Source organism: Priestia sp. YIM B13552 (assembly GCF_042787775.1).
Taxonomy (GTDB): Bacteria; Bacillota; Bacilli; order Bacillales; family Bacillaceae_H; genus Priestia; species Priestia megaterium_E.
Genome location: NZ_JBHZOU010000001.1, coordinates 1 through 115,343, shown reverse-complemented (window position 1 = coordinate 115,343; position 115,343 = coordinate 1). Strand labels below are relative to the sequence as shown.

At 34.7% G+C, this 115,343-nt stretch carries 119 protein-coding genes, 2 pseudogenes and 1 other annotated feature; of the genes and pseudogenes, 77 read left to right on the top strand and 44 right to left on the bottom strand.

The annotated features are described in order from the left end of the window. Nucleotides 1-19: 19 nt before the first annotated feature. The 4 genes from rpiB (at nt 20) to ACFX40_RS00590 (ending at nt 3,263) form a co-directional block, all read left to right on the top strand. Complete coding sequence (gene rpiB, locus ACFX40_RS00605; RefSeq protein ID WP_025749189.1) at nt 20-484, top strand: ribose 5-phosphate isomerase B; 465 nt, start codon at nt 20-22, stop codon at nt 482-484. 283 nt (nt 485-767) lie between these two features. After that, nucleotides 768-1,205 (top strand): NUDIX hydrolase, encoded by a 438-nt coding sequence (locus ACFX40_RS00600; protein ID WP_098578979.1) that lies wholly within the window; start codon nt 768-770, stop codon nt 1,203-1,205. A 104-nt stretch (nt 1,206-1,309) separates the two neighbouring features. Next, nucleotides 1,310-1,693 (top strand): YkvA family protein, encoded by a 384-nt coding sequence (locus ACFX40_RS00595; RefSeq protein ID WP_028409971.1) that lies wholly within the window; start codon nt 1,310-1,312, stop codon nt 1,691-1,693. A gap of 100 nt (nt 1,694-1,793) precedes the next feature. After that, nucleotides 1,794-3,263 (top strand): hypothetical protein, encoded by a 1,470-nt coding sequence (locus tag ACFX40_RS00590; RefSeq protein ID WP_377253844.1) that lies wholly within the window; start codon nt 1,794-1,796, stop codon nt 3,261-3,263. A gap of 166 nt (nt 3,264-3,429) precedes the next feature. On the opposite strand, the gene ACFX40_RS00585 is transcribed toward ACFX40_RS00590, so the two are convergent. Then, nucleotides 3,430-3,942: a DUF2062 domain-containing protein gene (locus ACFX40_RS00585; RefSeq protein ID WP_028409973.1), complete on the bottom strand. Its 513-nt coding sequence runs from the start codon at nt 3,940-3,942 to the stop codon at nt 3,430-3,432. Nucleotides 3,943-4,257: 315 nt separating this feature from the next. Between ACFX40_RS00585 and ACFX40_RS00580 the strand changes: the two genes are divergently transcribed. Then, entirely contained in the window at nt 4,258-5,169 is a 912-nt protein-coding gene (locus ACFX40_RS00580; protein WP_377253842.1) for a C40 family peptidase, read from the top strand. 228 nt (nt 5,170-5,397) lie between these two features. On the opposite strand, the gene ACFX40_RS00575 is transcribed toward ACFX40_RS00580, so the two are convergent. Continuing rightward, nucleotides 5,398-6,588 carry an FtsW/RodA/SpoVE family cell cycle protein gene (locus ACFX40_RS00575; RefSeq protein WP_028409975.1) on the bottom strand — a complete coding sequence of 397 codons (1,191 nt, stop codon included), beginning with the start codon at nt 6,586-6,588 and terminating at the stop codon, nt 5,398-5,400. 142 nt (nt 6,589-6,730) lie between these two features. Continuing rightward, the gene (locus tag ACFX40_RS00570; RefSeq protein ID WP_028409976.1) at nt 6,731-7,900 is read right to left on the bottom strand and encodes an FtsW/RodA/SpoVE family cell cycle protein; all 1,170 of its coding nucleotides are present in this window, start codon (nt 7,898-7,900) and stop codon (nt 6,731-6,733) included. Between the two features lie 844 nt (nt 7,901-8,744). On the opposite strand from ACFX40_RS00570, the gene ACFX40_RS00565 reads away from it, so the two are divergent. Next, a complete protein-coding gene (locus ACFX40_RS00565) occupies nt 8,745-9,341 on the top strand; it encodes a YdcF family protein (protein WP_377253840.1) in 597 nt (198 codons plus the stop codon). 93 nt (nt 9,342-9,434) lie between these two features. Here ACFX40_RS00565 and ACFX40_RS00560 read toward each other — a convergent pair whose 3' ends face one another. Continuing rightward, a complete protein-coding gene (locus ACFX40_RS00560; RefSeq protein ID WP_221840346.1) occupies nt 9,435-10,049 on the bottom strand; it encodes a DUF998 domain-containing protein in 615 nt (204 codons plus the stop codon). 265 nt (nt 10,050-10,314) lie between these two features. Further along, the gene (locus ACFX40_RS00555) at nt 10,315-10,749 is read right to left on the bottom strand and encodes a diguanylate cyclase (RefSeq protein ID WP_263034327.1); all 435 of its coding nucleotides are present in this window, start codon (nt 10,747-10,749) and stop codon (nt 10,315-10,317) included. Nucleotides 10,750-10,845: 96 nt separating this feature from the next. Between ACFX40_RS00555 and ACFX40_RS00550 the strand changes: the two genes are divergently transcribed. The 9 genes from ACFX40_RS00550 to ACFX40_RS00510 all read left to right on the top strand — a co-directional run bounded on the left by ACFX40_RS00550 (nt 10,846) and on the right by ACFX40_RS00510 (nt 17,159). Next, the gene (locus tag ACFX40_RS00550; RefSeq protein WP_028409980.1) at nt 10,846-11,349 is read left to right on the top strand and encodes a DinB family protein; all 504 of its coding nucleotides are present in this window, start codon (nt 10,846-10,848) and stop codon (nt 11,347-11,349) included. Nucleotides 11,350-11,783: 434 nt separating this feature from the next. Continuing rightward, the gene (locus ACFX40_RS00545; RefSeq protein ID WP_060744977.1) at nt 11,784-12,089 is read left to right on the top strand and encodes a hypothetical protein; all 306 of its coding nucleotides are present in this window, start codon (nt 11,784-11,786) and stop codon (nt 12,087-12,089) included. A gap of 212 nt (nt 12,090-12,301) precedes the next feature. Next, entirely contained in the window at nt 12,302-12,532 is a 231-nt protein-coding gene (locus tag ACFX40_RS00540; protein WP_136789513.1) for a DUF3923 family protein, read from the top strand. A gap of 356 nt (nt 12,533-12,888) precedes the next feature. Continuing rightward, nucleotides 12,889-13,242 carry a hypothetical protein gene (locus tag ACFX40_RS00535; protein ID WP_102814085.1) on the top strand — a complete coding sequence of 118 codons (354 nt, stop codon included), beginning with the start codon at nt 12,889-12,891 and terminating at the stop codon, nt 13,240-13,242. A 110-nt stretch (nt 13,243-13,352) separates the two neighbouring features. Then, complete coding sequence (locus tag ACFX40_RS00530) at nt 13,353-13,685, top strand: hypothetical protein (RefSeq protein ID WP_263034326.1); 333 nt, start codon at nt 13,353-13,355, stop codon at nt 13,683-13,685. Nucleotides 13,686-13,780: 95 nt separating this feature from the next. Next, nucleotides 13,781-14,128, top strand: a complete 348-nt coding sequence (locus ACFX40_RS00525; protein WP_028409986.1) for an outer membrane protein assembly factor BamD — start codon at nt 13,781-13,783, stop codon at nt 14,126-14,128. Nucleotides 14,129-14,413: 285 nt separating this feature from the next. Continuing rightward, nucleotides 14,414-14,989: a hypothetical protein gene (locus ACFX40_RS00520; protein ID WP_028409987.1), complete on the top strand. Its 576-nt coding sequence runs from the start codon at nt 14,414-14,416 to the stop codon at nt 14,987-14,989. Between the two features lie 391 nt (nt 14,990-15,380). Beyond that, a complete protein-coding gene (locus tag ACFX40_RS00515; protein ID WP_263034692.1) occupies nt 15,381-16,304 on the top strand; it encodes a LysR family transcriptional regulator in 924 nt (307 codons plus the stop codon). A 165-nt stretch (nt 16,305-16,469) separates the two neighbouring features. Continuing rightward, nucleotides 16,470-17,159 carry an alpha/beta fold hydrolase gene (locus tag ACFX40_RS00510; protein ID WP_263034325.1) on the top strand — a complete coding sequence of 230 codons (690 nt, stop codon included), beginning with the start codon at nt 16,470-16,472 and terminating at the stop codon, nt 17,157-17,159. An 87-nt stretch (nt 17,160-17,246) separates the two neighbouring features. Here the strand turns inward: ACFX40_RS00510 and ACFX40_RS00505 are convergent, their stop codons facing one another. Beyond that, the gene (locus ACFX40_RS00505) at nt 17,247-17,834 is read right to left on the bottom strand and encodes a DUF4825 domain-containing protein (RefSeq protein ID WP_263034324.1); all 588 of its coding nucleotides are present in this window, start codon (nt 17,832-17,834) and stop codon (nt 17,247-17,249) included. Between the two features lie 230 nt (nt 17,835-18,064). Next, nucleotides 18,065-18,904 carry an alpha/beta fold macrolide esterase gene (gene mle / locus ACFX40_RS00500; protein WP_098658661.1) on the bottom strand — a complete coding sequence of 280 codons (840 nt, stop codon included), beginning with the start codon at nt 18,902-18,904 and terminating at the stop codon, nt 18,065-18,067. A 280-nt stretch (nt 18,905-19,184) separates the two neighbouring features. On the opposite strand from mle, the gene ACFX40_RS00495 reads away from it, so the two are divergent. From ACFX40_RS00495 to ACFX40_RS00480, 4 genes are all read left to right on the top strand, one after another. After that, nucleotides 19,185-19,925, top strand: coding sequence for a class I SAM-dependent methyltransferase (locus ACFX40_RS00495; RefSeq protein ID WP_098658660.1), 741 nt, complete (start codon nt 19,185-19,187; stop codon nt 19,923-19,925). A 139-nt stretch (nt 19,926-20,064) separates the two neighbouring features. Then, the gene (locus ACFX40_RS00490; RefSeq protein ID WP_098658659.1) at nt 20,065-20,841 is read left to right on the top strand and encodes an SDR family oxidoreductase; all 777 of its coding nucleotides are present in this window, start codon (nt 20,065-20,067) and stop codon (nt 20,839-20,841) included. A gap of 274 nt (nt 20,842-21,115) precedes the next feature. After that, nucleotides 21,116-21,907, top strand: a complete 792-nt coding sequence (locus ACFX40_RS00485) for a phosphotransferase (protein WP_377253836.1) — start codon at nt 21,116-21,118, stop codon at nt 21,905-21,907. Nucleotides 21,908-22,609: 702 nt separating this feature from the next. After that, nucleotides 22,610-22,843 (top strand): hypothetical protein, encoded by a 234-nt coding sequence (locus tag ACFX40_RS00480; protein ID WP_051421143.1) that lies wholly within the window; start codon nt 22,610-22,612, stop codon nt 22,841-22,843. Nucleotides 22,844-23,062: 219 nt separating this feature from the next. On the opposite strand, the gene ACFX40_RS00475 is transcribed toward ACFX40_RS00480, so the two are convergent. From ACFX40_RS00475 to ACFX40_RS00465, 3 genes are all read right to left on the bottom strand, one after another. After that, entirely contained in the window at nt 23,063-24,415 is a 1,353-nt protein-coding gene (locus ACFX40_RS00475; RefSeq protein WP_263034322.1) for a sensor histidine kinase, read from the bottom strand. Then, nucleotides 24,393-25,112: a response regulator transcription factor gene (locus ACFX40_RS00470; protein WP_098658656.1), complete on the bottom strand. Its 720-nt coding sequence runs from the start codon at nt 25,110-25,112 to the stop codon at nt 24,393-24,395. Before ACFX40_RS00470 ends, ACFX40_RS00475 begins: the two co-directional genes overlap by 23 nt. A 93-nt stretch (nt 25,113-25,205) precedes the next feature. Further along, nucleotides 25,206-26,498, bottom strand: a complete 1,293-nt coding sequence (locus ACFX40_RS00465; protein WP_028409997.1) for a VTT domain-containing protein — start codon at nt 26,496-26,498, stop codon at nt 25,206-25,208. A 484-nt stretch (nt 26,499-26,982) separates the two neighbouring features. On the opposite strand from ACFX40_RS00465, the gene ACFX40_RS00460 reads away from it, so the two are divergent. From ACFX40_RS00460 to ACFX40_RS00445, 4 genes are all read left to right on the top strand, one after another. After that, entirely contained in the window at nt 26,983-28,185 is a 1,203-nt protein-coding gene (locus ACFX40_RS00460; protein ID WP_377253834.1) for an MGDG synthase family glycosyltransferase, read from the top strand. Nucleotide 28,186: 1 nt separating this feature from the next. Beyond that, nucleotides 28,187-28,885, top strand: coding sequence for a polysaccharide deacetylase family protein (locus ACFX40_RS00455; protein WP_028409999.1), 699 nt, complete (start codon nt 28,187-28,189; stop codon nt 28,883-28,885). A 312-nt stretch (nt 28,886-29,197) separates the two neighbouring features. Beyond that, nucleotides 29,198-29,320: a hypothetical protein gene (locus ACFX40_RS00450; protein WP_255256595.1), complete on the top strand. Its 123-nt coding sequence runs from the start codon at nt 29,198-29,200 to the stop codon at nt 29,318-29,320. Between the two features lie 704 nt (nt 29,321-30,024). Further along, nucleotides 30,025-30,237: a YczF family membrane protein gene (locus tag ACFX40_RS00445; RefSeq protein ID WP_225049659.1), complete on the top strand. Its 213-nt coding sequence runs from the start codon at nt 30,025-30,027 to the stop codon at nt 30,235-30,237. A gap of 9 nt (nt 30,238-30,246) precedes the next feature. Here the strand turns inward: ACFX40_RS00445 and ACFX40_RS00440 are convergent, their stop codons facing one another. From ACFX40_RS00440 to ACFX40_RS00425, 4 genes are all read right to left on the bottom strand, one after another. Then, nucleotides 30,247-31,350: a GerAB/ArcD/ProY family transporter gene (locus tag ACFX40_RS00440; protein ID WP_098332611.1), complete on the bottom strand. Its 1,104-nt coding sequence runs from the start codon at nt 31,348-31,350 to the stop codon at nt 30,247-30,249. 19 nt (nt 31,351-31,369) lie between these two features. Beyond that, nucleotides 31,370-32,563 (bottom strand): Ger(x)C family spore germination protein, encoded by a 1,194-nt coding sequence (locus ACFX40_RS00435; protein WP_098525851.1) that lies wholly within the window; start codon nt 32,561-32,563, stop codon nt 31,370-31,372. Nucleotides 32,564-32,593: 30 nt separating this feature from the next. After that, nucleotides 32,594-34,096, bottom strand: coding sequence for a spore germination protein (locus ACFX40_RS00430; RefSeq protein ID WP_028410003.1), 1,503 nt, complete (start codon nt 34,094-34,096; stop codon nt 32,594-32,596). A gap of 518 nt (nt 34,097-34,614) precedes the next feature. Further along, nucleotides 34,615-35,508: an AraC family transcriptional regulator gene (locus ACFX40_RS00425; protein WP_377253832.1), complete on the bottom strand. Its 894-nt coding sequence runs from the start codon at nt 35,506-35,508 to the stop codon at nt 34,615-34,617. Nucleotides 35,509-35,700: 192 nt separating this feature from the next. Here ACFX40_RS00425 and ACFX40_RS00420 point away from each other — a divergent pair, with 192 nt between their 5' ends. From ACFX40_RS00420 to ACFX40_RS00405, 4 genes are all read left to right on the top strand, one after another. Next, nucleotides 35,701-36,288, top strand: a complete 588-nt coding sequence (locus tag ACFX40_RS00420; RefSeq protein WP_028410005.1) for an NDxxF motif lipoprotein — start codon at nt 35,701-35,703, stop codon at nt 36,286-36,288. A 163-nt stretch (nt 36,289-36,451) separates the two neighbouring features. Continuing rightward, on the top strand, nt 36,452-36,940 hold the full coding sequence (locus ACFX40_RS00415; protein WP_028410006.1) for a hypothetical protein: 489 nt from the start codon (nt 36,452-36,454) through the stop codon (nt 36,938-36,940). 161 nt (nt 36,941-37,101) lie between these two features. Next, nucleotides 37,102-37,284 carry a hypothetical protein gene (locus ACFX40_RS00410; RefSeq protein ID WP_025749161.1) on the top strand — a complete coding sequence of 61 codons (183 nt, stop codon included), beginning with the start codon at nt 37,102-37,104 and terminating at the stop codon, nt 37,282-37,284. 292 nt (nt 37,285-37,576) lie between these two features. Continuing rightward, the gene (locus ACFX40_RS00405) at nt 37,577-37,978 is read left to right on the top strand and encodes a hypothetical protein (protein WP_034276572.1); all 402 of its coding nucleotides are present in this window, start codon (nt 37,577-37,579) and stop codon (nt 37,976-37,978) included. Between the two features lie 258 nt (nt 37,979-38,236). Here the strand turns inward: ACFX40_RS00405 and ACFX40_RS00400 are convergent, their stop codons facing one another. Together ACFX40_RS00400 and cax are read right to left on the bottom strand one after the other, a co-directional pair. Further along, nucleotides 38,237-39,751 (bottom strand): arylsulfotransferase family protein, encoded by a 1,515-nt coding sequence (locus ACFX40_RS00400; RefSeq protein WP_377238492.1) that lies wholly within the window; start codon nt 39,749-39,751, stop codon nt 38,237-38,239. A gap of 362 nt (nt 39,752-40,113) precedes the next feature. Further along, a complete protein-coding gene (gene cax, locus ACFX40_RS00395; protein ID WP_013056387.1) occupies nt 40,114-41,157 on the bottom strand; it encodes a calcium/proton exchanger in 1,044 nt (347 codons plus the stop codon). Nucleotides 41,158-41,587: 430 nt separating this feature from the next. Between cax and ACFX40_RS00390 the strand changes: the two genes are divergently transcribed. Continuing rightward, entirely contained in the window at nt 41,588-43,084 is a 1,497-nt protein-coding gene (locus ACFX40_RS00390) for a class I adenylate-forming enzyme family protein (RefSeq protein WP_377238493.1), read from the top strand. Between the two features lie 59 nt (nt 43,085-43,143). Here the strand turns inward: ACFX40_RS00390 and ACFX40_RS00385 are convergent, their stop codons facing one another. After that, nucleotides 43,144-45,366: an MMPL family transporter gene (locus tag ACFX40_RS00385; protein ID WP_377253830.1), complete on the bottom strand. Its 2,223-nt coding sequence runs from the start codon at nt 45,364-45,366 to the stop codon at nt 43,144-43,146. 135 nt (nt 45,367-45,501) lie between these two features. Here ACFX40_RS00385 and ACFX40_RS00380 point away from each other — a divergent pair, with 135 nt between their 5' ends. From ACFX40_RS00380 to ACFX40_RS00355, 6 genes are all read left to right on the top strand, one after another. Continuing rightward, nucleotides 45,502-46,122, top strand: a complete 621-nt coding sequence (locus ACFX40_RS00380) for a TetR/AcrR family transcriptional regulator (RefSeq protein WP_098525854.1) — start codon at nt 45,502-45,504, stop codon at nt 46,120-46,122. A 329-nt stretch (nt 46,123-46,451) separates the two neighbouring features. Next, the gene (locus tag ACFX40_RS00375; RefSeq protein ID WP_016766363.1) at nt 46,452-47,225 is read left to right on the top strand and encodes a TerC family protein; all 774 of its coding nucleotides are present in this window, start codon (nt 46,452-46,454) and stop codon (nt 47,223-47,225) included. A gap of 693 nt (nt 47,226-47,918) precedes the next feature. After that, on the top strand, nt 47,919-48,116 hold the full coding sequence (locus ACFX40_RS00370) for a spore coat protein (protein WP_377253828.1): 198 nt from the start codon (nt 47,919-47,921) through the stop codon (nt 48,114-48,116). Between the two features lie 17 nt (nt 48,117-48,133). Then, nucleotides 48,134-48,424, top strand: a complete 291-nt coding sequence (locus tag ACFX40_RS00365; protein WP_013056394.1) for a spore coat protein — start codon at nt 48,134-48,136, stop codon at nt 48,422-48,424. Nucleotides 48,425-48,683: 259 nt separating this feature from the next. Next, nucleotides 48,684-49,010, top strand: coding sequence for a YflT domain-containing protein (locus tag ACFX40_RS00360; RefSeq protein ID WP_028410015.1), 327 nt, complete (start codon nt 48,684-48,686; stop codon nt 49,008-49,010). 727 nt (nt 49,011-49,737) lie between these two features. Further along, complete coding sequence (locus ACFX40_RS00355; RefSeq protein WP_098248853.1) at nt 49,738-50,499, top strand: PAS domain S-box protein; 762 nt, start codon at nt 49,738-49,740, stop codon at nt 50,497-50,499. A 310-nt stretch (nt 50,500-50,809) separates the two neighbouring features. On the opposite strand, the gene ACFX40_RS00350 is transcribed toward ACFX40_RS00355, so the two are convergent. Then, nucleotides 50,810-51,022 carry a hypothetical protein gene (locus tag ACFX40_RS00350; RefSeq protein WP_016766369.1) on the bottom strand — a complete coding sequence of 71 codons (213 nt, stop codon included), beginning with the start codon at nt 51,020-51,022 and terminating at the stop codon, nt 50,810-50,812. 548 nt (nt 51,023-51,570) lie between these two features. Here ACFX40_RS00350 and ACFX40_RS00345 point away from each other — a divergent pair. The 6 genes from ACFX40_RS00345 to ACFX40_RS00320 all read left to right on the top strand — a co-directional run bounded on the left by ACFX40_RS00345 (nt 51,571) and on the right by ACFX40_RS00320 (nt 56,844). Further along, complete coding sequence (locus tag ACFX40_RS00345) at nt 51,571-52,284, top strand: GntR family transcriptional regulator (RefSeq protein WP_098333470.1); 714 nt, start codon at nt 51,571-51,573, stop codon at nt 52,282-52,284. Between the two features lie 140 nt (nt 52,285-52,424). After that, nucleotides 52,425-52,766 carry a PTS lactose/cellobiose transporter subunit IIA gene (locus ACFX40_RS00340; protein ID WP_098333469.1) on the top strand — a complete coding sequence of 114 codons (342 nt, stop codon included), beginning with the start codon at nt 52,425-52,427 and terminating at the stop codon, nt 52,764-52,766. A gap of 1 nt (nt 52,767) precedes the next feature. Further along, entirely contained in the window at nt 52,768-53,076 is a 309-nt protein-coding gene (locus ACFX40_RS00335; RefSeq protein ID WP_098333468.1) for a PTS sugar transporter subunit IIB, read from the top strand. Nucleotides 53,077-53,090: 14 nt separating this feature from the next. After that, nucleotides 53,091-54,497: a GH1 family beta-glucosidase gene (locus ACFX40_RS00330; protein WP_377253826.1), complete on the top strand. Its 1,407-nt coding sequence runs from the start codon at nt 53,091-53,093 to the stop codon at nt 54,495-54,497. A gap of 12 nt (nt 54,498-54,509) precedes the next feature. Then, nucleotides 54,510-55,838: a PTS sugar transporter subunit IIC gene (locus tag ACFX40_RS00325; protein ID WP_098333466.1), complete on the top strand. Its 1,329-nt coding sequence runs from the start codon at nt 54,510-54,512 to the stop codon at nt 55,836-55,838. Nucleotides 55,839-55,950: 112 nt separating this feature from the next. Further along, nucleotides 55,951-56,844 carry an ROK family protein gene (locus tag ACFX40_RS00320; protein ID WP_377253824.1) on the top strand — a complete coding sequence of 298 codons (894 nt, stop codon included), beginning with the start codon at nt 55,951-55,953 and terminating at the stop codon, nt 56,842-56,844. Between the two features lie 1,386 nt (nt 56,845-58,230). On the opposite strand, the gene ACFX40_RS00315 is transcribed toward ACFX40_RS00320, so the two are convergent. Further along, nucleotides 58,231-58,356 (bottom strand): hypothetical protein, encoded by a 126-nt coding sequence (locus tag ACFX40_RS00315; protein WP_377253822.1) that lies wholly within the window; start codon nt 58,354-58,356, stop codon nt 58,231-58,233. Nucleotides 58,357-58,375: 19 nt separating this feature from the next. After that, nucleotides 58,376-58,798 carry an Lrp/AsnC family transcriptional regulator gene (locus ACFX40_RS00310; protein WP_098333463.1) on the bottom strand — a complete coding sequence of 141 codons (423 nt, stop codon included), beginning with the start codon at nt 58,796-58,798 and terminating at the stop codon, nt 58,376-58,378. 144 nt (nt 58,799-58,942) lie between these two features. Here ACFX40_RS00310 and ACFX40_RS00305 point away from each other — a divergent pair, with 144 nt between their 5' ends. Next, nucleotides 58,943-59,149 carry a DUF1272 domain-containing protein gene (locus ACFX40_RS00305; protein ID WP_081732057.1) on the top strand — a complete coding sequence of 69 codons (207 nt, stop codon included), beginning with the start codon at nt 58,943-58,945 and terminating at the stop codon, nt 59,147-59,149. A gap of 9 nt (nt 59,150-59,158) precedes the next feature. Next, nucleotides 59,159-59,385: pseudogene (locus ACFX40_RS00300) on the top strand (hypothetical protein); the annotation flags it as partial. Between the two features lie 62 nt (nt 59,386-59,447). Here ACFX40_RS00300 and ACFX40_RS00295 read toward each other — a convergent pair. Further along, the gene (locus ACFX40_RS00295; protein ID WP_272767397.1) at nt 59,448-59,945 is read right to left on the bottom strand and encodes a DinB family protein; all 498 of its coding nucleotides are present in this window, start codon (nt 59,943-59,945) and stop codon (nt 59,448-59,450) included. Between the two features lie 214 nt (nt 59,946-60,159). On the opposite strand from ACFX40_RS00295, the gene ACFX40_RS00290 reads away from it, so the two are divergent. Together ACFX40_RS00290 and ACFX40_RS00285 are read left to right on the top strand one after the other, a co-directional pair. Further along, entirely contained in the window at nt 60,160-60,954 is a 795-nt protein-coding gene (locus ACFX40_RS00290; RefSeq protein ID WP_098333461.1) for a hypothetical protein, read from the top strand. A gap of 41 nt (nt 60,955-60,995) precedes the next feature. Next, nucleotides 60,996-61,508: a DIP1984 family protein gene (locus ACFX40_RS00285; protein WP_377238496.1), complete on the top strand. Its 513-nt coding sequence runs from the start codon at nt 60,996-60,998 to the stop codon at nt 61,506-61,508. A gap of 237 nt (nt 61,509-61,745) precedes the next feature. Here ACFX40_RS00285 and ACFX40_RS00280 read toward each other — a convergent pair whose 3' ends face one another. Continuing rightward, complete coding sequence (locus tag ACFX40_RS00280; protein WP_377253820.1) at nt 61,746-62,057, bottom strand: DMT family transporter; 312 nt, start codon at nt 62,055-62,057, stop codon at nt 61,746-61,748. Beyond that, nucleotides 62,057-62,395 (bottom strand): DMT family transporter, encoded by a 339-nt coding sequence (locus ACFX40_RS00275; RefSeq protein ID WP_028410021.1) that lies wholly within the window; start codon nt 62,393-62,395, stop codon nt 62,057-62,059. Before ACFX40_RS00275 ends, ACFX40_RS00280 begins: the two co-directional genes overlap by 1 nt. A gap of 184 nt (nt 62,396-62,579) precedes the next feature. Between ACFX40_RS00275 and ACFX40_RS00270 the strand changes: the two genes are divergently transcribed. Continuing rightward, nucleotides 62,580-63,473, top strand: coding sequence for a LysR family transcriptional regulator (locus ACFX40_RS00270; RefSeq protein ID WP_335570936.1), 894 nt, complete (start codon nt 62,580-62,582; stop codon nt 63,471-63,473). Between the two features lie 28 nt (nt 63,474-63,501). Then, a complete protein-coding gene (locus ACFX40_RS00265) occupies nt 63,502-63,690 on the top strand; it encodes a hypothetical protein (RefSeq protein ID WP_377253818.1) in 189 nt (62 codons plus the stop codon). Nucleotides 63,691-63,771: 81 nt separating this feature from the next. Here the strand turns inward: ACFX40_RS00265 and ACFX40_RS00260 are convergent, their stop codons facing one another. After that, nucleotides 63,772-63,918 carry a BH0509 family protein gene (locus ACFX40_RS00260; protein WP_013056404.1) on the bottom strand — a complete coding sequence of 49 codons (147 nt, stop codon included), beginning with the start codon at nt 63,916-63,918 and terminating at the stop codon, nt 63,772-63,774. A 355-nt stretch (nt 63,919-64,273) separates the two neighbouring features. Further along, entirely contained in the window at nt 64,274-64,465 is a 192-nt protein-coding gene (locus ACFX40_RS00255) for a hypothetical protein (protein ID WP_028410030.1), read from the bottom strand. Between the two features lie 400 nt (nt 64,466-64,865). On the opposite strand from ACFX40_RS00255, the gene ACFX40_RS00250 reads away from it, so the two are divergent. Next, on the top strand, nt 64,866-65,069 hold the full coding sequence (locus ACFX40_RS00250; RefSeq protein ID WP_013056405.1) for a cold-shock protein: 204 nt from the start codon (nt 64,866-64,868) through the stop codon (nt 65,067-65,069). Nucleotides 65,070-65,352: 283 nt separating this feature from the next. Here ACFX40_RS00250 and ACFX40_RS00245 read toward each other — a convergent pair whose 3' ends face one another. Then, nucleotides 65,353-65,556 carry a cold-shock protein gene (locus ACFX40_RS00245; protein ID WP_028410031.1) on the bottom strand — a complete coding sequence of 68 codons (204 nt, stop codon included), beginning with the start codon at nt 65,554-65,556 and terminating at the stop codon, nt 65,353-65,355. 284 nt (nt 65,557-65,840) lie between these two features. Here ACFX40_RS00245 and cshA point away from each other — a divergent pair, with 284 nt between their 5' ends. After that, the gene (gene cshA, locus ACFX40_RS00240; RefSeq protein WP_098578997.1) at nt 65,841-67,241 is read left to right on the top strand and encodes a degradosome RNA helicase CshA; all 1,401 of its coding nucleotides are present in this window, start codon (nt 65,841-65,843) and stop codon (nt 67,239-67,241) included. 295 nt (nt 67,242-67,536) lie between these two features. Here cshA and ACFX40_RS00235 read toward each other — a convergent pair whose 3' ends face one another. After that, nucleotides 67,537-67,737 (bottom strand): cold-shock protein, encoded by a 201-nt coding sequence (locus ACFX40_RS00235; RefSeq protein WP_016766383.1) that lies wholly within the window; start codon nt 67,735-67,737, stop codon nt 67,537-67,539. Between the two features lie 714 nt (nt 67,738-68,451). Continuing rightward, nucleotides 68,452-69,096: a glycosyltransferase gene (locus tag ACFX40_RS00230; protein WP_377238501.1), complete on the bottom strand. Its 645-nt coding sequence runs from the start codon at nt 69,094-69,096 to the stop codon at nt 68,452-68,454. Nucleotides 69,097-69,551: 455 nt separating this feature from the next. On the opposite strand from ACFX40_RS00230, the gene ACFX40_RS00225 reads away from it, so the two are divergent. Next, nucleotides 69,552-71,147 (top strand): acetolactate synthase large subunit, encoded by a 1,596-nt coding sequence (locus ACFX40_RS00225; RefSeq protein ID WP_252124407.1) that lies wholly within the window; start codon nt 69,552-69,554, stop codon nt 71,145-71,147. Between the two features lie 60 nt (nt 71,148-71,207). On the opposite strand, the gene ACFX40_RS00220 is transcribed toward ACFX40_RS00225, so the two are convergent. Both ACFX40_RS00220 and ACFX40_RS00215 read right to left on the bottom strand, forming a co-directional pair. Then, entirely contained in the window at nt 71,208-71,768 is a 561-nt protein-coding gene (locus tag ACFX40_RS00220; RefSeq protein ID WP_377253816.1) for a hypothetical protein, read from the bottom strand. A gap of 334 nt (nt 71,769-72,102) precedes the next feature. After that, a complete protein-coding gene (locus ACFX40_RS00215; protein WP_377253814.1) occupies nt 72,103-73,533 on the bottom strand; it encodes a PQQ-dependent sugar dehydrogenase in 1,431 nt (476 codons plus the stop codon). A gap of 316 nt (nt 73,534-73,849) precedes the next feature. On the opposite strand from ACFX40_RS00215, the gene ACFX40_RS00210 reads away from it, so the two are divergent. After that, nucleotides 73,850-74,224 (top strand): cupredoxin domain-containing protein, encoded by a 375-nt coding sequence (locus tag ACFX40_RS00210; protein WP_098333454.1) that lies wholly within the window; start codon nt 73,850-73,852, stop codon nt 74,222-74,224. Between the two features lie 144 nt (nt 74,225-74,368). On the opposite strand, the gene ACFX40_RS00205 is transcribed toward ACFX40_RS00210, so the two are convergent. After that, the gene (locus ACFX40_RS00205) at nt 74,369-75,670 is read right to left on the bottom strand and encodes an MFS transporter (RefSeq protein ID WP_221840377.1); all 1,302 of its coding nucleotides are present in this window, start codon (nt 75,668-75,670) and stop codon (nt 74,369-74,371) included. A gap of 369 nt (nt 75,671-76,039) precedes the next feature. On the opposite strand from ACFX40_RS00205, the gene ACFX40_RS00200 reads away from it, so the two are divergent. The 6 genes from ACFX40_RS00200 (at nt 76,040) to ACFX40_RS00175 (ending at nt 80,770) form a co-directional block, all read left to right on the top strand. Continuing rightward, nucleotides 76,040-76,735 (top strand): Na-translocating system protein MpsC family protein, encoded by a 696-nt coding sequence (locus tag ACFX40_RS00200; RefSeq protein WP_014460656.1) that lies wholly within the window; start codon nt 76,040-76,042, stop codon nt 76,733-76,735. Nucleotides 76,736-76,912: 177 nt separating this feature from the next. Continuing rightward, nucleotides 76,913-77,128 carry a hypothetical protein gene (locus tag ACFX40_RS00195; RefSeq protein ID WP_060745041.1) on the top strand — a complete coding sequence of 72 codons (216 nt, stop codon included), beginning with the start codon at nt 76,913-76,915 and terminating at the stop codon, nt 77,126-77,128. Nucleotides 77,129-77,267: 139 nt separating this feature from the next. Beyond that, nucleotides 77,268-77,957, top strand: coding sequence for a Na-translocating system protein MpsC family protein (locus ACFX40_RS00190; protein WP_028410055.1), 690 nt, complete (start codon nt 77,268-77,270; stop codon nt 77,955-77,957). Nucleotides 77,958-78,074: 117 nt separating this feature from the next. Next, nucleotides 78,075-78,503, top strand: a complete 429-nt coding sequence (locus ACFX40_RS00185) for an anti-sigma regulatory factor (RefSeq protein ID WP_028410056.1) — start codon at nt 78,075-78,077, stop codon at nt 78,501-78,503. A 549-nt stretch (nt 78,504-79,052) separates the two neighbouring features. Continuing rightward, nucleotides 79,053-80,315, top strand: coding sequence for a glycoside hydrolase family 18 protein (locus tag ACFX40_RS00180; protein ID WP_323600000.1), 1,263 nt, complete (start codon nt 79,053-79,055; stop codon nt 80,313-80,315). Nucleotides 80,316-80,434: 119 nt separating this feature from the next. Then, nucleotides 80,435-80,770, top strand: a complete 336-nt coding sequence (locus ACFX40_RS00175; RefSeq protein WP_013056432.1) for a L,D-transpeptidase — start codon at nt 80,435-80,437, stop codon at nt 80,768-80,770. A 147-nt stretch (nt 80,771-80,917) separates the two neighbouring features. Here ACFX40_RS00175 and ACFX40_RS00170 read toward each other — a convergent pair whose 3' ends face one another. From ACFX40_RS00170 to lgt, 3 genes are all read right to left on the bottom strand, one after another. After that, the gene (locus tag ACFX40_RS00170; RefSeq protein WP_377253812.1) at nt 80,918-81,877 is read right to left on the bottom strand and encodes an aldolase catalytic domain-containing protein; all 960 of its coding nucleotides are present in this window, start codon (nt 81,875-81,877) and stop codon (nt 80,918-80,920) included. 467 nt (nt 81,878-82,344) lie between these two features. Beyond that, on the bottom strand, nt 82,345-83,391 hold the full coding sequence (locus tag ACFX40_RS00165) for a YeiH family protein (RefSeq protein WP_377253810.1): 1,047 nt from the start codon (nt 83,389-83,391) through the stop codon (nt 82,345-82,347). 279 nt (nt 83,392-83,670) lie between these two features. Next, nucleotides 83,671-84,486, bottom strand: a complete 816-nt coding sequence (lgt, locus tag ACFX40_RS00160; protein WP_377253808.1) for a prolipoprotein diacylglyceryl transferase — start codon at nt 84,484-84,486, stop codon at nt 83,671-83,673. Between the two features lie 260 nt (nt 84,487-84,746). On the opposite strand from lgt, the gene ACFX40_RS00155 reads away from it, so the two are divergent. From ACFX40_RS00155 to ACFX40_RS00140, 4 genes are all read left to right on the top strand, one after another. Continuing rightward, a complete protein-coding gene (locus ACFX40_RS00155) occupies nt 84,747-85,316 on the top strand; it encodes a MarR family winged helix-turn-helix transcriptional regulator (RefSeq protein WP_098333446.1) in 570 nt (189 codons plus the stop codon). Nucleotides 85,317-85,403: 87 nt separating this feature from the next. Continuing rightward, nucleotides 85,404-86,432, top strand: coding sequence for a serine hydrolase domain-containing protein (locus tag ACFX40_RS00150; RefSeq protein WP_377253806.1), 1,029 nt, complete (start codon nt 85,404-85,406; stop codon nt 86,430-86,432). A 229-nt stretch (nt 86,433-86,661) separates the two neighbouring features. Then, the gene (locus tag ACFX40_RS00145; protein WP_330533379.1) at nt 86,662-87,480 is read left to right on the top strand and encodes a mechanosensitive ion channel family protein; all 819 of its coding nucleotides are present in this window, start codon (nt 86,662-86,664) and stop codon (nt 87,478-87,480) included. A gap of 226 nt (nt 87,481-87,706) precedes the next feature. Further along, entirely contained in the window at nt 87,707-88,468 is a 762-nt protein-coding gene (locus tag ACFX40_RS00140; protein ID WP_377253804.1) for a class I SAM-dependent methyltransferase, read from the top strand. 562 nt (nt 88,469-89,030) lie between these two features. Here the strand turns inward: ACFX40_RS00140 and speG are convergent. Next, nucleotides 89,031-89,555, bottom strand: a complete 525-nt coding sequence (gene speG, locus ACFX40_RS00135) for a spermidine N1-acetyltransferase (RefSeq protein WP_098433995.1) — start codon at nt 89,553-89,555, stop codon at nt 89,031-89,033. Between the two features lie 175 nt (nt 89,556-89,730). Between speG and ACFX40_RS00130 the strand changes: the two genes are divergently transcribed. Beyond that, a complete protein-coding gene (locus ACFX40_RS00130) occupies nt 89,731-91,053 on the top strand; it encodes a DUF1565 domain-containing protein (protein WP_098525876.1) in 1,323 nt (440 codons plus the stop codon). Nucleotides 91,054-91,355: 302 nt separating this feature from the next. Here the strand turns inward: ACFX40_RS00130 and recA are convergent, their stop codons facing one another. From recA to ACFX40_RS00110, 4 genes are all read right to left on the bottom strand, one after another. Next, nucleotides 91,356-92,399 carry a recombinase RecA gene (gene recA, locus ACFX40_RS00125; RefSeq protein ID WP_060745061.1) on the bottom strand — a complete coding sequence of 348 codons (1,044 nt, stop codon included), beginning with the start codon at nt 92,397-92,399 and terminating at the stop codon, nt 91,356-91,358. Nucleotides 92,400-92,842: 443 nt separating this feature from the next. Then, nucleotides 92,843-93,265, bottom strand: a complete 423-nt coding sequence (gene arsC, locus ACFX40_RS00120) for an arsenate reductase (thioredoxin) (protein ID WP_028410068.1) — start codon at nt 93,263-93,265, stop codon at nt 92,843-92,845. 23 nt (nt 93,266-93,288) lie between these two features. Beyond that, nucleotides 93,289-94,587: an arsenic transporter gene (locus tag ACFX40_RS00115; RefSeq protein WP_377253802.1), complete on the bottom strand. Its 1,299-nt coding sequence runs from the start codon at nt 94,585-94,587 to the stop codon at nt 93,289-93,291. Nucleotides 94,588-94,605: 18 nt separating this feature from the next. Then, nucleotides 94,606-94,953 (bottom strand): ArsR/SmtB family transcription factor, encoded by a 348-nt coding sequence (locus ACFX40_RS00110; protein WP_028410070.1) that lies wholly within the window; start codon nt 94,951-94,953, stop codon nt 94,606-94,608. 407 nt (nt 94,954-95,360) lie between these two features. Here ACFX40_RS00110 and ACFX40_RS00105 point away from each other — a divergent pair, with 407 nt between their 5' ends. Beyond that, the gene (locus tag ACFX40_RS00105) at nt 95,361-95,690 is read left to right on the top strand and encodes an ArsR/SmtB family transcription factor (protein ID WP_060745064.1); all 330 of its coding nucleotides are present in this window, start codon (nt 95,361-95,363) and stop codon (nt 95,688-95,690) included. Between the two features lie 50 nt (nt 95,691-95,740). Then, nucleotides 95,741-96,169 (top strand): ArsI/CadI family heavy metal resistance metalloenzyme, encoded by a 429-nt coding sequence (locus ACFX40_RS00100; protein WP_377253800.1) that lies wholly within the window; start codon nt 95,741-95,743, stop codon nt 96,167-96,169. A gap of 630 nt (nt 96,170-96,799) precedes the next feature. Here ACFX40_RS00100 and ACFX40_RS00095 read toward each other — a convergent pair. Continuing rightward, nucleotides 96,800-96,997 (bottom strand): annotated as a pseudogene (locus ACFX40_RS00095) (MerR family transcriptional regulator); the annotation flags it as partial. 878 nt (nt 96,998-97,875) lie between these two features. On the opposite strand from ACFX40_RS00095, the gene ACFX40_RS00090 reads away from it, so the two are divergent. Further along, nucleotides 97,876-98,076, top strand: a complete 201-nt coding sequence (locus ACFX40_RS00090) for a cold-shock protein (protein ID WP_028414801.1) — start codon at nt 97,876-97,878, stop codon at nt 98,074-98,076. 269 nt (nt 98,077-98,345) lie between these two features. On the opposite strand, the gene ACFX40_RS00085 is transcribed toward ACFX40_RS00090, so the two are convergent. Next, nucleotides 98,346-98,549, bottom strand: a complete 204-nt coding sequence (locus ACFX40_RS00085) for a cold-shock protein (RefSeq protein ID WP_016763693.1) — start codon at nt 98,547-98,549, stop codon at nt 98,346-98,348. A 640-nt stretch (nt 98,550-99,189) separates the two neighbouring features. On the opposite strand from ACFX40_RS00085, the gene ACFX40_RS00080 reads away from it, so the two are divergent. From ACFX40_RS00080 to ACFX40_RS00065, 4 genes are all read left to right on the top strand, one after another. Beyond that, a complete protein-coding gene (locus tag ACFX40_RS00080) occupies nt 99,190-100,044 on the top strand; it encodes a hypothetical protein (RefSeq protein WP_028410075.1) in 855 nt (284 codons plus the stop codon). Nucleotides 100,045-100,168: 124 nt separating this feature from the next. Then, complete coding sequence (locus ACFX40_RS00075; protein ID WP_377253798.1) at nt 100,169-100,354, top strand: hypothetical protein; 186 nt, start codon at nt 100,169-100,171, stop codon at nt 100,352-100,354. A 26-nt stretch (nt 100,355-100,380) separates the two neighbouring features. Then, nucleotides 100,381-100,569 carry a hypothetical protein gene (locus ACFX40_RS00070; protein ID WP_013082641.1) on the top strand — a complete coding sequence of 63 codons (189 nt, stop codon included), beginning with the start codon at nt 100,381-100,383 and terminating at the stop codon, nt 100,567-100,569. 180 nt (nt 100,570-100,749) lie between these two features. Further along, nucleotides 100,750-101,082, top strand: coding sequence for a hypothetical protein (locus ACFX40_RS00065; RefSeq protein ID WP_377253796.1), 333 nt, complete (start codon nt 100,750-100,752; stop codon nt 101,080-101,082). 192 nt (nt 101,083-101,274) lie between these two features. On the opposite strand, the gene ACFX40_RS00060 is transcribed toward ACFX40_RS00065, so the two are convergent. After that, nucleotides 101,275-102,000 (bottom strand): ZIP family metal transporter, encoded by a 726-nt coding sequence (locus ACFX40_RS00060; protein ID WP_377253794.1) that lies wholly within the window; start codon nt 101,998-102,000, stop codon nt 101,275-101,277. A gap of 185 nt (nt 102,001-102,185) precedes the next feature. Here ACFX40_RS00060 and ACFX40_RS00055 point away from each other — a divergent pair, with 185 nt between their 5' ends. Then, on the top strand, nt 102,186-102,629 hold the full coding sequence (locus ACFX40_RS00055; RefSeq protein ID WP_377238059.1) for a hypothetical protein: 444 nt from the start codon (nt 102,186-102,188) through the stop codon (nt 102,627-102,629). 315 nt (nt 102,630-102,944) lie between these two features. On the opposite strand, the gene ACFX40_RS00050 is transcribed toward ACFX40_RS00055, so the two are convergent. Then, entirely contained in the window at nt 102,945-104,321 is a 1,377-nt protein-coding gene (locus ACFX40_RS00050; RefSeq protein ID WP_098792273.1) for an amino acid permease, read from the bottom strand. A 43-nt stretch (nt 104,322-104,364) separates the two neighbouring features. After that, nucleotides 104,365-104,579 (bottom strand) — a binding site (T-box leader). A 478-nt stretch (nt 104,580-105,057) separates the two neighbouring features. Here ACFX40_RS00050 and ACFX40_RS00045 point away from each other — a divergent pair. From ACFX40_RS00045 to ACFX40_RS00010, 8 genes are all read left to right on the top strand, one after another. Beyond that, complete coding sequence (locus tag ACFX40_RS00045) at nt 105,058-105,291, top strand: hypothetical protein (RefSeq protein ID WP_098333353.1); 234 nt, start codon at nt 105,058-105,060, stop codon at nt 105,289-105,291. Between the two features lie 249 nt (nt 105,292-105,540). Continuing rightward, on the top strand, nt 105,541-105,972 hold the full coding sequence (locus ACFX40_RS00040) for a VOC family protein (RefSeq protein WP_098333352.1): 432 nt from the start codon (nt 105,541-105,543) through the stop codon (nt 105,970-105,972). 610 nt (nt 105,973-106,582) lie between these two features. Further along, a complete protein-coding gene (locus ACFX40_RS00035; protein WP_377238063.1) occupies nt 106,583-108,199 on the top strand; it encodes an FAD-dependent monooxygenase in 1,617 nt (538 codons plus the stop codon). Between the two features lie 1,369 nt (nt 108,200-109,568). Beyond that, entirely contained in the window at nt 109,569-110,444 is an 876-nt protein-coding gene (locus ACFX40_RS00030; RefSeq protein ID WP_098791495.1) for an AraC family transcriptional regulator, read from the top strand. A 346-nt stretch (nt 110,445-110,790) separates the two neighbouring features. Beyond that, nucleotides 110,791-111,276: a YrvL family regulatory protein gene (locus ACFX40_RS00025; protein WP_279620694.1), complete on the top strand. Its 486-nt coding sequence runs from the start codon at nt 110,791-110,793 to the stop codon at nt 111,274-111,276. A gap of 151 nt (nt 111,277-111,427) precedes the next feature. Next, entirely contained in the window at nt 111,428-111,604 is a 177-nt protein-coding gene (locus tag ACFX40_RS00020; RefSeq protein WP_279620693.1) for a hypothetical protein, read from the top strand. Nucleotides 111,605-111,686: 82 nt separating this feature from the next. Then, nucleotides 111,687-112,079 (top strand): hypothetical protein, encoded by a 393-nt coding sequence (locus ACFX40_RS00015; protein WP_377238057.1) that lies wholly within the window; start codon nt 111,687-111,689, stop codon nt 112,077-112,079. 156 nt (nt 112,080-112,235) lie between these two features. After that, the gene (locus ACFX40_RS00010; RefSeq protein WP_377238056.1) at nt 112,236-112,820 is read left to right on the top strand and encodes a cysteine hydrolase family protein; all 585 of its coding nucleotides are present in this window, start codon (nt 112,236-112,238) and stop codon (nt 112,818-112,820) included. A 141-nt stretch (nt 112,821-112,961) separates the two neighbouring features. Here the strand turns inward: ACFX40_RS00010 and ltrA are convergent, their stop codons facing one another. Beyond that, complete coding sequence (ltrA, locus tag ACFX40_RS00005; protein WP_377253792.1) at nt 112,962-114,611, bottom strand: group II intron reverse transcriptase/maturase; 1,650 nt, start codon at nt 114,609-114,611, stop codon at nt 112,962-112,964. Between the last annotated feature and the right edge of the window lie 732 nt (nt 114,612-115,343).

Sequence of the window (115,343 nt, the reverse complement as noted above, 5' to 3'; positions counted from 1 at the left end):
GAACAAGGAGAGTAATCTTATGAAAGTCATAATTGCTTCAGATCATGGTGGGATAAACATTCGTAAAGAGATTATAAATCTATTAGATGAAATGTCCATAATATATGAAGATCTAGGCTGTGAATGCAGCAGTTCAGTCGATTATCCGGACTATGCGATTCCAGTTGCCCAACGAGTAGCAAATGGAGAAGCGGATTTTGGAATTTTAATCTGCGGTACGGGAATTGGCATGAGTATTGCCGCTAACAAAGTAAAAGGAATTCGTTGCGCACTCGTTCATGATGTTTTTTCAGCTAAAATGACGCGTGAACACAACGATACGAACATTTTAGCCATGGGGGAACGAGTAATTGGACCAGGTTTAGCCCGCGAAATTGCGGAGACTTGGTTAACAACCCCATTTGTTGGAGGCCGTCATGAAAATCGCATCTGTAAAATTACAGAATACGAAAATGTATCAGAACCTTCTCTTGAAAGAAAATAAAGACAAAAAAGGCAAGAATCAATTTGATTCTTGCCTTTTCCTATTATTTCACTTCCTGATATGATGATTATAGATCCTATCAGAATAGCAAAACTAACCATTCCAATTCCCATACCAGTTAACCTTCCGTAAAAGCAGCTTATTATGACAACACTGAGACTAATTATTTACAATTAAAATAGATGTAATAAAATATCCCTGATTTATTATTGGGAGTTAAAGAAGTTTGTTTGCTGATGAAGAAATCTGTACGGTTAGTATCTATATATAGGAGGAAGCAAAGATGCAGGGTAAAACGATGATAACAAAAGTTATGGCTTACATAACTAGGTTTAATGGTCATCATACAGAGTTATTAGTTTACAAACACAAAGATTATCCAGAAGCAGGAGTTCAAGTTCCGGCAGGTACTGTAGAAGAGGGAGAAACAATTGAAGAAGCTTTATATAGGGAGATCAAAGAAGAATCTGGATTAATGGAGTTTTTATCGGTAACAAAATTGAAAACATATGTTTATCATCATGAAGGTAAAAGCCAGTATCATGAACGACATGTTTTTCATTTGGAAATTAAAGAAAAAACTGCAGAACGGTGGGAATATAAGGTTAATTCTAAAGGGGAAGATGCAGGATTAATCTTTTCATACTATTGGGCTCCTATTCAAGCTATTCCCAAACTAGCTGTAAATCAAGATGATTGCATTAATCAGTTATTTTTATAGTTATAAATTTATTAATAAGAGAAATATGTAGGTATCAATGAGAATAAAAGTAATTTTATATTACATCAAACCGTCCAGATATATAGCAAAGGAGAATAGGAAACATGCTTAATCAATTAAAGCTGTGGGCGAAAAAGTTAAAAAAACAGCTATTCATCTTATACTTAGCTTATAAAGATGAACGAGTATCTTGGTATATCAAATTATTTACTGCTTGTGTTGTTGCATATGCCTTCAGTCCAATCGATTTAATTCCTGATTTTATACCGGTTTTAGGCTATATTGACGATATAATCATTGTTCCTTTAGGAATTATGCTTGCTTTGAAAATGCTACCTACAAGTGTTATAGAGGACTGCACAATAAAAGCAGAAGAGCTCATTGGAAATGAACGACCTAAAAATTGGGTTGCGGGTTCAATTATTATCGTAGTATGGCTACTTATTTTTATGTGGAGCTGTTTTACTATTTTTAAATTATTAAATTGAATGAACTCTTATCAAGAAAAAATATAGTAGGTTTACTATCGATTGTTATGATACAAAATGGTAAATGATATATATAATTGAAAGGAGTACATTAGAACAAATGCAGCAAATTGATATTCAAGAAAAAAAGATAGACAGAGCTCTCTTTCAATTTGTTTTCCCTTTTTCCTTAAAGCAAGGAACTGAATCTAGTATCTACCTTTTTTTAAATAAGAGCGGATTTAAGCTATTTCAGTTAAATCAACTAGAAGACGAATGTGCATATTACGGCGATTTTAAAGTCTCACATCGTGATATGGAGGCGTATTATTTGTCTTTCACTAATAAGATACTCTTTCCACACTCAGAAAAAGAAAAAGGCCTTCATAGATATTCAAAACCTTTAAATATAAGAGGTAAGTTAATTACAGATACAGAATGCATTCCTTTTCAAATACACTCTGTGGATTTAACGACATGTCCTTATGAACTTGGGTTTTTAACCATTCGAACTGAGTTGAAACCCTTTACTTCTATGCCGTTGTCTCATTCTTTAGAATTCGCAGATCGCTTTCGCGTATTAGAACCACGAACACAAAAAGATAGCAGTACAAAAATTGAATGCGATGGCAAGATATACAAGGGAGCAGGGGAATTTGTATTTAACAACCTCTTTGAGGGGCTCTCCCGCTTTTTTGAAGGTGATTCAAAGGAAAATTCTTATTTTGAAACCTTTTCTTTTTTTGAAGATGAAAGAATGTATGTCCAATCTTTAGTGGCATTAGAGAAAAATGAAAAAATCGATGTAGTTGATGTTTATCGAATGGGAAGTCTTTGCGGCTTAACTGTAGAGGGGAAGCCATATGTTCATGCTAATAACCTTCCTTACATTCAAGATTATTTACAAAAACATGCTTATCAGCGCTGGGCTCCTAGCACTTATTTTCTGATAGAAGAACATATTTTCACTTGTATAACGATTCAAGATGAACGTACAACTCCTGATTTAGCTAATCAGTTTTATGGAGAATTTTACTACGGGCTTGTATTAAATCTTTTTCACAAGATCGTTTTATTAAAATTAGCTAATACCTATACAGAGCTAAATATTGAAAAAGACGTAAAAGAAATGGAAAAATTAATTTATTCCATTAATTCGTTTACCGCCAATTATTTTTCGCTTGAAATAGTATCTCAGTCCCGAAGCCGTGATATTTTCTATCTTCTTAGGAAAAATTTCAATATTGAGTTGTTATATAAGGAAGCTAAACAATCTCTAGAGAGTTTATTTAGATACCAGGAAAACGTTAATGCGAAAAAAGACAGCCTGCTATTGCTGATTTTGACTCTTTATTCCGTAGTAGGTCAAATGCTTGGAATGGGGCTTGTAGTAAATGATTTTATCGGAAGAATCAAATGGAGAAATATACTTGCGTACAATCCTATAGAATATTTTGCATTAATCTTGGCAGCTAGCGGTGTCATAATTTCTCTGATACTAGGTATACAAAGTTTATATCAATGGATAATTGACCAAAGAAATCGAAAAAAATGGGTGAAACAAACTGTATTATCTTCAACAAAGGAATGAGAGCAGTCCTTTATTTCCTCCATATTCATCTTAAAACAGAAATAAAGATCGTATAGCCTATAATTGATAACCATAGGTATCAATTATAGGCTAATTTATCTCTATGCCTTTTTAAAAAATGTTCAGCTATATCGCTTTACAATTAAAGATAAATGTTGAAATTGAGCTAATTATCCGTTTTTTTAGTGTGTTTTTTTACTGTCCATTTCTTATAGATGTAGTGTAAGAGGAAGCCTCTGTACTGATTTATAATATAGTAACTAACAATATAAAGTATACTTCCAAATAAGAAGCTATTAAGAACCATTCCTGTTAAAAAATTCTTTCCTACTTTCGCTCCTAGTTCTAGTCGATTATCCAAATCTTCATCTGCATTCTGAAGCAAAGTTTGATTAAGGTCGATTGGAAATATATATCCTCCCACTACTGTATTTAAGTAAAACATCAACGGAAAGGCCCACATAAAAAACATTCCACCAATAAGGCCTGCTATGCTGTTTCCTTTACATAATTTAGCTAAACCTACGGATATTATAAGGCCCAATCCAAAGGTAGGAACAAAGTTCACAACAGAACCTAGACTAAAACCTAGCGCAACTTTATGTGAATGATCTTTTAATCTTAATAGTTTAAGAAGTAAGTATTTAAATCGGCGCTTCAAAAATACTAATTTGCCCACATTATTCCTCCTATCTTTTCACGCTGGCATCCTATCTTTCCTTTTGGTGTATACCATTATAGAAAGGTGTTTTATTGTATTCAAGATTTGGCGTTATATAAGTAAAAAGATAAATGAGGTTAAAGAACAACAGATTTAACCATTATAAGTATATTTATACTTTATATGACAAAACAAATAATTACCTCCTAATAAATCAAGTGATTTTTGAAAATGTCACAAAAAATTCACAAATAGGTTGTTTCTTTTCTCTTTCTCCCTGCTAAAATTTTATAGTCAAGAACAAGAAAAATATAACATCGGGGGATATACTTAGTGAAAAAGATAATTTCTTCATTAGCTCTATGCTCGTCATTGATTGTGTTACCGACAATAAGCCAGGCAGCTTTAGGAGACAAGCTATTAAAAGAAGGTATGACAGATCCAGACGTAAAAGAATTACAGGATGTTTTAAGACAGAAGGGGATATTTTCAGCTACTTCGACTGGCTATTTTGGTTCAATTACAAAAGATTCAGTTTTAAGCTTTCAGCGTTCTCATAGTTTAACCGCTGATGGAATTGTAGGATCTAATACATATCAAGCGTTAATAGGTAATTCAACAAGTACGGTTACAAACGGTACACTTTTAAAATATGGAATGACTAGCAATGAAGTTGAAAAAGTACAGCAATTGTTAAAGGAAAAAGGTTACTTTAATGCCACACCAACAGGCTATTTTGGTACAGTTACTCAAACTGCGGTTATGAATTTCCAACGGGATCATGGTTTAGCCGTGGATGGAATAGTAGGTCCGGCTACTTTGAATGCTTTAAATAACGCATCTAGCAGCTCCACTGGTTCTTCAACTGTCAATAGTTCAACGCAAGCGACAGCTAGTGATATAATTGCTTATTCTAAAAAATTCATAGGCGTACCATATGTGTGGGGAGGAACGTCACCGAGTGGTTTCGATTGCAGCGGTTTCATTTATTATGTATTTAAAAATGGAGGCGGAGTAACTGTACCGCGAACAGTAGCTACCTTGTATCAGTCAGGAAAAAGTACATCTACTTCAAATGTAGGAGATATTGTGTTCTTTGATACTACTGGAGGTCCTTCACATGCTGGAATTTATATTGGAAACGGGCAGTTTATTCATGCTGGCAGTTCAACTGGTGTAACTATTGCATCGTTAAGCAACTCTTACTGGGCACCTCGTTATTTAGGAAGTAAATCTATTTTCTAATAGATTACTAGTAAAAAAATATAGCAATTGAAACTAAGCAGCTTTATTATTATTTGTGTAAATAAAGTGAAAAGTCCTGATATACAGTCAGGACTTTTTGTTATAGCAGCGAACAATGGTCTTAATATAGAGGTTGAGCTTGGTTGAAAGAATTAGATGTATGTGTCCTGTAGCAGCTTGTTAATAACAATAACGCTAGCTAACATACACCATTTAGCCATTCAGGCGTTAAACACTTCTTATATAAGCTTGTTCCATTGAATGGCTTTTGAATGTTTGAGTGTACGTGTTAAACATGGAAACATTGGTAAGTATTCCTGCAGCAAGCATTAACAATGTAAGCGAAGAACCTCCAAAGCTTATAAAAGGAAGGGTGACACCAGTAATAGGAAGAAGACCTGTGACAGCCCCAAGGTTTACAAATACTTGAACAGCAATCATAACGGAAATACCGATAGCTAACAGTGCTCCAAAAGGATCACGACACTTAATAGCTGTTTTTAATCCTTTAAAAATAATAAAAAACAGTAGCCCCAATACAAGAAGTACACCCCAAAATCCCAGCTCTTCTGCAATAATGGCCATAATAAAATCCGTATGTGATTCAGGCAAGTAGCCCGTTTTTTGAATGCCTTGTCCTAACCCCATACCTAATATTCCTCCGTTTCCTATAGCCACATAAGAATTAACAAGTTGATATCCATCGCCTTGTTGATTTTCAAAAGGATGCAAGAATCCGGTAAAACGAGCCAAACGCCCCGGAGAAAACAAAAGATCCATGTTTCCGGTTACTAATAAAACGGCTAACATAACAAGTGTTCCAATTAGCCCTAATAAACTAATTTTTAAAATAGATTTCTTTGAAATCCCTGAGCATAACACAATAGCTGCAACTGTTCCTAAAATAAGCAAGGCTCCACCATAGTCAGGCTGCAAGATAATTAAGAAACAAATAAAAAGCACAACCACCATAGGTGGAAGAATCGACCTTTTTAAATCATTGATATACTCTTGTTTATTTGCAAAAACAGCGGCTAAATAGATAATAAGCGTTAATTTTGTTATTTCTAACGGCTGAATAGCAATAGGCCCTATTTTAAACCAACTTTGTGCATTACCCGCTGTATGTCCAAAAGCTAAAACTAAAATAAGGAGTGAAATAGCGACACCTAATAAAAATTTTAATACTGCTTTTTCTTGATAAATTTTATATGGTACGATAGCTGCTAATGTGAAAAGGATAAAGCCTGCTATAAGAGCAAGCTTTTGTTTTTTATAAAAATAATCCCCAGATACACCATAACGGCTAATTGCTGTTACCATGCTGGCACTATAAACCATAATTAAACCGATCAGGCTTAGAACAATTAACGCAGCAATAAATTTGTAATCGTAACATTTTAGAATTTTTTTGAACATAAAAAACTCCTCCTAAAAAACCCACCTAATAACGGCTATATACAAGAGAGAAAATAAAAAAATACACATATATTTCAATACTTTTATACGAATCTTTAGGTCTAAATTTATCTCTTTAGCCATTTTTTTATTAGTCATTGTATTACCTCACATCCTGATCAAACATATAAGCTTTTGATTGAAAGCTTATATTTAATACTAGTCCCATCAAAAACATCGTACTCATTAACGCACTTCCCCCGTAGCTTATAAACGGCAGTGGTATTCCCGTTATCGGAAGAAGTCCTATACACATGCCCACATTTTCTAAAACATGAAAGAAAACAATTGAAATAACGCCGGTACAAATGTATGTAGAGAATTGATCTTTCGTATGAAATGCGACGGTAATAATTTGGTAAATCAGCACCATAAATAAGAAAAGAATAAGGCTAGTTCCTAAGAAGCCGTAACTTTCTCCAATTGCACTAAAAATAAAGTCTGAATGTTTTTCGGGAACATATACTGAAAATTTTGATGTATCTCTTCCTGAAATGGATCCGGCACCTATTGCTTTTAACACTTGCATATAGTTGTAAGACAAGCTGCCTGCATAAGATTCTGGATCAAACCACGCATAGATACGATCAAACTGATAGGATTGAACGTGCAAATATTTTTCCAATATTTTTGGGTGGTTCAAAACCATATATAAAATACCTGAAGCGATTCCTATAATTGAAGTAAAGGTAGGAAGAATGAGCTTAAAACTGACTCCTGAAACGAATATCATGACAAAGAATAAAAAGATCATCACGAGTGCCGTTCCTAAATCGGGCTGCTGCATAATAAGAAGAATAGGGACCGCTAACGTAGCTCCTAGCTTTCCAACGAGTAAAACGTCGCTTCTTATATCTCTTACGCGAAATTTTTCGTTATGATTTCGTATCACTTTACTAAATGCTAAGATTAAAGAGATTTTTGTGAACTCTGACGGCTGTATCGATCCAATACCAGGAAGGACGAACCAGCTTTTTGCACCATTTTTGACAGGAGCAATACTTTGGGGAGAAACGATGAGTAAAATAAGGATAAAAATATTTAGCCCATAAAAGAACCATGTGAATTGGTCCCACTGATCTTCATCAGGCCTCATGGTGATGAAGATAATCCCAATACCTACTGCGTACCATTCAACTTGTTTAATTACGAAGTTTGTAGAATACTGTCCTGTTTTTTGCGCGTTATAAATAGCTATACAGCTAATAATAAAAAACAGCAGCAGTGTAAAAGCAAGACCATAATTAAAGCTTTCTGACTTCTTGCGTTCCATGTTTAAAACACCTTTTCTTTATTAAATTTCTATTCCAATCACTGAATATAAGGTTCTCTAATGTATGTTAGAAAAATATCAATAAAATAGATTTCTTCTCACGATCTATCACAAACCTCCAATCTGTTTTAACTGTGATTTTTTATATAAAAGGTCTACCATACGATAGCCTGTATAATCAAAACGTTTATTAGCCCTAATTTAGTGAACAAGACATTTTTTTGACTTCAGCTTATTTTTTTTATTAAATACTATAAATTTTCCCTAAGGAAACTTTTGGAGCATAAGAAACCCTTTGAAAATAAAATTTTGACTTAGAACAAACTGAAATGTCTACATGTGTTAGCAGTTTATATATTAGAATCCTAATTTATCTTTCCTCAGGGAAACATTTTAACATTAAGGAAAAATATTTGTCTAATAAAAAACTTAGAATTTAACTACAAACTGAATTACTTTGGTTAAATTCGGTTAGAAAACTATGATGCAACTAACTCTTTTTACACTAAAAAACTGACCATAATGGTCAGTTTTTTAAGGTTAATTAATAAGCTATTTTGCTTACTTCTCATATCGTTTGTAATTTTATCATTAAAAAATGAAAAATAAGTGAAAAGAGAAATATTAATACAAATAAGTTAAAAAATATTTAAATTTGTATAAAATTCATGTTATTCATGAAAATATTGAGAAAGAATGTTCTTTGAAATTTTTAATGTTAACTTTTATATAAAAGCTGTGATTGTTTACAGAATGCAAAGTTTTTTTGAAAGCACCTTTTTATTTTTATGAATATTGAGCTTTATGATACGATATGAAGTGAACTTTTTAAATGAGGGTCTATATGCAAAAAATTAAAGGTAAAAGGATAAAAATTAGTATATTTATGCTGGGATTAGGGATTATTTTTTTTCTGTTTGCCGGGAAAGAGCTTGTGGTAAACGAAAAGCCTGTAAAATCTGACGTGATCATTGTGTTAAGTGGTGATAATGATCGACTGGAGAAAGGAATTGAATTATATAAAAAAGGCTATGCGGCTCATTTAATCCTTTCGAATGGTCAAGAAAATAATTTTTATCATCAAGCCAAGGACTCAGGAATACCTGAGGATTCAATTATATTAGAAAATCACGCTACAAGTACTACGGAAAACGCTAAATTCACAAAAAGGCTAATGATGAACTATCATTTTCAATCCGCTATCGTTGTTTCTTCCAACTATCATATGAAAAGGGTAGAAAAAAACTTTAATAAAGAATTTAAGGATACCCAAATGCAATTAACCTATTGTTCTAGTGGAAGTCGCTATTATAATCCACAGAGATGGTGGGAAACTGCTTTAAATAGAAAAGTTACCTACACAGAATACGTCAAGCTTATTGGCAATTATTTTGGTTTTAGCGGAAAGAAATCTAAAGAATTATTAAGAGAATTTATCTAAAAAATTGCAAAAAAGTCCATAGGGGATGCCTCTATGGACTTTTTGCTTTTTGAGATGACGAGGAGTAGTTCAACATAGTCCTGTGATGATAGATTATTTGTTTAACATAAAGGAAAGCATAGTGCCCCATATAAAGATTACTAAATAGAATAATCTTTGCAGCAGACCGGTAGGCATAGGAACAAAAAATACAAGCATAATGAGTATGAGGATGACTAGTAAGGAGACTAAACAGCCATAAGTCCAATACTTGCCGCTGGTTAAGGAGGATGCATATATCCATAGACCAGCTAAAACAGTGATCATGCCAAGTTGAGCGAATATTGAATGCCAAAATAAATTTATATCAGCCGGTATAAAGCCTGAAACAACGTTACCTAAAGCTAATATAAGAATAAAAGCTGTTGCTAGCTGGGTTATTTTTGTTTTCTTGAGTTTTTGTGAAATGTACAGAACACCAATCGAAAGTGTTAATCCGTTTATAATAAACAATACGTTCATCCAGAAATGGTGAGGAGAGCAAATGTCATGAGGTGCAATTGAATAGGTGTAGGTTCCACAAGAAGTTACGCCAAGATCACTCATTGCGTGATTTAAAAAACTGTAGGGAGCAGTTGAAGTCAAAATAAAGAAAGGTTCAACTAAAAAATACAAGCAAGTAGCAAACCAGCTTAAAATGCCAACCTTTTTCGATATATACAGAATCATCACCTCTTAAAAAGCGTTATATACGAATTGTATATCTAAATAATGTTAAACAGAATGGTCTTGAAGCCTATTTTTATGTAGGGCTTGAGGTTGATGTGAGGAAGGAGGACAAAGTGTTTAAACTTGGAGGTACTTAGGAAAAGACCTCTTTACTAATGTTTGGTAGCGGTAAAGAGGTCCAAAAGCTGCTTAATTAGAAATGAATAACTGCTGATTATAAGGCTTAACTTACGTGTAGTTTAATGTATCCAAAACGCAGTGACATTCAAGACGTTTTATCTAAAATTTTATAATCTGATGTTTTTTGAATATCTACATCATATTCATGTGCAAATCTTTCTAATTCCCTAAAAACATTTGGTGGATTAAATAATGCTATTCGCATATTCCAGCCGTTTTCTACTTGTACTACAGCCAATTTTGCTTTCCAACTTAACCTTTTAAATACAATTCTTTTAATGTCCATTGGTTTAACGGTTTTTGCATATACTTTAAACCATAATATATATGTTCTATAGGTTAAAGCATCTTTGTCTATCTGAAATTCATATCTGAGGAAAAGGGAAAGAAATGAACAGAGGATAGCAAAAAGAAGTAAGAAGGCAAGTACTTTATATTGAATTGCTTGAATGAATAATGAAGCATACAAAAGTAATAAAGCAAACATGATAGTTTTTTGAGCGGTAGCTTTAAATAACATAGAATCTCCTTTCTTTAGTAAATAAGCCAATTGGTTTTTTCTATGATATTATTTAAGTGTTAATTTAGGTTAGATTTATATTGGGAGGTCTTTTACATGTATAACACCATTTCAGATTTTATCAAAGAATGGAACAGCGAAGCCATGCTAACTCAAAAAGTTTTGGATAGCTTAACAGATGATTCGTTGAAACAACAAGTTTGCCCTGAAGGACGTACGTTAGGAAGAATCGCTTGGCATTTTACAACAAATATTCCAGATTATCTAACTGAATTTGGACTGAGCATAGATAGAATAGAAAGTACAGCAAGCGTTCCATCTTCAGCACAGGAAATCGCTATAACCTTTAAAAATGTAAGTTCTCACGCTGCTAAAATCATTGAACAGCAATGGACAGATGAATCTTTAGGACATACGCAAGAAGCGTTCGGAAGAACCCAATCAAATGCCACAATCTTAATGGGACTAATCAAGCATATTGTTCATCACCGAGGTCAAATTACCATTCTGATGCGTCAAGCAGGACTGAAACCCCCTGGAGTTTATGGGCCTCCAAAAGAAGATTGGGTTCATTTAGGTGTGGAAAACCCACCGCTTTAATAATATCAGGTAAATAAAAAAGAGGCTGTCCATAGAAAATACTATAAAATTTTTTCTCAGGCAGCCTTTACATAAAACCTAATTAATCAGTTAGTACTTACTCTGAAAAAACTTTTGAGTACTGCACAACACCTTGCATATTTTTTAATAATCCCTCTGTTAACTCTAAGGTCATAAAGAATTCTTCAGGCACGTCAAAATGTTCTTTCTTATCGCTGTATTCTTCATTTTAAAAGGCGCTTTTCACAACTTTTTCAGTTTTATTATATTCTTCAGTGAGTTCTTGATTAATTAAAATATCCATACTTAGTATGGATATATTTTATAGTGTTATATTTTATGAGTCCACCTTTAATACATAATATTTGTAAATTTTTATGGTAAAATATACTATATATGTTAAATTGGAGTGTGTAAAGAAGGGATAATATCTGATGTTAAACGTATTATTTATATGTTTAGTAAGCTGCTTCATCATTTATATTGGGAAACGTGTATGGAAAAAAGGTAGTACTAATTTTATTGCTGGGTATGGAAAGATATTTACACCTAAGGATGAAAAACAGCTCGCTAAAGGAATTGGGCTTATTATTATGTTATTTGGCTTTGAATCTATGATATTTCCTATTCTCTCTTTGCTTTTTGAAGGGATCGGCTTTTATTATGGATTGCTGGTTGTGTTGAACTTCTTCGCTTTATTTGGGCTTATGATAAAGGATCAGGTGCAAAGAGAAGCCTAAAGGGGGAGAAAACGATCAATAAAAATATTCGGCTTATGATTGGTTTAATCAGCACTATTATCCTGTGTTTTTATGGAGTAAGAAGTTTATTCATACATGAAACAATACCGTTTTCTTCTTATCTCTTTGCGGTAGGTGGAGCTATTTCTACCATTGCTCTTATCTGGGAATTAATAAAGAAAGATGCAGCTTAAATTGAAAGAAGTGATGATGTGAAAAGACGATGGATTTCCTGGTGTATAGCTAATATAATTTGGATCATACTTTTCGCTGTAGGCACAGCTGTTGTCTGGACAAGAGAAGTGGATGGAGCGGGTGTTACCCAAACACCCGAGCTGAAATTGTTCGCATTTATAGTGTTGCTAATTGCATGTATTTTTCCTTTGATTATTCAAGTTATATGGCTAATTATTAATTTTAAAGCGAGTAAGCATGTACTATAGAAAATAGGAAGGATGTTATGAAATAGAAAGGGTGATATGTATGCAAAGAAAAAAGTGCTCTAAATGTGATTCAACTCTAATCAAAGCTCGTATTCAATCATCACCTGGTACAGTAGGTGTAAATAAAACACCGAGTAGCGTATTAAATAACAATCACCATTACAGCGAGTTAATACCTTATGTTTGTTCAAGCTGCGGTTATGTGGATTTTTATGTGGAGGAACCCGGAAAGTTTTCTTAATAGAACTTTTAGGATTGTTCGTTTTCGAATACATTATGATACGTCACTGAACTTGGTATATCGCCTAATATCAATTTTAATCAAGGGGTAAGGAAAATGATTTTCGGAGGCTATTATGAAGAGAACACTTAGTTTTCTGTCAGTAGTTTATTTAACCGTTCTAACTGCATGTAATCAAGAAAGTACAGGGGAAAATATAGAGAGTTCTTCTGCTATCATTGTTGTAGTTGAAAACAAGGAATATAACGGAACAGAAGATAAATTAGATCAAACACAAGAAATAGGAGACCAAATAGGAACCATAGAAAAGAAAACTAAAGCAACTACGATGCCCGAAGGTAATAATCAATCAAACTATTTTACAGTTGGTTCAGAAATCTATTCAGTAAAAGGAACAGAGGATTATATTATAGTTAAAGATAAAGATCATAAAAGTCAGTTAATGAAAAAGGTAGCCCAAAAAAGATGAGTATTATTTAAGTTGACTACTTTATCTTTCAGAAAATACGTTCTACGTGAGCGTATTACATATATCAAAACCTAATTATAGTAAAACAAAAAAATTTTAAGAGGTCGAAAGTGAATAAAAAAATTCGATGGGGCTTAGCTAGTTGTATAACAATTATAGGAGCGTTAAGTATATATTTTTTGTTCTTTTCTTACGATAAGTTTTATGTAACAAAAGACGAGAATATGTTTAACACAAAGCTTTTAAGTGATACATATGGAGATTATGAGTGCACGGAGATGGCTGATCAAACAAAGTATGACTCTAAGAAATATTTTAGAGCCTTTGGTAAAACACAAAATGGGGATTTTATTTATGCTATTAAAGGTGATCCTAAGCATAAACAAGTGCTGCTAATTGAAAACACCGAGATGCCTGCGTGGTTTTTGTACTCGCGTCAATAAAGGTGCTAAAGTGTCTGTAAAACCCATTATGGTAAATAAAGATGTTGCATCATTTTTCTTTTGAAATATATTTCGAATACAGAAGGGGCTGTGTTATGAAAAAGTGGTTATACTTACCTTTTATTCTATCTTTGGTTATTCTATGTGCAGCATGTTCAAGTTTAACTTGGAAAAAACAATACGCGGATTCTCCACCTAAAGAGTTATTGTCAGATGGAGAAGAATATTCTATTTTGGCAGTAGGAGAAGAGATCGATCATCCAGAGGAAATAATGGGTTTAAAACAAGTTCGATATTTTTCTTCGTTGGAAGAAGTAAAGAATCAATATCCGGACTTAAAGGTAGAAGGCAGCCCTTTCTTTATTATTTTTAATGATAAAGAAGTCGTTTTAAGAACTTCAGAATTAAACAAAGCGATACGTTTTGTAGAAGAAAATTACTAGATACAAAAACAAATAAATTTTGTATCATCTTTTCCTCCTACAAAAAATGTATAATAAACTCCATTACGTTCATCTTCAACATTCATTTCCAAATTAACTCTCTTCTCCAAATCTAATTTTTTAACTAAACGCTTAAAAACTAATAAAAGACACCAAGGAAACATAAAGTACCTTAGTGTTTTTATGTTTAATAATAGCTCATATGACAATTATAAAATACAAAATATAGAAAATATAATAACATATGTTTATTGTTGGGGGACAAAAAATGTTTGGAGGAGAAATATGAAAAAGTTCTATCTTGGTTTGTTTATTATGTGTTTGGTGTTTATCATCTCCGCTTGTTCAAAAACGGAATATGTAAACAATGTTGAGTACTTAAAATTACAAAAAGCAGAGGTAACGTTAACAGATGATAAAAAAATCGTTGGGGAAATGATAGTACCTGATAAAAAGAATAAAAGTAAAAGTATCGTTCCAATGGAGTTACGCTATACATTTACGATGGAAAATACGTCTAATAATATTATGGCTCTCTCTGATTCTGCTAAAACAAACATTCGCATAGAACCAGATAAGGAGTTAGTATCAGCTGTAAAGGAATCAATTGGTTCAAATATTTATAATATGGATAACAATAAGTTAGGTATTGGTATGAGTATAGGAGAAATTCCATCTAAAGGAACAAGTAAATTTACTCTTAGTTATACCTTAGGAGCAAAGGAAAAAAATAATGAATTACCTCTTTTGCCAACTGAAGAAGAACTAAAAAAGCTACAAGCTAATGCGTTAAAGGGTACACTCATTATCTCCCAAGATCACAAGGATATTGCAAAGTTTAGGTTAGATTCAAGCCAATAAACATGATTATAAGTTTAAATAGATTAATAGCTCGCTAATCCTGTATATCGTCAGCGTTAGCGAGCTATTGTTTTTATATTTATACGCTTGTATGTGGATTTACTTTTCCAAAAAATAAAATTGATTAGCCTTACTTATTTGGTTACGATAAGCGCTCGAATAATTTCATTCCAATAGTATTTGAAGTTTTTGTCACTTGTATTTTTTTGCATTAGAACGGTTGATTCCTCTGTATTCTCTTTTTTTATAGACATTATGATTTCCCCTTATCTCTTTATATTTAGTATGTTGTGGTTTGATTTACCATATTTTATAATGAAATTAGCAATCGTTACAGATGAACATTACGATTGAATCAATCGAAATATCCGATTATACAGAGGTGAGGAAAATCGAAATAAAACAACTGATTACATTTAAAACAGCTGCAGAAAATTTAAATTTTACATATACAGCTAAAATTTTGAACTTTGCTCAATCAAGCGTTACCGCTCAAATAAAAGCTCTTGAGAATGAACTTGAAACTCCTTTATTTGAACGTCTCGGAAAGCGCTTGGTTTTAACAGAAGCAGGTAGAGAATTCAAAAGGTACGCCGATAAACTGATTCAATTGACTAAGGAAGCAAAAAACGCTGTAAGTGGAGTGGAGGAGCCCGCAGGTACGCTTATCATTGGATCTTCTGAAAGTCAGTGCACGTATAGATTGCCTCCAATATTAAAAGAGTTCAAGGATCAATTTCCAAAGGTTAAAATGATCTTTAAGCCCATTTACTCTCAAGAACAAACGAGAGCGCAGCTACTAGATGGCACTCTTGATATTGCCTTTACATTGGAGCCTATTCAGCATTACGATGCAAATCTACATACGCAATGTCTTGTTGCAGAAAACCTAAAAATTATAGCTTCTCCTCAGCATCCTTTAGCTAATAAAGCGGAAATCTACTTAGAAGACCTTGAGAATGAGACTCTTTTGTATACTGAGTCGGGTTGTTCATACCGGGTAGTATTGGAAAACTTGTTTCGTGAGGCGGGTATTTGCACATCAACTAAATTTGAATTTGTAAGCGTAGAAGCTATTAAACAGTGTGTAATGTTAGATTTAGGTATTGCCATACTACCGGAAGTAGTAGTAAAAGCGGAAGTTGAGAAAGGTATATTAAAAGAATTAGCATGCACTAAAGTTGATACACCTCTTTACACACAAATGTTTTGGCATAAAGATAAATTCATGTCTCTTCCTTTGCAATCTTTTATTCAATTGGCTTGCAGTACTTTTGGTTTAAATTATATAGGTATCGAAAGTAAAAAACTCTAGGTGAATTATGCTGACTAAAGAATTACACAGGATACATAAAATAATCTAATATCTTTCCTAGTAAGATAAGAGGTGAAGGAAATCTTCATTTCTTCGCTAATATATAGATGAACCTTAATAAACTAGATTTTAATTGGTGAAATCTGAGTTAGGAGTTGATCTAATTTGAAAATGGGAGTAAATCAAATTGAACTAAATGGTTTAACATTTCAATATCGAGAGGCAGGCAAAGCTTCGGCACCCGCCATTATTGCACTTCACGCTTTGGGAATGAGTGCAGAGTCGTGGGATGATGTAGCAGCTGTATTAGGAGAGGAATATCGATTTTTAGCTTTAGATCAGCGAGGACACGGTGGAAGTGAAAGAACCGGCACCTATACGTTTGAACTTATGTGTGATGACTTGCTTCAGTTCGTAAATGCGATGAATGTGGAGCGCTTTACGTTGATTGGGCATTCTATGGGCGGTACGGTGTCCTATCTTTTTTCTGAAACATTTCCAGAAAGGGTAGATCAATTGATTGTTGAAGACACTCCTCCACCTTTTACAGGAGAAAAGTTCGAAATTCCTGCCAAACCGCCTGGACCTTTACCATTTGACTGGGAGGTTGTACCTTCAATTCTTCAACAGTTAAACAACCCCAATCCTAAATGGTGGGAAAGTCTTACAGAGATAATTGCACCTACTCTCATCATAGGAGGAGGATCCAGCCATATTCCTCAAGATAAATTGCAAGAAGTTTCTAAGCGCATTCCAAATTGTAGATTAGTAACGATAGAAGGAGCTGGACATGAGGTGCATGCAGGAAACTTATCCGCTTTTTTAACTGCTGTGAAAAGCTTCCTTGATTCGTGACTTTCTGGAGCTTTTATTTAATTTGAAAGATTGGTTAAGTAAATAGAAAACAAATAAAGAGCCTTATTTAAGGCTCTTTATTTGTTCTTATTCTTTTACGATAGGAACATTCTTAAAGAATTGTTCTCGAATAGCTGCCGATTTAACCGCTTTATTAATCTTCTCTTTATTATTATCTATAAATTGCTGTGCTTTTTCTTTATCAAATAACTCATTGCTATCTGGTAAAGTTTGAATGTTTTTGGAAATGAATTGTTTCATTTCTTGTCTAGATACTGAGAATTTCTGATCATCTATTTTAAAACTGTACCCTTCAGCATTAGGTATTAGTATCGTTAAATAAATAGCATTATAAAGAAAGTTTTTCTCTAGTGTATCCTTACCGTCGAGCCAATATTTTAATATTTCATCTTTTGATAAAGAGCCCTCTTTAGTACCATATATTATTTTTGGTGTTTTATTATGTAAATCAATTTCTTTAAATGTTTCTCCTCCAGGCAATGCTCTTACGATAGCTACTACGTTAGAATTATCTCCAACATAAGTTCCGCCGTGGTCTTTAAGATCTTTTACATCAACAGTGTTAATGCTTGTGACTTCTTCTTTTGAAGAACAGCCGGTTATACCTACAAGGATTAATAAGATTAAACAAAAAAGCGCCTTAAAACATTTCATGAAAACCTCCACTTTCTTACTGTAATACCCTTATGTGGATATTTCGCGAATTATCAGTGTATCGTAAATATGATGTTTTGAAAAGATGCAGGTACTTTTGTACAAAACACCCTTTGCTATAGGAAAGGTTTTGTCTACTGTAAGTAGAAGGAAGGAACTTTGAAACATGAAAAGACCCCAAAGCTTTCTTAAAAAAGCGCTTTGAAGTCTTCATTTCTCTTTTTTAACTTTTAGGAGCTAATCTCTACAATTGATTCGATAATTTGTTCCCAGTCTTCACTATGGACTTCATGTCCTGTACCCTCAAGAGCTATTAATTTAGCATGAGCAATAGCTTTTGCAAGAGCAAGTCCATGTTCGTATGGGAGTGCCGGATCTTCTGTCCCATGAATGATTAGTGTAGGTATACTAATTTCACTCGATCTGTCATAATATTGGCCTCCTCCTTGAAGCAAAGCATGGTTAAATCTACTCGGCAGCTGTTTGGCACGGGCAGCTTCTCTTTCTGCTAGCTTATACATTCTTTCCTCTTCATAAGGTTTTGTTCCACTTAAAGTTTCCCATCCACCTGCAAGGTAGTGAACGATTGCCTCTTGATTTGACCAGTCTATGGAAGTGCTTTTTGTATGATAATCAAGTATACGCTGATCCATTGGGGGCAATTTTTCCGCCTCCGTTCCAAATACGCTTGATGCAATTAAAGTAAGGGAATCTGTGCGTTCGGGATATCTAAGAGCAAGAATCTGACCTATCATTCCGCCCAAAGACATTCCAACAATATGAGCTTTTTCTATAGAATAAGCGTCTAAAACACCAATTGCGTCATCAGCCATATCTGTTATCGTATAGTTAGAGGTACCAGGTGGATAAGTGGTAGATCGCCCTAAATCACGATGGTCGTAACGAATAACAAATCTCTCCCGTTCGGCAAGACGAAGACAGAAGTCTTCATCCCACCAATCTAACGAAGACATTGCTCCCATTATTAGCAGTACAGCCGGGTTGTTAGGGTTCCCAAAACTTTCTGTGCAAATTTCCACTTTGTTAATTTTCAGTATCTGTTCATTCATTCGTATACCTCCTTTTTAATGTTAGAGAAATGAAAAGCAGCCCTTTATTCAGTTCTCTAAAATGAGGTTATTTCCTTTTGGAATTTTATTTAGGAAATCGATTATTCTGCCTATCTCTTTTCCAAAGAGTGAAATATAACTAAAACTAAGGGGAGGGGACGAGCATAAACTTGTTAGAGACCGAGAGTTTACTACCTGTGATAAGTTCTATATTGACTAGAATAGAGCAGGAAAGTTGAATGCACGTATGGAAGACTAATTATGTGAGGTGAAAACGAGAATGAATGATTACTATGGAGAGCTCTGCACAAGGTTGTACGAGGTTGATAAATCCGCTGCAAATAGAAAAGAGCTTGAGTTTTATCTTTCCTTTGTCAAAGGTCAAAATATGAAAGTATTAGAACCGATGTGCGGGAGCGGTAGAATGCTTATTCCATTTATGCAAAACGGAATTGATATTGAAGGGTTCGATATTTCTAAAGAAATGCTTAAAGCATGTGTAGAAAAAGCTGAAGTACTAAACCTTAAACCAAATGTATGGTATCAAGATATCAAGAATTTTAAAAGTAGTAAAAATTATGATCTTATTATAATACCTTTTGGCTCTTTTTCACTGTTAGCTGATGATATTGCTGTTAAGAGTCTTCAAAACATGAAAGCAGTTTTAAAAGACGACGGGAAAATACTTTTAACGATGATAAAGAAAAAAAGAGAAATTGAAGAACTATTAGATTGGACCGAAACGGATAGAGTATCTTTTAATAAAGAAATCCTCGTCGTTTACAAAAAAAGCTTCTACGATAGAAGAACGAGCTCTTTGAATACTAAGATAAAATATGAGCTGCTTCAAGGAAATCAGACAAAAAAGGTGGAGATAATGGATTTCCCTCTTCGACTTTATGGATCGGAAGAATTTGAAGGTATCCTTAACTCGAATGGATTTAACAATCTTACTGTTCATGAAGTAAAAGATGGCTACGGAGAAGGTATCTCATTTTCTGTTTATGAGTGCGGAATATAGACAGTGCAATACCTGTTACACTGTAATTACATTTTTTCATTTATTACAACTTGATAGATTAATATACATATACAGGATTGCTAAATTCGTGTGTTATTGGTGAGCATATGAATTCAGCGTTCCCATGAGGAGATGCTTTATGAAGCGATTAATAAATAAAATTGCGATTGTTACTGGTGCTAGTCGGGCAAAAGGTATTGGTACTGAAATATGCAGGGAATTAGCTAAAGAAGGCGCGGATATTTTTTTCACTCATTGGTCAAATTATGATCGTTCGATGACGTATTTTAATGAAGATGATTCTAACTGGTCGAAGCATCTTATGGAAGAGATTCGCAGTCTGGGAGTACGATGTGAATCGATGGAGTTGGATTTATCACAGCCCGATGCACCGAGAAAACTGCTTGATACAGTTCAAACCAAACTGGGTTCTCCATCAATCCTTGTAAATAATGCAACACATTCTGTGGACGTGGATTTTCGTTCGATAGATGCTGATGTTCTCGACGCTCATTATAACGTGAATGTTAGAGGGACATGTCTTTTGACTGTTGAGTTTGCACGTCTAATCGAAGGTAAGCATGGCGGTCGAATTATTAATATGGTTTCAGGTCAAGATAAGTCACCTGAGCCTGGGAATTTGGCCTATGTTGCAACGAAAGGGGCTGTTTCTACGTTCACTAAATCAGTTGCTATTGAATTAGCACCTCTTAAAATTACTGTTAATGCTGTAGATCCTGGACCAACTAACACTGGGTGGATGAGCAGTGAGTTAAAAGAAGAGCTACGGCCAAAGTTCCCGATGGGTCGACTTGGTGAGCCACGGGATGCCGCAAAATTAGTTATTTTTTTAGCAAGTGAAGAAGCAGAATGGATTACCGGACAAATTATTCACTCAGATGGAGGCTTTGGTTGATTTTACATAGTAGCGGTCTTCCACTTTTTAGCGGATTTTTGTATGAAACAAGCAGTTAAAAGGATCTTCGAATGAATATTCTTTTTTTATAATGTAACGTAACATGAAGATAACCGAGTTTCTACACTTTATCAGTCAGTTCCAAAGAGGCTACAAAAGAAAAAGTACGGGCTTTTCTAAATCAGTAGTAAAATGAAATATTTCATTTATGACGAATACTTTATCATTTTTATTTATTGCCGACAAATAGGATATATTCAGGGGGAATGTTTATATGTCAAGCTTTGAGGACGAAGAAGTGCTAACAGGAGGGAATGTCTCTAACGTTTATCGGTCGGGAGATACTGTACGACGAGAATTAAAATCAGATAGTCATAAATTTCATAAGCTATTAAAGCATTTAGAGAACAAAGGTTTTAGTTATGCGCCAAAATTTTTAGGCATTGATGAAAAAGGAAGAGAGGTCTTATCATTTATTGAAGGTGAAGCCGGTAATTATCCCTTGAAGAAATATATGTGGTCTGATGATGTTTTAATAGAAATAGGGAAAATGCTCCGTCTTTATCATGATTCAGTGAGTGATTTTTCATTTGATGACAGCTGGAAATCAATAGATAACACTCCTAAACCATTTGAGATACTATGTCATAATGATTTTGCCATATACAACATCATTTTCAAGTACGAAAGACCAGTAGGCATCATTGATTTTGATGTTGCTGGGCCCGGTCCAAGAATTTGGGACATTGCTTATACTCTTTATACGTGCGTCCCCTTAAGTAGATTTTATCTTTCTGAAACAGGTGAGAAGATTTATTATAATTCATTGCAGCATGCTCAACATATAAACCAAAGAGTGAAATTATTTTTTGAATCATACGGCGAAGAATTACAAGAAGGTTATTTGGAAGTGGTATTGCTGCGATTAGAGGGATTATGTGAAACAATTACAAGAAAAGCCAGTGAAGGCGACAGTGCGTTCCAAAAAATGATAGACGAAGGGCATCTTGAACATTATCAAAATGACATTAAATTTATTCGTGAACATAGGAAAGAATGGGTTTAAGGATACGTTTTAATTGAAGAAGCAACACACTTTTATTAAAAAGCATGTCTATAACACCCTTTATGTAAATGATGGTTGTTATTCTTTGTAGAGGAGTACTTGTTATGCGAATTATTAATATTAGAGAACAGGTAGAGTACAAAGATAAAGCTATTGAATATATTCAGAGATTGTATTTAATAGATTAACGATTAATTTTTATTTAAAATGTTTTTAACTGTTTGAATCAGTGAATAGCGGGTATAAGTTGATTATACAAGCGTAGTGCCCCCCAGGAACATGCATGTATATTTCTTTTTCTTACTTACCCTGTTTGAATCCTCTTTTTATGGAGGGTTCTTTTTTTTGTGTCTAAAAGATATAACTTTTTAAATTATATATATCAAACTCTTTAACATATATGTATTTTATACTCAATAAATCAATACAACAACAGCAATATAAGATGAAAGAGATTCAGTGTGTTTGTAAGTTGTAGCAACAAAAAGGATCGTTATGCACTAAGAGCTAGCTTTTTATATGTGCCCTCGAAAGAGCATCATGTTGACTAGGGGTGAATGTAAGAAGTATGGCAGAAATACTATGGACAGAGATGTCCAAATTTTCATTTATAAAATATTTTTTGTGCTTTTACGCGTTTTGCTTATGCCAATTTTCGTTTTTTTCATAGTATGTACTATAAATGTATAAGGAGGTGAAGTTATGCCAGGACGTCGTAGTGGAGATCGTCGTACATCTCAATCTCGCTCTATAGTAGATAATTTTCGAAGAGGAGATAAAATTCAAGTTTTTTCTGCTGGAAGACAGCTTGATGGAAATGGTACGTTTATTCGAGCAGAAGGCGGATTTTTGGTATGGGAAGATAATTCAGGTAATAGAAATACGACTAGTTTAGAAAGTATCAGCGTTCGCAGATTAAGAAAACGTAGTTGCTAATAATTTGGACAGGCTCTGATTTTATATAAATAAAAAAACACCTTCAAGCTGATAACCGGGTATGGAGTACCGAGCAATCACTTGGAGGTGTTTTTTTCTCATAAAAAACTGGGGATTCGGTTTTGAGTGCATCCAGTAGGTAGCATTTTTAGAAATTAAATATTGATAGTTGCTGCCTCACTAGTGGTACATGAGCTAATTTATATAAAAGCGACTTACTCAGTTTGTAAGGGGAAAAGTAACTTTAATCTCTGTTCCAGCATGTTCTTTGCTTTGTACATCAATTTCTCCTTTATGGAGGTTCACAATATTTTTAGCAATAGCTAATCCGAGTCCACTTCCTCCTGAATCCCGTTTGCGGGCTTTGTCTACTCGATAAAACCTTTCAAAAACATGAGATTGTTCTTCTTCTGGTATGCCAATGCCATAATCTTTTATTCGGAGAATCGCTTTATGCTGATTACTTTCCAAAAAGACCTCAATTACATCGGTACTATACTTTATGGCATTATCTAAAAAGATAATGATTACTTGTTTCAGCTTCAATTCATCTCCCTTGATGAAAATGGAGTAGGAATTTTTATGCAAGATAATAGGTCGGTCATAAACTTGCATGAACTGAGTTACAAGGGCTGTACTGAGAGAGACAAGATCAACTGATTTTATGTCAACAGGTTCCGAGTCCTCTAATTCAGCTAAACTTAATAGTGTTTTAGTCAAATTTTTCATTCTATTTGTTTCTAAATAAATAGCCTCAATTGCTTCTTTTGCTATTGTTTCATCTTGTGTTCCATGCCTTCTAAGAATCGTAATAAAACTGCTAATAACAGTCACAGGTGTTTTTAACTCATGAGAGGCATCGGAAATAAATTGCCGTTGTTTATCTGAGTTTTCCTTCAGTTTACTAATCATACGGTTAAATGTAGCTGCCATTTTGTACACTTCATCTTTTGTTTCAGTTTGTATACCAATCTTTTTCAGCGTTCCACTTTGTTCAATATCCTCCATTGTAGAGATCATTGATACAATAGGCTTCATAATGATAGCCGATAACCATCTGCCAGCTAGAAAAGAGAGAAGAACCGAAACAACGGTAACAGTCCCCATTATGGACAAAATAATATCTTTGCGGCTTTCTAGTCCTGATAACCGCTCACTTATTTCTAACGTGCCTATTACTTTGTGATTCTGATGAATCGGTACGTGAACTACTAAATTTTGATGTTCTTGAAAAGGTCTAAGTTCAAAGCTCTTTTCTGTTGAAAAAGTAGGTGAGATTTTCTGAACAAGGACTTTGTCGTTAGTGACTTGATTAATAGTTGTAGAGTTCGGTCCCACGATTCGAATAAAAGAGTGACTAGGCATGTAAGAGTTTAAAAGGTTTTTGTCTAGCGTTAATGATTCAGAAATGTGGTATTTTTTCAACATTTCATTCGCATTTTTGAAGACTAAGTGTGCTTCCATATTAACGGTTGTTTTCATAAATAAGAAAAATACAATCGTATTTACAACGAGCAAGCTGACTAACAGAGAAACTGTAATAAACAAGTTAACCTTGGTAGTAATTTTCATATGGTTCCTTTCTTATCACATATCCTACTCCTCTGACCGTGCGAATCAAGGGAGAATTAATCTCTTCTTCTATTTTCTTTCTCAAATGTCCAATATACACATCTACGACGTTTGTTTCTCCTTCATAATCGTAGCCCCAAACGGTCAAAAGGATATTTTCTCTGCTCAGTACGATATTTTGATTTTTTAGTAAATAAACAAGCAAATCATATTCTTTCGGTGTTAATATAATCGTTTTGTTTTTTCTTATCACTTCTCTGGTCTCTAAATTTACAGATAAATCTTCTATTGATAAATGAACATCTTTTTTTTCAGTAACTTCTTGAATGATAGCTCTATGACGAAGACTATTGCGCACTCTAGCTAATACCTCTTCTATTTCGAAGGGCTTGGTGATGTAATCATTTGCTCCATGATCTAGTCCCATCACTTTATCTAACGTAGTGTCACGGGCTGTCAAAAGAATAACAGGGAGGTAGGTGTTCTTTTTTCTAATTCTTCGAAGGACTTCGATACCGCTAAGTTCTGGAAGCATAACGTCTAATAAAACTAGATCAATGCTATTATGTAAGGCAGCTTCAAGGCCGCTTTTTCCTTCATGCTCTACGAATACTTGGTATCCTTCATGCTCAAGCTCAATTTGAAGAGCTCTCGCAATCATTTCTTCATCTTCAACGATTAAAATACGGTTTTGCATGCAGGTTCTCCTTTCTCATCATTCAAAATATAATAAACTTCATTTGGACAAGGGAAGCTCCTGTTTAGTTAGACCTTCCTCTTTAGTGAACCACTATAGATTAATACCTTTCATAAGACGGAAGGTTTCAAGAAGCAAAACGTTTAACCCTAGCCATACTCCTCCAAATACATATCCTGCTGCAATATCGCTGGGATATTGTATGCTGAGGTACAAACGACTAATCGCAATAAGCAATAAAATAAGAATGGCTGCTATTGGTGCTAATGTAGGAACCCATAATCTTTTAGAGTGTCGAACCATCATAAACACAGCAAACCCATAAATAACAAAAGCCATTAAAGACTGCTCGCTTGGAAAGGTGTATGAAAGCTGTTCTATCAACGATTTTCTAATAGGGGAGAAATGGTGAAAAATTCGTCTTAGGCTTTCTTCGTACAGCTCTCCGCCGCCTGCCACAACTACCAGAGATAATAATTCGATTTTTTTATCTCTGCCTTTCCATAAAATCCATACAAGTGTAAAGAAAATTAATGCCACCAGAACTTGCCTGGATCCGAGCATGAAAAGTATCCGCATTGGTACATTCCAATCTTTATTAAAAAGGGCTGATATTAATAGACTGGTTATTTTGTTAAAATCTCCAAACTCGTTTGCGATAAAGTCTTGCGTCATTCCAACCATAAGCAGAATAAACGCTAATGTTACTAATGCTGTAAATATAAAAACAAGACCTGCCCGTTTCCGCGTATGAAACACATTTACTATCCACTCGAGACAATTAATTGCTATCTTTTTAATCGTTACTTTGAACTTTTTATAAATGTAAATAGCAACGAACAAACTTACAGCTACAATTATCCCAATGATAAAATACTTCTTAATAGAATGATGAAACTGTTCCCACTGAGGTCCTAATAACTTTCCTAGAGTAATAAATGTGGTGACCCAAAGAAATGATCCACTATAGGCGTACAGTGCATACGTGCGAAAAGGAAGCCGAGTAATTCCTGAAAAATATCCTGTAATATGTCTAATAACTGGGAGGAAATAAGCAATAATCAACAGCTTGTTTCCATGTACACTAAACCATTTTGACATTCTTTCAATTCGCTCTGGCCCCATATGAAGGGGTTTGCCGTATTTATCAAAAAAAGGAGTCCCTAACTTATAGCCTACCCCGTAGGCTATAGTCATTCCAACCATACTCCCCATACCAGCCGCCAAGATACTTCCCACCCAGCTTAAATGTCCTTGAAAAGCAAGAACCCCAGCGTAGCCCATGAGCAGCTCCCCTGGAAGAGGAAGAGCAAGAAGTTCCAGCATCAATGCTAAAAACAGCACGATATATCCGTATTGATTTATATAAGATGTGATAAAATCCATGGTTTGTCCTTCTTTCATAGTATGTATTTGCCTAAAGCACAGTGAATAACTCAAATATGCTTGAATTTGATTGAAAATAAGAGGAGGGAAAAGGTTAATTTCAGCTTTGCTTTTCTTTTAATGTAGCACTATTTATAAAAAAAACTTTATTTTTCATTGATTTTTAATGTTATTTTTAGCCTATTTTTAATTACAAACCGTAGACTGAAAATGTGCTATTTGAAAGCTCAACTTAAGACTGTATGTTTTTCTAATAAATAGTGTAAGAAATTCCTAAACAATCTATGTAACGAAAAAGAAGAAAAGACACATCACACAAATTGATTAAAAAGGGTAACTACCCATTATTAATTTTTTATAATGCTTACTCTTTTCCAAGTAGAGTAATTCTTTAATCGTATAAACAAGAGAACAAAAAGGTGCGGGAAACAGCCCAGGCTTTACCACATAGCAAAAGCAGACAAACTACAAGGAGGGAAAAGTCATGAATAATCGTGAAAAAGATAAATACCTCATTCTTTCCGCTACATTTGGAGAAGGGCATAAACAAGTGGCAAATGCGATAAGCGAGGCAGTAAATGAGCTGATGGCTGATGCTGAGCCTATTACCATGGATATCATGGAATGGATTCATCCCAACCTCTATCCAATCAGCAACTATATCTATAAAAAAAGCATTAAGAAGTTTCCTCAAGTGTATAGCTTTTTGTATAAAAAAACTCGTGTAAAAAATTCGTTTTCCGTTAAGCTAAATTCGATCTTTTTATCGGGCATGCAAACGGTGCTTAAAATCATACAGGAAATAAAACCGAAAGTAGTGGTTAGTACCTATCCATTTGCCGCTGGGATAATATCGAAATTAAAAGAGCAAGGGTTGATTGATATTCCGGCGATAACCATCATCACAGATTATACGGATCATTCTTATTGGATTCATCCCTCTACAGATCAATATATGGTAGGGTCTGCTCGATTGCGTGATCAATTAATTGCGTTAGGGGTAGAGGCGGACAAAATTAAAAACACTGGAATACCTGTACGGAAAAGATTTATGGATGTTCTTCCAACAGACCTTCTCTTAGATAAATATATGATCAATCCAAATATGTTCACCCTGCTCATCATGGGAGGGGGAGACGGATTTTTTGGAAAAGGACTTTCAACCTTTAAGGCATTAGAATCCATTTCCACACCGATTCAACTTTTTATAGTATGCGGTAAAAATAAGAAATTAAAAACACAATTAGAGTGGGAATTAAAAGACTCAAAGCATGACGTGAGAATTTTTGGATACTGTGAAAAGGTTGAAGAATTAATGGCTATTTCAGATTTAATGATCAGCAAGCCGGGGGGAGTAACAACCTCTGAGGCAATGGCGATGGGTTTGCCAATACTACTTTATCATTCGTTACCAGGACAAGAAGAAGACAATGCAGAATATTTATGTCGTTCGGGATTCGCACTGTCTGCACAGTCAGAAAAAAAGTTAATTGCGCAAATTGAAAATCTTGTCCGCGATTCAGCACCTTTAAGATGGATGAAACAAAGGATGAAAAAATATCAAACCAAAACATCATCCACGGAAGCTCTCCATGTCATTGTCGAAGCAGCAAGATGCGGTTCATTACGTAACGTAACAGATAGTAGAACGATACAAAAGCAAAAGGAGATAGAGGTGAGTATATAATATGGAGTTCATGATTTCTGCTATTATTTTTTTTATTTTATTATACACCGTTATTCCGTATTTCCTATCACGTAGCCTAGGAGTGAACGTAGTTAAAAGAGGAAGGGATTTATCCAAAATTGCTTTTACGTTTGATGATGGTCCGAATCCTGTTTATACCCCCATACTTCTTGATTTACTGAAGAAAAATGAGGTGAAGGCAACCTTTTTTGTGGTCGGTACTAAAGCAGAAAAGTACCCTGAACTGATTCAGCGCATGCATAATGAAGGCCACTTAATCGGAATTCATAACTACGTACATCACTCCAACTGGTTTATGTCGCCTTGGAAGGTTAGAAATGGAGTTAAGAATACAGCCAAGGTGATTAAATCTATCACTGGAGTCACACCTATTTATTATCGACCGCCTTGGGGAATGCTCAACCTTTTCGATTTTATGAGAAGAGGTAAATATAAGATTATTCTATGGTCAATCATGGCGGAAGATTGGCGAACCTCTGGCGGAAGCGAAAAGATTAAAAAACGCCTAGCCAATATAAAAGGCGGGGACGTCATTTTGCTGCACGACTGCGGAGATACGCTCGGAGCAGAATCTGAAGCTCCAAGAAACACAATTAATGCGTTAAGAGATGTATTAAAGACAGTGAAAACAAAAGGATTCACTTGTGTCCGTGTTGATGAATTGGTAGAGAAGCTATAGGTAGTAAGAGGATTAGAAGATTATCTTTATTAAAGCTTGCGAATGACATTTTAATTCTTGTCATTACCGTAACTAAATATCTTATCTGTTATAAAAAAAGAACCTCTATTTTAAAGAGGTTCTTTTTTATGGCCAGTAAAAAATATATGGTAATATAATCTTATATTGGATATATTTATAATTTTGCAGTTTATAAAATCTATGTTGAATCAGCAGTCAATTTAAACGACATCTATGAAAGTAGGGTAGTTCTTGAAAAAAGTTATTTTAAAATTCTTTGTATACTTTTTAATCTTCTTTGGAGGAAACTTAATGATTAATATTCTGTTCACCTCTAATTTTGATCTTTTAACAGCATTTTCAACCGCTTTTGGAGTTTCCTTTGGGATTGCTATCTTCGGGTATTATACATATAAAAAAGGCAAGGAAGCGTAAAGTGCTGTGTTTTTGAGCCAATACATAAAAGATTTTAGTAGAAACTTAAATATCATAGTATTAAATTATAAAGATTTTGAGGTTTAAGATGGGAAATTTGTTGAATTACATTTATTTTTTTATTGCCATTTTAGTTGGCTTGTACTTTTTTATCACCAATAAACACTCTAGAAAGCCACTATTCATGTTGTTACTATCGATGCTTTTATTTTATAGCAGCACGTATTTCTTTTACTATAAGACTTATCCAATTAACTTACTCAGTACATTATCCATACTTGTGTTTTGGTGGATCATTCTTTTATTACTAAGAGAGATTTATTCTAGAGAAGAAAATATTTTCTGGAATCTTTGTTTAATCTATGTAGCGCTATACCACTTATTGCACTACGTTTTTGATTCATTGGCTCAAAAGAACTTTTTGTATGAATTTATCTTTTATTTTTATACAAATGTAGGATTACTTCTGCTTGGCTTGTACTATTTCTTAAGAGTCTATAAAAATAGAATCGTGCATTAGAATGAACAAAGTTCCTTGGAGCTCAATGTCCACAATTCTTGTTGCGTTAAATTTTTATAACAGATTGCTTTGCAGAAAATCAATTATTTTCCATCATTTAATAAATATTATTGAATCTCATGGACGCCTTGTATATTTTTATATTATTTACCGCAATTTAAAAGAAAAAGGTGAGGCTGATATAATGGCTAAAACAATTCCATCCTTATGCATTTTGCTGGGGGCTTATGTTCTTATTGCATTCATCGACGTTTTTCAGGGAAACTATATGTTTCAATCGTTTTATAACCTAAAACAATATTTTGTAATTGCCCGTGGAGAAGATTATTTTTTGGTTATTTTATTTGCTTTGATATTCCTTACTGTTAGCATTTTTCCTGTTTTAAAAAAACAATAGCCTCCCTTGTCATGAAAGGGCAGGCTTTATTTTTTGTTTTATATATGCTGTAATCAGCAATAGGATGGGAATTGCTATATGAAAAGGAAGGTGCAATAAATAAGGAACAATTTTGAGTCCTTCATTTATATGAGCTTGGTAACTAGGAGCAATCATCAGTGAGGAGAAAAAAATAACACCGCCAATTAAATAAATATTTGTAACAGAAGATTTCATTCGAAACAAATCAGCCGCGCCAATCACTGCACAAAAGAAATAGATGGTTATTTTAACAAAACCTAAAATGACCATGAGAATAAGAATAAAGGTATCCAGCCTTTGAATAAAACTAGCTATGTTGATGTAACTCACAGCTGTCAGAGCGGGGAAAGAGGATCTTAAAACAGTCTCTGGTCCGAGTACACACAAAAGAATAATCGAATTAATGGTTAAGACAATTCCTCCTGTTATAATAGCGGATAACCCAATTGTTGCAGCCTGACTTTTTTTATTCAAATAAGGAAGAATCATAGTGAAGGTAATCAATTCCCCGAAAGGGACAGTAATACCAAGAGGGGCTAACTCTTTCCCTATGTTTCCCCATCCATTTGCTAATACGGGTTGAAGGTTTTCCACCTTGATATAGCCTCCTACTACATATAAAACATTTAATATAAAAAGAGTCAGTAAAATAACAACAAAACATAAGCATGTAACTCGTGCGAATGCTTCTATTCCTAAGTGAATACTATAAATCAGCACAAAGGTCATACATATCCCCAGCGTAATAATCGATGTAACATAGTAAGAAGAACTAATTAGTAATTCTTCAAAATCACGTAGTACTCTGGAAGCAATATAAACAAAATATATAATATAGCAAAAGCTGATAGCACCGCCTACGTATTTACCCCAGATTTTAATGAGGTAGCCAGTCAAGGGTATATTAGGGTATCTCTTATATAAGGAGATATAGACTAAATACAGTAAACATCCAAAAAAAGTAGCCAAAAGGGGGACTACCCATGCATCTTGCCTAGCAGCCTTTCCTATATCTAAAAGCAACGTACTGCCTAATATAAAGATAAACATCATACAAAATAATTGAAACCCATCGATTTTTATTTTAGTCAACGCTTTTTCAGCTCCTCATCTAGTTTACCTCATAAGGATTTGTCCGCATTCCGGTATTTACAATACTGACGTTCACATTCATCGATACCTTTGCGCTTGAAAATAGATTCTCCCAATTCTGTTTATGCTGACGCCAGTAACTAGGGTTGGTTCGAGACAAGCTATCACCAAAGCCAAATATATCTACCTTTTCTTTTTGTGCGATGCGAATAGTTTTTGTGATTTCCTTTTGTAATTCATTTTGTACCTCTTTTTCCAATTCTTTTAATACCTTTGGGTTGCTTAAATCTTTTTGGCATGATGTTTCCGTAATTTCTCCCATGACATTCAAATCTGTATGAATAAAAGGTTGTCCATGGCGGATTTTTGTCTTTATTTGACTTTTTATTCCGGTCGTCGTAACTGTGATATTCGCATTTATATTACAAGGGAAAACAAGGGCCGTGCTCTTCACTTTAGACGTAACAAGTTGAACAGATCGAGCCTCATCGCCATCCAGCCATCGAACTAATTTCCCTTTTCTAAACATAGCTAATCCCTTTACCTGCATAGCACTTGGGCTGGTATTCTCTAAATTGCCTGCTTCTTCTGACTTCTGAGAGGGTTTGTTAATGGTGATTCCAGGAAGAGATAGGTCTTTTCCCTCACTCAAAAGCATAGAAATAACTTCATATGCTTGTACATTACTAACTATTCCGTACATTTTTTGATTGTTCTGGGTTGTACTTAGAATACTTTTGACTGGAGTAACCTCGAAAGGTTCAATTACACCAAGCAATTTCTCAGCAGTTCCATCACGTGCAATAAAAACTGGAATACTTGTACGAGCTTGCTTGCCTCGATCCAAGGCATCAAATAATAAGCTAAGGTCATTTCTTGCTAACTTTTCACCTACAACGATAAGCGAAAGATGAGAAGTAATATGTTCTCTTGGGATGACGACAGAGGCTTTTTTTAATGCTTCCACTAACGTTTTGGCCGTTACTGTATAGTTAATGACAGGAAGACCCTGTCCTCCTGACGAACTGCCCTGTGATAAACCACTTGGATTAATGATCTGATAGGTTACTTTATAAGGTTGTTCCAAGTTTTCGTTCTCATCAATTCCCAATCCTATAATAACTCCTATTTGGTTTAATTCTCGGTAATTCGAACATCCTGAAACGCATAAACAAATGGCAGCGATCCATAAAAGCGAAAGATAAGTTTTCATTTTCTATCCTCATTCATCTTTATACGAAGTCTATTTATTTTGATGTTTTTTCAACAGAGATGGTAAAGAGAATCGAACTAAAGTATCCTTTTGCTTTTTAAAATCAAAGGGAGCAAAAGGTGAAAAGTAGGGGATACCAAAAGATCTTAGACTACTTATATGAAGCCATATACATAAGGTCATAAGCAAAATTCCATATAAGCCAATAAATGCTGAAATTAGAATCAAGATAAACCGAAAACCACGGGCCGCATTGACAATGCTAGTAGATGGCAGTGTAAAATTGCTGATGGCAGAAATAGCAACAATGATCACAACAGCCGCCGATACAAAACCTGCTTCTACAGCTGCTTGTCCTAGAATCAGCGCTCCTACAATGGAGACTGCTGGTCCGATTGCTCTAGGCATTCGTATTCCTGCTTCTCGCAACATCTCAAAAGCTAGTTCCATCACTACCATTTCTACAATTGCTGGAAAAGGAACTCTTTCTCTTTGCGCCATTAAGCTGACCATTAATGTGTTTGGAATAAGTCCCTGATGATGCGTAATCAATGCTAAATAGATAGCAGACGCATACATAGAAAGAAAAAAAGAGCCAAATCTTAGTATCCTTAAAAAGGAAGCAATATAATAATTTTGATAATAATCTTCGGGAGACTGAAAAAATTGAGAAAAAATAGCAGGCGCAATTAATACAAAAGGTGTTCCTTGTACAATAATAGCAATTCGACCTTCTAATAAATTTCCTACAACAGCATCAGGTCGTTCCGTATTTAATAAAAGTGGAAAAATAGTCGTCCTATCATCCCGGATAAATTCCTCAATATAGTTCGACTCGAGGACCCCATCTACCTTAATCTCTTTTAAACGTTCTTTGATTTCCTCTACAATACGTTCATCTGCATTCCCTTTAATATACATAATCCCTATATCTGTTTGGGTTACGCTTCCAATTTTCATGCTATCTAAGCGTAAATTAGAATCCTGAATTCTAGCTCTTATCAAGGAGGTATTAGTCCTTAAATTCTCTGTAAAACTATCTTTAGGTCCTCTAACAACAGTTTGGCTGGTTGGTTCTGTTACTGCGCGGGACTGAAGTTTTTTTGTATTGCCAATGAAAATTTTAGAACTTCCATTCAGTAGTATGACTGTATCACCAGTTAAAACCGCTGACATAAATTCATGCCAATTCTCTTTTATAGTCAATTGAGATACAGTTAACATCTGGGGTATTTGTGCTTCTATCTCTTTGACGGTTACTACTTGATTACTTTCCTTAAGCCCCTGAATAAGAGGAGTCATGATATTCTCATTTATAATGTTTTCATCTGCTAATCCGTCAAGGTGAATAACGGCTGCTTTTAACGTTTTTTGATACGGAGACTCAACCATTCGAAACGATACATCAGAGCTATTTCCCAATTCGTTCAATAGTCTCTCTATATTTTTATTTATATCATCATATAAGGGAGTTGCTGAACAATCCGTTGTCTTTTCTTTAGTAGAGCTTTTCAAAAGATATCTTTGTCGCACGTTTTACCACCTTTTATATGAGTGAATATTTGTTATACAACGAGTAACGTTATCATTCCTATAAAATGTAAAAAATATGCGCATGAGGAAGATATATAAAATAAAATGATAGGAAATGTATCTAACTTTGTTTTCTATTTTGTCGCATTAGTTGAACGTCAAAATAAAGCTGAGGATTCTTTAGAGTTTTCAGATGAAAATTAAAGCGGTTTAGCTAGTATTACTTTATATCCAGTGACAGATTAGAAGACATTGTTTTAAAAGTTAAGTAATTGGAAAGAAAAGCACCTCACATTTCTCTATATAGCTGATGTTTTTATGGCCGATATCGTACATGATAATAATTAAAAATGAAGTGAATAGTCACATTGATTAACTCCAAAATTCCCAACACGAAATAACAAAAAGCCCTATCCTAAATTTAATTGCTTAGAGATTGGGCTTTTGTATAGGAATATCTTCAGTATTATAAATGAATTTCTACACTACTTTTCTCTTAAACAAATGGAAGTTCTCTTTTATGCCTTAACAGTCTGTTTTTTTACAGGAATGTAGATGTCAATCTCTTTATTTTCTGAACCATAGCACCTCTTATCATACAGTTCAAACTCCATTGATCCGTAGTGCTCATAACCTGATTCTGGAAACCATTCTGTAAAAACATAGTTCCATGTGGACTGAATGGAAGAAGTAAAAGATTCTTCATTTGATTTTGGAGTAGTGAACACGGCATATTCTAGTTCAGGGAAGCTTCTGTAAACTGTTCCTTCAGGAGCTGGAGTGCCTTCCTTTACTTCCATGCCAATTATATAAACAAACTCACCCGTTTCAGGATTAAAATCAGTGCAAATGCCAAGCTCCGCGCTTGCGTTTAGGGGATTGGGGATTTTAGAGCCTAATCCATTTTGCATGTACTGTTGCCAAAATTCAGGAATGTCTTTGTTATTCTGACCACCCTCGTTCTTCGTTTTTAGCTCATATCCAATGACATAAAAAGCAGATTTAGTGACTAGTTTTGGTTCCATCTTATTTCCTCCTGGCAAAAGTGTGGTAGTTAGGTAGGCTTTTCCTTGCAGCGGTCCAGATATTCTCCTTGCGTTACGGTATTGCTTCGGTGAAACATCATAAAATTTTTTGAACGCTCTGTTAAATGATTCTTGATATTGAAAACCAACATCAAGTGCGATATCAATGACTTTTTCATCTGTGAAAAATAAGCGTTCTGCTGCGCGTGTAAGTCTTCGTTTCCTCACATAATCCATCACCGATTCTCCAACCATGGCTTGGAAGACACGGTGATAATGAAAAGGAGAAAAGCAAGCAATTCCTGCTAACTTTTCTAAAGTAATCTGTGTCTCCAAATTCTCCTCAATGTAATCTAGCGTTCTCTGTATACAAGTTACATAATTCATTTACATTCACCTACCTTACGTTCACTATAACAGCAAACAAATCGTTGTTCTTAACATTTTTTGCTATATTCAATTAGATGAGGGTAGTTTTGCAATATACGCCTCTAGATGTATAGTCCTAAGGGGATTTTAATGCTAAAATTTTCTATGTAAATTAATGGAATTAACACATTGGTAAAGGGAGCGTTTGAATTGAAGAAACTTTATTTTAGCTTAATGATTATTTGTTTATTAGGTGCTTGTTCTTATCAGGAAAGTACAAAAGAGGTTAATGAAAAAGTTGTATTACCAACTTCTATATTTAGTTCATCGAAAAATAATGCTGTAATTGATGAAAAGGAAATGAAAGAAAGTATAAAGACTTACTTAAATACTAACGAGGATTTATCCAATATCAGTGATCAATTTGAAGAAATGACGGATTCTGATCAACAGCTACCTAAAGCTGAAGCGAAAAAACTTGAACAACTAAACGATCTGGTCAAAGAAAATGATCGTAACTTTTCCATATATATCTCGCACAATACTGTACCAGAAGGATATAAAAAAGAGTCAGAGAGAATTAGCCGCTTTATTATGGGTTCCAATCAAATTTTGGATGAACTGGATCAAGCCAGCGATGACATGGTTGAGCATATGAGCGAAGGAGATTTTTCTGAAACAGAAATTGAGTCACTTATGAATAGAAATGAAGGTGTAAATGGAAGGGAACAGAAAAAGATAGAGAATTTTCTAGATGCCAAAAATATTGATACAAAAGCTTTTGGACGAAAGAGTTAAAACAATTTAATAGATTTGCTTTGGTTAGGGGGAGTTTACTATTGGAGTAGTTAAGTCTACAAATAAACTTGCATTTTCTATTATCTATTTAGTCTTCGGTACAGCTTTGGGGATAATAGCCAAATATTTAGATACTATTGCAGGTGTTGATGGAAGCTGGTGGATGAATATTCTGCCGTATTTTGGGGATTTGTGTTCTAGGGCCGGTATTTGGGTCCTGATTGCTACCCTTATAGCCGCGTATAGTAAAACCAAAATTAGTGGGGCTCTTAATACATTCATGTTCTTTATAGGAATGCTAACAGGCTATTATATATATTCCGCTTTTCTATTTGGATTTTTTCCAACTAGTTATTTTTTACTGTGGGGAAGTATCGCACTAGCGTCTCCGTTTCTAGCAGCTATTATATGGATGGCTAAAAATAATTTACGTCTAGCTTGGATATTACCAGCGTTGCCTATGGGGTTATTGCTAAGTCTTTCTTTAGCGGTTGGAGTATTTTATATCCATGTAAGTTATATGGAAGAATTCATTATGTATGCTGTTTTATGCGGAGTCTTTTACAAAAATCCAAAGCAGCTAGCGGCAACAATTTCTGTTTCGTTTATCATTTCGTTTATTATCAAACAAGTAAGTCCACTTCACTTTTGATTTAGATGAAGGTTTTAAAAAAATGAAAATTTACTATGTGAAAAGGGGATTTCGGTAACTAACTATAAATACAATTCAAAACGGCTTTTACATATATATTCTTTAAAATACAGTAATTAGGAAACTTTTATAGAAGTAATTCGTATAAAAGGTAGGAGGTGATGGATATTAACACGGAAAAACGTCTGGATGAAATTGAAAGAAAATTAGATGATTTACATAATAAGATAAGTAATCAAGAAAGTAGAGCAAAGTATAAACCTATCTTTACAATTGTACTCATTTTATCTGCAATTCTCATATTTTTTGTGCTTATAGGTGTTGTAAGTTTTTTTACAGGTTAATTTTTTTACTAATCTCTCAGAATTATTTCTGGGAGACCTTTCATTATTTAAACTAACGACAATTCATTTTGTATAAACTTGTATATAATATACCCGCTTAAAATAAAAGGGGATAAAATTATGATGGGAAATGAAAAGGAACGTTCCACATTTAGTGCGGCTTTCAAAACCTATGAACAGCTATTAAAAAAGATCTTGCATATGTTCTTTACTAGATAATATTCTACGCCATGTTAACTAAAGGTATATATTTTAATAAAATATATACCTTTAGTTAACATGGAGGAAGAGCATGAGAAAGTTTTATATTGCTTTATTTAGTCTTTTCTTTTTTATTTCATTAGTAGTTGGATGTCAAAGTAAAGCTGAGGATCCTTTAGAGTTTTCAGGTGAAACTCAAAGCTGGTCAGCTACTATTACGTTATATCCCGTTGAAAATAGGAAAGAAACAGCTCAAATGAACTTAAATTATCTAGGTGGTAAGGTAGAATCCGTAGGAGATTTTGGGATTAATTTAGACACTTCAAATAATCAAAATGGAATTGCAGTAAGAGACGCAAGGTTAAATAAAGAAGGGAATTTCAAAGAAAAAGTAAAGATTGATGCTAGTAAAGATGTAATTAAACCTGAATATATGATTTTAACGGTTAAATGGAATGAAAAGTCAGAAGATATGATTTTAAAAGTTAAGTAATTAGGGAGAAAAAGCACCTTATACTCATCTATATCAAATATTCCCCCAGTTCTTTATCCTTACTATTTGTTAAAATATAATATTATATATCAGGAATTTTATTTTTGCAGTTTAGATTAATATAGTAGCGGTTTTTTGAAAAAGTCCTTAGCTCATGTAATTTCTAGTTGATTCCTTAAAAGGTAAAAGACCCCCTCAAGCCTTCTGAGTGGGGCGCTATACGACTATTTTTAAAATCTAATAGAAGATTATTAATGCTCACTTTCGTCTATTTCGTCTTATTTTTACGTAAGTAGTCGGTGATGTACCAATGACGTTCCCGCAGGAGTCTAATGCTTTTACTTGAAAATAGGGGCCAGCTGCCTGGACATGAATATCTGTTTCAAATCCAGTACGAGGGCTACTAAATATCACTACTGCTAATTTAAAAGGTGTTGGTCCCGCCAGTACCTGCCAAGCAACCGTTTCTGTTGAACCATTCCATGATGCGTAAACTGTAGCTTGACCGTCATGCAATAAGTCTACCGTTATGCTAGGCGGATAAAGTGGTAGACCTACCCACTTATTTTTGAATGCTCGATACGAAAGATTCTGATTTGGATACCGCATATCATATAACAAATTAAATGAAGGGTTTCTTTGTGTATTGCCAGCATTTTTAAACTCTGAAAGGTAGGGCTCTTGCCCCCACCCAATGAGTTGATTTCCATTGGAAAGCTTTTGCGCATTTCCTTGACTCGGAACATATAAAGCTGGGTCATGATAATACGTTCGATCTACATTGGCGACCTTGTGTTTATAGTCTAAGTGAAGAATTAAACCACGCGCCTGTCCCTCAGGAGGAGAGGTTGAAGAGGCACAGCAGGCGTCATCAAACAAGCTTATCCTATTTTCGGACCTGTAGCGCGCATCATGCTGCCAAGAAAATGCAGCGTTCGGTCCAAGCTTAAAATCACTTTGTTTTCCACCAAGTTGCCAAATTACCTTTCCCGTTTTTTTATCAATGTTATAAATGGCCCACATATTACGCATACTCACTAGAAGTGTATTGTTTGGCCCTTCTTCGACTGAATTTACGTGGTAGCAATCCCATATATTATTAGAACTTGTCGCGGATGAAGCAGGTACCACTGAATCAGCTGGATTAATATGTTCAAGTGCACTCCAAAAGAAGAGAAGCTCTCCCGTTTCAATATCTACTTCTTGAATAGAGTAATCATCAAAATATCCGCGTACTGGTCCACCATACTTAGATAAATCCGCAGGTACTTGTTTTACTGCCGTAAACAAAGCCGTATTCCGTTCGGTGATTGTAAACTCATGCACATCAGCTGTAAATCCTTTTTTAGCAAATAATTTTTTAATGACCTTATAATGCTGGTTGATAATTTGAAAATAAGCACCAGGTTCAGGATCGCCTGCTGGAAGGTTTGGAGTTGCGGTTTGAGTTCCTGAAATTGTTCCTTGCCACATCGTAAGAACAGGGTTCCCGCAGTACATTTGTACTCGAAAGTCTGTGTTTTGAATATATCTACTAGCAAGTGGTCTAAACCACACTGGATTACCTGTCTGATCCATAATTAGTGCCCCAGTTTGGCCAATCATCGCTGCTTCATATACCGTATAGGGCGCAACAAATAATAGGCCGGGAGCTGTTCCGGGCTTATCAACATTAATGGTAACCTTCATGGGATGTAAATTAGGAGCCGAAACAAAATTCCATACTTGCGGGTTTGAATGATTGATGGATGATTGTGAATTAAAATTATCCATTCCCACTCTCATCTCCTCTGAATTTTATTATTAGCACTGTCGAGCTATTAATATGTCATTTACGTCAGAATATGTACATATGTTTTAGGTTTACTTGTGTCTTTTATTTATTTTAAATGCTTGTATATAAGGGCAGATGAAATAAATGTAAAAAAAGAGCCCTTAGCAGATAAGAGCTCGTTTTTCTCGTTCATATACCTTTATATATTATCAATGCAGCAATATTTTAATCGTGTTTAAAGTTGAAAACCATGCAAAAGAAAAGCAAATTTTTGTATATATGTTATTCGTCAAGATTTAAAAAGATGACCAAGCGTTGTCTTTATGTAAGCTGAAATTTTCATCTTTTTCTTGAAAAAATTCTATAAAAGGTAAAAACTAAAGCCTATCGCAATGTAGGTACCAACAAGTAAAACACCTTCGAACCAGTTGGAATCACCGTCGTTAACAACGGTCACCGTCATGAGAGCGGCAAGGATCATCGCAATCATTTCCGCTGTATTAAATACAAGAGGCAAGAAATCATACAAGTATGAAAACAGAACGAGTATAGGAGCAACAAACATGGCCGTTTGGACGGTTGAACCAATGGAAATCTCCACCATTACGTCCATTCTGTTATTATAGGCCATTGCAATTGCTGACACGTACTCTGCAGCACTTCCGACTATGGCCACAACAATAATTCCAATAAAAACGTGACTCCAGCCTAAGGCAGCACCTACTGGCTCAATGGTGCCAACAAGTTTTTCACTAATATAAGCTAGTACAATTGTAGCCAGTCCAAGTACAACGATTGCTTTCTTTTTTCCCCATTCTGGTTCCTCTCCATTTTCTTCTGCGTTTCCAGTAAAAATCCCCTTATGCGTGACAAGTTTAAAAAGAAGAGCAAGTAGGTAAATGGTCAGCATCACAATAGCAAAAGAAGTTGATAGAACCTGCATATCTTTATCATCCAAGCGTTTTGCAAAGATAAATGGCAATACAAAAGTTACGATAATAGCAAACATTAAGAGAGAGGTATTGTGTCGTGTTTTAAACACACTAAATTTTTGCTTTTTAAATCGAATTCCTCCAACAATCATTGATATTCCGCTCGCAAAAAGTAGATTAACGAGGACTGCTCCAGTAATAGAGGAAATGACAATTGTATTTAGTCCTTTACTTAATGCAAAAAACGAAATAATAATTTCTGCAGCGTTGCCAAACGTAGCATTAAGTAATCCTCCTGCTGTTGGACCTACTACAACGCTAAGGCTTTCAGTAGAACGTCTGATGTAATTAGCCAAGCTAATTAATGTCACACAGTAAATAAAGAACATGAAAATATAATTCCAATTAAAAATACTGCCAATAATTGAAAGAGGTACACCAATAATCATAAAAATGAAAAAGACTTTATTCATATTTTCCTCCATGGTCATTTATAGATCCTATAGCAAGAAGAGAAGCTCTATATTATCTTAGCGTTTTTATTAATATAACTCTTAAGACTTTTGTTATTCACATGGAGAGTGCAACTAGCAATTAACTCGACGCATAGAAAGAGAACATACTTAATAGCTGGTGTAAAGTTAAAAAAGAAAAGAATCGTACAAGATAAAGCGCTATGAACTCCTCAACATAAGCTTCAAAGTATATTGAATAGTCTGCTTTGAATAGCCAATATATATCTTCTAAATGCTAAAAAGATATGAATTTTTCGAATGTCTACAATTAACGTTTGCGTTAACGTTAATTGTGGGTAATGTAGTTTATAGATTTAAAAATAATTAGAATGAAGCACCATTTAAATATGATTCAAACTGGTCATTATCATTAAAGGAGAGAGCTATCATGTATACACTTGGAGAACTATTAGAGCAAAGGGCTACACAATCTGCTGAAAAAGAGGCTTTAATTTGGAGTACATCTTTCCTTACATTTAAAGAATATAATGAACGTGTCAATCAACTCGCTCATTACCTGTTAAGCCATAACATTAAAAAAGGGGATCGAATTGCAATTCTCTGTCAAAACAATCATCCGTTTCCTACGATTCTGCTAGCCGCATTAAGAATTGGGGCCGTAGCTGTTCCTATTAGCTGGCAGCTTACGAAGTATGAAATTATTGATATTTTAGATAGTGCACAACCTAAAGTTATTTTCTACGACCAAAAATTTCATGAGGTTATTCCTTTTGATTCTGAAATATTAAATGACGTGATTACTTTACAAGTAGGAAGAAAAAATAGTGTGGAGACAGTTGAAGAATATAATGAAATTTTTTCTGCGTATTCTATACTAAATCCAAATATACAGGTCTCTCAAGACGACATTGCCATGCTTCTTTTTACTTCTGGAACAACTGGCAACGCAAAAGGCTGTATGATTGAGCATGGTCATGTATATTCTTACATACAACCATCTAGTCAACGAATCGATTATGAAGAGGATGGTCGTTTTCTTGCCTCGCATCCTTTTTATCATATGAGTTCTATTAATAACATTTTGAAATCTGTTTCCAACGGGATGGGGTTATTTTTGTTGTCAGATCCTACACCGGAAATCATTTGGGAAACGATTGAAACTCATAAGATCACTATGATGTTAGCGTTTCCCTCTATGTATATGCAAATGCTCGAAGCAGTGAAAAATGCAGGGGCAAAGAAATCTCCACTAAAGGTTGCTATTGCTGGAGGGGCAAAAGTTCCTGCTTATCTTATTAAGGAATATGAAAAATTGGACATCAGCATGATACAAGGTTATGGAAGTACAGAAGCATGGACAGTCAGTGTATGGACACCAAATATGGGAAATGAAAAAATTGAATCAGCAGGCAAGCCTCTTTCTGGTGTAGAAGTAAAAATTATTGATCCCGAGTCAGGACAAGAAGTGAAAACAGGAGAAGTTGGAGAAATTATTATAAAAAGCCCCTATTGTTTTAAAGGCTATTGGCATAATCAAGAGGCGACTGACAAAGTCCTTAGAGATGGCTGGTTCTATATGGGAGACGCTGGAAAGGTAGATCAAGACGGCTTTTTATATATTATGGGACGCTTTAAAGATGTTATCGTATATGGCGGTGATAATATCTATCCTGATCAGGTAGAAGAAATAATTGAGCAAATAGATACGGTTATAGAAGCTGCTGTAGTAGGAGTAGAAGACCCAGTTTATGGAGAAAAACCTAGAGCGTATGTGGTAAAAGATCCTCATTCTTCTTTAACAAAAGAAGATATCTTAAAATATTGTAGAGATCGTCTAGCAAGCTACAAAATTCCCGAAGTTTATTTTATTGATCAACTCCCTAAAAATCAGCTCGGTAAAGTATTAAAAAGAGAACTAAAATGAAGTTAGTTAAAAGCGTGGGCTGAATGCAGTCCACGCTTTTATGATGGGAGATTATATATTTACTGCTCCTTTTCTGGTGCCATTTCAACTTTACCTGGCCAGAAAGCAAACCTTCCTAAAACCGTCGTGATCGCAGGTACAAGGAATGGTCGCACAATGAATGTATCTAACAGAACACCTAAAGCCGTGATAATTCCGAACTGAACGAGAACTTGAATCGGCAGTGTTGCTAGAACCGCGAAGGTAGCAGCTAAAATAATTCCAGCGGATGTGATCACACCGCTTGTTTCGCTTACGCCTTCTTTAATGGCTTGTTTTAACGGCATGTGCTTCTTTTTCTGCCAGATGCTTGAGATCATAAAGATATTATAATCCTCACCAAGCGCCACTAAGAATACAAACGCGTATAAAGGGATCGCTCCTTGAATAGCATCTGCCCCCATGATGTTGTGAATAATGAGCCAGCCTAATCCTAAGGCTGCACTGTAGGATAAGATAACCGTTCCAACCAAGTAAAGCATAGCTACAATAGAACGTAAGTAAGCCAATAGCAGCAACGATATAAAAATAATGATTAGCGGGACAATGATACTGTTGTCTTTATCACTAACCGTCATCGTATCATATTGCGTCGCTGTTTGACCGCCAATCCATACTTTGGATTCCACTTTGGAAACTCCTGACTGCGATAGTGCCTTTTCTGCTGCATCTTTCAAGTCTGGAATAGCTTCCATTGCTTCTATACTATATGGATTTATATTAAACGTGACGTCATATACTTTTAAATTCTTATTACTTTTACCACTTTGAGGTGCAGAAACGGTACTAATAAGATCATTTTTCTTTAATGCTTTTTCTAGATCTATTGATTTTCCTTCCGTATCAATAACTACTTGTGCTGGCGCCAGTTCGCCAGGAGAGTATGCGTCAGAGATAACCGCAAACCCTTCACGAGAAGGCATATCTTCAGGGAAAGAAGACAATATATCATACGTGTACTTGATTTGACTAGAATAAATGGATAAAGCTCCAAAAAAGACTAGACAAGCTACAATAATTGTCCATGGTTTAGTCGTAACCACATTACCAATCCAATTCCCGAAACGTTTTTTCTCTTTTCGGTCACGCACCGGTTTTCCTTTCTTTTTCGCCAATTCTTCTTCCATTTCAGGAGTACGAGGAACGAAAGGATAAAAAGAACCTCTTCCCATAACCGAAAGCAGGGCAGGGATAAGTGTTAAACTTGCTAATCCCATAACTAGAATAGATAAGCTAAAAGGGATTGCAAAACGGTGGTAAGCACCGTATTTTGCTACAATCAAGGCCAGAAGAGAGATGACAACTGTAAATCCACTCATAGCTATAGCACCTGAAGCACCTTTAAAGGCGTTAATAAGTGCTTGTCTCTTATCTTTTACTTTGCGAAGCTCATCGCGATAATGAGAAATTAAAAATAAACAATAGTCTGTTCCTGCTCCAAATAGCAAGACCGTCATAATGGATATGGACTGCGAGTCAACTGTAATCCATTCTTTATCTGCCAAAATACCGAGAATCGGACTCAGCACCCCATAGGCAAAACCTACACCGATTAAAGGAATAATCGCTAAAATTGGGGAACGATAAATGACAAGAAGTAAAATTAAGACTAATAAAACTGTCGCGATTAGTAAGGAAACGTCTGCTCCTTCAAATAAGCTGGTTGCATCTACTTGAATTCCTACAGGTCCTGTAACACGCGTGCTTAGCTTATCTTTTGCATCGATATCTGTAGCAAAAGAATCATATGAAACCTGTTCTTTTACTTGTTTTTTAATCGTGTCTAGATTTTTTTCTAGTACATCCGTTTCAACGTTTTCTTTAAAGAAAATGGGCTGTACAAGCGTTGTACCGTCCTTCGAAATCATTTTTTGTAAAGCTGCTAACGGTAATTTGTGCAAAGGTGGAGTAGACGTTTGTTCTTCTAATGGTTTCTTTTCTAAATCTGCCGCCACTTGCTGAATAGATTTTAAGTCATCGGTATTCAAACCCGATTCTTTATGCCATGTAAGCAGGGCAGGAACCCCTGAAGAGTTAGGGAATTCTTTCTTTATGAGATTTTCAGCCTCTACGGAAGGTGAATTCTCACTTAAGTTTGGTGCATTGTTCACTTCCGTTTTATTAACGGCAGGCCAAGCAATCGTTAGAACTGCAGTTGCCAGAATCCATACGGCAATAACAACCCAACGACTCACTTTTCCAGTCATCAATCGACTGAATGTTGCTAAAGGTGATTCTTTCATTAATTCTCCCTCATTTCCAAATCTGTTTGTTTCTATTACAATATATATAGAACCTTCAATAATTATATATACCAGAAGGTTAATTAATCAACTAGTTTAAATGTGCCAATTTCTTGAACTAGAAGGAGGGCCCTTATGAATACAAATCAGACACCGAAAAAAAAGCCTGGCAGACCCAAAATAACAACTGAAAATAATATAACAAGAGATCAAATTTTAAAAACAGCTGCCCATCTCTTTATGGCATATGGATACGAAAAAGTTTCAATGGAGCAAGTGGCTGAAGCAAGCGATGTGACCAAGGCCAGCGTTTACTACTATTTTAAAAATAAAGCAACTTTGTTTACCGTTTCGGTATCAAGCATGTTTCAACGCATTACAAAACAAACGGAGAAATTATTACAAAATTCCAATGGTCTAAAACACAGATTATATGAGGTAACATTAGATCATTTAAAAAGACCGCATATTGATTTTGAAACATTATTGCAAGAAGCGACTTCTTCGCTTACAGAAGGTCATATTCATGAAATTCGTGAAGCGGAGAAAGCGATACATGAGGCATTAGAGAATGTATTCAAGCAAGCTGCAACCAGCGGAGAAATCGTCGTAGCAAGTCCCAGATTGCTTGCGCATACATTTTCCACGGTAACAATGATTCGGAACAAAAAAGAATTAATTACAGAATTAGGGGGCCCTGAAAAAACGGCTCAGGCTCTAGTGGATCTTTTTTGGGTAGGGATTAGTCCTAATTAATTTTCTTATTTCACAATAAAAACCGGCTGTAACATATTAACCAATATGTTACAGCTGGTTTTTTATTGTTCACAGGTACTTCTTGAGAAAAGGGAAAGGGCATAACAATAATAAGGTGACTTTCTAACCTATGTAAGTATGTTGACATAAACTATTTACTGACATACTGGAATTCGTATTTATGTTTATCTTAAGAGATGTTCAATTGTTGATTAGTGTTAAAAAAATGAAAATTTTATCTTTTAGAGTTTACTGCAGCATATATGGTTATTCTATTGTAAACAAAACTTTTAGCATAACAGCTTACATTTTGGAAAGGAGAAAAGCGGATGGAATCTATTTGGCTCGAATACGTATGGGCATTATTGATTCTAATCGGGTTAGAAGGATTATTATCAGCTGATAATGCTCTCGTACTAGCAGTTATAGCTAAACATTTGCCCGAGGATCAGAAAAAAAGAGCGATTAATTACGGAATTCTTATGGCATTTATTTTTCGATTTGGAGCTCTTTTTGCCATTTCATTTATCGCCAACGTCTGGTGGATACAGGCCGTAGGAGCAGTTTATCTTCTGTATTTAGGTTTGAAACATGTCATTCAGGCGCGGTTTGGGAAACATAATGAGAATATTCATGATGATGATGAGAAGGAGTCTGCTGGAAAGGGATTCTGGCCGACGGTTGGGAAAATTGCGTTAGCTGACCTTGCTTTTGCCATTGATTCTATTTTAGCTGCAGTAGCCATAGCTCTTGGACTTCCTGATTCACAGTTTGGAGAAATCGGTGGGATGGACGGAGGGCAGTTTGCAGTTGTAGTTCTTGGAGGAGTTGCAGGCCTTATCTTAATCAAGTTTGCAGCAAGCTGGTTTGTAAAACTCCTTGAAAAACGACCTGCCCTAGAAACGACAGCATATGCCATTGTTGCCTGGGTAGGTGTGAAACTTGCTGTTATTACTTTTGCACATAAAGATATCGGTGTCTTAGATCCTCATTTTCCTCATAGCACCATTTGGACCCTGATTTTCTATGGAGTCTTAGTTGGTATCGCGCTATTGGGTTGGTTTGCACCGGGCAATAAGTCATCAGAAAAATCATCAGCCTAGAAGGTAATTGAGTGTAATGCGCACCCTGAATTTACTAATCACCCTTACTCTTTCCGTCCAAATGGATCCTCATTTCAGCATTTAAAAGGATGTTTAGATTCTATAGAAAATTGAGTTTTATGGTTTCAAGCGTAACCATCAAGTGCGTTAATCCAAAGCCGGGTTAACGCACTTTTTAATTGAAATGGTGGCGCAAACGAACTTGGTTATTTTATTTATTATTTTTGTTCTTTTTACGATAATCAGTAAAGCAGGAAATTAAGAAAATCCCAATAAAAAAACCGATGAAAAGACCGATAAGACTTTCTATTTGAACATCTTTTTCTCCAATTATTTGACCGTAAATTACCCTGAATATAACACCAACAAAAGAGAGAATAACAGCCGTGATGGTAATACGTAAAAAATTAATAAAATCACACCTTTTTACAAAATGTATTACCCAATTTTGAACGATTAAAAAGGGAAAGACTTACAATTTAAGGTTCATTGAAGGGCTACATATTACACCTAAAGGGATTTATTCTGCAACACAATGGAAGGTCAATTGCAAAAACAGGTGATTATTTTTGTTAGTTTTAATATTCCTGTTTCTTTTTCTAAAATTTTTAAAAAATAATGAATACTTGTTTAAATGGAAATGATTTGGGAATATAATTCACAAGTCAAAAAAATGACAAGGAGGATGCAAACATGGCAAAGGGACTAGCTATGCACGAAACGCTAGAAGTTCATGAAATCTTAGCGCTTAAAACATCATGTGTAACAAAAGGAACAGCGATGTTGGAATTGGTAGAGGATGAGGAATTAAAAAAAATTCTTGAAGAAGATGTTCAAACATCTACTGAAGCGATTAAAGAATTGAAAAAAATCTTAAAGAAAGCTCAATAAATAGGAGGGGTAGAAAAATGGCCACTAAAAGTACTCTTACTAAAACGTTAGACGATCTTGCTATTGCGACTGATTTATTATTATCAGCTAAGAATGGTGTACGAACATATGCTGTAGCGCTTACGGAAACAGCGACACCCGAAGTACGAAAGGTATTAAAAAAGCAATTAGATAAAGCCATTGAGCTTCATGAAAAGATTGCTCAATATATGATTGATAATGAGATGTATCATGCCTATGATGTAGAAGAACAAGTAAATCACGATTTAAAAAAGGCAGATAAAGCGTTAGATTTAGCGAAAGGTTAACTAAAATTCCCCCTCTATTGTCAGAGGGGGAATTTTTTCAAGGTTACATAAAAAGTTCTCTCTCCATATTTCTAAAAAGGAAAAGAAGTCTATATTTTATTCTCTTAGAAGTAGATAATTTACCCCATTTTATACAATATTTAGATGATTTTTTATAGTCTTTTATCCCATATCCGAATAAATTGGTTTTAATTGGCTGCTGAAGGATACACCTATTAGTAGAACGACATATTCTATGGGGATAGAGGAGGAGAAAATAGTGAAGGAAATTAAAGTAGCAGAAAATAGTGGTCAGGCAAATAAGTTTATTGAAGAGCTTTTCGCTAACGGGTTTAGTAAAAGTGAAATTTATTTATTGACTTATAATAAAGAGCGCTCGGAATATTTAACAAATACAACAAATACAAAAGAATATCGAGGTTCTGAACAAGGAGTTTTTGAATCTGCAGTTAATAAGTTATTTTCTCGTGAAGATGAACTTCATTCTAAAATGGCCTCGTTAGGTTTAACCCAAGAAGAAGCTAAACAGTGTGTCGGTGAAATGAAACAAGAACGTATAATCATTATTGCAAAAAAAGATGTGTAATGGTTTTTCCTTGCAATAACTTTCGAAGAAACTAAGTGATCGAGAAGTATTAGTAAATCATACTAGCATGTTGCTTTATATATAATATTTGTTCTTCTGTACGAAGGGTTTATGAATCGGAAAGATACTGAACGAAAAGTATATTACTTGAGTCGTTTACTACTCTCATATGGAGGTGAAAGGGTAATGATTCAATTTTTTGGTATCCACATAGGGACGTTATACTTTCCTACAAGTATCCTTCTAATTACTTTATTAGTTTTAGTAGGTTTTATTATCTATTTTCTTAGTAGAAGAAAAAGAAATAGAGATCAAACGATTCATTCAAATGAGAATAGGGTAAAGGGCAAAAGAGGAAAAGACAAAACTCTGTAAATGATCTAAAAGAAGAATTAATATATTTGGTCATCAAAAAGAATTCTCGTTTGAAGTGAAAAAAAATCATCCTAATCCTACAGTTCCTGATACAGCCTTACACCATGATTTAACTCGTAAGAAAGTATGATTTAAATAAATGCAGAGAGGGCCCTTGAATTCATTTCTAAGGGCTGTTTTTATTTTTGTTCTGTAAAGGACAGACGACCTTTTAATCTTCTATTTTCTTACTATTTCTTATTTATAACTTCAAAGGAAACTTTATTATCATTTTTTAAGATCTTAAACAAGCAATTGAACCCTTGATAAATTGGAAATAGTAGTCTAACCTTCATATTAAGGAGTGAAAATTATGAATGAAAACATTTCAGGTATTGATTATCAGGAAGTCATTGAATATGCGTTAGATCCACTCATTATTCATTCAAATCATAAGATTATATATGTTAACCACGCGGCTGAACATTTTTTTAGAGGAAAAAGGGAAGATATCATAGGTGCAAGTCCTTTAGATATATTTCAAGAAACATCTAAAGCAGCAATAAGGAAAAGAATCCAATCTGCTTATGAACGTCCAGCAGAGCTTATTGAGGAAACCATATTTAGATTGGACGGGACAACTGTTAATGTTGAATTATATTGTCATCCCTTGCTGCTGGGAGATAAAAAAGTAATCCAAACCTATGTGAGAGATATTACGGTAAAAAAAGAGAGTGAAACAAGACAAAAAGAAATAATAAAGCAAATAAATGAACTGTCTACAACCCTTGTTCCTCTTTTAGAGGGAATCGCTGTACTTCCCTTAGTAGGATCCATAGATGAGGAAAGAGCAAACCAACTTTTAATGGCTGTTCCAGTAAAAGTGCAGACACAAAATATAAATTGTTTAATTATAGACTTTTCTGGTATTTATACATTGAATTCAATTGTAACGGAGCATCTTTTTAAAATTAATAGCGTTATGTCACTACTTGGAGTGCAATGTATCTTAACAGGATTAAGACCAGAATTATCTCGCTCTGCTGTACAGCTAGGTATTAATTTAGGTTCTACCCCGACAATGGCTACCGTAAAAAACGCACTTCATTTTTTAGGAATCACTTCTAGTAAATAACCTGTAAAATGAAAATAACCAAAGCAACTTTTACAATTTTAAAGATACATATTATATGAATCTTTAGGTGGTGCTAAACCTTTTAGAGGGATTTTTTAATTAAAGGAATAGTGGCATCATCTGTACGTTTTCGTGCTGTTTTAAATATCTTTAGGTGAGTTTTTTAAATTAGATTTGTATCCTGTATACATTAGAAAAACAAAAAAGAAACTCCTGAACATATACCAGGAGTTTCTTTTGTTTAAAATAGTATATTGTGCAATTGCACGTTTGTTAAATAAAAGATAGAAGAATCATTGAATCGCTTTCTTCAGTTTAAGATCTTGTATAAAGCTTCAGAAGCGTTATCTATATCATAATCGTTATAATTTAAGGTTTTTTGATCCGTAAGTGTAGTGATTTGAAAAATCTTAGATGTTTTACAATACGACAGTTCCAGTACTTGAGGAATGGTATGAGTAATAGCGCTATCCTCATATTGAATCAGAGTATAAAGCGTTTTTTTTATTTCAAGTATATTCATAAAAGTACCTCTTTCCATTATAAGGAAACCCAGGGTACAAAGAGACCATATAATTTTAATTTATGTTCTTACTCTATTGTAACATATGAACGTATAGAAAAATACCTGCCGAGAACAGACAGTATGATGTGAATTTAAAAATAGTTTTTTATAGATGGAAAATAAGATCACGCATTTAATTAATTAGCGGATACCGTTCTCTCTAAAGTCGAGAGTTCGTAAAAGTATAACTAAGGGATCTTTGTTTTGATTTTACCGTATTATTATAAATATCAGGTTCAACTAACTTCTACTTCCATGTAACGGAATCCAAAAAACGCATAATATGCAACGTAGTACTTTTTATTTGATTTTTCTGTCACACTGCTCCACTAATGTATATTCGGTTTTGCATGTACATAAATAATACACCTTAGATAAAATATACTTGGTTTGTTGTCCCATTTATAGTAATCATCCATTTTAACTACTGTCATGATTACGATTTCAGTATTTTATGCTATAATAATCCCTAGTTTTTTAGTTTGTATAGAGAGGTGTAAAACGGAATGATTCCAAAATACCTGCAAGTAGCTGGCCAAATTGAATCTGATATTACTCAGCATGTTTATCAAAAAACAAACAAACTTTTGACTGAAGATGAATATGCGGCAAAGTATCAGGTGAGCCGTAATACAGTACGAAAAGCAATTGAAATTCTCGTAAATAAAGGATATGTATATCAAGTTCAGGGCAGCGGTGCATTTATTCGTAATCATCATAACAGTGGATACGTTAACCTTGAAAAGCTACAAGGAGTTACCAATGACTTTAGTGACCGTCTTGTAGAAAACAAGCTCCTGGATTTTAAAGTAATTACTGCGGACGAGGAACTAGCTCAAAATATGGGGTGCAAAATTGGATCACCTATTTATTATGTGAAAAGGCTAAGATATGTTGATGGAGATCCATTTTCAATTGAAACTTCATATTTTAACAAAAATCTTGTTAAATATCTTGATGAAAATATTGTGAAAAAATCCATTTATACATATTTACGCAATGACCAGCAACTAGCAATTGGCTTTGCCGATCGTGTTATTCGTGCCGATTATCTCATGTCTGAGCAAGCTGGTTTATTAGGATTAAAAGAGAACGATCCGGCTTTGGTGGTAGATAATACGGTTTATTTAATAAACGGTGCTATTTTTGATTATTCACAGTCAGTGCATCACTTCAAACATGTAAAATTGCTAAAAGTATCAAATATGAAGGGTAGTTAAGGTGCAAAGAGAGCTCAGGGCTCTTTTTTTTTGTCTGAAAATAAAAAAAATAGTTTACATATGAATCTGAGTGAGTTATTATAAATTTATAAAATTTGTACCAACAAATTAGATTTGTACTTATGAAAGGGTGTACATATATGGTTGAAGAATCGATTGAGATTAGCTCTGAAGATATCTTTGGATTAATTGCATTTTCAGGTGATGCTAAAGCGAGCTACCACGCTGCTTTACATCTGCTCAGAGAAAACAAAGTAGAAGAGGCAGAAGCAGAAGTAGCAAAAGCGAATTCAATTTTAAACGAAGCACATGCTATTCAAACAAAATTTGTCACACTAGAGGCCCAAGGAAAATCGGCACGGGTTGGTGTATTGATGGTGCATGCCCAAGACCATTTAATGAACACGATTTTAGTAAAAGAGCTATTGGATCATATGATGAACATGCAAAAAGAAATTAACTTATTGAAAGGGATGAATTGATATGGTGAAGATTGGATTATTCTGTGCAGCGGGTATGTCTACAAGTATGTTAGTGGAGAAAATGAAAGCGTTTGCTGGTGAGCGTGGTGTAGAAGCTGAGATTGCAGCTTATCCTGAATCGGAGATGGAAAAGTATGTTGATGATATAGATGTTGCTTTATTAGGTCCTCAGGTGAAGTATTTGTTGAACAAAGGAAAATCTGTTTGTGAGCCAAAAGGTGTCGCAATTGATGTCATTAACACAGTGGATTACGGCATGATGAATGGTGCAAAAGTACTTGAACACGCAATTAAATTAGCGAATAAATAAACGAGGTGAATGATTTGAAAATGCCAAAAGATTTTTTGTTCGGTGCAGCTTCAGCTTCCTACCAAGTAGAAGGTGCATGGAACGAGGATGGTAAAGGAGTTTCAAACTGGGACGTCTTCTCAAAGATTCCCGGCAAAACATTTGAAGGAACAAACGGTGATGTGGCTATTGATCACTACCACCGATATAAAGAAGACATCGCACTTATGGCAGAGATGGGGCTTGAATCCTATCGGTTCTCTATTGCCTGGACACGTATTCTTCCCAATGGAACAGGTGAAGTAAATCAAAAAGGATTAGAGTTCTATAATAATGTGATTGATGAATGTTTAAAATATGGAATTATTCCGTTCGTCACATTGTATCACTGGGACCTTCCTCAATCGTTTGAAGAAAAAGGAGGATGGCTAAACCCTAAAACAGCAGATGCATTTGTCGAATTCGCCGATGTTTGTTTCAGAGCATTCGGCGATCGAGTACGGAATTGGATTACCTTCAACGAAACCGTTATTTTTTGTTCGTTAGGCTATTTAACCGGTGCTCACCCACCAGGAATTGAAGGGGATGCGAAAGCATACTTTCAGGCGACACATAATGTGTTTGTGGCTCATGCTCGTGCAGTTGAACTTTTTAAACAGTCAAGCTATAAGGGTGAAATTGGCATTACTCATGTTTTTAACCCGGCGTTTAGCATTGATGAGGACGAAGAGAACAAATTTGCAGAAAGACATGCGAATGCCTATTCGACACATTGGTATTATGATCCAATTTTGAAAGGATCTTACCCACAATATGTAATAAAAGAGCTCGAGGCTAAAGGGCTACTCCCGCAAATGACAGAAGAAGAACTGGATTTACTTCATAGAACGGCACCTATGAATGATTTCATCGGTTTAAACTATTACTGCCCACAGCGCGTAATGAAAAACGATTCAGCGCTCGTATTGTCTGGTGGACGTGAGAACTCAACAGGTAAACCTGGAAACCCTTCATTTGACGGTGTATACAAAACAGTCATGATGGAAGAAAAGGTATATACCAAATGGGGATGGGAAATTGCTCCTGACGCCTTTCTAGAAGGGATGCGTATGCTTAAAGAACGCTACGGGGACATCAAAATGTATATCACGGAAAACGGTTTAGGAGATGAAGATCCTATCGTTGGTGAAGAGATTCATGATCAACCTCGAATCGACTATATTGAAAATCATTTAAGCGCTGTCAAAAAAGCTGTCATGGAAGGAATTAACGTCTCAGGGTACTTTGCATGGTCTGTCATTGATTTGCTTAGCTGGTTAAATGGTTATAAAAAACAATACGGGTTTATTTACGTCGATCATAAAGATAATCTTGCAAGAAAACGAAAGCAGTCATTCTTTTGGTACAAGGATATTATCGCTACACGTGCAGAAGAACTTTAAGGAGGTACCCCTATGGGTCGCTTAGAAAGTGTATTTGAAAAGTTCACCCCGTTCTTCCTTCGATTTGCAAATGCAAAGCCAACACTTGCAATTAAGGATGGGTTTATTTTAACAATGCCGATGACAATTATCGGCTCTCTCTTTCTACTAATTCTCGCTGCCCCGATTCCAGGTTGGGAAGAGACTATGGTGAAATTCTTTGGAGAACAGTGGAACCTTCCACTTACCCAGGTTGTCGGTTCTACATTTGATATTCTGGCTCTTATTGGTGTGTTTGGAATAGCTTATTCATACGTCCGGAACGAAAAAATTGAAGGTACTCCAGCTGGTATTTTAGGTGTAGTTGCCTTCCTTATTATCACTCAGGCCTCTGTCTTGACAAAAAGCGGAGAAACCGTCACAGGTGTTATTCCCAAAGTTTGGACCGGCGGGCAGGGTGTACTAGCCTCGATTGTAGTTGGTCTATTTGTTGGCTTTGTGTATTCGCAGTTTATTAAGCGTGATATTCGTATTAAAATGCCAGAAGGTGTTCCGCCAGGTGTTGCGAACTCGTTCTCTGCACTAATTCCTGGCTTTGCCATTATTACAGTAGCTGCCATTGTCTTTGGATTATGCCAAGCTTTTGCAAATAAGACATTCACTGAAATTGTTTATAAACTGCTGCAAGTACCCGTGCAAAATTTGACGGACACGCTTACTGGTGCAGTTCTTATCATGGTCTTAATGTCACTTCTTTGGTGGTGTGGAATTCATGGTGCTGCCATTATTATGGGAGTAATGGGACCGCTTCTAACAGCCAATGCTCTACAAAACCAAGCAATATTGGATTCTGGTAAAGAGCTTGTTGTAGGCGAAAATGCTAAAGTTGTAACCATTCAATTCTTGGATGTATTTACGAAACTTGGAGGATCAGGTATTACCATTGGTTTTATTATTGCAGCCCTTATAGTGGCCCGATCATCGCACTTAAAGCAGCTCGGTCGATTATCTTTAGCTCCTGGCTTATTCAATATAAACGAGCCAATCATTTTTGGTATGCCAATTGTATTTAACCCAATAATGTTTGTTCCTTTTATTGTTGTTCCTGCAATCGCATCATTTATGGTCTACTTTTCTATCATTTGGGGATGGGTAGAGCCTTTCAATGCACTTCAGGTTCCTTGGACCACACCGCCGGTTGTTTCTGGCTTCTTGATTGGCGGCTGGAGAGGGGCTTTATTGCAAATAGTAACCATTGCAATGTCAGTAATGATTTATCTTCCTTTTGTCAGAATGCAAGATCGTATTTCTTACAATGAAGAGCTCGAAGCAAAAAAGCAATCAGAAAGTAATATTGCTTGAAACAACTAAATAAAGAATTACCCCCGGTATACTTTTATAGGGGGTAATTCTTTATTTATGGACTTATAATGAAGTTATAGTCAATATTTTGAAGAAGAAAGTAGGATATGTCATGAAATTTGTATTAGCTTGTGATATTGGTGGTACCGATTTAAAAATGGGGAAATTTTCTCTTTCCGGTGATCTTGTTGAATCCGTAAAAATACCTCTAGACACTAGGAAAGGGCCGACTATTCTTACTCAAATTGAAAGCCGAATGGATTCTGATGTAGTAGGGCTAGCTCTAAGCATACCTGGTTTTATTAATCCTAATACAGGTTTTATTGAAATGGGCGGTGCTATTGAAGATTTTAATAGGTTCAATATCTTTGAATACTTTAAAGAGCGATTTCCTGATTTGGCAATAAGTGCAGAAAACGATGCGAATTGTGTAGCTCTAGCAGAAAAATGGAAAGGAAGTGCAAAAGAAGAGACTGACTTTCTTTGTCTAACTATTGGAACAGGAATTGGAGGCGCAATTTATTTGAACGACGCTCTTTATAGAGGGAGACGTAACCGGTCTGGTGAGTTTGGACATATGTTCAGTGAACACGTTACGAGTGATATTGCAGAAAATCATAAATTTAACAAAACAGCTACGCTGGCAGTCATTCGTGAAAAATATGCAACGTGTATGAGCATACCTTTTCAAAATGTTTCAGGTGAACAAATTTTTGAAGCTTACGACCAAGGGGAAGAAATGGCATCACTTCTGGTTAGTGACTTATATAGTGGATTGGCAATGAACATCTTAAACTTATATTATGTGTTTGCTCCTCCTACCTTTTATATTGGGGGAGGGATTACTTCAAGAAAAACATTCATAAACGAATTAAAACAGAGAATCTTAGAAATTGATCCAGCATTCTCTGCTGTTATCAGGTCTACTAGTTTTGGAAATCAATCAGGTATGATTGGTGCAGTTTACCATCATATTGCGTCTCGAAAAACGTTGGAGTTAATTTGAGACTAAACAGTAGAGCTATGACATGTACAGACCATAATGAAGAGATTTTCACCTCGATAAGGTATAGGTAGAGAATTGAGTGGTTTATAGGTCAATATCAACATAAAGATTTAAATAAATAAGCGTAGCTGAAGTAAGTAGCTGCGCTTATTTATTTTTGCAAAGACCGTTTGTTAAAATGCAAAATAAAAATGTCCCTGCATTCATGAAAAAACACTGGAGTGGATAGATAACGCCTACCTACACATAAAAGAATAATCATTGGTAAAAGGGTTATGTATCTCGAGTTTGACTTCTCCACCTTTATCGTAACATTGTGAACTGATGCTTTCGATTTGTTTGCTATTAAAATAACTAGCGCAATTTACTAATACGGAGGTGACAAGTAATAAGGTTAGAATAATGAGTAGTATGTCTTTAAATGTTATTTGAAAAGTTGATTGCAATTTTATGCTCCTCTCTAATTGATAAAACTCCACCATTCGTTATTCTACAGACAGCGTATTATTCCATATGACTAGTGAACAGTAATATGGATGTCAAAAATAGTAGAAGAAGAACATATAGTACAGATATTGTACCTAATTTTAAGACAAGTAGATTCATCATAATAAATAAAACACCCATAGATAAAAAAAGTCTGTACACAAAATCTAGTCTTTTATTAGCAAAAATATATCTCTTAGTGTTTCCTGAAGACTTATATCTTTTATCTATTACGTTTGTGCTAACTACTATAAATGCAAGGATGGACCATGGTATAAAGCTACTTTTACTGATAAGTAAATATACGGAAAACACAGCCAATAAGTAAGCAAATAAACGATTCTGAACATATCTTTGACTCATCTACACACATCACCTTTTCTAAAATTGGTATTTGCATTAGACATCTACTCAATAACTGTTCTCATTTGAGTTTGGTTGTTCACTTCCAATTCGTTCACTCCTTAAGAATAGTTTAGGTTTGAGTATACCATAAAAGGTAATAAAATCCTTTTAATCTATAATATTGATAACTTTAAAATAATTTCAGATGTTTTAGAGAACAATTACAATACAAAAAAGGTAGTGCATGTTGCATTACCTTTTTTTGTACGTTTATTTTTTATATCTATGTAACATCGGATTGATCATGATTAAGAAAAAAACGGGCATGTGGCATAATATTCTGCGCAAATCTTATCTTTCCATGTTAGGTTCAACTAACTTCTGCTTCCATGTAACGAAATCCAAAAAACGTGTAATATGTGACACGGTAATTTTTAATTGATTTTTGTTTCACACTATTCCACTGATGTCCATTCGGCTTTGCTTGGTAACTTTGCACCATAAACGTATCCAGTGGTTCAAGTGACTACTTTCGGAAATTTTCTTCGAGTTCTTCTACTTTCTTTTTTCTTCTGATGAACCTAAAGGGAGTGCTTCATTAGCTGTTATCCTTGGTATACCAATAGCTACAATAATAATAATCCCAACAAGAATGCTCCAACTCAAAATCCGTTTTTTCATATTAGATATTTCTCCCTTTCTATTTTATTGCTTTATAGACAACTGGTGAGGAAAGCTTAATCAATGTAGACGGCTCTCCAAAAGCCATAGATTCATCAATAAATGTTTCAAGAGATTGAACGGAATTAGTTAAAACTTTTACTAGATAGTTGTATTGGCCTGCCAAACGATGACATTCGATAACTTGAGGGTGCTCTTTACAATATTCTACGAATTGCTTACATTTTGTATTGCTATATAAAATAAAAGCTGTTACAGGTTTGTTGAAATTTTCAGGATTAATTATTGCTCTATATCCATCTATTATGTTTTTTTCTTCAAGTTTTTTTACTCTTTCATTAACAGCAGGGGTAGATAAGCCAACCAGCTTTCCCAACTGTGTAAAAGACAAACGAGCATTCTCTTGTAGATATAGTAATATATTTTGATCAATTTCATCCATAAAACATACCCCGCTTTAAATTATAAATTAAAATAATGAATTTTCCGTCAATATTAAAGCTATTAATTAGTAATACAATAAAATAGATATGTGAAAATAGAAATTTATACAATACAATTTAATTATATCAAAAGGAGGGATTTAATGGCTTTAGAAATGAGAAATACATGCGAAAAGTGCAATAAGAAACTCCATAATAGCTCTGTCGCTTATATCTGTACTCATGAATGTACATTCTGTGATAAATGTAGTGAAAACGCGATTTATATTTGTCCTAACTGTGGAGGAGAACTAGTTAAGAGACCAAGGGGCAAAGAACATTCGTTAAGTTGCTCACTGAGCTTGTCATAAATTTAGAGACAACATTGTATAGATAGTGCAGTCAAAACAGCTACAATCAATGGGATGGTTTGACATTAGTGGGTGATAGACATTCAACAACGGACAGTAATGGTTTAAGTGCTGAACAAATCATAAAGCATTATAATGAAACTTTACATGGTCATTACAACGTTGAACACTTTTCGATTGTCAGAAATGCAGAGGAAGACTTGTCATTATTCATAAAGATAAGAGTACACAGCTAAAATAAAGCTCTAAAAGTGTTTAATGGACGCTTTTTAGAGCTTTATTTCTGCATTATGTCTCTCTAAGCAGGAAAGCCTCCTGTTGGCGGTGGCCATGCTCCGTTTAACCTTCTCATAATGACAATTTCACCTAGATGATAGCTGTTGTGAGAAGCAATATTACGCAGTAATCCCCCTGGGGTTTCACTTGGCCAAGCATCCAGAGGTTCTTCGATTGCTAATGTATCAGCTAAGTGACATGCTTCGTCAATTCCATTACAAAAATGCTGGATTGTCTTTTTCCATTCTTTCTCATCAACCGGAGCAGGGTGTTCAGGCCAGCTTTCACTTACACTTTTCGGTCTTTCAGGGTTTTCTCCTTTAGCAAGGGCAAGTAAAAAGTCTTGCCAATAGCTCATATGCTTCACTAATTGATAAATAGAATAAGGTAATTCCTTTTGTTTATGTGAAGCAAGCTCTATATTAATATCAGTTATTGCGTTAATCGTCGGAAGATGGCCTCTTTCACCTCGCAGTGATTTGATAAGCGCATCACGAAATGCTGTATTCGTTTGTGTCATGTTTTTTTCAGCCTTTCTTTTTCAAAGTATTAAGCTTGTAACAGTCTAACACAAATCAGTTTAATATATGTACTTCTGTGATTAACGACTTACTACAACAAAGCCACTAAAACAATTAGTATCAATCACAATTTTTTGTTTGTAAGTCACCTTTATATGAAGAAATATGGTTTAATATAAAATATATAGAAATAAGTAGAAAAAGGTACCCTTTATGGAAAGTGAAAAAGATTATGTGATTTTGAGAAAGACGATAACAACTCTTTCTACAAGCTTTATTTTAGCTTACCTTTTGACAATAACAGGTCTGATTCAACAACTAACTGACGGAGAAGAACTATCGTATCATACTGGAAATGACATGGTAGGGTGGTTCCTTGTATATCTTTTTTATGTAGGGGCCGTTATTGCTGTATATGGAAATTTTGTCTCAGTTATACTGGACGCTATTCGAAAGAAATGGCTTCCCAACATGAGGTGGCTATTTGTCTTCTTCCACGGCATATTAGGCTTAATTAACGGTTTGTTTTTTCAAGATACACATTTGGCTTATTACGGGATGGCAGCCGCTATGTTATATGCATGTATAGATTGGTGGGTAGAAAGAAGAATTGACAGGGAAAAAAGTACAAAGGTATTGCTAATTATACCTCTTATTCTTTCACTTCTCAGTTGGAGTATATTAGAAGCGCTATCACCTAGCCTTCCGCCATTTACGAAAGAAGATGCCATAGAGTTTGCGACAAGTGGTGAAGGAACAGATATTGATTTATTTCCTGCTAAAGTTGGAACATGGAAAGGAGCTTTTGGAGGGTATCAAATCGAAAGAAAAACTCGTGCTAAAAAATTAAATAAAGAGTTTTATCTAGTGACGTTTGAAGAAAACTGGACTAAAGGTAAACAAAAAGGACGCTATGTAATGTCTTATAAAGTAGATCGCAGCAGTGTTTCAGGGGATGGCGGAAGTGGCACAACACCTCCTTATTATGAAAAGGTATTAGAACAATAAAATAGTAAAAATTAAGTTTATGGATAAAGGAGCTTTGATCTATGTCTAAGATTTCTCTAGCAGAGGCTGTGAAATTGAAAAGTGTATTATCAAAACGAATACACGAATTAGAAGAAGAGATGGACCGTGTTGCATTTGTAGAGATTGAAAAAGGGGAGAGGATTCCTCCTCAAGCTCGATCACTATCTCATGTTGAACAGGATTTAGAGGATATTCGAAAGGATTTGCGTCTACTTGATAAATTAATGTATCAAGCCAATATTCAAAATAATATTACTTATAATGAACACAAACTAACAATTGTAGAAGCGATTGAATACGCCACTCAATTACGTGCCAAAGCAAGAAAATACAAAGAGTTTGGATCATCATCTAAAGAAGAATATCCCTACTATGGAGAAGGGGTATCCATTATTAAAGTGGCTACATTTGATCCTGAACAATATCGTCTAAAAGGTCTAGAGGTTGAAAAGAAAGCAAATAGATTATCGAATTTAATTAACGCTAAAAACTATCAAATAGAGTTAGAGTTTGATGGAGATAAATATTTTTAATCCTTGAAGAGGTGAGACTCCCTTCAAGGCATAGAAGGAGAATGTTTAGTGTACTCAAAGTACTATTGTGATGGCAAGTGATAAAACCAATAATCCAATGACCCATTACACTGTTACTATTTACCAATAACCAACTATAGCAATGGACGGTCGATGACCAATACCTCCTTGTTTTTAACTCCTTCTATGGTGCCCTTACTTATAAGTTAAGTAAGGGCCTTATTTAGCTTATTTTTATTAGAAAGCTTTAAGTATAATAACACCTGTAATAATAAGAGTAATCGAGACAATCTTTCTTTTGTTTTTTGATTCCTTAAATATATAAATACCTAACAGCGTTGTACTAACAATCGTCAGCCCTGCCCATATAGCAAAAACGACGCCCATTTCAAAATAGTGTGTCGTTAGAGAAATAAAATAAATACAAGCAATGAAGAGTAGAAATGCCCCTATTGTGGGAACAGTTTGTCTAAAACCTTTGGATAGTTTTACACACATTTGCCCTCCAATGCCTAAAATTAAGCCAACCGTTAAAAATACGTATCCCATTACGCTGTCATCCTTTCTTTAGAGCTCTCTTTAATGTTAAGAGAAACTGCACCAATTATAATAAGAGAAACACCTAAAATTTTAGATAAGGAAATAGTTTCATCAAAAAAGATAATACCTGTGACCACAACAAGTACGGTGGCTCCTCCTGCATACAAAGCACTTGCTACTCCTACTTCACCTTTGGCGTTGAGTAGCATATAAGCAGCAATTGAAGAACAATAAAATAGTATGGCAAAAACAGTAGGAACAAAGTTTGTGAATCCATTTGTAAGATTAAGAAAAAATACTGCGATTACCTCCAAAATGATGGCAAGAAACAATAGTAAATAAAACAATCAGATTTCCTCCTTTCAGTCACCTCATTTTAAGAACTTTACGTAATTTCTACTAAATAGTTGCAGTAGCACTCGGATGTCATTATTTTATCTAGAGCTTGATATCTTGTAAAATAATGATAAATGATTGTAGATATCACTATTATTAATACCTAAATGAATGTAAGTGGAAAGGAGGATGTTTATGGAAGTAGAAGATATACGCATATTTATGGCTGTAGCAGAATACGGCAGTGTAAGCCTTGCCGCTGATAAGCTAGGCTATGTCCAACCAAATGTAACAGCACGCATTCGGTCTCTTGAACGAAAAATTGGACACCCATTGTTTCATCGTCACAGACGAGGAATGACATTAAATGTAGAAGGTCGAAAACTTTTAACATATGGAGAACAAATGATGCGGCTGATGGATGAAATACAGAAAGCATTTCAAGATGAGCGTAACCTTGTTGGATCATTATGTATTGGATTAGTTGAAACGGTAGTAGGGTTTCCTGAAATCATTTCTTCCTATCATAATAAGCACAAAAATGTGGATATTTCTCTAGTATCAGGAGTAAGTACACAATTAATAGAGAAAGTTCTTAAGTTTCAGTTAGACGGGGCATTTGTAGCAGAACCAGTAAATGTGTCAACGCTTGATCAAATTCCGGCTTTTGATGAAGAAATTGTACTTGTATGCAGTGCAAATGAAAAAGGTAAGAAGCAGATTCAGTCTGCCAAAGAGTTACTGCACTTACCATTCATTTTATTTAATGAAGGCTGCCAATATAGAGAAAGACTACAGCAGTGGTTACAAGACGAACAAATAGTATCACCAAAAATCATGGAATTTGCTACACTTGAAACGATTATGGGGACAGTAGTTTCTGGTCTTGGTGTGACACTTATAGCCCGGTCATTAGCGGAAAGATATGAGAGGGAAGGATTAGTACAACTCTTTTCAATACCCGAGCCTTACAGAAACCTCAGAATTGTGTATGTTCGTCGCTCCGACTCCTATCTAGGAGTAACTGAGCGTGAATTTATAAAGACAATCAGCGAAGTAAGAGAAGGGAAAAAGCAGAGAACGAATTGAATCGATTATAGAAGATATAAACGAACAAATGATTGTAGAAAGAGTTGAATCGGACGAAGTAGGAGGGCTAAAGATCTTTTTATCTCAAGGTTATTTATTAGAGGTATTTCCGGATACGTCAGAAGACGATGAATATAGTGAGTTCTGGAGACTTTTCAACCGGAAGGAAGACAGCCCTCACTTTGTTGTCACAGGAAATGGGACTAAAAACCAGTAATCGCATAATTAAAGAAACGAAAAAAGCACAAACCCGTTGGAACCAAACGTTTTTGTGCTTTTTTCTTATTTTATAATTGAGTTACATATAATCATAAGCAGAATCATCAAAATAGAGCCAGTGATAATATTCAACCTGCGGATCTGTCATCTTCGAAACTTCTTCTTCATTGAATTTTTGATACTCAACTAATTTCTGCACTTTAGAATTTCTTTCCACTTGGCTCATTTTAAATCCTCCTTATAGTTTGAGAAGTAACAATGTATTTAAATATAGAAAGCGTTTTCTTTTTCTTGTTTTTATTATATATCTCAATATGAGATTAAAACAATATCAATTATAGATGATTTTTCAAAAAACAATATAGAAATGGTATTATGGCGTCGGATTGGGACAACAAGGCTTCTGCAATCGAAATTAAATAATGGGTGATTCCCAATGGCAAGGCTAAAAATTTTTTTGTTAGTATTGTTGCTTAATCCCTAAAAAACATTATGATAACTAGCTCTATAAATTAGAAATAAAGCTAGCTTAACACAGCTAGCTTTATATTTTTTATGCTGTTTTCCAGAGCTGTACATTTTCAACTGTCGTTCACTTTGTTATAAAAGCTCTTTAACATTTTCATCATGTTACGTCCTGAAGTTCTTGACATTTGATTATTATCTTCATCATCATGAGTACTCAGGTACCAGCTTCCTTTGTTATCTTCATTTAATCTATATACCTTATTCGTTCTACTGTCTGTATAAAAGTTTCCATCCTTCAGTCTCACACAATCCCCCCTCTACCAAGTGTCTATCCTGTATTATGCCCAAGATATCAATTTTATGAAAAATTTCATATACCCAAAAACAGCAGGTTTCTTAATGCGCTTATTATTTTGTAAGTAATCTACAGAGGTGCAAAAATGGTGAAAGTCCATTGAATTTACGTACTGCTAGTAAACCTTAAATTAGTTCTTAATAAGATACATATATTTCCACCTTGAATTTTATCTATTTTTCTGTATTTGCTATCTTCCGTTCTGTGTGTTACGCTTAGGTTAATTATTTTTGTTCGGTGTGGGATTGAGAGAAGAGAAATCTCTTCCATAGAAATTTTCATCTTAAGATAGTATGGTTGGACAAGGGTAGTAATACAAGTGTGGAGATTCCACACTAGGAGGCAATATTATGGAACAAGGTACAGTAAAATGGTTTAATGCAGACAAAGGCTTCGGTTTTATCGAAATTGAAGGCGGAGACGATGTATTCGTACATTTCAGCTCTATTCAAGGTGAAGGCTTTAAATCATTAGAAGAAGGTCAAAAAGTAACGTTTGACATCGAACAAGGCCAACGTGGAGCACAAGCTGCTAACGTTCATAAAGTAGCATAATTAAAATGAGTAAAAAAGACTCCACCTAGGAGTCTTTTTTTTTACTTTTGATTTCAGTAGCTCGCAAAAGATATATTATATCTTATTTTAAAATCTCGTTATAATAGAAAAACCAGCGTTTTAAGGCTGATTTTTGGATAATACGAAGGTACAAGGTATGGACTAGTTAACCATACACTAGAAATACAAAGCAAATATGGCATGTTTGTTTGGTAAGAAGTTTACTTTCAGTTAAAGAAGTGCCGTAAGTTTTTTATAGATTTTTACAACAGACGGATATAAATTATTTTTGATGGGGATTAGGAGACGCACCTAAAAGCCGTTCTCCTGTTCTCATTTTATGGCCACATAAAGGACACTTTTGGTGTTTTTGATAAGAGAAATTTTTTCTCATCCAACCATTACATTCTTCTGATTCACATTCCCAAATCTCTATTTGTTCTTTAGGTAAGGGCTCTTGATTTTTCTTCCTATGGTTATAATACATAACTACATCATCCCTCCTCCTAAATAGTATACCTTTTAAAAAAGAAATAGTGAGAACCATATCTTTCTAAATTAAACCACACTTTATAGATCCTATAAAAATTTATAAATACACGTAAGCGCGGATAAAATAAGGCATGAATTCGCCTTGTATAGATACGCTAAAATAAGATGTTCGTGAATAATAACTCTGATTTCCAATACGCAGAAATGAATAAATAATATCTCTCGTTAAAGAGTACTTTTTTCATTTCTGAATTTAAGTAAGAGAAGGAGCACAAAAAAATGAAAAAATTTTCTGATTTTAATTTAAGCAAGGCCATTGAAAAGGCAGTTCATAACTTGGGTTTTGAAGAGGCTACGCCGATTCAGGCTGAATCCATTCCGATAGCTATGACGGGTAAAGATCTAATTGGACAAGCTCAAACCGGTACTGGAAAGACAACAGCTTTTGGCATTCCTCTTATAGAGCGGGTTGAGCTTGGTGAAGAAGGGATTCAGGGAATAGTCTTAGCACCGACACGTGAACTGGCTATACAAGTAGCAGAGGAGTTAAACCGAATTGGACAGGTAAAAGGAGTTAAAACGCTGCCCATTTATGGAGGTCAGGATATTAATCGTCAGATCAAAGCCCTTAAAAACAGACCGCATATTATCTCGGCAACCCCAGGGCGCCTTAAGGACCATATGAAGCGAAGAACCATTCGTTTAAATCATATTCGTACAGCTGTTCTGGATGAAGCAGATGAGATGTTAAATATGGGCTTTATTGAAGATATCCAAACGATTCTTGGCGGCATCTCTTCTCCCCATCAAACCTTACTATTTTCAGCAACCATGTCGAAGCAAGTACAAAGTCTAGCCCAGAAATTTATGAACGATCCTGAACTCGTAAAAGTAAAAGCGAAGGAGTTAACGGTAAAGAACATCGAGCAGCAATATATGGAAATTTCAGAGAATCGAAAATTTGATGTTCTTTGTAATCTCGTAGACCTTCAATCACCAGACCTTGCTATTGTGTTTGGACGCACAAAAAAACGTGTGGATGAACTTGCTGAAGGGCTAAAAAAGCGTGGGTATGCAGCAGAAGGCATTCATGGAGATCTTACGCAATCCAAACGTGCCGATGTAATTCGTCAATTCAAGAATCATACGATTGAGATTATGGTTGCAACCGACGTTGCAGCAAGAGGACTTGATATTACAGGTGTTAGCCATGTCTACAATTTTGATATTCCTCAGGACCCTGAAAGCTATGTTCATCGTATTGGCCGAACAGGACGGGCAGGTACTAAGGGATTGGCAGTTACCTTTATAACTCCAAGAGAACGTAATCACTTAAAAGTGATCGAAGATGTCACGAAAACCAAAATGTCTAGACAATCACCTCCTACTTCTAGTGAGGTAATGGCAGGGCATCAGGAAGCAATCATTCACCAGGTTTTGGCCGCTATCGACAAGGGGGAGTTTGTGGAATACAAGCCAATGGCGGAAAAGTTATTAGAAGAAGTGGATTCTGTTTCTTTACTGTCAGCCACTTTAAAGCTCTTAACAAAAGAATCAAATATGACCTCTGTCCAATTGTCTGAAGTGGCACCACTTCGTAATAAAAAGGCAAAAACAGAACGTAAGAGAAATAGAGGGAGAAAAGAAACAGTAGGCCGTAAAAAAACATATAGAAAATAATCCCTGATTATTTTTGATGCGAGAAAGGATAATGGCTATGAGTGAGAAAATATTTAGTAATGGAGAAGTAGTAACGATAAGAGTATCGAATGAATTAGTGACAATCTTAAAAAGTCATTATGTAAAAAATATGAAAAGATACTCTTATACAGTCGATAAATACCCAAGTACCTTTTTCTTTGAAGAAGAGTTAAAAAAACACGAACTATAATTATTGATGAATAAGTGTTGATATAAAAATCTTTTTAAGTAAAAACAGACTCTGAAAATAGAGTCTGTTTTTTAGTATGGTTTCTTATGCTTTATTTACGTTTGTCGCTTGTGGTCCACGTTGTCCCTCTTCGATATCAAAAGTCACTTCTTGCCCTTCATCCAAGGATTTAAAGCCTTCACCTTGAATAGCTGAGAAGTGAACAAATACATCTTCTCCACCTTCGCGCTCAATAAATCCAAAACCTTTGTCAGCATTAAACCATTTCACTTTACCGTGTTCCATTTTTTGTTGCCTCCTAAAATGTAGAAAATAAACCAGATTATCATTAAATCTAGCTTATTTATATATTATCCCAATGGAGACATCTTAAACTTAAATTAATTTGATCTTTTTAACTTTCTTTATCATCACTCATTCCATTAAAATGTAACAAGTGTATGACTATAACATCATAGTGAGGTTCTCGTGCAAAAACTTCAAATAAACATGGAAATGATAGAAGTTGAGTATTAGCCACTGTTCACACAATCATTAAGGGTATTGAATTCATAAATATGAACCTAAATTAGATGCGAGAGCATAATGGGAGCCGTCTGTCCAAAAGAAAGGGAAGTTCACTCAAAAAACTTTTGAATAGTGGCGTAAAAATACATTCGATTAGATAGAAATCTATATACCTTTTTCATATAAATACAACCTTCGCACTAGAATCCGTAAACTTGTTTCCACATAAAAAATGACGCCGTTTTAGGCGCCATTTTTTATAGAATAGAGAAGGACACACCCTATGCACGGGCGGTACTCTTAACACATCGTCTTGATTTGATAATACCCAGTGTTTAAATTTAATAAACCTTTGGTTATGATGCTTTATGCAAAATATCTACGTGTACCTTTTTAGTGAACCTAAGGTTTCTTAGAGTCATCGAGCAAAAGAGCCCTTACAGATGCAGTGTTTTATGAAGAAATTTCAAATAATACTGGATATTATCAAAATTATTTATTAAATTTCTTTGGAAACTGCTTCACAACTCCCGCAGATATAGTATCTGCCATTAAGATAATATGTGATACTCCTTCATCAATTGAAACGATTCTTGCCTCCCAATCTTTTTCTAAGCTTGCAGATAAATCATTTGTCACTAATTTTAGATGCATATACAGTAATTTTTTCAAGTCTTCATTTTTTAAGTAAGGGTTGGCCTGGCTAAGGAACGCTGCTATATCATCAGCATTTCTATACCATTCTTTGTTTAATTGATTCACTAAGACGTTCTTTCCCGCTTTAGCTGCATCTACAATCTTGCCAGCAATCACAATATGTTCCTTAAGCAAATCCGTAAGTCTATTCCCAGCTTTCTCTCCGTATATCGGCTTAACAGCATTCCCGATATCTTCTTGATTTTTTAATAATCTTGTCAACACCTGTTTTTGGTCTTCTGACCCTGCTGTTGTTGCACTTGTAATATAATTGCTTGTCCACAGTACATGATCCATCCAAAGTCTTCTGAATTCATTTTCAAACTTTACCTGAGATTGACTAACACGATGTTCTTGTGTTTCAGCACGAGCACTACTTGGTTCAACCAGCATGTTTAGTGAGAATAACAACATAAATCCCACCATTAATAATCTTTTCATAAAAACGTTCCCTCCAATTTAAACGAGTATGCGCCTTATTATTTGTATATGGGATTTTTTACATTCCTCAAAATGTTACATTCTAATAAAAAGTTTTATAGGGTATCTCCACACTTTCAATCAGCCCACATAGAGGAAGGGTTACAGAAGATACCTTTCTGTAAGGTTATAGTAGAGAAAATAAAGCCTTTTTTTGTTCGCTAACAAAGAAACCGTTATTGAGGTCTAATTTCATTTCGATTTTTTTGACTCATTCAATTATTTATACATTCTCTAAAAAATATATTTAACATAAGAACCTAATGGCAACACTATAAACAATAGTTAGTGAATAGGATTTTCTTGCATATGTTTGGGATTTTTGCGAGTTGAAACTAAAAAATGTGATAAAGATTAATGAGCTGTTCCTTTCACATAAGCTTGTCAGAATACTATCTAGAGAGAGGTCGAACAATATGAAAGTGACGGATACACTTGTTCAATGTTTAGAAAATGAGGGAGTTGAATATATTTTCGGAATACCCGGTAAAGAGACCTTGGATTTTATTGATTCCTTATCCAACTCTAAACAGATTCAATTCGTGAATGTGAGGCATGAGCAAGGAGCTGCTTTTATGGCAGATGTATACGGAAGGTTAACAAACAAAGTAGGGGTATGTTTATCAACATTAGGCCCTGGAGCTACTAATTTATTGACAGGTATATCTAGTGCAAAGCTAGACCATTCTCCTGTTGTTGCTTTAACAGGACAGGCTGCTTTGGGAAGGCAGCATAAAGATTCGCACCAGTATATGGACATTATCAAAATGGTGGAACCGGCAACGAAGTGGGGTGTTCAGATAAAAGATGCACAAACGCTTCCTGAGATTATTCGAAAAGCATTTAAAATTGCACAAATGGAAAAGCCAGGACCCGTAGTAGTAGAATTGCCAGAAGACTTAGCAACTCAAATCGTTCCCATTAAACCTATTTTACCTACATCTATACCCGTAAGCATACCTATATTGAATTCCATTCAGGCTGCCAATACTCTTATTAAACAGTATGAGAGACCTTTTGTGATTATCGGTAACGGCGCTGTTAGACAGGGAGCCGTGGATGAGCTTCAGCCATTTATTGAACGCCTTCAATCACCGGTTACCCATAGTTATATGGCTAAAGGTGTATTGGCTAAAAATCATCCGCAAAATTTCTTTACGTTTGGATTTAATGAAAAAGATGAGGTGCTCGCAGGCTTAAAGGAAGCTGACCTACTTATTGCAATTGGATTTGATTTTGTCGAAAAGTTACCCAAAGAATGGAACACGGAAAAAAAACCAATTTTACATATAGATACTTTACCGGCAGAAATAGATGAATATTACCCTATAGAGGTCGAATTGGTTGGAGATATAAAGCAGACTTTACGAGTATTCAATCAGCTTGATATTCCTTCTAAACCATGGATTCCCTCTGGTAATCTCCAAAAACAAATTAAGCAATCTTATCACATTGAAGAGAAAAAGATAGACAGCAATTTACTGCCTTTAACAATCGAGAATATCTTGCATATTATTGACAAGCTCTCTTCAGAGAAAACCATTGTGATTTCAGATGTGGGAGCTCATAAAGTATCTATAGCTCGAACTTATCAACCTAAAAACCCTAACAGGTTCATTATATCAAATGGTCTAGCTTCCATGGGTATTGCTCTACCAGGCTCAATTGGAGCTAAGCTAGCCTGCCCTAATGATCCAGCTATTTGTATTACTGGAGATGGAGGAGTCTTAATGAATTTTGCTGAAATAGAGACGGCAAAGCGCTTAGGACTTTCATTCATCATTATTGTTTTAAACGACTCTACATTAAAAATAGAGCAGGAAATGATGAACAAAAAGTTTGGTAAGAGCTATGGAGTAACTTTTACAAACCCAGATTTTGTTCAACTGGCAAAAAGCTTTGGAATTAAAGGAGAACAGGCAAATAGTTTAGTTGAATTTAAAAATATAATGAAAAGAGCCTTACAAAGTTTAAATGAGATTGTCCTAATTGACGTTCTTCTAAAAAGCTGATTGCGATTTCTCCATTATTTTGACGAGTTATCTCTGTTAAGGGATTAATTTGTAGATTCACTAGGAAATAAATGTTTTTAATTTTTTAAAATAAGCTAAGCTGAGTTCAACCCAAATCCAACTATAAAGGAAAGTAAATATAAAAATTAAACCAGTAGTAGAAAAAGAAAAATTTCTGGAAATCACGGGACCTAGTACTGGGAATTTGAAACCGTACAATAAGGTAATAATCCCAACAGTTAATAGAGTGGCACCACTTACAACAATGTATAATCTCTTTTTAAAAAAGTAAAAAGAAGCTCCTATGCCCATTCCCAACATTCCTGTTGTAAAAGGAAAAATAATAAGTTCACTTGGCTGGATAATCAGAAGAAGCAGATTTGTTAGTATATAGGCAATAAATCCTAGAGGGAGCGAAAGTGTAAAACAAAAAAGAATGGGTGCAGTAGAGAAGGGACTAATAAAAATTCCTATTCCCGGTAAGAAACCTCCTGCTGATTGAAAAAGGGCTGCTAAGCTGGCGAAAAGAGCGACTGATACAAGCTGCTTAGTTTTAGATAGTCTATGAAAAAAAAGCTGCGCAGATTTTACTTCATTTGAAAGAGACTTTAAAAAGTACATGAATTTCACCTCCGTTAACTGTTTTTACATTATTTTAGATCATTGTCTGATATATCAACTCTTACATGGAATATATGAAGAAATTAAGAGAGAGGACTAATAAGTCGCATTTACTTTTACAGGAATAGGTTATATCCGTTAAGATAAATTTCTTTATCTTTCTAAAGGTATGTACTGTAGCCCATAAAATGAATCTTTTATGGGCTTTATTGATTAAAGGCTTTTTTATTTTCTAGAAAGTTCATTTGTTCATTCTTATAAAATAGCTGGTGAAAAAATTAAGCTATGATTTTTGGAAGAAAATCGATATCCAGTCGAATTTTATAAATATAAATCATGGAACAATTTCAAAAACAGTACCTTGATTAAAGTCAGACACTTTCATAGAGCCATACACTCCTAAATAAAGCCTGGTTTGACCCAGGTTCGTTCCCAAACTAACGTAGTAAGCTGCTTGAGAACCAAAATTATAATCAATCTCCACAACACTAAAATCATTTAACTTACAATCTGTACCTGCTCTGGTATAAGCTAAAACTCCTCTAACTGGGGATTGAGATTCTTTAACCTGTGCAATATCCGTAAACATAACGCTTCCTGTTAAGCTAGGGATTTTATTCCCCATATATGGCTGAACTCCTGTAAGGGAGGTCCCTCCAAATTTATTGGGGCGGGGATCTTTGTGAAAATAACTTGTTAAAGGCTGAAGACGTCTCACTGAAGTTTTTACCGCTTCATTGTAATAAGCAATTATTTTCTCATCCAAGGCCGGATTTTCAGAACACCTTTTTATAAACGAAGTCGGAAAATCTCCTTCCCATCCCCGCCAGCCAAGGTTAATAAATCCTTCTTGGCTGGGTTTAGCTCTCATTAAAGAAGCTTGAACAAGTTGAGGAACAGGTATTGGCTTATAATGAACAAATGAAAAAATCGACTCTACTACATCTTGTCCAACATTTCCCACATATTTGATGTACTGATTATAAAATTTTTGAAATGAAATCCCCGTTATATTGCGAACACCCTTAGCAATGAGCGTAAGAGTTTCCTGAATAGGTGAGGGGAGTTCACTAAAGCGTGTGACTACGGGTGGATTATGGATAAATGTATTCTTACCTACATCAATTTCAATTATTTTCCCGTAAATTTCTATATCATCCTGACTTAAGTTAAAGGGGTCATAGCCTGATCCACCATCTCCAGTTGTAAAGATAAGTTTTCCAGTTTCAGGTGAAAAGTTTAAGCTGTTGACACCATTATGATTAAAAAATGGTCTTCTTAAGTTAAGTAACGTCCGTCTTTTTTGAGGCTGAGCATTTGGTTGGAAAACCCATTCTTCCACTGTATCAATATGATCATATTTAGTTTCTCTATTTAACCACCTTAAGTTTGAAGTTTTAGGATCACACGGGTTAGGCCTATAATGTTCGGAAAGGGCACCTGGTCCTTGTGTTCCAGCTACTGAGTAATGAAGATAAAACAGACCGTTATAATAAAATTCTGGATGAAGCGCTAGCCCTAGCAATCCTCGTTCATCATATCCTCCCCGGGAAACACCTGGTTCAGACGTACCTAATTTTATGATTCGTGAGCGAATATCTAAAAAAGTCTGTATAGCTTCGTCTCTTATGTAAAAGATCTCTCCTACTTGGGTTGCAATAAATAAGCTTTCAAATGAGTCACCAGGAAGTATAGCTGTTTTCAACACGGTAGGTAAATTTATTTTACTAACAATAGGCCGTAAACTAACCTTAGCTTTTATCAACTAACTTGACACTCCTTTTTATTGTTTTCTTTTATAAGAATATGATTGTAACCGTTCTATTAGTATCAATACTATTTTATAAAGTTAGGTAACTTAACTAAGAGACCTAATTGAGAGGCTCTTTTCATAAAAATTATCCACTCCTGATTACGCCTGCTATTTTCTTCTTTTAGCCCTCACGCTTCTCTCAGCGTTCATAACTATTTGCGCTTTTCAGAAACTGAGATTAAGGAAAAGTAATACTTCATTCACAAAAAATAGTGATATTATTTTATGAATTGGAAAAGAATATGGCTTATGAAAGGAGTGAATGCAAATGTTTATGAAAAACTGGTTAACGGGATTCGTCGTTTTGTTTGCGATGATGATGGTTGTGATAACTCCAGGTTCACCCAGCGTTTTGGCTGAATCTGACGTGGTAAGACAGAAAGCCGTGGAGGTTCAGTTGAACGATGATTACTTCAATCCAGAAACCATCACTATCCCGAGTGGAAAAACGACAACGTTGATATTAAAAAATGAAGGTCAGAAAGAGCATACCTTCACAGTAGAAAAGCTCGGAATTGACGCTGAAGTCCAGCCTGGAAAAGAAAAAACCATTACTGTAAAACCACAAAGCCCTGGTACATATGAACTGATATGTAGGTATCATTTTAATAGTGGAATGGTGGGGAAAGTGATAGTCAAATAACAAGCAGGGCCAATCGGTCTCTGCTTTTTGAAGTGAATATAGCATTATTTTTCCATAGAAATAAAAAAGGCCTTTAAATTTAAAGGCCTTTTTATGTTTCGTTGATTTAATTGAAAAAACTAATTCATTCATTTTATATTGGAGTTAAAATTCTTTATTTATGTTAAGCATGCGCTCTTTTTTTCCTTTATGCGCCCATATTACGACTGGAATCAAGATTAAAGATAAAATTCCTCCACTTAACGATAAGGTCGCATAGCTTGAATGAGCGACGACCATTCCAGATAAAGCCCCACCAGAAGCTCCTGCTAATGCAATTAAAACGTCTATAGTTCCTTGAGTTTTAGCTCGTGTTGATGGTTCTGTAGCATCAACAATTTGTGCAGTTCCACTTATTAATCCTAAGTTCCATCCCAATCCAAGTAAAGAAAGGGCAAGGACTAGAAAACCCATTGAATCACTTGGCGCCATAGCTGCTACGAGGCCTGCCAAAAGTAAGGTAACTCCAGAAGCAATGGTCATGGCAGTTCGGCCAATTTTATCAATTAAAATTCCCGTAACTAGTGAAGGAAGATACATTGAGCCTATATGAGCACCAATCACAATTCCTACTTCACGTAAACCATGACCATGATGGCCCATATGTACAGGTGTCATAGTCATAATAGAAACCATTACAATTTGAGTAAGTACCATAACCGTTGCACCAACAGCCACTCCTTTTTTGTTTGTTGACTGCTCAGCATTTGTTAAACTCTGTTGAGTGTCACGTTCTTGTTTATTTATTTCTATTGCTCTTGCTATTAGTAATGGATCTGGACGAAGCATAATAAAAAAGACAAGACCAGCTAATATATATGCAGCTGCTGCTAATATGAAAGGTCCTGCAAGTGCCGGAACCCCAATTGAAAGTGCAAAATGTCCCATGACATTAACTAAATTTGGTCCTGCAACAGCTCCAAATGTGGTGAAAACCATGGCCATGCTAACTGCAGTTGCCCGTTGTTTTACACTTGCTAAGTCTGTACCTGCGTAACGAGCTTGCAAATTAGTTGCTGTTCCTGCTCCATAAATAAGCAGAGAAGCAAATAAGAGAAAAATACTATTTATAATGGCTGAAAAGATAACTCCAATTGCGCCAATTCCCCCTACTATAAAACCTGTTGTTAGACCAAAGCGACGTCCATATCGTTGCGAAAGCCTTCCAACTGCTAAAGCAGCTCCTGCTGACCCTAAAGTAAACATAGCAGTTGGTAATCCTGAAACTGCATCTGTACCAAGCATTTGCTGAGCAAGGATTGCTCCTACAGTTATTCCAGCAGCAAGACCGGCCCCTCCAAAGATTTGTGAAAGGCCAACGATAAATAATGTACGTTTGTATAACCTGTTCTTCTTTTCAGGAGAGTCAATATAACTTTGAATTAAATCATTCGTATACCTTGTCATGTTAAACACCTACTTACATTTTAATTGTTAATAAATTGGTTCTATTTATATATATTCAATTATTCTGTGGAACCCTGGATAAAATCCCCTCCTTTAAATTTTATATAAGGTAAAGAATTCTCCTAGCTTTTATTATTGGAGCGTTTGTAATGAACTCAATAGGTATTACTATGATAAATAAAAAAAGCAGCCAAATACGTGAGTGTCTTTTTCACAAGGAAGAGGTTTTGAACGTTTATAATTAGGTTAAACATATTGTAACAATTATTTTTTATTTATTCTGCATATTTAAATTATTCGTTCGTAATGGTACAATAAAATGATGGAAAGAGGATATGATGCTTCTTTCTTAATAAAGGATGAAGAAATATGGATATTAAGGCTCAGCAAACAAAGCTGGCGAATAATTTGGGCAAATTGTTACGAGATAACTTTGGAAAAGGTCCCGAGGCTGTTCATGTTACGATATATGAACCTTATGTTGTTATTTATGTCAGTGGCTTCGTATCACCTATGGAACAAGTACTGTTAAACCAAAATGAAGAACTTCAAGTGATGACTACAAGAGAGCTTTTGGTAAAGACTCTTGAACCTCAAATCACTGGGCAAATTAAAGGGATTACAGACCTTGACATTCAGCACTTATATTATGATTGGAATTTAGATCATCACTCCGGAATTTTTGTGGGAGTGTGTCTGGACGATTTGAAAGCCGATTTGACTGAGGGCGACCCTTACCCAGGAAAACAAGCAATTCATGATCGAATTATAAAGATGAGTGAGATTGCACAAAAAGGACCTGAAAAAATTTCTTCATATAAATTAAGCGATCGTACATTGGTCATCGTACGGGAGGGAATACTGGTGGCTATTGAAAAGCAGCTAATTTCGTTGGGTTTTGATGACACCTTACGCATCTCTAAACGTCCTTTGGAAAAAGGAATCTTACGGCAAAACGATGACTATGATGAGATATTAAATGCAGACATTCTTGATATTTTTGTAGATTGGGATTTTGAAAAGGATAATAGTATTATTACGCTTATCCTAAAACCAAAAAATTAATGAGGCAGTAATGAATTGGACACACTGTGCCAAACATAAGCCGAGGAAGCAAAGGACATACCTTTTCTTTTTCGGCTTATTTTTGTTGTCTAAAAAGAGTAAGTCCTTTTGTAACGGAATAATTCCCTAAAACAGCACCTAAAAATAGGATGTGCCAACAGAAAGGATTTGGTCGGGATGGCTGATAATCATGAGATTGTATTGTTTATAAAAGAGCTTCGTCGATTGTTGCAGGATTATCAAAAGTATGACAATGAATTATACAAAGAAGAAATTAGCAAGGATATAATCCTTTTAAGTACCATTATCTATGGAAGTAAAATTGGAATTTCAAATAAAAGAAGAATCTTGAAACACAGAAAATACAAAGGTAAACAGAAACCAATCTATTAAAGATATACTAGTATGCCTCGTTTACACTTTGTGAAAAGTTAATTCTTATTACCAAAAATGATCTTATGATGAAGAAGGATTTTTCATAAAACATCACGAATAGTATACCTTATGAAACTAGAAACTAGGTGCACCATCTATGGATAAAACGAAACTGGAAAAAGAATTAAGTAGCTATATGGGAAGGTTACTTCGTGAAAACTTTGGAAGAGGTCCTGGAGGTGTATTCACCGTCATTTCTCCTCCTTTTATAACCGTTTATTTTAAAGCCTTTTTATTACCTTTAGAAAAGGCTTTGTTAGACAAGGGACAAGTTATTTATGTTCAAAAAACACGTGATTTGTTAATGGAGACTTTAATTGAAGAGATAAAAGGATATATACAATTAAATATACATTTAGATATTGAAGAGTTTTATTATGATTGGAATTTAGAGCTGCAGTCTGGTACGTTTATTATGATCCATTCTGATAAAGAAAACATAGCTAATCATTCCTATAAAAATCAGAAATTGCTGCATAAAGAAGTTGAGGAAGTAACTCAAAAAGCAGAAAAATTCCCTCACGATGTTTCTTCTTATTTATTAGATCAGCGAACACTTCTTATAATCAGGGAAGGTATTATGGTAAGTATAGAGAAAGAATTAGTTCAATTAGGATTTGAAGAAAACCTTACATTGGCTAAAAGAAATCTCGAAAAAAGACTACTTCATGAACATAGTCAATCATTAGAAGTAATTTTAGATTCAAAGGTAACAGATATACTAGTCGCATGGGACTTTCATAAAGATAAAAGTACAATTCTTCTGATCTTAAACCCAACTTCATAACGGCACTGATAAGCTAGGCACTGAACTAGATGTAGGCCAAAAAGAAAGGTTATCTAACCTTTCTTTTTGGCCTATTGTTATTTTACTACTATTAAAATAAAGAAAGTGGTGATACTTATGTTATTTCAATCGGATGAAGGAAAGGAACCTTTAACTGTTGAGATACACACTGAAGTGGATATAGTAGAAGCACGTCAGAAAGGGCGAATGTTTTCTAACTGCTTAGGCTTCAGCACACTTGATCAAGCCCGAATTATTACGACTATTTCAGAATTATCCAGAAATATATATAAATATGCCACTACTGGAAAAATTACAATGGAAATAATAGAGAAACAACCTGAAATAGGACTCAAAATAATAGCTATAGATAAAGGGCCAGGCATTAAAAATATTCAAAAAGCGCTGGAAAGTGGCTATACAACGTCAGGAGGATTAGGCGTTGGTTTATCAGGGGTGAAAAAATTAATGGACGAATTCACCATATCATCTCAAGAAGACCATGGCGTTAACATCCAGGTTATAAAATGGAAAAAAAAGAAATAAATAAAACACACGTTTATCTAGATTATGTAGGAAGATGTATGGACTTATTAGCAGCTAAAAGAAGAAATATCTAGATAAAGAAGCCGAAGGAAGACTGCATTCCCTCTTCACGAAAGAACCCTCCACTAAATAACAGGTATCTCCTGAAGAATATAATCCCCTTGGTTTACTTTGGCCTATGGTCTAAAAAACTGAGATTAAACTAGTAACTTTATTCTCAGTTTTACGCTTTATCCTACAAACTCCCTTGGTTTTTATATAAGGTATGTATTACAGTCGCTGATTACAGACAGTTGAATGTAATAATTCAGTAAAAAACTAATTATTTATAGGCATTCTCATCACCATAATTTCTGAAACAGTTCTCTATTCGTAGTTCATCAAAAGCTTTAGGAGAGCAATAGAGGAGATGGAGTATGTACTGATACTTACCATCACTTAACTCAGTTATATAAACAAACAATACTCATATACATTTATTGAATGGCTTTTTTAAACTTGTCACGAAATAAAACATAATTCGATAAAGAGTACATAGGAGGAGAAAACATGTTTGTTCATATAGTTCAACCTGGTGATACCCTGTCTTCAATAAGCAGTAGATATGATTATCCCATTGCGCAGCTTAGGAAGGTAAATGGGTTAGAAGAAACAACTATTGTTCCAGGTCAAGCCTTACTTATAGCTTCTTATGTATACACAGTTCAACCTGGTGATACGATGAGGAGAATTGCTAAGAAGGCTTATGTGTCTTTAGAACAATTAAAAAGGGCCAATCCTTCAGTCCATTATGATTATTTGCAGGTGGGAATGAAAATGAAAATTCCTAATATATCCGACTATATTGCAGGTACACTGGAGTATTATGCCGTTCGAAATCCAGAATTAGATCGCGATTTAATTACTGATTTTGCAACTTATTCCTCGTCCATTTCTATCTTTGAATATCATTTTGGCAGCAATGGAGATATTATGAATGATTTAAACGATTTAGTAGCGATTGAAACGACTTGGAAAAACCGAGTTACACCGTTAGTTACGATTACTAATTTAACTTCTGAAGGATTTAGTTCTGATCTTGCCCATCAAGTTTTAAATAATCCTCAGGCAAGAAACAATCTTGTTAATAATATTTTTTATTTAGTATCTAGAAAAGGCTACGGGGGGGTGAATATTGATTTTGAACGTGTAAAGGCCGAGGATAGAGATCTTTTTACAGGATTTTTACGTCAGCTTGGTGAACGTTTAAAACCTGCAGGGTACGTGTTGACCATAGCGGTTCCAGCGAAGACAAGCGAAGATATTCCTTGGTTAAAAGGGTATGATTACGGGGGAATAGGTGCCGTTGTTAACTATATGTTCATTATGGCATATGATTGGCATCATGCAGGCAGCGAACCAGGGCCTGTTGCACCTATTACTGAAGTAAAAAGAACAATAGAATTTGCGATAAAAAGTGTTCCTCGAAGAAAACTTATCATTGGAGTCCCTTTGTATGGATATAACTGGTCAATTCCTTACAAGCCTGACACAGTAGCATCTGCTATATCCAATCAAAATGCGATTAAAACAGCGATGAGATATCAGTCGCCCATCCAATATTCTAACGAGTATAAATCCCCATTTTTTCAGTATAGAGATCAAGCGGGGCAAATGCATGAAGTATGGTTTGAAGATGTAAGAAGCATGAGTGAAAAAATGGTGTTAGTTCGTAAATTTGGTTTGCAAGCAATAGGAGCTTGGCAATTAACACTTGGATTTACGCCAGGGCCTTGGCTTTTAAAGAAATTTTTCACTATTAGAACGGTATAAATAGCATTAGTTTTTATCGATCAATTTCGATATTTTTCAGTTAACAGTTATTCGATATACGTGGTTAACAATATAAAAATTTTATTTATAGTAACTTATAAGAGATTGGAGGGACTGCTATGGCAAAAAGGATAGATGTCTCAATAAAGCAGCATCAATTAAAACTATATGATGGAGCTAAATTAGTAAAGACATATCCTATTGCTGTAGGGAAAATGATCACTCCAACTCCAACTGGAAAATTTAAAATCATTAATAAAGATACGACCCCTCCAGCTGTATTTGGCCCCTTATGGATGGGACTGTCAAAACCTACATATGGAATACACGGAACTAATGATCCAGCTTCTATTGGCAGAGATATGTCACATGGATGTGTAAGAATGGACAATGAAGATATTCTAGAACTTTCCTCTGCAGTTCCTATTGGAACACCGGTGTATATACATAAATAATAGTTTAAGAAAAGTACGACTGTTTATATTTAGCTAACTGTCGAGGTCGAGGGTATCAAAGTTTATGGATATACGATCCAATCATGGGGTTTTTGTATAATAATAAAAAAGTACCCCCGTTAACAGAGGTACTTTTAGCATTTTAACTTATTTTGATGCTGAAGACGTAGTAACTTCTGGAGACGTTACTTTGTCATAAAAATCTACGAATTTGTCACGATCCTCGCTATCACGGTAAGCCATAGCAACACGTGGATGTTCATTCAGCACACCAGAAATCATGTAAGGAATGATATAGCCCCATTCCCACTTTTGACGCATTTCAAGCATATGCTTTTCAATTACTCCAAGAATCGGCTTCATTTCATAGCTTGGTTTTGGTATGTAGCTAACAAGCAGCTCTGTGTTACAGTTACCAGCTGCACGGCCCATACCATAAACAGATGAATCAAGGAATGTAACTCCATTACGCATCGCAGTTAATGTATTAGCAAAAGCTAGCTGCATGTTGTTATGCGTATGGATCCCAAGCTGTTTGCTAGGAATCATAGCTTGGAACTTTTTCACTTGATGCTCAATATCCGCAGGGTCTAGGCTTCCAAAGGAGTCAACAATATATACAACATCTACGGGGCTTTTCTTTACCATTTCAAATGCTTCAATAAGCTGATTTTCCGGTACGCTAGATAGTGCCATAATGTTAAGTGAAGTCTCATAGCCTAAATCGTGAAACATTTTTATAAGCTCTAAGCCTTTATCTACTTCGCGAATATAGCATGCCACTCGAATCATATCTAACATACTTTGTTCACGCGGCAGGATGTCATTTGGATCTACACGCCCAATATCTACTAAGGCAGATAGCTTCGTGAACTTTTTCTCAGGGATAATTTCTTTGAGAAAGTTATCGTCAAGAAATCTCCATGGATTGGGCTCAGTTGCTTGAAGAAGCTTAGGAGAATTTTTATAACCAATCTCCATATATTCAACGCCGGCTGCGCTTAGGCCGTTATATAAGTCTTGCACAAATTCAACGCTAAAATCCCAATTATTAATTAAACCTCCGTCGCGAATGGTACAGTCTATAATTTTGCTATTATGTTCCATGATAGTGATTTCCTCCTATGTAGTCTATTTATGTATTAACTTTATCGCTTTTATGCTTTTAAGCACTAAACTCTCCTACTGTGTTTATACCATGACTGATTCAAAGGCGTCAATGTATTTTCTACATGTGTCTCTGCTTTACTGTATTTTATGGGTAGGAGATGATTCAGCTTTTTATCCGCTTGCTGCTCTTAAAACAACACCAAGTTCAGCAGTACAACCCCTAGTATATACAAATACAACCTTTATTACATCACTATCTACTGCAAAAAAGGTTGTTTTTTAAGTGAAACTGTTTATTAAGGAGGGAACTGCCATTAGTATCTAAGTTATAGGTTTAGAGTGCTCTATAATTAATCCATAAATTTAGGAAGAGATTTAAAACATGAGAAATAAGAGACTTTTTCCGCATTAACAGTTGTATAGGGAGTATTAGCTGTGGCTTAATCATTCTAATTTACTTGTCTTTACATCATCCAAAATGTAAGGATTGATAAGAGTATAGAGGTAATAAACATCGCAATCAACGGCTTTAATGCTTTTGTTCGAAGAGCCTTCATGCTCACATTTAACCCTAATCCGACCATAGCCATTGTTAAAAGAAAGGTAGTTAGGGTTGAAATATTATTCATGATCGTTTTAGGTATTATAAGGTGCTTACCAACGACATAGCTCCCAAAAATACTCATGATTATAAAACCTATTAAAAACCAAGGGAATTCAATCTTCGTATCCTTTTCAATTTTTCCTGTTCGCTTCATCCAGTACATTAAGATAAAGCTTAATGGTACAAGTAAGAGCACTCTGCCTAACTTAGCCAACAGGCCAATAGCCAGGGCATCGCGTCCAGCCGGTGCTGCAGCTAGAGCTACATGCGCAATTTCATGGAGGCCCACGCCTGACCAAATTCCATATTGAATATTCGTTAAATGTATATAAGGTCTTAAAATGGTATACCCAATTGCAAATAGGGTTCCCACTAAAGCAATAACACCAGCTCCGATAGCTGTGTCTTCTTCTTTTGCTTTTACAATCGGAGAAACAGCTGCAATAGCTGCAGCACCGCATATTCCTGTTCCTATCCCTAAAAGAAGGGATAAACCGCTATCAGCCTTCATCCATTTGGCTAGAAAAACCGTTAAAACAATCGCAAATACAGCCGTTCCCACATCCCGAAGCAACAATCCTAACCCTTGATGAATAACAACATCAATATTAAGCTTTAGGCCATATAAAATGATGGCATATCGTAACAGCTTTTTAGAAGAAAATTCAATTCCAGATCTTATTTTTTCAGGGTACCCCCAAATTTGACGATACGTGACTGCTATTATAATTGAACAGGCTAGTGGACCAATATGATTAAACCCCGGGACTTTCGCTAAGCCATAAGCAAGTAAAGCAAAAAGAAAAGTAAAAGCGACTCCTCCAGCCGATACAGAAACAGTAGGTGACGTCCGGATATTTATTCGTGAGAATAGATTTTGCTTTTGAGCTTTATTTATATTTATCATGCATTTCATCTCCAATATAGATTTTTATCAAGCAAAGTTTCACACAAGAAATATGTACTTTAACTATAAAAGACAGTTTATTATTAGTAAAATATAGATAAATCATAACTATAATTAAAAATATTAATAATAGACACAACAAAGCAGCAACTTGATTTTCAATGACTCTGAAGATCAAGCTGCTGCTTTTATTGGTTGTTATTCTTTAATACCCGCTTTTATATTTAAAGCATCGTCCATAGACTACTAATTTCACAGCCAAAATGAAAATATATATTCTTATGAGAGAGAGGCAGCCTTGCTAGCTGCTAAACCTTTTTTGCGTCTATACCATAGCAATATCAAACTGCCTAATACGCAAAGGAAAGACACTAATTGAGCTATTCTGATATGAGAAGTTAGCATTAAGCTATCTGTACGCAATCCCTCTATAAAAAATCTTCCTATCGAATACCATAGCAGGTAAGTAAGAAAGACTTCGCCTCTTTTTAACAAGGATTTTCTTAGTACGATTAGGACAAGAACACCTATTATGTTCCAAAGTGATTCATAGAGAAACGTAGGATGATAGTAGGTTCCATCGATATACATTTGGTTAATAATAAAATCAGGTAAATGTAAAGTTTCTAAAAACTGACGTGTAACAGGTCCGCCATGTGCTTCTTGATTCATAAAGTTTCCCCACCGGCCAATAGCTTGTCCTAATAATAAGCTAGGAGCTAAAACATCAGCCATTTTCCAAAAAGAAAGATTCTTTTTTCTGCAAAACCATATAGCTGTTAATACAGATCCAATAATTCCACCGTGAATGGCTATGCCTCCATGCCAAATTGCGATAATTTCACTCGGATGTTCTTTATAATAACTCCATTCAAAAAGCACGTAATAAATTCGAGCTGTAATGATAGCAATCGGTAGTGCTAGCAGAAGTAAATCAGAGATGGTTTCTGAAGAGATCCCTCGTTTCTTTCCTTCTTTCGAGGCTAACAAGAAGCCTAAGAAAGCTCCTATCCCTATAATGATTCCATACCAATGGACTTCAAGTGGACCAAGGTGGAAAGCGATAGGGTTTAAAGGTTGTGTGTGCTGGTTCATGATTTTTCTCCTTTACTTCATATCGGTTGTCTTGCATTTTTTAAGAGTAGTATTAAATTAGAGTGCCTTTTTAGTATATCTAATTAGATAAAAAAAGGACAATTTTTGCTTACGAACGATCAATATTTCTTTGTCTACTTTAGTGTAACAGAATAGTCTCCTTAGAATAGTCAAAATTAAAATAGACAGTACATTGACTTAATTACCAAAATATACTATTCTTATTTTAGACAATATACTGTCTAAAATGGAGGGTGAATATGGATATTTATAAAGAGCTTTTTCTAATGCAGCAAACTTACGCTACTTTATTTTCTCTGGCAAATAAAATCCAAGTAAAGGGTGATAAATCTCTTGAACTTTTAACATCAAGACAGCATATGGCGATGGTGGCAATTGCTCATTTACCTAAAGATGAAACAACATTGAATAATATTGCTAGAAAATTAGGAACTACAAAACAAAGCGTCAAACAGTTAATTACCATTATGGAAAAGAAAGGTTATGTGGACGTAATTCCTAGCAGTAAAGACAAGCGTGCAGTTAACGTAAAAATTACAAAAGCGGGAAAAGAGGCACTGCTTGTTGTTTCTGAAAAAGGAATCTTCTTTTTAGAAGAACTTTTTAACAAGTTCTCAACTGAAGAGTTAGAAATAATGTGGAAACTTTTAAAGAAACTTTATAGCTTTGATGGTGAAGAACACGATGGATTTGAAGAAGAAGGCAACATCAAAATGGATGAAGATCACACTGAATTACAGTTGAGAGTAATAAGAGAGTTTGAAAGTCGAAGAGTTCAAGCAATTGATAATATGAGAAAGAATATATAAAAAAACTCGAGAGGCTAATCTAATTTAAAGCATATCGATTAATCCTTTTAAAATTTTAAAAATAAAGGATAAGGGAGAGCAATCATTATGTTTGAAATCAGCGATGAAACATTACGATTAATTAATAAAACCTGTAAAGAAAAAAAGCACTTGAAACTAACCGTTGGCTACTTAACGGACAATCAGTCTATTATAAAAGTCTATAATGAAAGCGGTGAAATTGACTCGTCAAAAAAATATCATTATGAAATTGGTTCTATTACGAAAACTTTTACTGTATCGCTGTTATCAAAATACATATTTGAAAACAAGGTGTCGTTAAACGACTCTATACAAAAATACATAAAAGAACTTAAAGAAGACATGTATTATCCTACATTGCTCCGCCTCGCTACTCACTCTTCTGGATATTCAGGAAGCTTACCTTTAAATAAAAGGGAATATTTTAAAATAATTTTAGGTTTGATTTTTGGCGGAAGTGATTTGAACAAAAATAATCCGTTGCATATGGATTTTAACAAAATGAAGATGCTAATCGAAAGAACTAAATTGAAAGAAGTAGATTATTCATGGAAATATTCCAATTTCGGCATCTCACTTATTGGGTATGCGTTGGGAATGGTATCGGGAAAGGGATATTGGGACACTATGAATGACTTTCTCCATGATGAGCTTGGACTAAAGGATACTTGTTTAGGAAGCTCAAATAATAATTTACAGGGTTATGACCGCAAAAATAATGATTGCGGTAACTGGCATTGGGACAAGGGAAATTTTATATCACCTTCAGGGGCGGTATCCTCAACCGCTGACGATTTACTTAAATACGCAAAAATAAATATGTACGAAGATAAACCATATCTGTCTTTATGTCATAAAAAACACGGCAATGGAACAAAGAAGTTTGATATGGGTCTTGGATGGCTGCTTTTAAAGAAAAACAATAATGTAGTGTTGCACGGCGGTGGAACAGGATGCTTCAGCTCCTTTTTAGGGATTGATAAAGAAAAGAAAGTTGCGTCCGTCGTTTTAGCTAATTATAGACTAGGCAGAAATGATGACGAGAATATAGGAATAGCTTTATTGGAAAGTCTACGGAAGTCAAAAGATATATAAGAATAGTCTGCAAAAAAACGAAGAAAATTAGTCTATTACAGTTCACCTTACCCCTTTAATTTCAATTAATTGAGAGATTATCATCCATATACCGACCCTCAAGAAGCGTAGATACCGCTTCTTTTTTTGATAAAACCGTGCTATTATCATTAAGGTTTGTGAAGAACAGAAGATTTTTGTCTTTGCATACATTCTTTTGGTATAGTGTTAGAAATAAGGAGTGGGTAAGTTGGTTTTTACTGAATTTTTCCAGCAGTTTCCCGTAAAGGTTTTAACGGTAGCACTGCTGATTATACTTATCGTTTATTTTATTCGTAAATTTATTAAGCTTTTCTTTGACAAAACGAGCTTTTTAGATGAAAAACGAGAAGAGACCTTGATGCATTTTTCTAATCAGGTGACAAGAGTAGTAGGCCTGGCTTTTTTCTTTATTTATGTGCTTAGCCATTTCTTTGACTTCGGAAAGATTCTCACTAGTTCAGTAGTGTTGGCCAGTGCCCTGGCAATAATTCTCCAGCATATCATTCGTGATTATATAATGGGACTGACTTACTTATTTGAACGTCAGATCCATCACGGAGATTATGTTATTCTAAACGGAAGCCGCCAAGGGAAAATAGAGGAAATTACGATGCGCTACTTAAAGATTCGTCAGTATGACGGCTACCTCTATACCGTCTCATATAGCAACATTACGGAACTTCAGAACGGAACCCGAGGAAGGCGCCGGGTAAATGAAAGTCTTATTCTCAACTATAGACAAAACCCTGACGATGCCTTCAAAGTAATGGAGCAAGTAGCACAAACATGTAACGAGAAATATGGTCAATATTTGTTGAAAGATGTGAATGGAATTCCTATAGAGAGCTTTCAATTCAATCAAATTACTGAACTGAACGTAGATTTTAAAGGTCACCAATATTCATTATCAGGCCTTGTAAAAGAAGCTGATTTTGTAGAAGCGGGCCAAAAGGTGAGATATGAACTCGCAATGGCTGCCTACAAAAATGACCTTATGATGGCTGAAAGCTTCGAGACAAGCCATTAAAAATAAAACTCGTCCCCTATTTATATACAAGATTTTATATTTAAGAAAAAAACACCCTTTTAATTTTTTAAAAGGGTGTTTTTTATTTTAAAAAATATCTATTAAGTACTTCTCCAATACAGATTAATTATCCGAAACCGAAAAAATTATTTAGTACATCTAAATTATTCTTCTAACAACATGGTAAAATTAAACAAAACACTCAAAAGGTAAAGGGGGATTAACTATGTCGCAAAAATCTAATTATACAAAAATCAACTCAAAAATGTGGGATGAATGGGCTTCATCTGGAGGAGAATGGTCATTAGCTATTAACCATCAAGATTTTGTAGATGCAACTCAAGGTAATTTTGATATTTACTTAACACCTTGTAAGCCTGTTCCACATCACTGGTTTATTCCATTTGAAAAAGCAAAAATATTGGGACTTGCTAGCGGAGGAGGACAGCAGTGCCCGGTCTTTGCAGCGCAGCATGCAGAAGTTACAGTGTTTGACTACTCTGATAAACAATTAGAATTAGAAAAAATGGTGTCCGCTAGAGAAGGTTATTCTATTGATTTAATTAAAGGCGATATGAGTAAGACATTTCCCTTTGAAGATGAGACGTTCGATATGATTTTTAATCCGGTATCAAACTGCTATATTCAAGATGTTGAACACGTTTGGCAAGAATGTTTTAGAGTTCTTAAAAAAGGTGGCGTTCTGCTATCTGGCTTTGCAAACCCTACTCTCTATTTATTTGGCGAAGATGAGAAAGAATTACAAGTGGTTCATAAATTACCTTATGACGGAACTAAAAGTACGATAGAAAATGATGAAGAACTTATAAAGAACGGCGGTGTACAGTTTAGTCATTCTTTAGAAACTCAAATTGGAGGACAGCTAAAAGCTGGATTCACTCTACAAGCTCTTTATGAAGATCATCACCATAAGGGGGAAATCACCAAATATATGCCTTGTTATATTGCAACTAAATCCATTAAATAATAGTTCGTTATCATGTTGAATGAGCTATCTCAACTTTTTCAATCGACTAAATTAGAAAATACATTTCAATCAAGTCAACTTAGATCTCAACTTTAGAATCCATCAAGATAAGAGGGAAGAGGTTGCAACTAAAATAGAAAATGGTGTTATTAAACCTAATATATCTGATAGTCCATCACTTATTCAATTACCTAAAGAGTATACTCAAGTGTTTAAAGGCGGGAGGCGACATCGCAGTCGAAACAAAAGGAAAGGCTAAATTAATTCTTTTCTTTACATATCGTGGGATGCTAGACAACTTTTCGGGATTTGTATATAACCTAAACGATAATAAGCCTTCAAAAAGCGATTTTAACGGGGACTTTAAACAAATAAAAAAGCGCATAAAAACAGGTATTTTATGTATCTTCTTATTAGTTAAAAATAGGGGCTTTAAATTATAATTCAAAGTCCTTATTTTTTAAGGCTGCCGACAGCTCTAATTATGATAACTAAGATTGTATGTCTTATCTACTATTAAAAAGCACCCACTATTTTGATGGCAGGTGCTTCTTGTTACTTATTACTTTTTATTTTTTGTTTGTAAATATTCTTTTTGAAACATACACATTCTTATAGCATTATGATAGCTTCCATCAACAAAAAATTCATCTTTTAACTCACCTTCAATAGAGAAACCAACCTTCTTATAGATATGAATTGCTTTTTCATTTTCCTTGTCTACAATTAAGTAAAGTTTATGCATATTCAATACCGAAAAGGCATAATTCATTGCTAGGTTTGTGGCAACCATGGCGTAGCCATGACCTTGATACGCAGGGTCGATGATAATTTGAAACTCTGCTCTACGATGAATATAATCAATTTCGACTAATTCCACTAACCCAAGCATATCCCCCTCCTTTTCAAGGATGAAACGACGCTCACCTTGATCGTGAATATGTTTATCATATAAGTCCTGTAGCTCTACAAAAGCTTCATAAGGCTCTTCAAACCAATAAGACATAATGTTTGCATCATTATTGAGTTCATGGACAAATTTTAAATCTTCTCTTTCCAAAGGACGTAACTTAAGTTCCTTATTCATTTCTCAAACCTCCACATTCTAGCATTACTTTAGCACTTTCCGTTTTAAATGTAAAAATTGCTGTAGTTTTAAAAAATAATAAGATATAGTGCGATTATTTACATCCTTATGAAAAGAACCATAGTATAATTTAAAAATCTCGCAAGTGAAATTCATTAACTTTAAGGAGGATCTTATGAAAAAAGCAGTTGGTATTCTTCTTATTTTACTATGCTGTATAAACCAAAGGGTTGAGGCAGCTAATCAACCTTCAGCAGCTCCTATAATACATCATGAAATTTATGTTTCTCCTACAGGGGATGACAAAAACCTGGGTACTAAAAGCAAACCTTTTAGAACATTAAGAAAGGCAAGTGAAGTAGCTCAGCCCGGAACTACCGTTTACATCAGAGGCGGTATCTACTATGAACAATTAATTATTAGCCGTTCAGGTACTAGACAAAAGCCTATTATCTTCAGGAACTATAAAAGTGAAAAGCCTCTTATTAGTGGAGAAAAAATAAAAAGTCGTTCTACAGATGGGGGGCTAGTTAGCATAAAAAATAAGAGCTACATAACAATTCAAGGTTTGAATATAGGTCATTCGTCTACTTCTAAGGAACAAAATACACCATGTGGTATTTTAGTAGAAGGAAGTGGAAAGAACCTTCGAATTATTAATAATCATATTTTCGATATTAAGACTGCACATAAAAATGGAAACGCTCATGGAATAGCTTTTTATGGATCCAAAGCGCCGCGTTCGTTAGAAAACATTGAAATATCGCGAAACCTACTTGAAAACCTGACCTTAGGTTTTAGTGAAGCACTAACTCTAAATGGAAATGTTAAAGATTTTATCGTCAATGCCAATACAATTCGAAACGTTGATAATATTGGGATTGACGTAATTGGCTTTGAAAAAGTAGCTCCTATTGAGAAATATGACCGAGCTCGTGAAGGACTCATTAGTGAAAACCATATTTACAACGTCAGCAGTTATTCAAATCCTGCTTACAAACATGAATACTCCGCTGGGGGAATCTACGTAGACGGAGGAAAAGATGTTATTATTGAGCATAACGTTTCAAGTCATAACGATCTAGGAATAGAAATCGCAAGTGAACACTATGGTAAACAAACTAGCAATGTTCAAGTTATACGGAATATGATTTATAAGAATCGTTTTACAGGAATTTCAATTGGAGGCTATGATAAAAAACGTGGAGGGACGATAAATACTCTTATTGAACATAATATTTTATATGGAAATGATACGATGAACATGGGTGGTGGCCAATTACTGATGCAATATCATGCAACTCATAACGCTATTAACAATAATGTTATGGTTTCAGTAAAATCTAATTTGCTTCTGGCCAATCTTCATTACTCAAATAAATATAATCAACTTAATCATAATGTGTACCTAAATAAAAGTAGAGATAAAGCGAATCGATGGATATGGAAGGGGAAAGAAATAGAAAGTTCTACTATCGTATCACCTAGGCTTTTTTAATGAAAATTTCTTTTTGGAAGATATTCTTTATTTAGTTGCTCGCTGGGATTCTATTTAAGGCCGAAAAATTATTCACTTCACTATCTGCTGGTTATACTTTTTATTTCATTGAAACAAAGAGAAAGGTGCGTTCATTGTAAATATACAAATGGATTGCAAGAAGATTCATGCTGGTTCTCTATATGAGTAGTGTTTATTTAGGTGCAAATCAATAGCCTTGACATAAAAACACCCCCATCATTAGAGTTTTTTTATCTAATAATGGGGTGCAGTTCAAGCCGTGGGAAAGGTGTTTTATGCCTTTATTGATTTTCGTTTTCGTTTTCGCTATCGTTATCTATAACATTATCGTTATTAATATTATCACCATATTTGAAATCAATAATTCTTTTTCTGATTTCTTCTCTAATTTCAGGGTTTTCTTTTAAGAAAATCTTAGCGTTTTCTCGTCCCTGTCCTAAACGCTCCTCATTATATGAAAACCAAGATCCAGACTTTTGAACAATATCTACTTCAGAACCGATATCCAAGATTTCTCCTTCTCTTGATATACCTTCTCCATACATAATATCTACTTCAGCAATGCGGAAAGGAGGCGCCATTTTATTTTTGACTACTTTAATTCTTGTTTTGTTACCAACTATGTCATTTCCTAGTTTAAGTTGTTCAGCACGGCGAACCTCAAGACGAACGGAAGAATAGAATTTTAGTGCTCTTCCACCTGGCGTTGTTTCCGGATTTCCAAACATAACGCCTACTTTCTCCCTGATTTGGTTGATGAAGATGGCAATGGTTTTGGACTTATTGATTGCTCCAGATAGTTTACGAAGAGCTTGAGACATCAAACGAGCTTGTAGACCTACGTGAGAATCTCCCATTTCTCCTTCAATTTCTTTTTGGGGAACTAATGCAGCTACTGAGTCAACAACAATAATATCTACAGCGCCACTTCTAACTAATGCTTCAGCAATTTCAAGTGCCTGTTCACCAGTATCTGGTTGAGATAACAGTAACTCATCAATATCTACACCTAGTTTTCTTGCATAAACTGGATCCAGTGCGTGTTCAGCATCAATAAAGGCAGCTCGGCCTCCATTTTTTTGTACTTCTGCAATTGCGTGTAAGGAAACGGTTGTTTTACCTGAACTTTCCGGCCCGTAAACTTCCATAATTCTTCCTTTGGGATAACCATTAATTCCAAGAGCTATATCTAAAGCTAATGAGCCTGAGCTAGATGCCTCAACTTTTGTATGTGTGCCTTCTCCCATTTTAATAATTGATCCTGTACCGAATTGTTTTTCAATTTGTTTTAGAGCCATATCTAGTGCTGCTTTTTTATCATTCATGATTTGAAACCTCCGATTGTTATTACGTTTACAATAAACGCCAAGGTATTTCGATAAAGAATAAGAGTTGGCTCAAATGTTTTTGCTCCGTGCGAGAAAATTTTGTGTTTAACTGTCTTAGTTTGTTCTGGTGTTCCTTTATTCATCTCTAAACCCTTAGTATCGAACAAATGTTCCTATTGTGTAATCATACAATAAATGCATCTAATTGTAAAGGCGAAAGTTTTTCTGCAAACTAGCTAAAAGAATATCTTATATTTATAAAAAGCAAGTTTATACTTTCATATAAGTTAAATTAAATAAGAACCATTTTTAAATTTTTATGTACATGAATCTACCAATCTGATTAGACTAATGACGTATTCCTCATATTCCTAGTTACTATAAAACAGATTTTAGGAAGAAATAAAGCAGTCTATACAAATAGACTGCTTCTTGATTAATTATTTACCTGTTTCAGCAAAACGTTGAATACGTTCAGCAATTTCATCACGTACACGCTGGAAAAACGCCCATTTTTCTTCTTCTGTTCCTTCAGCTTTTGCTGGATCATCAAATCCCCAGTGTTCACGTTTCACATGGGGAGGCGTTACTGGGCAGTGATCTGCTGCATGGCCACATAATGTAACGACTAAATCCGCATTATTTAAAATTTCAGGGTCAATGACATCAGATGTTTGGTTTGAGATATCGACGCCAGCTTCTTTCATTGCTTTTACGGCGTTAGGATTTAATCCATGAGCTTCTAACCCTGCACTGCGTACATCCCATTCATCATTACTTAGATATTTTTTTGCCCATCCTTCAGCCATTTGGCTACGGCAAGAGTTACCTGTACATAAGAAATAAAGTGTTTTTTTAGACATGTGTAAAATCTCCTTTAAATGTGTTATGAAATAATTGATAACCAAATATATAAACCAACAAGCGTAATAAACAATGTTGGGATGGTTAAGATAATACCTGTTTTAAAATAGGTTCCCCAAGAAATCTTAACTCCTTTTGCCGAAAGAACGTGGAGCCATAAGAGAGTGGCTAGAGAGCCAATAGGTGTAATTTTTGGTCCTAAGTCCGAACCAATGACATTTGCATAAATCAAGGCTTCTTTAATTGTACCTGTTGCAGAAGTTGCATCAATGGCCAAAGCATCAATCATCACGGTTGGCATGTTGTTCATAATCGATGAAAGTATGGCTGCAATGAATCCCATGCCAATGGTTGCGGCAAACAATCCATGGTCAGCGGTTGCTTGGATGAGGCTTGCTAATACTTTAGTTAGCCCTACATTACGTAATCCATAGACAACAACATACATACCAATCGAAAAGAAAACAATCGCCCACGGAGCTCCTGCTAACACTTTTTTAGTGTGAACAGCGGGACTCTTTCTTGCTATTCCTAGGAATAAAACCGCAATAATACCTGCGATAATAGAAACAGGAATATCGAAAAACTCACCAATAAAGTAACCAAGAACTAAAATGAATAAAACGATTCCTGATAAACGGAACATTTTCTTATCTTTAATGGCTTCAACCGGTTTCTGTAAATCATCTAGATTGTATTTCTTAGGGATGCTTTTACGAAAGTACAAATATAAGACAACAATACTTGCCAAAAGTGAGAACAGATCTGGCACAATCATACGTGATGCAAATTCAGAAAAGCGAATACCAAAGAAATCAGCTGATACAATGTTGACCAAGTTACTTACTACAAGAGGTAACGATGTTGTATCTGCAATGAATCCACTGGCGATAATAAAAGGGAAGACCATTTTATCTTCAAATTTAAGTGCTCGTACCATGGCAAGTACAATAGGTGTTAGAATTAAGGCTGCTCCATCGTTTGCGAATAATGCTGCTACTACAGCTCCAAGGAGGGATACATAAACGAACATGCGAACGCCATTGCCTCCTGCAGTACGCGCCATATGTAAAGCTGCCCACTCGAAAAATCCAATTTCATCTAAAATTAAGGAAATAATAATAACTGCAATAAACGTTAATGTTGCATTCCATACAATTTGAGTTACATCCAGCACGTCATGGAAATCAACCACACCTGCTAAAAGAGCTAATACTGCGCCTCCACATGCTGACCAACCAATAGACAAGTTCTTTGGCTGCCAAATGACAAAAATCAATGTCACTAAGAAGATGAGGGAGGCTACTATAATTGATATCACTTTACAGACCTCCTATTATTAGCAACAATTAATACGTAAACCTTGCTTTTCTAGTTCTTTTAATCGTTCATCTTCGCTTGGTAAAGAATCGAGTATATCAAGGACAAACTGATAATAGCTGTTTTCTTTATTTAAGGAATAGAAGATCCAATGTCCTTTTCGTCTTTCACTTACGAGTTCGATAGCTCTTAACTTCCGCAAGTGTTGGCTAATAGCCGGTTGACTTGCTTTATAAATTTCAACTAGCTCACAAACACAGCACTCGTTATTTTGGAGCAGCTTCATCATTGACAATCTTGTCTTATCTCCAAGCAGCTTCAGTATCTGTACTGCTTTTTCCACTTCTACCTGCGCTTTTACATCCATTATGACTCGCCTCCTTATTTTCAAATATAATTATATAAGTATTTTATTATATATTCAACAGAAATATACATTTTAAAAATTAATCAAAAAAAGTTGATTAATGCCTTGATTTATCTAAATTTTCCAGATATGATGAATACATCAAAAAAAATTGATTTATGAAAGTGAGGATGAAAGCAGTGAGAGTCAACAACTCTGGAAACTTATCTGTTACGTACTTTCGAGCCTATTTTCATTTAGTTATGAACACCCAAGGGATGGACCAGAAGGAAGCACAAAACCTAATCTTTCAGCGTTTTTTTCATCAAGATCCTATGCTAAGAGGGGAAACTACATATAGTAACTTTAAAAAAGCTGCCGAAAGCTTCGATCATTAAATCAAAAAAAGTTGATGAAGGAGAATGACAATGGAAACAGTTAAGGAAGGAAAGCACCCATTTAAACAGTACGAACAAAAATTTAAAGCACTTGCCGATCAAAAGAGATTAGAAATTATGTATGAGCTCTGCCAGCGAGGACAGACATGCGTATGTGATCTAACTGAATGCTTTGGAATGTCTCAATCTAAACTTTCCTATCATTTAAAGATTTTATTAGAAGCAAACCTTATCACAAAAGAAACGAAAGGGACATGGAGCTATTATGATTTAAATGATAAAGAGGTAAATCACCTGTTATCTGAGGAGCTTTGCTGCTTGTTTAGAAAAGATACAAGTAAAAGCGGCTCATGCTCGTAATTTACTACATTCAAAATAATATTGTTTATCATGCGGAGGAGGAAGTATAAATGAAATATGTTCATGTAGGAATTAATGTAACAAATCTAGAGGCGTCCATTGAATTTTATCAAAAGGTATTTGGCGTTCAACCTGTAAAAACGAAAGTAGATTACGCTAAATTCTTATTAGATGAGCCAGGATTAAATTTCACTTTAAACGTACGAGACGAAGTAAAGGGTAATCAAGTAAATCATTTCGGATTCCAAATAGAGACGCCTGAAGAAATCCATTCCCATAAATCACGATTAGAAAAAGAGGGCTTCTTTGCTCGTGAAGAGATGGATATGACTTGCTGCTATGCTGTGCAAGATAAGTTTTGGGTAACAGATCCGGACGGAAACGAATGGGAATTCTTTTATACGAAATCTGATAGTGAAGTTCACAAGAACAGCGATGGGCCAAATGAAAAGCTACCTGTAACTAATGCTTGTTGTTAATCATTAGTTAACATAAAACCATTTATCGGTAAAAATAAAAAGCAGACCTTTAATTAAAGATCTGCTTCTTTTCTTTAGCAAAAACTAAATATGTTCCCACTAAAAACATGATGTCCAAGCCTATAAACATTAACCAGTACGTTAAAGGGAAACTATAGGAAACTTTCATAACTCCAGTATTTCTATCTAATATTCTAACGGTGTAAGGAGTATATGCTGTCTTAATAGTTAAGTACGTTGATAAAGCTTGAGCAATAAGAACTATCCCTATTGCACATTTCATTATATTTCCTTCAGACTCATACATGTTTCTGTGTACAGTTTAACACAAAGGGGTTTACTTAATATGCTAGTTACCATAATCACTCTTTCAGGAACATATGAAAAAGAGAACCTTTATGGGAATAAGGGTTCTAACAGAGTCATTTTTATAAAATATAGACATCTTTATACGTCCCTTATGTATCAATGTTTCTCTCTAGGCTAAATAATAATGGAGTGCATAAAAGTCTTATCTTATATACATTTATAAAAAATCCGAATAAAAATAACCCAGTAAATATTGAATATAGAGATTGAGTAAGCATGAACAAAGACTAAAAGAACAAATCAAATTTACCTACTTTAAAATAAATCCTTACGCATTTCCCGTGTTCTAACACCATCTTCAATTTTTTCTGCAATGTCCATTAACCTTTCAATGTCGGAAAAGGAATACATTCGGGTACCTGAAGAGTTTCGTTTTGGAAAAATAAGCTCTCGCTCTTCATAATAACGAACTTGTCTTTCTGATAAACCTGTCATTTCAGTAACGATTTTTATAGTCATAACTTTCTCATCTAAATATGGATGATTTTTAGTCAAGATTATCCTCTCCTATTTCCATTCTTTATCAGTATATATGTTATTAACTTTTGGTTTGTATATAGAAATGAAGTTTATTAAAAATAGCACGTTATAAACACTTCTTGATGAAAGGCGTTTGTAGTTATTGAGAGTGACATTAGGTTAACTAATTTCAAAACAAGTGTTTCAAAATCAATAATAAGAAGAAAATAAGAGCTTCTAAATTGCTCAAATTTACGTCGAACTATTTATTTTATTATATGTAAAACCAAAGTTCATTCCCTCAGAGAGCGTTTCTCTGTATATTTGAAATATATTTTAATCTGATTACTAATAAAATATATGGATACGGTGCAACCTATATCATTCTATTCATTTTCATTCCTATAAATAAAAAGACTTGCTTTAGATAGAAAGCAAGTTTAAAGAAGGATAATCACTTTGGTGATTCCATTATAATTCAATGATTATAGTGAATCATTAAAATATGGTTAAAAATAAATTAAAAGTAAATTAATTCATTAAAAGTATTAATTAACCTTTTATTTAAGTTTCGTTAAAGCAATTTTATTAATTCCAATAAATTTTTTAACTTTATTCCTTTAGTGGTTGAATAAAGTTGAAAATTAGGAGTCCTTAAAAGTATACTTTTTCGAATGGGATAGCTTTTTAGTGAAGAATGGAAAAAAGCAATTATTTGCTATCAATATCTCTATGTGTTACACTATGTTTAACTTGTTTTTGTTCGGTATAAGATTGAGAGAAGAAAAACCTTAAACAGAAGTTTTTATCTTGAAATAGTATGATTGGGCAAGAGAGGTAATACATTTGTGGAATATTCCACAGCAGGAGGCAACATTATGACACAAGGTACAGTAAAATGGTTTAATGCAGACAAAGGTTTCGGTTTCATTGAAATCGAAGGCGGAGAAGATGTATTCGTTCATTTCAGTGCTATTCAAGGTGAAGGTTTCAAATCATTAGAAGAAGGTCAAAAAGTTACTTTTGATATCGAGCAAGGTCAACGTGGAGCACAAGCTGCTAACGTTCACAAAGCATAATTAAAAGTGATAACAAAAAGGACTCCTTATGAAGGAGTCTTTTTTTATGGTCTTATAATTAGAAAACCATGATTTATCTACTATTAGTTCAATAGAAAACCCAGGCTTTAAAAAAAGCCTGGGTTTTAGACAAGACGATCGATACAAGGTATAACTAGTTATAACATACAATAGAAATAGAAAGCAAATGCAAATAAATTAATTGTATTTTCAATTAAATTAAATAATTTATTAGTAATTTTTAATCTATGCGATAGCATTGGTACAAATTATCTTCGATGGGGATTAAGGGGGATTTTATTAATAAGCCGTTCTCCAGCTTCCATGTGATTTCCACACAAAGGGCATTTTTGGTGGTTGTCGTAAGAGAAATCTTTTCTCATCCAGCCCTTACAATCTTCTACCGTACATTCCCAAACCTCTGTTTGTTCTTGAGCTAAAGGTTCTTGATTTCTTTTGCCGTAATAATACATACTAACATCACTACTCCTCATATTACATTATAGCTTATAAAGGAGTAATAATCATTTATATCAATTAGTGTTTCTTACCATTTTATTTTCATGGAATAATGCACGGAATTTTTGATATGAGAATTTCTAAACACTTGGTAATAATGTTCATATCTTCCTCTTTTGCTTTTTAATTGTACCACTTACTGTAGTAGTACATCCCTAAACTAAGCCGCCAACGTAATGAGGGTTAGTTTAAAGATTAGTTTAATGGTGGAATCATTTCGCTTATCACCAGTAATCAAATGGTTATTTATAGGGACTTTCCAGAAGTTTCATGACTTGTTGGAGACTTGTATTTCGATTTATTATAAATAATAAAACTTCATTTTACCTCAAATCAAAATATATTGTCAATGAAAAATTTGTAATATTTTCAAAAAATGTTATAATAGTTTTACAATTGTTTTTTCGATCGTATTTCGAATTCCGCTGTGTTTTTTTCAGATAGAATTATGGATACATTTTTTCAATACCCTTTTTAAAATTGAAAAAAAACTCAAACAGTTGTGTGAGCTTTAAAGGTAAGTTAGTTGAATAAAATTATTAATTTACTATCTAATAGTAACCGAGTTTTTATTCTACAAGGAGGCCTAGAATAATGAATCTAATCAATAAGAAAGTTACACACAAGCTTTTTGGGATAGGCAGTATAGTTAAATGTAATGATTCTAGTATTGAAATACATTTCGCATCGGAAAATAAAAAGTTTGTTTTCCCCGATGTATTTGGAAAGCATCTAAAACTGCATGATAAAAGTGTTGCTCATTCACTCGAAAAAATTATAGAAAAAAAGGAAATGGAACACAACGAGGAAGAACGGAAGAAGGAAGAGGAAAAAAAGCTACAACGAAAAAACCAGGAACTTCGCTGGGGACTTGAAAAACTTATGAAAAATCATAAACTTCATTCTGAATCACAAATGGTTTTTTGGTGTGACACAGAAGAACAGAATAGTTCTTTTTTAGAGTGGAAGGTTTTTTCAGGTGTAATAAAAAGCGGTAATAACAAGGGGAAGCCAACCAAACCCATCCGTTTGCACCAAAATAGTGCTGTCTTGTTAACAGCAATAGATTCCAGTATGCCTGAAAAAGACAGACGTATCTTAGGCGTCTATATGGTGAATGAAGATTTTATCGGTAAGCTTTGTGAAGATGGATATATTCCTGCTCATTCAAAATACAGACTCCAGCTCACAGAACAGGAATCGGATCAGATGCCTTTCTGGAAATATTATGTAAATGAAAGAACGTCCCAAAAAATGACATGGAATACAGGTAAATACCGTTATTTTGATAATTTATGGATGGCTCAAATTTTGCTTGATATAGCTGAGTTGAAAAGTGACGCAAAGGAAAGAGAGCTGGCACAACAATTTTTTGAACATTTTTGTAAAATGAATCTGATAACAGCTGAGGAGTTACCAAAGCCTAATGGCGCATTGATGCGTATGTAAACGTTAGCCCAAAGATAATAGGAATGATTAAGGACTGACACATTTTTCTCACCCATCATTAATAGCGAACGCTCCTTGGCTCTGTTCGCTATTAAAAAGGCAAGAACAGAACGTAGGAGAGAAGATGGAAGATGAAGGATATAACGTGAAAATATTTAGTAATGGAAAAACAGTAACTATAAGAGTATCGAATGAATTAGTAACAACCTTAAAAAGTCATTATGTAAAAAACATGAAAAGATACTCTTATACGGTTACTAAATATCCAAGTATTTTTTTCTTTGAAGAAGAATTGATGAAACGAGAATGATAAGTAGATAATGAGGAGATACACCTATGCTTAAATTTAAAGTTATTTTCGAATTTATAAATGGCAGGACAAAGGAATTAAAATTCGAAGCCGCATCAAAGAAAGAAGTCATTAGTCATATAACAAAATATGAAAGATTCATTTCGAATGAAAAAGAGTTAGTGCACATCAATTTAAATAACGTGGTACAGTTTATGATTACAGAAGAAAAATAATAATAAAAACTAGGCATCTATTAATTGAGGTGCTTTTTATTTTAATAAATAGACTGATTTAAATTTAAATGACATTTCTGAGAGTAGTAATAAAATTGAGCGGTTAATTTTGATATATAATCAGATTAGCATTAGGCTTATAGCTAAATGGAAATATGACCCTAAGGAGATATCACAATAATGCAAGACCTAAAAAATAATAAACCGGCAGCAGCTTGGCAACAAAGAATGGAAGATGATGAAATTTTCACTGCAGAGAATATTAAAGCCACTGATAAAATCCTTGAGACCTATATGAATAGACTTAAAGGTTCTGTAGATAAAATGTCAGAACAAGATATCTTAGAATATGTAAAAGAGGTAGTTATAGGATTAAACGAATTAAATGAACAATTTGACTATTTCATTGAAACGTTAGAAAGAGAAGAACTTTGCGAGTTTATCATTAAAGCCGCAAATGCAGCTGGCTTAGAGACTGAAGAGGATATCACAGAAGAGTGGAGAGAGTGGTAACATACAGATGCTTACATATAAGAGAATGAAATATGGGTTCTAAGCAGTTATTTCTAGTTACCATAATCATGACTCTAGGAAGTAATGTAAAAGAAGAACATTGTATGAAATGTTCTTCTTTTATAAATGATCAGAGTGAGGTATAGCTGCATATATTTGCAGGTGTCTTTTTGACACTTAAACTTAATCATTCTAATGGCCATGAAAAAATGAAAGGGAATATTGATAAACATAAATAATTACGAATCCTAACAAAATTAATAGCCATACATGCAATTTCCTGAAGTGCTTGATGGTATTTCCAATTATTTCATGAAAGATAACAAAAGACAGTGTACCGATTGCTGCGCCAGTCGATAAAGCTTGTAGTTTAAGTGAGGAAACTTGTACACTTTCACCAATGAATAAACTGCCTCCTAAAGACAGCGACAGAATGGCTACAATTAGTAAAAAGAAGATGTTAGGTATTTTTGCTATAGAAAGGACTGTCATAATTGCCATCCCCTCTGGGACCTGATGTAAAAGGGTAGCTGCGAATACAGAAGCTGATTGGTGCATATCTGTTATTCCAAATGTAATACCTGTGATGACATTATGAAAAAAGATAGCAACCGTTAATAAGATAAGCGCCTGTAAGGGTGAAATTTCGCTGTTTTGTTTATGCAAAAAGAGGTCAACGCATAGCATGATGATATATCCGGCTACAATTCCTAATAAAACGCCTCTTAAATCATATAGATGCCAAGTAGACGGAAGGATATCAAAGAACAATAAGCCCAATAAGATTCCACCGCATATAGCATACATAAATTGGATTCTTCCCCTTGCCAAATGGTTTACTAATTTGAGAAGTCCTCCTCCTGCTAATAAACCCAGTAAAGAACCTAAAGTAAATAAGATATTCATTTCTATATGCATAATTGCTACTTCCTTTCCGCTACATGTTTTTTTACAACTAACCTATTCAAAGGAAGGGCAATCATACCTATGTTTTATAAATGGTTAAAAAAATAAAAGTACATGATATTAACTTGGGAGTGATTTTTAGGTAAATCACTAATAAAAAAGGACATACTAACGTTATCTAAAAAAGAGGTGTTGCTATGGAATCTCCTTTTGAAATGATAACAAATGTGGACAAGGTCGAAAATGCTTATTATATAGAAGTGAAACCAGGGGAGTACAACGCAAAGTATTGGAATAAAGAATCGGTCTATTTTGCTGATGAAGCTTTTGCTTATTTCTACACCACGATTTGCAAGTATGTGCCACAGTATCAACCTACCCAAGTGACAGAAATCAAAGCAGAAACATGGCTGAGGATCAGTAATCAGCTGCAAGAACTCGCGTATTTTTTGAGCACTAATCCGCCTATGATTAAACTAAAGAAATGGATTGATTTTAGCAAAGTAGAGGGAACGTACAAAGAGTTTGATCATCACAAAAACAAGTACATTCGTGAGTTAATTAACATGATTAACGAATTTACAGTGTGGATAACAAAGGCATGTCAAACACAATCGTACATCACCATTTTGGGCACTTAATGGGAATGGATGTTGCTTATTGTAATCTACAAGCTATGCAGAAAATGAAAGAAGTGCTCAAAACGAATATGGCATATTACGCTAAAGGGATAAACTACACTCACAGCGAAAACAACTATAAGGAGATGCAAAGAGTATCTTACACTTACCAGGCCTTGAAACCTCAGAGGCTTGGAATGAAGAGCAAAAATCCCAAAAACAAATCGTGAGTTACATCACTAAAAATGCTGTCAGATGAAGCAAGTGATTCTATAAATCAAAAAAGCTACTTTAAAAAGTAGCTTTTTTGATTTAAGTTTTTGAAGAATGTAAAATCTAATTGGTATCATTCGTTACTTCAAGGGAAGTAGGTTTGGTGTTCCTTTTGAAAAATGAAAGGATTACCATTACAAGAACGAATGCTACACAAACTATAGAGCTTAACCTATTCGCACTGTCTATGAGAAAGACTATGAAGCTAATAATTAATGTACATGCGGCAAAAAGCGTTAAATAAGGGAAGCCCCAAAGTTTAAAATATGGTTTTTCTTTATATTGAGGACGTAGCTTTAGCTGAGCTAAGCAAATACTAATCCATATAAGAGAAACTGTAAATCCAGGAATAGCTAATAAATAAGAAAAAGCTTTTTCAGGATACAAGTATACGAGGTACGTTCCCAATAATAAAAATAGGACACTGAAAGCTAAACTGTAAACAGGTACGCCTTGTTTATTTACATAGGACAAACTTTTAGGAGCATCTCCCGACTGAGATAAAGAATGAAGCATCCTTGTACAGCCATAAATACCTGAATTGGCTGCTGAAAGGACAGCTGTTAATAAAATAAAGTTCATAACATGAGAAGCCCCTTGAAGCCCGGCTGTTTCAAATACTTGGACAAAAGGGCTAGCATTTGCATCAATTTTATCCCATGGTATCAAGCCGCAGATAATAAAAATAGGCAAGGTATAAAACAGAACTACTCTCCACATAACGCCTTTAACTACCCCTGGTAAGACCTTTTCAGCATCTTTTGTTTCCGTAATAGTTAAACCAATGAGTTCTGATCCTCCATACGAGAAAATGACTACAAGTAATGTAGAAAAAACGGCTTTCCAGCCATTTGGCACAAAATCACTATAATTGTGAAGGTAATAAGAAGATGAATTATTACTTGGCATAATTCCAAATAGTATCGCTATACCTAATAAAATAAAAGCAATAATAACAAAGATTTTAATACCAGCAAACCAAAACTCAATTTCTCCAAAAGACTTTACGCTTGTAGCATTAATTAAAATAAGTACAATTGAACAAATGAGACAGAGAATCCATAAAGGAATAGAAGAAAACCAATATTGTAGAAAACTACCTGCAGCGATGACTTCAATAACGCACACAGTAAGCCACATAAAGCAATAGGTAGCTCCCGTTACAAAAGAAAAACGTCTTCCAAAAGCTTTTTGAATTAGATCTTTCATATTGTGAGATGGGTATACAATAGCCATTTCAGCCAAAGCTCCCATTACAATGAGAAGCAATAGTCCAGCAAATAGATACGAAAAGATAACCGAAGGTCCTGCTAATCCAATTGTATCAGCACTCCCTTTGAAAATTCCTGTCCCAATCATTCCTCCAATAGCAATCATTCGAATGTGTCGCGGTAATAACTGTTTTTTTAACGTATTCTTTGATGCGGTATTTTCTTTCATGATGCCCTCCTTTTAACATAAAAAAGTCCCTGCTGAATTATTCAGCAGGGACGAAAATTTCGCGGTACCACCCTATATTGTAAAAATATCTTACCTCTTAATTAGCATAACGGTTTTATCCGTCCTCTCTAAAACACCATTAGAAGAGGAAGCTCTAGGAGTGAATTTCATCTCTAATCTTTGTACTGACTTCCACCAATTATCAGCTCTCTATAACAGGGAGATTAGGATTACTTAAGATCCTATCTTAGCTTTTGTTTATTAAATTAAAGTGTATGTAATGTATATCATCTTAGTTAGTTTGAAATTAAATGTCAATATGTTTTTATCTATTTACAGCTATAAGAAGAGTTATTAGATTTTACATAAAAATAATAATTACTACTATTTAGTAGTTAATCATTCCTTTTTCACTCGTTTTTACTGTGATTGAATTATACGCTTTTCTATAATAGAAAACCTGCTGTGCAAACAAGAGTACAGTAGGTTTTCAAATCAGAATAAAAATGGTGAGAAAATATCTCAGTATCGTATTTTATCCTAAAGAATAGAACAAGGCAAGAGTTATTCTTTTCTTTTACAACATTTGAATTACACATATACCAAACCTTTAACAATAGGAATTTTAAAGCTTTGTTACTTTTTATAAGGTACATTGTCGTAACTAAAATTAAATAAGTAAGCCTATTTATGTTACAGTGTACATAGGAACATGTATGAGTCTGGAGGCAAGGTTATGAAACGTGCAATAGGTATATTTCTTATTGTTCAATCTTTATTAATGTACTTAACTATTAATAAAATTTATACTCCTAATATGACTACAATAGTAGAGAGAAATACGGGAGTTATGACAGTTTCATATAGTTACCCTCGGGTGTATTGGTCAAGTTTTATCGGTTTGGGTATTGTGCTTATATTGGGAACATATTTAGTTTTCGCTAAGGTAAAGAAGCAGATCTTTAATTAAAGGTCTGCTTCTTTTTCTACCAATAAAATTGTTTTATGGTAACTAGATTTGTATATGGTAGATATAGAAATCTACGTTTCCAGATATACATGTATCTTTTTTTCTTAATCAACTAACGCTGCAGGATAACCCAATGAATTTGTTGTATAGATACGTAGTAAGAGTTATGACTAAATCAAACATGAGTTCTTTTTTTATGTAACTGTGATTTATTAAAGTCTAACTAAAATTTTAAAAGAGGTGTTTTTAATGGTTTTAGGAATTTATCCTTATTTAGTTATGAACGGTAATGGACAAGAAGCTGTTAAATTTTACGAAAAAGCATTGGATGCCAAAGTTATTGGAGTTCAAACGTTCGGAGAAATGCCCGGAAATCCAGAATTCCCTACTCCTATAGAAGCAATAGACCGTGTAATGAATGCGCACTTAAAAGTTGGTGATAATGATTTGATGCTTTCTGACACATTCCCAGGTCAACCATACCAAATTGGATCACAAGTAACGGTAGCTATCGCCATAGACAGTATAGAAAAATCAAAAGAAGTGTTCGAAAAACTAAAAGAAGGTGGGCAAGTAGGAATGCCACTTCAAGAAACTTTTTGGAGCCCATCATATGGACAAGTAACAGATAAATTCGGTGTTACTTGGCAAATTTCCACACAAGCTGCTGATAATGAGTAATTAATAAAAAACTGGTATTTTTATTATTTCTAGAGTTCTTCTCCTTCAAGCTTTTCTTGGTTGAGTTCCGGAATGTGTTTTATGTTAACCAAGGATATGCATCACATATATCAAAAAAAAGAAAAACCCACCTGATTTGTCAGAGGTGGGCTTTTCTTTTTGCTAAATATTAAGGGTGTAATTGCTTGTTACTTACATATCATTTAATATTTTTGTAGATATTTATTATAACCTATCAAATCATTTTGAGAAAGCAAAAAATGAAAACGGTTACTTTATATTGAAACTAAAAGGTTTCTTTTCTATTTCATACTGATAAAATCCATTATGAGAACTGAACATGTATAAAATATAAGGATACAGACAGTAAGATAATACAGAATAGAATACATGTATAAAGTCAGGGAGTGTCTGTTGTTTCCATTAACATTAATGAGTATTCTTTTAAAAAATTATAGAAAAAAAACGCCCCTCATTTGGGGCGTACTCTATTATCATTATAAAACATAACCTAAAAACAGTCTACAATTTCATTTTTTTTTAGGTTATAGTTTGATTACTGAATTCAGTAAGACCCATGGGTACATTTAAAATTGAAAGGAAAATTTCTATGATACACAAACATGCTCCTGTTTTAATAGTAGGTGGAGGTCTTAGTGGACTTACCTCAGCTCTCTTTTTGGCACGTCATAACGTTGATTATTTACTGATTGAAAAACACACTGGTACAGCTATCCATCCAAAAGCCGGAGGGATTACATTTCGTACGATGGAAATATTTCGACAACTTGGATTGGAGGCAGCTATCCGGACTGCTAGCGAACCATTAGATAATATTCGTGGAAGGATTGCTGTAGAGACAATCAAAAGCATAGACACTGAGAAATTAGAAACTGCGGAGAACTCCCAAAAAGCTCTTGAGAAAGAGAGAATAGAAAATTTTGAAAAGGTGAGCCCTTCAAAGCCAGCATCTTGTTATCAAATGGAACTAGAACCTATCCTTCTTCAAACTGCTAAAGAAGGAAAAGGGCATATACGCTATAATACTGAACTTATAGAGTATCAACAAGACGATTTAGGAGTAACAGCCACTATAATAAATCGAGAGACAGGAACGAAAGAAAGGATTCGAAGTGATTATTTAGTTGCAGCAGATGGCGCTAAAAGCACAATTCGTCAATATACAAAAATTCCAACTACAGGAAGAGGAGTCATTGGCGGACATTATATTAACATCTATTTTCAGGCTGATCTAAGTCGCTTTCTAAAACCTAGCCAGTTTGGCTGGATTCAAATCCTAAACCCAGAAGTATTTGGCGCGCTCATCACCGTTAACAATCGTGATGAATGGATTTACCACGTGGCCTATAATCCCTCAAATGGAGAAAGTCCAGAAGATTTTTCTGAAGAGCGATGCTGTGAGATTTTAAAAAAAGCTATAGGAGTTTTAAATCTTGATATTGTCATCTTCAGTATTTTACCGTGGGCAGCTGCAGAAAAGACAGCCACTCGTTTTCAAGATAATCGAGTATTTCTAATTGGAGATGCAGCTCATCTTATGCCACCTACCGGAGGATTTGGTTCGAATACAGGTATTCAAGATGCTCATAATTTAGCTTGGAAGCTGGCTGCAGTGATACACAAACAAGCTCATCCACGATTGCTCCAAACTTATCATGATGAGAGACACTATGCTGTAGAATTAACAACGAAATATGCCAGTGATTTGTTATTTAGTGTTATGGAGAAAGGTGTAAGCACCCTCAATAGTATGGACCATACTGCAGTTACTGTAGGGTATAAATATAACTCAACAGCAATTATTAAGGAAAACTCCGATACACCACATAGAATGGATCAATTAGAACTAAACGGAAGACCAGGTACTCGTGCTCCACATATGTGGTTGAAGTACCAAGGTAAGCGTATATCTACCTTAGATCTAATAGGTGAAAATTTCATCTTATTTACGGGGAAAGATAATAGCCTTTGGCGCACTGCTGCCCGGAATGTATCTTCTCAATTAGGTGTTCCTATTAATGTTTATAGTATCGGTTTACAAGGAGATTGTGTTGAGTGTGAGGATAGCTGGGAAGCAGTGTACGATGTTACCTCTCAAGGAGCTGTATTGATAAGACCAGACGGTTTTGTAGCATGGCGTACAAAAGAGGGGGAATCAAACCCTCATCTAATTCTTAAGCAGGTCATGACTAGCATACTATGGTAAATAAACAAAAAATATATAATCATTTAATGTTAATATATTTTTGATAAGATAAATTCAATCAAAAATACAATAAAAACTTATTTTGTATGAAAGAGTAAATATATAAACTTCATTCTGAAAAATATAGTTTTATTATTTACTCTAGAGGACGACAAATAGACATTTTTTCTACAAATGATTACAGTTCTAAACCGCAGAATCTCAATTATTATTTAACAGTTATATCTTTTACTGCAACTTTCTTGACTCTAAAAAGGTTTACTTTTATAGACTTATAGTTTTTTATTTTATAGAACTTCTAATTATTTTAGACCTTGTTAAAAAAAACAAAAAAGAGCCAGCAAACTCGAAGTTTGCTAGCTTTTTATATTATATTACTCGTTTTTTCTAAACGTTTTTCGAAACCAAAAGATTAATCCAAATAAAACCAAAAGAGTAATAACAACTCCTGGTATTCCAAAACTATTTAACATAGGTATTCTCCTTTGTAACCATTATTTTAGATTTACTGTAAAGGTACCGCCAGAATGTTCAACAGTAACAGTACACCATGTTGAGGCATAAGCAACAACTGCAGTGTATCTTTTATTTGTAGTTAATGTTGTATTTTCACCTGAAGTGGAAAGTGTACCAGAATATACTTTACCAACGCCTCCACTACCAACTAATCCGTAAGCATTGTTATATACTACTGTTTTTATAGAGGATACTTTACTTGCTCCTGCTGTTGTAGTTGTTTTTAAATTAGATGCGCTAAAACTTTAATTAACGACATTTCGGATATCGTCTTTAATCGCGCCACTTACTTTTATCGTAACAACATCAGATGAGTTGATCCAGAAATACTTTTTGAAGCAAACGAAGTCATTTCTTCAGGTTTTTTAGCGTACATTTCAATAAAAATTTGATCTTTTGCTGAAAATGGTTCTTCCATAGAGTATTCTTTATCAATTCTTTCAAAGTTAGCAATCACTTCATCTTGAGTTAAATTTGCTAATTCTTCTTTGTACGCTTGTTTTTGATCTTCAACAGTTATTTAATCGGAAGCAGCATTGACCTCAAAATTAAATGTAAGATCTACCACGAAAATAAATGGCATCGCTAAAACTAAAAATTTCTTCAATAAAATGATTCTCCTAATTTAATTCTTCTAGAACACAGTTAAATGATATATTAATTAAATGTGTAAATAAATAGTATTACCGTTAAGAAATTGTAAAATTTTGTTGTATAATGAATGTTTTTTGTATAGATGAGTTAGTTCTAGTTCGTAAGAACTAATGAAGAGAAAAACCTACATAATTGTGCATGAAATGTCGGATAGCTCTATTTGAATCTTGCTATTCTAATGATAAGGGAGGTCATATAAATGGATTCGCTTAAAAATATGAACAGAGCTTTACACTATATCGAAGAAAATTTAACTAACGATATAGATTTTAAAGAAGTAGCAAGGCTAGCTCTTTGTTCTGAGTATCATTTTAAAAGGATGTTTTCTTTTCTTGCAGGTATTACTTTGTCAGAATATATTCGTCGAAGACGTCTTACCCTTGCAGCATTCGAACTTAAAGATAATAACATGAGGGTGATTGATGTTGCGGTCAAATATGGATATAATTCACCAGATTCTTTTACCAGAGCTTTTCAAAGCTTACATGGTATAACTCCTTCAGAAGCCAAGAAGAATAGCTATTCACTTAGAGCCTATTCACAAATGACCTTTCAGCTATCAATTAAAGGAGGAAATGAAATGAACTATCGTATTGAAGAAAAAGAGGCATTTCATATAGTCGGCATCAAAGAAAGAGTACCTATAATTTTTCATGGAGTTAACCCACGGATTGCTGCTATGTGGGAAAGCTTGAATAATGAAACCATAAATGAACTAAAAAAACTTTCTAATGTTAAACCATTAGGATTGCTTAGTGCATCTGTGAATTTTTCTGAAGGACGAATGGAGGAAAAAGGGGAGCTTGACCATTATATTGGTGTAGCAACAACTAAAGATTGTCTTGGTAATTTGATACAGCTTGAAGTACCTGCTTCAACATGGGCTGTATTTGAAGCAGTCGGTCCATTCCCTGATACTTTACAAGATGTATGGGGGCGAATTTATTCCGAATGGTTTCCATCCTCACATTATGAACAAGTAAAGGGACCAGAAATTTTATGGAATGAACATAAAGATGTGACCTCACCAACTTTTAAAAGTGAAATATGGATACCAGTGTTGAAAAAGAAATGATCATTCAATAATAAACATTTTTTATGTAGAGCAAAGGGAGGTCACAAATATGACCTCCCTTTTCTAATTTATAGCTTTGTGTAATAGTGGTTATGTTAAGTAAATGATAGAGTATCTTATTAAATTTATTAGTTTTATCCTTTATATAAAATGACGACAAATAGCTTCTTGATCCTTCTCTATTTCGATTAATATCTAGGTAAATCAATTATATTTGTATACCCCTGAATTTATAAAATTTCACTATGTATTTATTATAATTTGATCTACATTTTCCCCTTGGATAATTAAGGTAATATTTAGTAAAATAAATATAGTGAAGAAAAATTAGCAGCAAGGGATGTGAATGTTTACCTTGAAAGCAAAGAAAACTGGCCCCTCTCACAATATATCTAATTTTTTTGTTAAAGCATTTACTGTTATTTTTATAACTTTAATTATTATTATTGCTATTTTATTAATGTTAGGAGCATTTGTGTTTGGATTTATTGGTTTATTTGAAATATTTGGGGTGCAATACGATTCATTTCTATCTCTATTAATATTCCTATTAATGTTTTTTATTATTGGGTTTATAGTTGATTTATTATCAATATTTCTCATTAATACATTTTCCCAACAAATTAAAAACTCTAAAAGAAAATTCCTTGTGAGACTGGTTATTGACTGTAGCTTTTCTTGGTTTTCTATACATACTGCTGATGAATTAATTAGAAGCATCACTATTCCCTCTATAACTGAGCTTATAGCTGTTTTTCTACTCTTTTTGTTAGAAGTGATAATGGATATGAATAGCAAAGGAGAACGTAATAAGAGCTCACTGATTCCTTGAAGTCTTTGGGGTTCTGGTGCAAAGATTGCTTCAACCTAAAAGACCACTTTTCATAAATATAGTTATAAGGAAAGAAAGTAATGTACATTATGCTTTATATTTCATAACACTGGTTCCAATTGTTTGGTCAATATTCAAGGGAGGGATGTTAATGAAAAATATGTCGAAACATCATGATATCCAACGAAAATACAGAGAAAAGACACAAAACAAACAAGAATTAAACACTTATGCCAGAGGTTGGTTCTTGTTCATTTTATTTGCTGTCCTTTTCGTAGTATGTGGTTATTTTTTTGGCGGAACGTTTATGCCTTATCGAACAATGTAGGAAAATGAAGGTTAATATTTTTATAGTATTATACATTAATGTCATAAAAAGCACCCCTAACATACATATAGGAGAATAAAAGATGGATTCTAAGCAATTATTTTTAAGAGAAATACATAATATTATCAAAGAATATTCAGAAATAGTGGAACAATTAAAACAACCTCCTAAGGAATTACCGTGGGAAGAATTCAATTTAACTAAAGATGAAATGAATTCTTTAGAGACCCAGGAATTCACAGATGAAAGTATTAGTGCAATTGAAAAAATCGTAAGAGATAATATAATGGGCGCCTTTCATAGTGCTTTTTGTTTACTTGATGGAGTAAGTGATCCTGTATTAGAAAATGATGATGACATGTGGTTTGGCTTAAAGTTGGTGGAAAAGCAGGAGGAGGACGAAGAAGATTTTTTACATGATGAATTATATAGTTCATATTGGGATTGGCGAGAGTCGAATAATAAAAATAAGTAGATAGCTATAAAAGCCCTTGAAAAGGGCTTTTTATTATGTTAATATCGATAATACCAATTATCGGAAGTTAAGAAACTTAAATTAAATTCTTATTTTTAATACACCAATCTAACATAAATGTTAAAATATGTAGAAAACACTTAAGGAGAACTACATATGAGAGAAGATTTTAGCAATACAGCATTGATTGTCATTGACGTTCAAAAAGCTTTTGAAGATGAAAAATGGGGAACAAGAAATAACCTTAATGCTGAGGAGAATATCCAAATTCTTTTAAAAACATGGCGAGAAAAAGAAAACCCAATTATACATATCCAGCACTTATCTGATAACGATCAATCCATTTTCCACCCTAGTAAACAAAGTTCAGATTTCAAAGATATTGCAGTTCCAGTTAAAAACGAAACAATTTTTAAAAAGAAAGTAAATAGTGCTTTTATAGGAACTGGACTTGAGAATCATTTGAAAGAAAACAAAATAGAAAAAGTTGTAATAGTAGGGTTAACAACTCAACACTGTGTATCAACTACTACTCGAATGAGTGGTAATTTAGGATTTGAAACATATCTAGTATCAGATGCAACAGCTGCATTTGCAATAAAAAGTGCAGATAATACATATTATTCAGCTGAAGAAATACATAATGTATCATTAGCAACTTTAGACGATGAGTTTGCTACGGTTTTAACAACTAAAGAATTAATCGAAAAGCTAGAGCTAACCGAAAAAATACAGTCTTAAGAGTTTTGTTTTAAGTGTATACGATATACAAACGTAGTTAAGTCGGGTAGGCAGGCACTCTCACGAACGCCCGCCCCCCTAAGAACCGCACGTGACAGATTTCCCGTCATACGGCTCAAGCCTTCTTTTTATCCGAACAACTTATTTAATACATGGTACATGTACTAATTTAGCCAATTTACCTGTAGAAACCTCTAGGTTTCGCACTGTAACTTTCTCTCCATTTTGTAGAGTCTGCTTACACAATGCACAACGATATCCTTGTTTCCTTGCGAGTTTCATCCTATCTAAAGTATTTTCGCTATTAAAGACCTTACGGTCTCGCTTTTCCCAATAATCTTTTAGATTCGGATCATCTGGACTGTTCTTGTAGGCTACCATGACATGTCGTTCTATTTTAATCCAAGACATCTTCAACAATTGAATATTAGTAAGTGGACATGTGAGAATCCATTTGTTATTTCCGCCATGGTGGGGTTTCTTAAAATAGCGCTTATTAATCCACTTCCAAGACTTCCTTGGATGCAATTGTCTAAGGTGTTTCCTTATTTTCAAGAAGACGTAGTTGTCTATATAACCAAACGTCTTTTTAGAAACGACATGTTTCCAATACTGTCCGTAACCACGAATAATTGGGTTTAAAACACGTATTAGTTCTTTTACTGGTCGTCCTCGCATCACTGCGAACGTATCTTTTATCTTGCTTTTTGCTTTTCTGATACTGTCTTTACTGGGTTTGATTAATAACTTATTGCCTTGTTCCGTTTTGTATTGTCGGAGTGAAAAACCAAGGAAATCAAACCCACTCTCGATATGTGTAACTCTGGTTTTATCTTCACTCAATTTAATTCCTCGCTTTTGTAAGTAAGGATTGAGTTTCTGATACATACTTTCAGCTTGTTCCTTCGTTTCCGTTACGATGACGAAGTCATCTGCGTAAAGAATACGTCCTATTTTACATTTGGGATCGGTTTTATATCTTCCATTTGATTTGTGTGTCTTTCTATAGAAGATACCAATCTCTTCTTCCATTCCACATAACGCAATATTGGCCAGAAGAGGGGACACAATACTTCCCTGAGGAGTTCCCTCTGTTGTTTTATGGAGCATATCCTGCTCTATGTATCCCATTTTGAGCCATCTTTTAATAATAGTATTTCCTGAGAATGAAGATGTTTGTTCTACTATCCAATTATGATTAAGATGGTCAAAACATCCTAAAAAGTCTCCTTCAAATACCCACTTTTTCTTACTATTTGTGTTCAGCTTGTTAAAGAGGTTACTTATAGCATCATGTGTGCTTCGTTTAGGACGAAAACCATAGGAAGTGGCTTCGAATCTAACTTCCCATTGCGGTTCCAGTGCGTTCTTTACTACGTTTTGATACACTCGATCTCGTATCGTCGGAATACCGAGAGGTCTTAGCTTCCCATTTTTCTTAGTGATAAACGTTCGTTTCGCTGGCTTTGGGCGATGCTGAAAGACATTATATCTTAACAGTTGTTGATATAGTGTGATACGTTCATTTGGTTTTAAGACCGTATAGCCGTCTACACCAGGTGTTCGCTTTCCGGTATTTTGTTGCGTCACTCTGCGAATAGAGAGTAATAGATTTGCTTTACTCCTAAGGAGTAAACGTTGAAGTTTTCTTACTCTTCTTTGTTGATTCTGTTGTTCGGCACGATAAATTCTTTGTCGTAACTTCGTTACATATTTTTGTACAGTATTCCAATCAATAGAGTACCAACCTTTATGCGAGACGTGCGCCGACGCTCGTAGAGAGGTATTCATAACAGCACGCTCCTTTTCGTTAGAAGATAGCCACAAATTTATTTTCGTGTTGAAGACCCATGAGAAGTGGGCGCTCTTTCGAGCCTGTCATTGTTTATAAAGATGACAGTATCCGTCCAGTTATACAATGCTTCTGCTTTCCTGTCCCTTTTCAGGGTAACGGCTTTCGCTTTTTCTCATATCCCATACCCTCTGCCACATCGTTCGACTTTGCAGTCATCCTACTGCTTATGCAGATGACATAGGGCTTACCAAGTTCCACATTCTACAGATACGATAGGGGGAGGTAGGTTCTTTACTCCGGGTAAGATGCGGGACGCATCAGAGTAGCATTATGATTCTACTTTTCCTCTTACCAAGACCCAAGCCGATCTATGCATTATCTTGAGCTAAGAGTAACGAAGCTTACAGACCTTCACTTTCGTTTACCATGCCTATCTTCTCCTAGCAGTATTCTGGACCATGCATTTGTCCTCTGTTTCCGCATTTCCTCATGCAACCGACAAACTCGTTACCAAGCATGCCGTTTTGGATGGAGATCATCTCTACGTCTGGATGAGTAGCGTTAGCTACACTGTAAGAAAGCGACTTCTTGTCGCACCATAATCACTCTTTCCGGAACACATCACAAAAAAGAACCCTTGTCGCAGAACAGGGGACTGCACCCTGTTTGTGAGACAGGACTCAAAGCACCTTTTAAACAGCCAGCTGCCGGTATTGTACTGGTGACTG

What these genes read in the sequence shown, in the direction of transcription:
- rpiB (WP_025749189.1), top strand. Translation starts at nt 20, where the DNA reads ATGAAAGTCATAATTGCTTCAGATCATGGTGGGATAAACATTCGTAAA.
- ACFX40_RS00600 (WP_098578979.1), top strand. Translation starts at nt 768, where the DNA reads ATGCAGGGTAAAACGATGATAACAAAAGTTATGGCTTACATAACTAGG.
- ACFX40_RS00595 (WP_028409971.1), top strand. Translation starts at nt 1,310, where the DNA reads ATGCTTAATCAATTAAAGCTGTGGGCGAAAAAGTTAAAAAAACAGCTA.
- ACFX40_RS00590 (WP_377253844.1), top strand. Translation starts at nt 1,794, where the DNA reads ATGCAGCAAATTGATATTCAAGAAAAAAAGATAGACAGAGCTCTCTTT.
- ACFX40_RS00575 (WP_028409975.1), bottom strand. Translation starts at nt 6,588, where the DNA reads ATGTTCAAAAAAATTCTAAAATGTTACGATTACAAATTTATTGCTGCG.
- ACFX40_RS00570 (WP_028409976.1), bottom strand. Translation starts at nt 7,900, where the DNA reads ATGGAACGCAAGAAGTCAGAAAGCTTTAATTATGGTCTTGCTTTTACA.
- ACFX40_RS00565 (WP_377253840.1), top strand. Translation starts at nt 8,745, where the DNA reads ATGCAAAAAATTAAAGGTAAAAGGATAAAAATTAGTATATTTATGCTG.
- ACFX40_RS00560 (WP_221840346.1), bottom strand. Translation starts at nt 10,049, where the DNA reads ATGATTCTGTATATATCGAAAAAGGTTGGCATTTTAAGCTGGTTTGCT.
- ACFX40_RS00555 (WP_263034327.1), bottom strand. Translation starts at nt 10,749, where the DNA reads ATGTTATTTAAAGCTACCGCTCAAAAAACTATCATGTTTGCTTTATTA.
- ACFX40_RS00550 (WP_028409980.1), top strand. Translation starts at nt 10,846, where the DNA reads ATGTATAACACCATTTCAGATTTTATCAAAGAATGGAACAGCGAAGCC.
- ACFX40_RS00545 (WP_060744977.1), top strand. Translation starts at nt 11,784, where the DNA reads ATGTTAAACGTATTATTTATATGTTTAGTAAGCTGCTTCATCATTTAT.
- ACFX40_RS00535 (WP_102814085.1), top strand. Translation starts at nt 12,889, where the DNA reads ATGAAGAGAACACTTAGTTTTCTGTCAGTAGTTTATTTAACCGTTCTA.
- ACFX40_RS00525 (WP_028409986.1), top strand. Translation starts at nt 13,781, where the DNA reads ATGAAAAAGTGGTTATACTTACCTTTTATTCTATCTTTGGTTATTCTA.
- ACFX40_RS00520 (WP_028409987.1), top strand. Translation starts at nt 14,414, where the DNA reads ATGAAAAAGTTCTATCTTGGTTTGTTTATTATGTGTTTGGTGTTTATC.
- ACFX40_RS00505 (WP_263034324.1), bottom strand. Translation starts at nt 17,834, where the DNA reads ATGAAATGTTTTAAGGCGCTTTTTTGTTTAATCTTATTAATCCTTGTA.
- mle (WP_098658661.1), bottom strand. Translation starts at nt 18,904, where the DNA reads ATGAATGAACAGATACTGAAAATTAACAAAGTGGAAATTTGCACAGAA.
- ACFX40_RS00495 (WP_098658660.1), top strand. Translation starts at nt 19,185, where the DNA reads ATGAATGATTACTATGGAGAGCTCTGCACAAGGTTGTACGAGGTTGAT.
- ACFX40_RS00490 (WP_098658659.1), top strand. Translation starts at nt 20,065, where the DNA reads ATGAAGCGATTAATAAATAAAATTGCGATTGTTACTGGTGCTAGTCGG.
- ACFX40_RS00485 (WP_377253836.1), top strand. Translation starts at nt 21,116, where the DNA reads ATGTCAAGCTTTGAGGACGAAGAAGTGCTAACAGGAGGGAATGTCTCT.
- ACFX40_RS00480 (WP_051421143.1), top strand. Translation starts at nt 22,610, where the DNA reads ATGCCAGGACGTCGTAGTGGAGATCGTCGTACATCTCAATCTCGCTCT.
- ACFX40_RS00475 (WP_263034322.1), bottom strand. Translation starts at nt 24,415, where the DNA reads ATGAAAATTACTACCAAGGTTAACTTGTTTATTACAGTTTCTCTGTTA.
- ACFX40_RS00470 (WP_098658656.1), bottom strand. Translation starts at nt 25,112, where the DNA reads ATGCAAAACCGTATTTTAATCGTTGAAGATGAAGAAATGATTGCGAGA.
- ACFX40_RS00465 (WP_028409997.1), bottom strand. Translation starts at nt 26,498, where the DNA reads ATGGATTTTATCACATCTTATATAAATCAATACGGATATATCGTGCTG.
- ACFX40_RS00460 (WP_377253834.1), top strand. Translation starts at nt 26,983, where the DNA reads ATGAATAATCGTGAAAAAGATAAATACCTCATTCTTTCCGCTACATTT.
- ACFX40_RS00455 (WP_028409999.1), top strand. Translation starts at nt 28,187, where the DNA reads ATGGAGTTCATGATTTCTGCTATTATTTTTTTTATTTTATTATACACC.
- ACFX40_RS00450 (WP_255256595.1), top strand. Translation starts at nt 29,198, where the DNA reads ATGATTAATATTCTGTTCACCTCTAATTTTGATCTTTTAACAGCATTT.
- ACFX40_RS00445 (WP_225049659.1), top strand. Translation starts at nt 30,025, where the DNA reads ATGGCTAAAACAATTCCATCCTTATGCATTTTGCTGGGGGCTTATGTT.
- ACFX40_RS00435 (WP_098525851.1), bottom strand. Translation starts at nt 32,563, where the DNA reads ATGAAAACTTATCTTTCGCTTTTATGGATCGCTGCCATTTGTTTATGC.
- ACFX40_RS00425 (WP_377253832.1), bottom strand. Translation starts at nt 35,508, where the DNA reads ATGAATTATGTAACTTGTATACAGAGAACGCTAGATTACATTGAGGAG.
- ACFX40_RS00415 (WP_028410006.1), top strand. Translation starts at nt 36,452, where the DNA reads ATGAATATTCTGCCGTATTTTGGGGATTTGTGTTCTAGGGCCGGTATT.
- ACFX40_RS00410 (WP_025749161.1), top strand. Translation starts at nt 37,102, where the DNA reads ATGGATATTAACACGGAAAAACGTCTGGATGAAATTGAAAGAAAATTA.
- ACFX40_RS00405 (WP_034276572.1), top strand. Translation starts at nt 37,577, where the DNA reads ATGAGAAAGTTTTATATTGCTTTATTTAGTCTTTTCTTTTTTATTTCA.
- ACFX40_RS00400 (WP_377238492.1), bottom strand. Translation starts at nt 39,751, where the DNA reads ATGGATAATTTTAATTCACAATCATCCATCAATCATTCAAACCCGCAA.
- cax (WP_013056387.1), bottom strand. Translation starts at nt 41,157, where the DNA reads ATGAATAAAGTCTTTTTCATTTTTATGATTATTGGTGTACCTCTTTCA.
- ACFX40_RS00390 (WP_377238493.1), top strand. Translation starts at nt 41,588, where the DNA reads ATGTATACACTTGGAGAACTATTAGAGCAAAGGGCTACACAATCTGCT.
- ACFX40_RS00385 (WP_377253830.1), bottom strand. Translation starts at nt 45,366, where the DNA reads ATGAAAGAATCACCTTTAGCAACATTCAGTCGATTGATGACTGGAAAA.
- ACFX40_RS00380 (WP_098525854.1), top strand. Translation starts at nt 45,502, where the DNA reads ATGAATACAAATCAGACACCGAAAAAAAAGCCTGGCAGACCCAAAATA.
- ACFX40_RS00375 (WP_016766363.1), top strand. Translation starts at nt 46,452, where the DNA reads ATGGAATCTATTTGGCTCGAATACGTATGGGCATTATTGATTCTAATC.
- ACFX40_RS00370 (WP_377253828.1), top strand. Translation starts at nt 47,919, where the DNA reads ATGGCAAAGGGACTAGCTATGCACGAAACGCTAGAAGTTCATGAAATC.
- ACFX40_RS00365 (WP_013056394.1), top strand. Translation starts at nt 48,134, where the DNA reads ATGGCCACTAAAAGTACTCTTACTAAAACGTTAGACGATCTTGCTATT.
- ACFX40_RS00355 (WP_098248853.1), top strand. Translation starts at nt 49,738, where the DNA reads ATGAATGAAAACATTTCAGGTATTGATTATCAGGAAGTCATTGAATAT.
- ACFX40_RS00350 (WP_016766369.1), bottom strand. Translation starts at nt 51,022, where the DNA reads ATGAATATACTTGAAATAAAAAAAACGCTTTATACTCTGATTCAATAT.
- ACFX40_RS00345 (WP_098333470.1), top strand. Translation starts at nt 51,571, where the DNA reads ATGATTCCAAAATACCTGCAAGTAGCTGGCCAAATTGAATCTGATATT.
- ACFX40_RS00340 (WP_098333469.1), top strand. Translation starts at nt 52,425, where the DNA reads ATGGTTGAAGAATCGATTGAGATTAGCTCTGAAGATATCTTTGGATTA.
- ACFX40_RS00335 (WP_098333468.1), top strand. Translation starts at nt 52,768, where the DNA reads ATGGTGAAGATTGGATTATTCTGTGCAGCGGGTATGTCTACAAGTATG.
- ACFX40_RS00325 (WP_098333466.1), top strand. Translation starts at nt 54,510, where the DNA reads ATGGGTCGCTTAGAAAGTGTATTTGAAAAGTTCACCCCGTTCTTCCTT.
- ACFX40_RS00320 (WP_377253824.1), top strand. Translation starts at nt 55,951, where the DNA reads ATGAAATTTGTATTAGCTTGTGATATTGGTGGTACCGATTTAAAAATG.
- ACFX40_RS00315 (WP_377253822.1), bottom strand. Translation starts at nt 58,356, where the DNA reads ATGAAAAAACGGATTTTGAGTTGGAGCATTCTTGTTGGGATTATTATT.
- ACFX40_RS00310 (WP_098333463.1), bottom strand. Translation starts at nt 58,798, where the DNA reads ATGGATGAAATTGATCAAAATATATTACTATATCTACAAGAGAATGCT.
- ACFX40_RS00305 (WP_081732057.1), top strand. Translation starts at nt 58,943, where the DNA reads ATGGCTTTAGAAATGAGAAATACATGCGAAAAGTGCAATAAGAAACTC.
- ACFX40_RS00295 (WP_272767397.1), bottom strand. Translation starts at nt 59,945, where the DNA reads ATGACACAAACGAATACAGCATTTCGTGATGCGCTTATCAAATCACTG.
- ACFX40_RS00290 (WP_098333461.1), top strand. Translation starts at nt 60,160, where the DNA reads ATGGAAAGTGAAAAAGATTATGTGATTTTGAGAAAGACGATAACAACT.
- ACFX40_RS00285 (WP_377238496.1), top strand. Translation starts at nt 60,996, where the DNA reads ATGTCTAAGATTTCTCTAGCAGAGGCTGTGAAATTGAAAAGTGTATTA.
- ACFX40_RS00280 (WP_377253820.1), bottom strand. Translation starts at nt 62,057, where the DNA reads ATGGGATACGTATTTTTAACGGTTGGCTTAATTTTAGGCATTGGAGGG.
- ACFX40_RS00270 (WP_335570936.1), top strand. Translation starts at nt 62,580, where the DNA reads ATGGAAGTAGAAGATATACGCATATTTATGGCTGTAGCAGAATACGGC.
- ACFX40_RS00265 (WP_377253818.1), top strand. Translation starts at nt 63,502, where the DNA reads ATGATTGTAGAAAGAGTTGAATCGGACGAAGTAGGAGGGCTAAAGATC.
- ACFX40_RS00260 (WP_013056404.1), bottom strand. Translation starts at nt 63,918, where the DNA reads ATGAGCCAAGTGGAAAGAAATTCTAAAGTGCAGAAATTAGTTGAGTAT.
- ACFX40_RS00250 (WP_013056405.1), top strand. Translation starts at nt 64,866, where the DNA reads ATGGAACAAGGTACAGTAAAATGGTTTAATGCAGACAAAGGCTTCGGT.
- ACFX40_RS00245 (WP_028410031.1), bottom strand. Translation starts at nt 65,556, where the DNA reads ATGTATTATAACCATAGGAAGAAAAATCAAGAGCCCTTACCTAAAGAA.
- cshA (WP_098578997.1), top strand. Translation starts at nt 65,841, where the DNA reads ATGAAAAAATTTTCTGATTTTAATTTAAGCAAGGCCATTGAAAAGGCA.
- ACFX40_RS00235 (WP_016766383.1), bottom strand. Translation starts at nt 67,737, where the DNA reads ATGGAACACGGTAAAGTGAAATGGTTTAATGCTGACAAAGGTTTTGGA.
- ACFX40_RS00230 (WP_377238501.1), bottom strand. Translation starts at nt 69,096, where the DNA reads ATGAAAAGATTATTAATGGTGGGATTTATGTTGTTATTCTCACTAAAC.
- ACFX40_RS00225 (WP_252124407.1), top strand. Translation starts at nt 69,552, where the DNA reads ATGAAAGTGACGGATACACTTGTTCAATGTTTAGAAAATGAGGGAGTT.
- ACFX40_RS00220 (WP_377253816.1), bottom strand. Translation starts at nt 71,768, where the DNA reads ATGTACTTTTTAAAGTCTCTTTCAAATGAAGTAAAATCTGCGCAGCTT.
- ACFX40_RS00210 (WP_098333454.1), top strand. Translation starts at nt 73,850, where the DNA reads ATGTTTATGAAAAACTGGTTAACGGGATTCGTCGTTTTGTTTGCGATG.
- ACFX40_RS00205 (WP_221840377.1), bottom strand. Translation starts at nt 75,670, where the DNA reads ATGACAAGGTATACGAATGATTTAATTCAAAGTTATATTGACTCTCCT.
- ACFX40_RS00200 (WP_014460656.1), top strand. Translation starts at nt 76,040, where the DNA reads ATGGATATTAAGGCTCAGCAAACAAAGCTGGCGAATAATTTGGGCAAA.
- ACFX40_RS00195 (WP_060745041.1), top strand. Translation starts at nt 76,913, where the DNA reads ATGGCTGATAATCATGAGATTGTATTGTTTATAAAAGAGCTTCGTCGA.
- ACFX40_RS00190 (WP_028410055.1), top strand. Translation starts at nt 77,268, where the DNA reads ATGGATAAAACGAAACTGGAAAAAGAATTAAGTAGCTATATGGGAAGG.
- ACFX40_RS00185 (WP_028410056.1), top strand. Translation starts at nt 78,075, where the DNA reads ATGTTATTTCAATCGGATGAAGGAAAGGAACCTTTAACTGTTGAGATA.
- ACFX40_RS00180 (WP_323600000.1), top strand. Translation starts at nt 79,053, where the DNA reads ATGTTTGTTCATATAGTTCAACCTGGTGATACCCTGTCTTCAATAAGC.
- ACFX40_RS00175 (WP_013056432.1), top strand. Translation starts at nt 80,435, where the DNA reads ATGGCAAAAAGGATAGATGTCTCAATAAAGCAGCATCAATTAAAACTA.
- ACFX40_RS00170 (WP_377253812.1), bottom strand. Translation starts at nt 81,877, where the DNA reads ATGGAACATAATAGCAAAATTATAGACTGTACCATTCGCGACGGAGGT.
- ACFX40_RS00165 (WP_377253810.1), bottom strand. Translation starts at nt 83,391, where the DNA reads ATGATAAATATAAATAAAGCTCAAAAGCAAAATCTATTCTCACGAATA.
- lgt (WP_377253808.1), bottom strand. Translation starts at nt 84,486, where the DNA reads ATGAACCAGCACACACAACCTTTAAACCCTATCGCTTTCCACCTTGGT.
- ACFX40_RS00155 (WP_098333446.1), top strand. Translation starts at nt 84,747, where the DNA reads ATGGATATTTATAAAGAGCTTTTTCTAATGCAGCAAACTTACGCTACT.
- ACFX40_RS00150 (WP_377253806.1), top strand. Translation starts at nt 85,404, where the DNA reads ATGTTTGAAATCAGCGATGAAACATTACGATTAATTAATAAAACCTGT.
- ACFX40_RS00140 (WP_377253804.1), top strand. Translation starts at nt 87,707, where the DNA reads ATGTCGCAAAAATCTAATTATACAAAAATCAACTCAAAAATGTGGGAT.
- speG (WP_098433995.1), bottom strand. Translation starts at nt 89,555, where the DNA reads ATGAATAAGGAACTTAAGTTACGTCCTTTGGAAAGAGAAGATTTAAAA.
- ACFX40_RS00130 (WP_098525876.1), top strand. Translation starts at nt 89,731, where the DNA reads ATGAAAAAAGCAGTTGGTATTCTTCTTATTTTACTATGCTGTATAAAC.
- recA (WP_060745061.1), bottom strand. Translation starts at nt 92,399, where the DNA reads ATGAATGATAAAAAAGCAGCACTAGATATGGCTCTAAAACAAATTGAA.
- arsC (WP_028410068.1), bottom strand. Translation starts at nt 93,265, where the DNA reads ATGTCTAAAAAAACACTTTATTTCTTATGTACAGGTAACTCTTGCCGT.
- ACFX40_RS00110 (WP_028410070.1), bottom strand. Translation starts at nt 94,953, where the DNA reads ATGGATGTAAAAGCGCAGGTAGAAGTGGAAAAAGCAGTACAGATACTG.
- ACFX40_RS00105 (WP_060745064.1), top strand. Translation starts at nt 95,361, where the DNA reads ATGGAAACAGTTAAGGAAGGAAAGCACCCATTTAAACAGTACGAACAA.
- ACFX40_RS00100 (WP_377253800.1), top strand. Translation starts at nt 95,741, where the DNA reads ATGAAATATGTTCATGTAGGAATTAATGTAACAAATCTAGAGGCGTCC.
- ACFX40_RS00090 (WP_028414801.1), top strand. Translation starts at nt 97,876, where the DNA reads ATGACACAAGGTACAGTAAAATGGTTTAATGCAGACAAAGGTTTCGGT.
- ACFX40_RS00085 (WP_016763693.1), bottom strand. Translation starts at nt 98,549, where the DNA reads ATGTATTATTACGGCAAAAGAAATCAAGAACCTTTAGCTCAAGAACAA.
- ACFX40_RS00080 (WP_028410075.1), top strand. Translation starts at nt 99,190, where the DNA reads ATGAATCTAATCAATAAGAAAGTTACACACAAGCTTTTTGGGATAGGC.
- ACFX40_RS00075 (WP_377253798.1), top strand. Translation starts at nt 100,169, where the DNA reads ATGGAAGATGAAGGATATAACGTGAAAATATTTAGTAATGGAAAAACA.
- ACFX40_RS00070 (WP_013082641.1), top strand. Translation starts at nt 100,381, where the DNA reads ATGCTTAAATTTAAAGTTATTTTCGAATTTATAAATGGCAGGACAAAG.
- ACFX40_RS00065 (WP_377253796.1), top strand. Translation starts at nt 100,750, where the DNA reads ATGCAAGACCTAAAAAATAATAAACCGGCAGCAGCTTGGCAACAAAGA.
- ACFX40_RS00060 (WP_377253794.1), bottom strand. Translation starts at nt 102,000, where the DNA reads ATGCATATAGAAATGAATATCTTATTTACTTTAGGTTCTTTACTGGGT.
- ACFX40_RS00055 (WP_377238059.1), top strand. Translation starts at nt 102,186, where the DNA reads ATGGAATCTCCTTTTGAAATGATAACAAATGTGGACAAGGTCGAAAAT.
- ACFX40_RS00050 (WP_098792273.1), bottom strand. Translation starts at nt 104,321, where the DNA reads ATGAAAGAAAATACCGCATCAAAGAATACGTTAAAAAAACAGTTATTA.
- ACFX40_RS00045 (WP_098333353.1), top strand. Translation starts at nt 105,058, where the DNA reads ATGAAACGTGCAATAGGTATATTTCTTATTGTTCAATCTTTATTAATG.
- ACFX40_RS00040 (WP_098333352.1), top strand. Translation starts at nt 105,541, where the DNA reads ATGGTTTTAGGAATTTATCCTTATTTAGTTATGAACGGTAATGGACAA.
- ACFX40_RS00035 (WP_377238063.1), top strand. Translation starts at nt 106,583, where the DNA reads ATGATACACAAACATGCTCCTGTTTTAATAGTAGGTGGAGGTCTTAGT.
- ACFX40_RS00030 (WP_098791495.1), top strand. Translation starts at nt 109,569, where the DNA reads ATGGATTCGCTTAAAAATATGAACAGAGCTTTACACTATATCGAAGAA.
- ACFX40_RS00025 (WP_279620694.1), top strand. Translation starts at nt 110,791, where the DNA reads ATGTTTACCTTGAAAGCAAAGAAAACTGGCCCCTCTCACAATATATCT.
- ACFX40_RS00020 (WP_279620693.1), top strand. Translation starts at nt 111,428, where the DNA reads ATGAAAAATATGTCGAAACATCATGATATCCAACGAAAATACAGAGAA.
- ACFX40_RS00015 (WP_377238057.1), top strand. Translation starts at nt 111,687, where the DNA reads ATGGATTCTAAGCAATTATTTTTAAGAGAAATACATAATATTATCAAA.
- ACFX40_RS00010 (WP_377238056.1), top strand. Translation starts at nt 112,236, where the DNA reads ATGAGAGAAGATTTTAGCAATACAGCATTGATTGTCATTGACGTTCAA.
- ltrA (WP_377253792.1), bottom strand. Translation starts at nt 114,611, where the DNA reads ATGAATACCTCTCTACGAGCGTCGGCGCACGTCTCGCATAAAGGTTGG.